The 112,484-nt window shown below is 56.0% G+C and carries 103 protein-coding genes and 1 tRNA gene (1 of these 104 running past the window's edge); 55 read left to right on the top strand and 49 right to left on the bottom strand.

The genetic code is table 11. The features are described 5' to 3' along the window. Together J8E65_RS09660 and J8E65_RS09655 are read right to left on the bottom strand one after the other, a co-directional pair. A protein-coding gene (locus tag J8E65_RS09660; RefSeq protein WP_210375553.1) for a hypothetical protein crosses the window boundary here: on the bottom strand, positions 1-496 show its 5' portion. The gene continues 8 nt to the left of window position 1, outside the view; the window shows 496 of its 504 coding nt (coding positions 1-496); the start codon lies at positions 494-496; the stop codon falls past the left edge of the window. A gap of 13 nt (positions 497-509) precedes the next feature. After that, positions 510-722, bottom strand: a complete 213-nt coding sequence (locus J8E65_RS09655; protein WP_210375552.1) for an exodeoxyribonuclease VII small subunit — start codon at positions 720-722, stop codon at positions 510-512. 59 nt (positions 723-781) lie between these two features. Between J8E65_RS09655 and J8E65_RS09650 the strand changes: the two genes are divergently transcribed. After that, entirely contained in the window at positions 782-1,558 is a 777-nt protein-coding gene (locus J8E65_RS09650) for an SDR family NAD(P)-dependent oxidoreductase (protein WP_210375551.1), read from the top strand. Here the strand turns inward: J8E65_RS09650 and J8E65_RS09645 are convergent. Further along, positions 1,547-2,293, bottom strand: coding sequence for an acyl-[acyl-carrier-protein] thioesterase (locus tag J8E65_RS09645; protein WP_210375550.1), 747 nt, complete (start codon positions 2,291-2,293; stop codon positions 1,547-1,549). The two genes, J8E65_RS09650 and J8E65_RS09645, sit on opposite strands and share 12 nt — an antisense overlap. A gap of 79 nt (positions 2,294-2,372) precedes the next feature. On the opposite strand from J8E65_RS09645, the gene J8E65_RS09640 reads away from it, so the two are divergent. Further along, complete coding sequence (locus tag J8E65_RS09640; protein ID WP_210375549.1) at positions 2,373-3,140, top strand: SDR family oxidoreductase; 768 nt, start codon at positions 2,373-2,375, stop codon at positions 3,138-3,140. 154 nt (positions 3,141-3,294) lie between these two features. Beyond that, entirely contained in the window at positions 3,295-5,151 is a 1,857-nt protein-coding gene (locus J8E65_RS09635) for a GspE/PulE family protein (protein WP_341481756.1), read from the top strand. A 6-nt stretch (positions 5,152-5,157) separates the two neighbouring features. Here J8E65_RS09635 and J8E65_RS09630 read toward each other — a convergent pair whose 3' ends face one another. After that, positions 5,158-8,232: a M1 family aminopeptidase gene (locus J8E65_RS09630; protein ID WP_210375547.1), complete on the bottom strand. Its 3,075-nt coding sequence runs from the start codon at positions 8,230-8,232 to the stop codon at positions 5,158-5,160. Positions 8,233-8,372: 140 nt separating this feature from the next. On the opposite strand from J8E65_RS09630, the gene J8E65_RS09625 reads away from it, so the two are divergent. Beyond that, the gene (locus J8E65_RS09625; protein WP_210375546.1) at positions 8,373-9,359 is read left to right on the top strand and encodes a zinc ribbon domain-containing protein; all 987 of its coding nucleotides are present in this window, start codon (positions 8,373-8,375) and stop codon (positions 9,357-9,359) included. Between the two features lie 3 nt (positions 9,360-9,362). After that, positions 9,363-10,046: a TPM domain-containing protein gene (locus J8E65_RS09620; RefSeq protein WP_210375545.1), complete on the top strand. Its 684-nt coding sequence runs from the start codon at positions 9,363-9,365 to the stop codon at positions 10,044-10,046. Here the strand turns inward: J8E65_RS09620 and J8E65_RS09615 are convergent. Genes J8E65_RS09615 through sufB form a run of 8 tightly spaced genes read right to left on the bottom strand, consistent with a single transcriptional unit; the run spans position 10,043 to position 19,191 of the window. Further along, positions 10,043-10,465 (bottom strand): VOC family protein, encoded by a 423-nt coding sequence (locus tag J8E65_RS09615; protein WP_210375544.1) that lies wholly within the window; start codon positions 10,463-10,465, stop codon positions 10,043-10,045. The genes J8E65_RS09620 and J8E65_RS09615 overlap by 4 nt on opposite strands. A 20-nt stretch (positions 10,466-10,485) precedes the next feature. Continuing rightward, positions 10,486-13,470, bottom strand: coding sequence for a sigma-54-dependent transcriptional regulator (locus tag J8E65_RS09610; protein ID WP_210375543.1), 2,985 nt, complete (start codon positions 13,468-13,470; stop codon positions 10,486-10,488). A gap of 18 nt (positions 13,471-13,488) precedes the next feature. Next, positions 13,489-13,824 carry an SUF system Fe-S cluster assembly protein gene (locus J8E65_RS09605; protein ID WP_210375542.1) on the bottom strand — a complete coding sequence of 112 codons (336 nt, stop codon included), beginning with the start codon at positions 13,822-13,824 and terminating at the stop codon, positions 13,489-13,491. A gap of 17 nt (positions 13,825-13,841) precedes the next feature. Beyond that, entirely contained in the window at positions 13,842-14,285 is a 444-nt protein-coding gene (locus J8E65_RS09600; RefSeq protein WP_210375541.1) for a SufE family protein, read from the bottom strand. Between the two features lie 2 nt (positions 14,286-14,287). Next, positions 14,288-15,544 (bottom strand): cysteine desulfurase, encoded by a 1,257-nt coding sequence (locus J8E65_RS09595; protein ID WP_210375540.1) that lies wholly within the window; start codon positions 15,542-15,544, stop codon positions 14,288-14,290. A gap of 17 nt (positions 15,545-15,561) precedes the next feature. After that, positions 15,562-16,896: a Fe-S cluster assembly protein SufD gene (gene sufD / locus J8E65_RS09590; protein WP_210375539.1), complete on the bottom strand. Its 1,335-nt coding sequence runs from the start codon at positions 16,894-16,896 to the stop codon at positions 15,562-15,564. 27 nt (positions 16,897-16,923) lie between these two features. Then, entirely contained in the window at positions 16,924-17,688 is a 765-nt protein-coding gene (gene sufC / locus J8E65_RS09585; RefSeq protein WP_210375538.1) for a Fe-S cluster assembly ATPase SufC, read from the bottom strand. Between the two features lie 42 nt (positions 17,689-17,730). Then, positions 17,731-19,191, bottom strand: coding sequence for a Fe-S cluster assembly protein SufB (sufB, locus tag J8E65_RS09580; RefSeq protein ID WP_210375537.1), 1,461 nt, complete (start codon positions 19,189-19,191; stop codon positions 17,731-17,733). Positions 19,192-19,460: 269 nt separating this feature from the next. Between sufB and J8E65_RS09575 the strand changes: the two genes are divergently transcribed. Continuing rightward, positions 19,461-19,793 (top strand): HesB/IscA family protein, encoded by a 333-nt coding sequence (locus J8E65_RS09575; RefSeq protein WP_210375536.1) that lies wholly within the window; start codon positions 19,461-19,463, stop codon positions 19,791-19,793. 3 nt (positions 19,794-19,796) lie between these two features. Here the strand turns inward: J8E65_RS09575 and J8E65_RS09570 are convergent, their stop codons facing one another. Beyond that, positions 19,797-20,873, bottom strand: a complete 1,077-nt coding sequence (locus tag J8E65_RS09570; protein WP_237181872.1) for a YjbQ family protein — start codon at positions 20,871-20,873, stop codon at positions 19,797-19,799. Between the two features lie 120 nt (positions 20,874-20,993). Here J8E65_RS09570 and J8E65_RS09565 point away from each other — a divergent pair, with 120 nt between their 5' ends. After that, entirely contained in the window at positions 20,994-21,431 is a 438-nt protein-coding gene (locus J8E65_RS09565) for a CBS domain-containing protein (protein ID WP_210375535.1), read from the top strand. Between the two features lies 1 nt (position 21,432). Here J8E65_RS09565 and J8E65_RS09560 read toward each other — a convergent pair whose 3' ends face one another. From J8E65_RS09560 to J8E65_RS09520, 9 genes are all read right to left on the bottom strand, one after another. Then, positions 21,433-21,873, bottom strand: coding sequence for a nitrous oxide reductase accessory protein NosL (locus tag J8E65_RS09560; RefSeq protein WP_210375534.1), 441 nt, complete (start codon positions 21,871-21,873; stop codon positions 21,433-21,435). After that, complete coding sequence (locus J8E65_RS09555) at positions 21,870-22,718, bottom strand: ABC transporter permease (RefSeq protein WP_210375533.1); 849 nt, start codon at positions 22,716-22,718, stop codon at positions 21,870-21,872. Before J8E65_RS09555 ends, J8E65_RS09560 begins: the two co-directional genes overlap by 4 nt. 8 nt (positions 22,719-22,726) lie before the next feature. Continuing rightward, positions 22,727-23,596 (bottom strand): heme ABC exporter ATP-binding protein CcmA, encoded by an 870-nt coding sequence (ccmA, locus tag J8E65_RS09550; RefSeq protein ID WP_210375532.1) that lies wholly within the window; start codon positions 23,594-23,596, stop codon positions 22,727-22,729. 7 nt (positions 23,597-23,603) lie between these two features. Then, the gene (locus J8E65_RS09545; protein WP_210375531.1) at positions 23,604-24,968 is read right to left on the bottom strand and encodes a nitrous oxide reductase family maturation protein NosD; all 1,365 of its coding nucleotides are present in this window, start codon (positions 24,966-24,968) and stop codon (positions 23,604-23,606) included. Further along, complete coding sequence (locus J8E65_RS09540; RefSeq protein ID WP_210375530.1) at positions 24,946-25,608, bottom strand: cytochrome C; 663 nt, start codon at positions 25,606-25,608, stop codon at positions 24,946-24,948. The genes J8E65_RS09545 and J8E65_RS09540 overlap by 23 nt, the downstream gene beginning before the upstream one ends. A gap of 63 nt (positions 25,609-25,671) precedes the next feature. Further along, complete coding sequence (nosZ, locus tag J8E65_RS09535; protein WP_210375529.1) at positions 25,672-27,654, bottom strand: Sec-dependent nitrous-oxide reductase; 1,983 nt, start codon at positions 27,652-27,654, stop codon at positions 25,672-25,674. A gap of 39 nt (positions 27,655-27,693) precedes the next feature. Then, complete coding sequence (locus J8E65_RS09530; RefSeq protein ID WP_237181871.1) at positions 27,694-28,125, bottom strand: c-type cytochrome; 432 nt, start codon at positions 28,123-28,125, stop codon at positions 27,694-27,696. 29 nt (positions 28,126-28,154) lie between these two features. Continuing rightward, on the bottom strand, positions 28,155-28,595 hold the full coding sequence (locus tag J8E65_RS09525; RefSeq protein WP_210375527.1) for an RrF2 family transcriptional regulator: 441 nt from the start codon (positions 28,593-28,595) through the stop codon (positions 28,155-28,157). Between the two features lie 225 nt (positions 28,596-28,820). Beyond that, positions 28,821-29,258 (bottom strand): RrF2 family transcriptional regulator, encoded by a 438-nt coding sequence (locus tag J8E65_RS09520; RefSeq protein ID WP_237181869.1) that lies wholly within the window; start codon positions 29,256-29,258, stop codon positions 28,821-28,823. A gap of 143 nt (positions 29,259-29,401) precedes the next feature. Here J8E65_RS09520 and J8E65_RS09515 point away from each other — a divergent pair, with 143 nt between their 5' ends. Next, a complete protein-coding gene (locus J8E65_RS09515; protein ID WP_210375526.1) occupies positions 29,402-30,796 on the top strand; it encodes an NAD-dependent succinate-semialdehyde dehydrogenase in 1,395 nt (464 codons plus the stop codon). Here the strand turns inward: J8E65_RS09515 and J8E65_RS09510 are convergent. After that, on the bottom strand, positions 30,768-31,064 hold the full coding sequence (locus tag J8E65_RS09510; protein ID WP_237181867.1) for a SemiSWEET family sugar transporter: 297 nt from the start codon (positions 31,062-31,064) through the stop codon (positions 30,768-30,770). The two genes, J8E65_RS09515 and J8E65_RS09510, sit on opposite strands and share 29 nt — an antisense overlap. A 303-nt stretch (positions 31,065-31,367) precedes the next feature. On the opposite strand from J8E65_RS09510, the gene folK reads away from it, so the two are divergent. From folK to J8E65_RS09495, 3 genes are read left to right on the top strand one after another with little or no spacing between them, the layout of a single operon-like run. After that, positions 31,368-31,880, top strand: a complete 513-nt coding sequence (gene folK / locus J8E65_RS09505; RefSeq protein ID WP_210375525.1) for a 2-amino-4-hydroxy-6-hydroxymethyldihydropteridine diphosphokinase — start codon at positions 31,368-31,370, stop codon at positions 31,878-31,880. A 19-nt stretch (positions 31,881-31,899) separates the two neighbouring features. Next, the gene (locus tag J8E65_RS09500; RefSeq protein ID WP_210375524.1) at positions 31,900-32,586 is read left to right on the top strand and encodes a deoxynucleoside kinase; all 687 of its coding nucleotides are present in this window, start codon (positions 31,900-31,902) and stop codon (positions 32,584-32,586) included. Between the two features lie 2 nt (positions 32,587-32,588). Beyond that, complete coding sequence (locus tag J8E65_RS09495) at positions 32,589-32,762, top strand: hypothetical protein (RefSeq protein ID WP_210375523.1); 174 nt, start codon at positions 32,589-32,591, stop codon at positions 32,760-32,762. 5 nt (positions 32,763-32,767) lie between these two features. Here the strand turns inward: J8E65_RS09495 and J8E65_RS09490 are convergent, their stop codons facing one another. Next, on the bottom strand, positions 32,768-33,439 hold the full coding sequence (locus J8E65_RS09490) for a TonB family protein (RefSeq protein ID WP_210375522.1): 672 nt from the start codon (positions 33,437-33,439) through the stop codon (positions 32,768-32,770). 303 nt (positions 33,440-33,742) lie between these two features. On the opposite strand from J8E65_RS09490, the gene carA reads away from it, so the two are divergent. Beyond that, entirely contained in the window at positions 33,743-34,882 is a 1,140-nt protein-coding gene (gene carA / locus J8E65_RS09485; protein WP_210375521.1) for a glutamine-hydrolyzing carbamoyl-phosphate synthase small subunit, read from the top strand. Positions 34,883-34,922: 40 nt separating this feature from the next. Then, positions 34,923-37,763, top strand: a complete 2,841-nt coding sequence (gene carB / locus J8E65_RS09480; RefSeq protein WP_210375520.1) for a carbamoyl-phosphate synthase large subunit — start codon at positions 34,923-34,925, stop codon at positions 37,761-37,763. Positions 37,764-38,021: 258 nt separating this feature from the next. On the opposite strand, the gene mtaB is transcribed toward carB, so the two are convergent. Next, positions 38,022-39,353, bottom strand: coding sequence for a tRNA (N(6)-L-threonylcarbamoyladenosine(37)-C(2))-methylthiotransferase MtaB (gene mtaB / locus J8E65_RS09475; RefSeq protein ID WP_210375519.1), 1,332 nt, complete (start codon positions 39,351-39,353; stop codon positions 38,022-38,024). A gap of 91 nt (positions 39,354-39,444) precedes the next feature. Between mtaB and J8E65_RS09470 the strand changes: the two genes are divergently transcribed. The 5 genes from J8E65_RS09470 (at position 39,445) to J8E65_RS09450 (ending at position 42,375) form a co-directional block, all read left to right on the top strand. Further along, the gene (locus tag J8E65_RS09470; RefSeq protein WP_210375518.1) at positions 39,445-40,149 is read left to right on the top strand and encodes a phosphatidylserine decarboxylase family protein; all 705 of its coding nucleotides are present in this window, start codon (positions 39,445-39,447) and stop codon (positions 40,147-40,149) included. Between the two features lie 9 nt (positions 40,150-40,158). After that, a complete protein-coding gene (pssA, locus tag J8E65_RS09465; RefSeq protein WP_210375517.1) occupies positions 40,159-41,037 on the top strand; it encodes a CDP-diacylglycerol--serine O-phosphatidyltransferase in 879 nt (292 codons plus the stop codon). Further along, positions 41,030-41,299, top strand: a complete 270-nt coding sequence (gene purS / locus J8E65_RS09460; protein ID WP_210375516.1) for a phosphoribosylformylglycinamidine synthase subunit PurS — start codon at positions 41,030-41,032, stop codon at positions 41,297-41,299. The genes pssA and purS overlap by 8 nt, the downstream gene beginning before the upstream one ends. Before the next feature lie 17 nt (positions 41,300-41,316). Further along, positions 41,317-41,622 carry an ATP-dependent Clp protease adaptor ClpS gene (locus J8E65_RS09455; protein WP_237181865.1) on the top strand — a complete coding sequence of 102 codons (306 nt, stop codon included), beginning with the start codon at positions 41,317-41,319 and terminating at the stop codon, positions 41,620-41,622. Between the two features lie 132 nt (positions 41,623-41,754). Beyond that, entirely contained in the window at positions 41,755-42,375 is a 621-nt protein-coding gene (locus J8E65_RS09450) for an IMPACT family protein (protein ID WP_210375515.1), read from the top strand. On the opposite strand, the gene J8E65_RS09445 is transcribed toward J8E65_RS09450, so the two are convergent. Both J8E65_RS09445 and rnhA read right to left on the bottom strand, forming a co-directional pair. Beyond that, positions 42,372-43,124, bottom strand: coding sequence for a Mut7-C RNAse domain-containing protein (locus J8E65_RS09445; RefSeq protein WP_210375514.1), 753 nt, complete (start codon positions 43,122-43,124; stop codon positions 42,372-42,374). The genes J8E65_RS09450 and J8E65_RS09445 overlap by 4 nt on opposite strands. Positions 43,125-43,130: 6 nt before the next feature. Next, on the bottom strand, positions 43,131-43,598 hold the full coding sequence (rnhA, locus tag J8E65_RS09440) for a ribonuclease HI (protein WP_210375513.1): 468 nt from the start codon (positions 43,596-43,598) through the stop codon (positions 43,131-43,133). Positions 43,599-43,700: 102 nt separating this feature from the next. Here rnhA and obgE point away from each other — a divergent pair, with 102 nt between their 5' ends. The 3 genes from obgE to J8E65_RS09425 all read left to right on the top strand — a co-directional run bounded on the left by obgE (position 43,701) and on the right by J8E65_RS09425 (position 47,455). Next, on the top strand, positions 43,701-44,729 hold the full coding sequence (gene obgE / locus J8E65_RS09435; RefSeq protein ID WP_210375512.1) for a GTPase ObgE: 1,029 nt from the start codon (positions 43,701-43,703) through the stop codon (positions 44,727-44,729). A gap of 47 nt (positions 44,730-44,776) precedes the next feature. Then, complete coding sequence (dprA, locus tag J8E65_RS09430; RefSeq protein WP_210375511.1) at positions 44,777-45,892, top strand: DNA-processing protein DprA; 1,116 nt, start codon at positions 44,777-44,779, stop codon at positions 45,890-45,892. Positions 45,893-45,970: 78 nt separating this feature from the next. Further along, a complete protein-coding gene (locus J8E65_RS09425) occupies positions 45,971-47,455 on the top strand; it encodes a M20 family peptidase (RefSeq protein WP_210375510.1) in 1,485 nt (494 codons plus the stop codon). 4 nt (positions 47,456-47,459) lie between these two features. On the opposite strand, the gene trxA is transcribed toward J8E65_RS09425, so the two are convergent. Next, positions 47,460-48,293, bottom strand: a complete 834-nt coding sequence (gene trxA / locus J8E65_RS09420) for a thioredoxin (RefSeq protein ID WP_210375509.1) — start codon at positions 48,291-48,293, stop codon at positions 47,460-47,462. Between the two features lie 81 nt (positions 48,294-48,374). Between trxA and J8E65_RS09415 the strand changes: the two genes are divergently transcribed. Beyond that, positions 48,375-49,511, top strand: coding sequence for a TolB family protein (locus tag J8E65_RS09415; protein ID WP_210375508.1), 1,137 nt, complete (start codon positions 48,375-48,377; stop codon positions 49,509-49,511). Positions 49,512-49,513: 2 nt separating this feature from the next. Further along, entirely contained in the window at positions 49,514-49,954 is a 441-nt protein-coding gene (locus J8E65_RS09410) for a hypothetical protein (protein WP_210375507.1), read from the top strand. Here the strand turns inward: J8E65_RS09410 and ccsA are convergent. After that, positions 49,877-52,339, bottom strand: a complete 2,463-nt coding sequence (gene ccsA, locus J8E65_RS09405; RefSeq protein WP_210375506.1) for a cytochrome c biogenesis protein CcsA — start codon at positions 52,337-52,339, stop codon at positions 49,877-49,879. The two genes, J8E65_RS09410 and ccsA, sit on opposite strands and share 78 nt — an antisense overlap. A gap of 1,108 nt (positions 52,340-53,447) precedes the next feature. Between ccsA and trpE the strand changes: the two genes are divergently transcribed. The 12 genes from trpE (at position 53,448) to J8E65_RS09345 (ending at position 64,435) form a co-directional block, all read left to right on the top strand. Then, positions 53,448-54,941, top strand: coding sequence for an anthranilate synthase component I (trpE, locus tag J8E65_RS09400; RefSeq protein WP_210375505.1), 1,494 nt, complete (start codon positions 53,448-53,450; stop codon positions 54,939-54,941). A 22-nt stretch (positions 54,942-54,963) separates the two neighbouring features. Beyond that, positions 54,964-55,455, top strand: coding sequence for a hypothetical protein (locus J8E65_RS09395; protein WP_210375504.1), 492 nt, complete (start codon positions 54,964-54,966; stop codon positions 55,453-55,455). Then, a complete protein-coding gene (gene trpS, locus J8E65_RS09390) occupies positions 55,452-56,519 on the top strand; it encodes a tryptophan--tRNA ligase (RefSeq protein WP_237181863.1) in 1,068 nt (355 codons plus the stop codon). The genes J8E65_RS09395 and trpS overlap by 4 nt, the downstream gene beginning before the upstream one ends. Then, positions 56,516-57,127, top strand: coding sequence for an anthranilate synthase component II (locus J8E65_RS09385; protein WP_210375503.1), 612 nt, complete (start codon positions 56,516-56,518; stop codon positions 57,125-57,127). The genes trpS and J8E65_RS09385 overlap by 4 nt, the downstream gene beginning before the upstream one ends. A gap of 5 nt (positions 57,128-57,132) precedes the next feature. Next, positions 57,133-58,185, top strand: a complete 1,053-nt coding sequence (gene trpD / locus J8E65_RS09380) for an anthranilate phosphoribosyltransferase (protein ID WP_415663083.1) — start codon at positions 57,133-57,135, stop codon at positions 58,183-58,185. Between the two features lie 175 nt (positions 58,186-58,360). Continuing rightward, complete coding sequence (gene trpC / locus J8E65_RS09375; RefSeq protein ID WP_210375501.1) at positions 58,361-59,185, top strand: indole-3-glycerol phosphate synthase TrpC; 825 nt, start codon at positions 58,361-58,363, stop codon at positions 59,183-59,185. Between the two features lie 7 nt (positions 59,186-59,192). Beyond that, positions 59,193-59,852 (top strand): phosphoribosylanthranilate isomerase, encoded by a 660-nt coding sequence (locus J8E65_RS09370; RefSeq protein WP_210375896.1) that lies wholly within the window; start codon positions 59,193-59,195, stop codon positions 59,850-59,852. A gap of 15 nt (positions 59,853-59,867) precedes the next feature. After that, positions 59,868-61,103 carry a tryptophan synthase subunit beta gene (gene trpB, locus J8E65_RS09365; protein WP_210375500.1) on the top strand — a complete coding sequence of 412 codons (1,236 nt, stop codon included), beginning with the start codon at positions 59,868-59,870 and terminating at the stop codon, positions 61,101-61,103. After that, positions 61,100-61,927, top strand: coding sequence for a tryptophan synthase subunit alpha (gene trpA, locus J8E65_RS09360; RefSeq protein ID WP_210375499.1), 828 nt, complete (start codon positions 61,100-61,102; stop codon positions 61,925-61,927). The genes trpB and trpA overlap by 4 nt, the downstream gene beginning before the upstream one ends. Positions 61,928-61,992: 65 nt before the next feature. Continuing rightward, positions 61,993-63,096, top strand: coding sequence for a DUF4837 family protein (locus tag J8E65_RS09355; protein ID WP_210375498.1), 1,104 nt, complete (start codon positions 61,993-61,995; stop codon positions 63,094-63,096). Positions 63,097-63,118: 22 nt separating this feature from the next. Further along, complete coding sequence (gene hisG / locus J8E65_RS09350) at positions 63,119-64,051, top strand: ATP phosphoribosyltransferase (RefSeq protein WP_210375497.1); 933 nt, start codon at positions 63,119-63,121, stop codon at positions 64,049-64,051. Between the two features lie 36 nt (positions 64,052-64,087). Next, positions 64,088-64,435: a DUF4296 domain-containing protein gene (locus J8E65_RS09345; protein WP_210375496.1), complete on the top strand. Its 348-nt coding sequence runs from the start codon at positions 64,088-64,090 to the stop codon at positions 64,433-64,435. Between the two features lie 85 nt (positions 64,436-64,520). Here the strand turns inward: J8E65_RS09345 and ppdK are convergent, their stop codons facing one another. Next, a complete protein-coding gene (gene ppdK, locus J8E65_RS09340) occupies positions 64,521-67,136 on the bottom strand; it encodes a pyruvate, phosphate dikinase (RefSeq protein WP_237181861.1) in 2,616 nt (871 codons plus the stop codon). 247 nt (positions 67,137-67,383) lie between these two features. Between ppdK and J8E65_RS09335 the strand changes: the two genes are divergently transcribed. Next, on the top strand, positions 67,384-68,700 hold the full coding sequence (locus J8E65_RS09335) for a glycerate kinase type-2 family protein (protein ID WP_210375494.1): 1,317 nt from the start codon (positions 67,384-67,386) through the stop codon (positions 68,698-68,700). 29 nt (positions 68,701-68,729) lie between these two features. On the opposite strand, the gene J8E65_RS09330 is transcribed toward J8E65_RS09335, so the two are convergent. The 3 genes from J8E65_RS09330 to J8E65_RS09320 all read right to left on the bottom strand — a co-directional run bounded on the left by J8E65_RS09330 (position 68,730) and on the right by J8E65_RS09320 (position 71,296). After that, positions 68,730-68,805 (bottom strand) — tRNA-Phe (locus J8E65_RS09330). A gap of 97 nt (positions 68,806-68,902) precedes the next feature. Further along, positions 68,903-70,459, bottom strand: a complete 1,557-nt coding sequence (locus J8E65_RS09325; RefSeq protein WP_210375493.1) for a tagaturonate epimerase family protein — start codon at positions 70,457-70,459, stop codon at positions 68,903-68,905. A gap of 6 nt (positions 70,460-70,465) precedes the next feature. Beyond that, positions 70,466-71,296, bottom strand: a complete 831-nt coding sequence (locus tag J8E65_RS09320; protein WP_237181860.1) for an SDR family oxidoreductase — start codon at positions 71,294-71,296, stop codon at positions 70,466-70,468. Between the two features lie 176 nt (positions 71,297-71,472). Here J8E65_RS09320 and J8E65_RS09315 point away from each other — a divergent pair, with 176 nt between their 5' ends. Then, positions 71,473-72,528, top strand: a complete 1,056-nt coding sequence (locus J8E65_RS09315; protein ID WP_210375492.1) for a LacI family DNA-binding transcriptional regulator — start codon at positions 71,473-71,475, stop codon at positions 72,526-72,528. On the opposite strand, the gene J8E65_RS09310 is transcribed toward J8E65_RS09315, so the two are convergent. Beyond that, a complete protein-coding gene (locus tag J8E65_RS09310) occupies positions 72,525-73,397 on the bottom strand; it encodes an NAD(+)/NADH kinase (RefSeq protein WP_210375491.1) in 873 nt (290 codons plus the stop codon). The genes J8E65_RS09315 and J8E65_RS09310 overlap by 4 nt on opposite strands. Positions 73,398-73,505: 108 nt before the next feature. Between J8E65_RS09310 and J8E65_RS09305 the strand changes: the two genes are divergently transcribed. Beyond that, positions 73,506-75,047, top strand: coding sequence for a YifB family Mg chelatase-like AAA ATPase (locus J8E65_RS09305; protein WP_210375490.1), 1,542 nt, complete (start codon positions 73,506-73,508; stop codon positions 75,045-75,047). Here the strand turns inward: J8E65_RS09305 and J8E65_RS09300 are convergent. The 6 genes from J8E65_RS09300 to J8E65_RS09275 form a co-directional block, all read right to left on the bottom strand. After that, positions 75,044-75,457, bottom strand: coding sequence for an ExbD/TolR family protein (locus J8E65_RS09300; protein WP_210375489.1), 414 nt, complete (start codon positions 75,455-75,457; stop codon positions 75,044-75,046). The genes J8E65_RS09305 and J8E65_RS09300 overlap by 4 nt on opposite strands. An 11-nt stretch (positions 75,458-75,468) precedes the next feature. Next, positions 75,469-76,173: a MotA/TolQ/ExbB proton channel family protein gene (locus J8E65_RS09295; RefSeq protein ID WP_237181859.1), complete on the bottom strand. Its 705-nt coding sequence runs from the start codon at positions 76,171-76,173 to the stop codon at positions 75,469-75,471. Between the two features lie 12 nt (positions 76,174-76,185). Next, positions 76,186-77,211 (bottom strand): SPOR domain-containing protein, encoded by a 1,026-nt coding sequence (locus J8E65_RS09290; RefSeq protein WP_210375488.1) that lies wholly within the window; start codon positions 77,209-77,211, stop codon positions 76,186-76,188. A 12-nt stretch (positions 77,212-77,223) separates the two neighbouring features. Further along, the gene (locus J8E65_RS09285) at positions 77,224-77,454 is read right to left on the bottom strand and encodes an HU family DNA-binding protein (RefSeq protein ID WP_210375487.1); all 231 of its coding nucleotides are present in this window, start codon (positions 77,452-77,454) and stop codon (positions 77,224-77,226) included. Between the two features lie 63 nt (positions 77,455-77,517). Beyond that, a complete protein-coding gene (locus tag J8E65_RS09280; protein ID WP_237181858.1) occupies positions 77,518-79,257 on the bottom strand; it encodes a TonB-dependent receptor in 1,740 nt (579 codons plus the stop codon). A 3-nt stretch (positions 79,258-79,260) separates the two neighbouring features. Beyond that, entirely contained in the window at positions 79,261-82,317 is a 3,057-nt protein-coding gene (locus J8E65_RS09275; protein ID WP_237181857.1) for a tetratricopeptide repeat protein, read from the bottom strand. Between the two features lie 139 nt (positions 82,318-82,456). Here J8E65_RS09275 and J8E65_RS09270 point away from each other — a divergent pair, with 139 nt between their 5' ends. The 4 genes from J8E65_RS09270 (at position 82,457) to J8E65_RS09255 (ending at position 84,768) form a co-directional block, all read left to right on the top strand. Beyond that, the gene (locus J8E65_RS09270) at positions 82,457-82,666 is read left to right on the top strand and encodes a hypothetical protein (protein WP_210375486.1); all 210 of its coding nucleotides are present in this window, start codon (positions 82,457-82,459) and stop codon (positions 82,664-82,666) included. A 33-nt stretch (positions 82,667-82,699) separates the two neighbouring features. Then, complete coding sequence (locus J8E65_RS09265; RefSeq protein ID WP_237181856.1) at positions 82,700-83,359, top strand: hypothetical protein; 660 nt, start codon at positions 82,700-82,702, stop codon at positions 83,357-83,359. 128 nt (positions 83,360-83,487) lie between these two features. Then, positions 83,488-83,904, top strand: a complete 417-nt coding sequence (gene folB / locus J8E65_RS09260; protein WP_210375485.1) for a dihydroneopterin aldolase — start codon at positions 83,488-83,490, stop codon at positions 83,902-83,904. Between the two features lie 3 nt (positions 83,905-83,907). Continuing rightward, positions 83,908-84,768, top strand: coding sequence for an HDOD domain-containing protein (locus J8E65_RS09255; protein WP_210375484.1), 861 nt, complete (start codon positions 83,908-83,910; stop codon positions 84,766-84,768). Between the two features lies 1 nt (position 84,769). Here J8E65_RS09255 and J8E65_RS09250 read toward each other — a convergent pair whose 3' ends face one another. The 3 genes from J8E65_RS09250 to J8E65_RS09240 all read right to left on the bottom strand — a co-directional run bounded on the left by J8E65_RS09250 (position 84,770) and on the right by J8E65_RS09240 (position 87,365). Further along, positions 84,770-85,771, bottom strand: coding sequence for an agmatine deiminase family protein (locus tag J8E65_RS09250; RefSeq protein WP_210375888.1), 1,002 nt, complete (start codon positions 85,769-85,771; stop codon positions 84,770-84,772). Positions 85,772-85,799: 28 nt separating this feature from the next. Next, entirely contained in the window at positions 85,800-86,699 is a 900-nt protein-coding gene (locus tag J8E65_RS09245) for a carbon-nitrogen hydrolase (protein WP_210375886.1), read from the bottom strand. 72 nt (positions 86,700-86,771) lie between these two features. Then, positions 86,772-87,365, bottom strand: a complete 594-nt coding sequence (locus J8E65_RS09240; RefSeq protein ID WP_210375483.1) for a Maf family protein — start codon at positions 87,363-87,365, stop codon at positions 86,772-86,774. A gap of 117 nt (positions 87,366-87,482) precedes the next feature. On the opposite strand from J8E65_RS09240, the gene J8E65_RS09235 reads away from it, so the two are divergent. After that, positions 87,483-88,265, top strand: a complete 783-nt coding sequence (locus tag J8E65_RS09235; protein WP_210375482.1) for a ParA family protein — start codon at positions 87,483-87,485, stop codon at positions 88,263-88,265. An 80-nt stretch (positions 88,266-88,345) separates the two neighbouring features. On the opposite strand, the gene J8E65_RS09230 is transcribed toward J8E65_RS09235, so the two are convergent. Both J8E65_RS09230 and J8E65_RS09225 read right to left on the bottom strand, forming a co-directional pair. Continuing rightward, entirely contained in the window at positions 88,346-89,992 is a 1,647-nt protein-coding gene (locus J8E65_RS09230; protein ID WP_210375481.1) for a T9SS type A sorting domain-containing protein, read from the bottom strand. A gap of 91 nt (positions 89,993-90,083) precedes the next feature. Next, entirely contained in the window at positions 90,084-92,834 is a 2,751-nt protein-coding gene (locus J8E65_RS09225; protein ID WP_210375480.1) for a TonB-dependent receptor, read from the bottom strand. Between the two features lie 238 nt (positions 92,835-93,072). Here J8E65_RS09225 and acs point away from each other — a divergent pair, with 238 nt between their 5' ends. Next, a complete protein-coding gene (gene acs, locus J8E65_RS09220; protein WP_210375479.1) occupies positions 93,073-95,058 on the top strand; it encodes an acetate--CoA ligase in 1,986 nt (661 codons plus the stop codon). A gap of 8 nt (positions 95,059-95,066) precedes the next feature. Here the strand turns inward: acs and J8E65_RS09215 are convergent, their stop codons facing one another. After that, positions 95,067-96,827, bottom strand: coding sequence for a penicillin acylase family protein (locus J8E65_RS09215; protein ID WP_210375478.1), 1,761 nt, complete (start codon positions 96,825-96,827; stop codon positions 95,067-95,069). A 497-nt stretch (positions 96,828-97,324) separates the two neighbouring features. On the opposite strand from J8E65_RS09215, the gene J8E65_RS09210 reads away from it, so the two are divergent. From J8E65_RS09210 to J8E65_RS09185, 6 genes are all read left to right on the top strand, one after another. Further along, positions 97,325-98,038 carry a MotA/TolQ/ExbB proton channel family protein gene (locus tag J8E65_RS09210; RefSeq protein ID WP_210375477.1) on the top strand — a complete coding sequence of 238 codons (714 nt, stop codon included), beginning with the start codon at positions 97,325-97,327 and terminating at the stop codon, positions 98,036-98,038. A gap of 19 nt (positions 98,039-98,057) precedes the next feature. Continuing rightward, a complete protein-coding gene (locus J8E65_RS09205; RefSeq protein ID WP_210375476.1) occupies positions 98,058-98,333 on the top strand; it encodes a hypothetical protein in 276 nt (91 codons plus the stop codon). Positions 98,334-98,342: 9 nt separating this feature from the next. Next, positions 98,343-98,900, top strand: a complete 558-nt coding sequence (locus J8E65_RS09200; RefSeq protein WP_210375475.1) for an ExbD/TolR family protein — start codon at positions 98,343-98,345, stop codon at positions 98,898-98,900. A 6-nt stretch (positions 98,901-98,906) separates the two neighbouring features. Continuing rightward, the gene (locus tag J8E65_RS09195) at positions 98,907-99,371 is read left to right on the top strand and encodes an ExbD/TolR family protein (RefSeq protein WP_210375474.1); all 465 of its coding nucleotides are present in this window, start codon (positions 98,907-98,909) and stop codon (positions 99,369-99,371) included. Between the two features lie 81 nt (positions 99,372-99,452). Beyond that, positions 99,453-99,866: a DUF4293 family protein gene (locus J8E65_RS09190; RefSeq protein WP_341481754.1), complete on the top strand. Its 414-nt coding sequence runs from the start codon at positions 99,453-99,455 to the stop codon at positions 99,864-99,866. Positions 99,867-99,884: 18 nt separating this feature from the next. After that, positions 99,885-100,802, top strand: coding sequence for a DMT family transporter (locus J8E65_RS09185; RefSeq protein ID WP_210375472.1), 918 nt, complete (start codon positions 99,885-99,887; stop codon positions 100,800-100,802). Here J8E65_RS09185 and J8E65_RS09180 read toward each other — a convergent pair. Next, a complete protein-coding gene (locus J8E65_RS09180; RefSeq protein ID WP_237181854.1) occupies positions 100,786-101,829 on the bottom strand; it encodes a glycosyltransferase family 2 protein in 1,044 nt (347 codons plus the stop codon). The genes J8E65_RS09185 and J8E65_RS09180 overlap by 17 nt on opposite strands. A 117-nt stretch (positions 101,830-101,946) precedes the next feature. Between J8E65_RS09180 and alr the strand changes: the two genes are divergently transcribed. The 4 genes from alr (at position 101,947) to J8E65_RS09160 (ending at position 107,666) form a co-directional block, all read left to right on the top strand. Beyond that, on the top strand, positions 101,947-103,107 hold the full coding sequence (gene alr, locus J8E65_RS09175; protein WP_237181852.1) for an alanine racemase: 1,161 nt from the start codon (positions 101,947-101,949) through the stop codon (positions 103,105-103,107). Positions 103,108-103,176: 69 nt separating this feature from the next. Beyond that, entirely contained in the window at positions 103,177-103,887 is a 711-nt protein-coding gene (locus J8E65_RS09170; protein ID WP_210375471.1) for a response regulator, read from the top strand. Next, entirely contained in the window at positions 103,871-105,367 is a 1,497-nt protein-coding gene (locus J8E65_RS09165; protein ID WP_237181850.1) for a sensor histidine kinase, read from the top strand. Before J8E65_RS09170 ends, J8E65_RS09165 begins: the two co-directional genes overlap by 17 nt. A gap of 154 nt (positions 105,368-105,521) precedes the next feature. After that, complete coding sequence (locus J8E65_RS09160; protein WP_210375470.1) at positions 105,522-107,666, top strand: alpha-ketoacid dehydrogenase subunit alpha/beta; 2,145 nt, start codon at positions 105,522-105,524, stop codon at positions 107,664-107,666. Between the two features lie 59 nt (positions 107,667-107,725). Here J8E65_RS09160 and J8E65_RS09155 read toward each other — a convergent pair whose 3' ends face one another. Beyond that, positions 107,726-108,973: a tetratricopeptide repeat protein gene (locus J8E65_RS09155; RefSeq protein WP_237181849.1), complete on the bottom strand. Its 1,248-nt coding sequence runs from the start codon at positions 108,971-108,973 to the stop codon at positions 107,726-107,728. 352 nt (positions 108,974-109,325) lie between these two features. Between J8E65_RS09155 and J8E65_RS09150 the strand changes: the two genes are divergently transcribed. Further along, on the top strand, positions 109,326-109,769 hold the full coding sequence (locus J8E65_RS09150) for an Hsp20/alpha crystallin family protein (RefSeq protein WP_210375469.1): 444 nt from the start codon (positions 109,326-109,328) through the stop codon (positions 109,767-109,769). Between the two features lie 79 nt (positions 109,770-109,848). Here J8E65_RS09150 and J8E65_RS09145 read toward each other — a convergent pair. Further along, on the bottom strand, positions 109,849-112,484 hold a 2,636-nt coding region (locus J8E65_RS09145; protein WP_210375468.1), incomplete at its 5' end, for a T9SS type A sorting domain-containing protein.

Here is a 112,484-nt window from a genome sequence, read left to right as displayed (position 1 = left end):
GGGGCTTCAAGGTAAACCATCGGGCAACCCAGCTTTGCGCTGCAGGCTTTTCAAAGCCATGTTGCCGAAGAGCGCCTAAGGTGGTCAGGGATAAATCAAAGACAGGCGTTTCCGGGGTTACCTTTCCTGCAGCAATGCGCTGGCGGAACTGGCCTCGAGAGGTGTGCACAACTTGCCCAGAAGGGTCACGGTAAAAGACCCAAAGTGGCGAAAGCCACTGAATCCCCAAGGCTTCTCCTGCGGCATGAACCGCGCGCGCTGAGGCGTCGATACTGCAGCCAGAGATTTCCCCTTCTGCTACGTGGCCTGCCAGCAGTAAAAAGCGCTGGTGCAAAACGTCGGCTTGACCACGTACGGGCAGCCCATGTGCTTGCCAGGCCTTCAAAAAAGGCCCGAGTTGTGCTAAAAGCATCTGCGATTCTGCTTGAGAGAGCGTGCGGTGAGCAGCGTAAATCCACAAGCGGGCTTCGTCGGGTAGTTCTGAAAACCACATCATGACCTCAGATAAATTATTCTAGAACGTCTTTGCCATCGACGGAAAGCTCCTGAATACGGAGCTCGGCTGCTCGAAGTTGGGTCAAACAATAACGTGCTAAGCGCATGCCTTCTTCATAGGCCGAAATAGAGTCCTCCAGCGCTAGTTGACCATTTTCGAGGAGGCGGACGATTTCTTCCAGGCGTTCTAATGCTGCTTCAAAGGAAAGGTTTGTTGCCTCAGCCATTGATCCTCAGGGGTTAGATTTTTTTCTTCAGTTGGGAAAATAAAAAATGTGGTGTTGGAATGGATCTTAAACTTCAAGGGAAAGTGGCGATTGTGACTGGAGCCAGCCGTGGAATCGGTCAAGGAATTGCACGTAGCCTGGCGGCTGAGGGATGCCGATTGGTATTGTGTGCGCGTGGGGCCGAGGCTTTGCAAGCTACAACGCAAGCTTTGCAAGATCAGGGTGCTGAGGTCGAAGCACTGGTTTTGGACGTCACCCACCCCGAGGCTGGAGACCAACTGGTAGCTGCTGCGCTGGCGCGCTTTGGTCGCGTGGATATTCTGGTTGGCAATGCCGGGGGTAACCGGCGTGGGTTGTTTGAAGAGACCACCGAAACGGACTGGTCAGATTTGATCGAACTGAACCTGCGGGCACACCTGAGGTGCGCCCGAGCGGTCATTCCCGTAATGAAACGACAAGGGGGTGGGGCCATAGTTTTTATTGCTTCTATTTTTGGGCGCGAGGCTGGGGGAGCGGGGCTTTCTATCTATAATGCTACAAAGTCGGCTTTAATCAGCGCAGCCAAAATTCTAGCGCTGGAGCTAGCACCCTATAACATACGGGTCAATACCGTAGCGCCAGGCTCCATTCGCTTCCCAGGGGGAAGCTGGGACCGTCGCATGCAGGAGGATCCAGAGGGTATGCGGCATTTTATTGCACAACACCTACCCATGGGACGCTTTGGCACGGTCGAAGAAGTGGCCGACGTAGTGACGTTTCTCGTTTCGGAACGAGCCAGTCTGATTACGGGAGCCTGCCTAAACGTAGATGGCGGGCAGTCCCGCTCACTGATCTAAGCGTGACCATTCGGTACGGCCTTCGGCCAGAAGGCGTCCGTCGTTGAGTCGCCGAAAGCTGTGGCGAAGAGAGCCATCGCTCAGAGGCCAGCTTTGGACCATGACCTGATCCCCCAAGTAGGCTTCGCTTCGGAATGTAAGTTGGATCCGGCGCAGCGCTTGTTCCGGGTAAGCTGTAGGTAGGGCATTGAGCAACCAGGCCACGTACCGGGTGTTGTTGGCGTGTGCGTTGAGGTCCAAGTCGCTATAGCTTACGCCGAAGGTTGCTTCCCAAGGAGGTGTAGGCGGCATGTCGGGCAAGACGGTTGTGGCCGCATCAGAGGGTAAGCCTGTAGGACGCAGCTGAAGTACGGCTTCGGGCAAGCGTACAGGCCGACGGCGCTTGGGGTCGACCAGTAGCCACGCAGAAATGGCTTCGCTTAACAGATGCTGCTCTGCATCGCGCAGCGCAAAAGCCCGAAAAGCTTTTAGCCCTTGATGCCCACAAGGCCAGCTCGCTACGGTAACTGTCTCGGCCCAGGCAGGACGCTGGTAGATGCGAACGTCTATGTGGTGGAGCATCCAAAAAACTGCACGCCCTTCGATTTCAATGAATGCAACCCCTAAGGCCTTGGCGTGGTTACTGGCAGCCTCTTGCAAATAGCCAAACAAAAAAGGCAGCGTAAGACGACCGTCAGGTGCTACTTCAAACGAACGTACCCGAAACGACTCGTTCCATACAAGCGCTGCTTCCATCGACAGATTCCTTGTCGTTTACCCGCTTCCATAAGGTAACCTGCCGCATGCTTTCCATAAACCAAAAACACGTGAACCTATGACTGAAGCAAAACGCGTAGCTCTGGTTACGGGTGGGGCCCAAGGTATTGGAAGGGCTATTGTCGAGCGCCTGTTGCATGACGGCTGGTATGTAGCTAGCCTGGATCTGGATGTCGAAGCCAATGCCGAGCTCCAGGAAGCACTCGGTACTACAGGAAAAATCCGCGTCTTTACCGGAGACGTAAGTCAAGAAACAGAGGTCAATCAAACAGTGGCCGAAGTTGTAGCTGCTTTTGGTCGGTTGGATGCCCTGGTCAACAATGCGGGAATTGCGCACCCTTACCAAAGTCCCCTTGAAACACTGCCGCTTGCAGCATGGCAGCGCATACTTGATGTGAACCTGACGGGGTGTTTTTTATGCGCGCGGGCTGCTGTGCCCCATTTGCGGCGTACCAAGGGCGCTATTGTCAATATCGCTTCCACACGGGCATTTCAGTCAGAGCCGCATACGGAAGCTTATGCTGCCTCCAAAGGAGGCGTAGTGGCCCTAACGCACGCCATGGCCATCAGCTTAGGACCAGAAGTGCGCGTTAATGCCGTGGCCCCCGGCTGGATCGATGTGCGCGCTTGGCAGAAGCGAAGCCGTCGTCAAAGCGATCCGCTGCGTCCCATCGATCATGCGCAGCACCCTGTAGGTAGGGTGGGAAAACCGGAAGACGTGGCAGCGCTGGTGGCGTTTTTACTTTCTGATGAGGCCGGATTCATCACCGGACAAACCTTCATCGTCGACGGTGGCATGACACGTAAAATGATTTATGCCGAGTAAAATGCTCCTCAACGCTCCGCCTCTTCTTCGCGTTAGGTGAGCAGTAAGGAGTTTAGAAAAACGCGAAAAAGCCGATTCCTTCTAGGAAGGCTACAGCCAGTAGAGTTGAGTGCATATGCCCGAGCCGCAATCCCCTTCTTTTAAGCTCCCCTTTGTGGCCCCTTCGATAACAGCGGTTGCTGCCGACAACGCGTCGGAAGCAGAAACGTTTTCGATCCTGAACCTTTCAGATCCTGTGGTGATTATGCTCCTGTTTCAGGAGCTGGTCCGCGAAGAGCAGGTCCGCGAGGCATGGGAGCGCTGGCGCAAATCCAAGGACAGTCAACCTAAGCCCTTATGGCGCGTGCTCGCTGAGCTTGAGGGCGTCAACCCTGAGGTTGTTTATGCTACGGCTGCAGAGGTGTACGGCTTTCGCATGGCCCGGGTGCAGCGTGGGGAAGTGCTCGAGTTCTTGAAAAGCATAAAGTCGCGTTTCTCTCAAGAACAATGGGAATGGTTGGCACGCGAACGGGTGTTGCCTATCGGTCAAGATGTAGATCCCAAGCTGGAATATCCACGCTGGATTTTGGCCACGCACGACCCAACGCGCTCTGATTTGCACCGACGCTTAGGGCAACTGGGGCTGCACCGTTTTGAGCTGTGCTATGCGCCTTGCAGCGTTATCGAGCAGCTTTTTCAAGAAGCCTTTGTGCGCAGCAACGAATACCTGGAGCGCGTGCGTGAAGAAGCTGCCTTTGACCTAGGCACCAGCTACGACACCGAAACCGAGCTGATCGACGAAGAGGCCCTCGAGGCCGAGATCAACCGCTCCAAGCTGATCAACCTCTTCGAGGCCACGCTGGTGGAAGCTGTCCGCCAAGGCGCCTCCGACATCCACATCTTCCCCAACCACGAACGCAAGGTTGAAATCCACTTTCGCATCGACGGTGAGCTGAATTGCTGGCACGTCGAAGACAAAGTGCATCCCGAAGCGTTTCTGGCTGTTGTCAAAGACCAGTCGGGTGGGGTAGATCGCTTCGAGCGGGATAAGGCGCAGGATGGCTTTATCCAGCGCCGAATTGACGACCACCTGATTCGCTTCCGGGTCTCGGTATTGCCTATCGCAACGGCTAGCTACGACATACGCGCTGAGTCGATTGTCATTCGCGTGCTTGACGACCGCAAGGTCATCAAAGACCTGCGCCTGCTTGGGCTATCGGAACGTGCACTGGAGCGGTTTGAATGGGCTATCCGTCAGCCTTACGGTATGGTGATCGTCACGGGGCCCACCGGTAGCGGCAAGAGCACCACGCTCTACGCCGCCCTCCACCAGGTCGTCAGCCCGCGTAAAAACGTTCTTACGGTAGAAGATCCGGTGGAGTACATCATTCCTGGGGTGCGGCAGATCAAGCTCAACCACAAGCTGGGGCTTGAGGATGCCCTGCGGGCAATATTGCGGCACGACCCAGACATTGTGATGGTGGGTGAGATGCGCGACCGGCAGACGGCGGAGCTGGCCATCAAGCTGGCCAACACAGGGCATTTGACGTTTTCGACGTTGCACACCAACGATGCGCCCAGTGCGGTGAGCCGGCTTTACAAGATGGGGATTGAGCCGTTTTTGATTGCCTATGCGATCAATCTGGTGGTAGCCCAGCGCCTGATCCGAAAAGTCTGTCCTAAATGCCGGGTGCCTGATCCAGACCCAGACCCTGTGTTGCTGATGCGATTGGGCTTTACTGAAGAAGAGATCGCGCACACGACGTTTTACAAGGCGGCGCAGAACGCGCGTTGCCCCGTGTGTAAAGGCGTAGGCTACAAAGGCCGTCGGGCCATTACGGAGACGCTCTGGTTTTCCCGGACGATTCGCCACATGATTGTCGAGGCCCAGGGGGTGATCGACGAAGACGCGCTGCGCGCGCAGGCCATTAGGGAAGGTATGCAGACCCTCCAAGAGGCTGCCCGTGAAGTGGTGCTTTTGGGCGAAACTACCGTGGAGGAGATGATGGCCACTGTTGCCTTTCAGATCTGAGGCTGTTTAGCGTGAAACGCTGATCCCAAGCATCCAGCGCCATCTAAGGGGACGATGCTCCCCCAAGAGCTTCGGATGGCTGACCCACAGTGGAAAGCGAAGCTGCAGTTGCACGTCGCGCAGCACTTCGGACTGATCGCGCCAGCGACTAAGGGCTGGCAGTTCGCTAAAGGCGTAATGCACACCGATGCCAGCATCAGCCAAAAACCGATTCCAGGCGAACGGATACCGGCTGGCAAGCGTGGGTTCGGTAAACCATGTTTGGCCGATGCTTCCAAACCCTTCGAGTCGCAGCGGCCGCCCAATGCCCTGTAAAAAAGGTGCCCAGCCAAGGATCACGTTGCCGGCCAGGAGCACGTTGCCACTGATGCGTAACGGGTCGCGCGTTGTGGAATGCCAGTAGGCCACGGGTCCTGGTGCTTCCAGAGGAACCAAATGGATCGATTTTCGGGCGTTGGCAAACGCTGCGGCTATGTTCCGAAAGCCGGCGTGGCGCCAGGCCACTTCAACGGGCGCACTGCCTAGTCGAAACAGCCGGCTTGGGGGCAATTGCCCATCGCCCCAGCCGAGCTGCCCGTGCAGGGTGAACTGTAGGCGCTTGCGTATAGGACGCCATCCAAGGTCTACGACACCTAGGGTTCCACCGCTGCCATTGGAGCCCTCGCCCGTTTCGATCAGTGCGTGCAGCCAGCCTTCGGGGCGGCTAAACGTGTAGCCGAGGTGGGTCCATATTAAGTGCATGCCCGGAGTCCATACGGGCGCGCCTTCGAAGGAGAAAGCACGGGTTAAGGGGCTATACTGATGTGTTAAACGCAAGGTCAGCTGGCCGTAGTCGCGCCCTAAGGCAGCCCATCGACCTAAGGTATAGGTGATCGCCAGCTGGTTTTCTAGAAGGCCGAGCTGCTTTTCGAGTTGTAGGTGCCAGCGCGCCTGAGGCGTTAGCCGATCACTGTAGCGGAACGTATAGTCGAGTCCGCTCCACCAGGCTTTACGATCCTGCACCCAGGGGCGACTTGGCCGCTGCCCATTACTGAGCAGCACGGTAGGCCACAGCTTTAAGGTGAATAGGCTTTCGTGGCGATCAAAGAAATAACGGCCGCGAAGCTGCAGGCCCAAGCCTGGTCCAAAATCATGGGCGTACGAGATCAGGGGGCGCCAAGAAGCCCGGTAGGCCGACCAGTCGAAGGAGAGCGGCTGCAAGAAGGAAAACCGAAGTGGAAGCGGCCAAGTGTTGTTCAAGCGGTTGTGATCTGGCGTGCGCATCAGCGGATCCAGCTCAGCGCGCACGACCCGTGCCGGAAGCGTCAGTACGAGTGTGTAGTGCGGGAAAGTCCAAAGCCAGGGTTGGGCTACGATCCAGTCTTTGGGTACTGGCTTAGCGCCCTGCATAAGGTCTAGCGGGACGTGCACCCATTGCGTTTGTCCATCAGCCAGGGTTAGTCGCAGATCGACAGGCAGCAACAAGGTTCCGCGGCGCCTGAGGTGTAGCGCGACGCGCCAGCCCTCGGGAGTTGCGGTTTGGCGCAAGGCTGTAATGGCATCGTCGCAGGTGTAGGTGCGGTTGAGCAGTTGTTCAAAGAACCAATCCAAGCGCAGGCCGCTAAGTTGCTCTGCCACCTTTTCGACATCGTAGGGATTGGGATGGCGGAAGCGATAGGCCTGATAGTAGGCTTGTAGAAAAGCATCGCGCAGTGAATCCGAGATGACGTAGCCCAGCAGGTCTAGGAGCATTTCGCCTCCTGCGTAAGCTGCGATGCCATAGGCCACGTTTGTAGCAAACCAGTCAGCAGGGGTATTTAGGCGTTCGTACACTCCCAGTTGTTGCAAGCGTACTACGTTGAGTGCAGCTTCCTGGTGGTTGGGTTCTTGGCCTACAAAGTGGGCAATGGCTTGGGTAGTGATAAAGCTTGTAAAGCCTTCGTCCATCCAGGCATAGGCGTTTTCGTTGGAGGCCAGAACGCCGTAAAACCATTCGTGTGCAGCTTCGTGAGCGGTGACGCTAAGGAGGGAAAAAGGGCTGCGGCGGCCTGTGATGAAATTGATCATGGGGTATTCCATGCCGCCATCGCCAGCTTGGGCCACGGTAAATTGCGGGTAAGGATAGGGGCCGATGCGGCGACTGTAGTAGCGCATGAGCCAAGGGACCCATTGGCGCATTGGGCGCCAGCGTTCGGCCACGTCGGGCTGAAAAAGCAAATGGTAGGTGACGTTTAGGCTATCGTCGTGCCAGGCTTCATGGATGTAGTCAGGGTCGGCTGCCCAGGCGAAGTCATGCACATTTTCGGCTGTAAAGTGCCAAGTGAGCGAGTCCCCAGGGGTGCATTTTAGGCCAGTTTCGCGTGGATCAAAGCGCGTCCACGCTTGGGTTGAGATGGCGTCGTAGCCGCGGCCAATTTCATGGGCGTTGACCAGCACGCCGGTTGCTCCAACCGTGTAGCAGGCCGGAAGCGTAATGCGCACGTCGAAGGTGCCAAAGGGGCCGTAAAATTCCCGACCGATATACGGATCCGGGTGCCATCCGCGACTGTCGTAGGCAGCAAGCTTGGGATACCACTGGCTCATAGAGTAAGCGATGCCTTCAGTGTTGTCCCGCCCACTGCGTCGCGTTTGGAGCGGAACTTGTGCAAGAAAGTGCATTTCGAAGACCGTCGAGTCGCCTGGGGCTAGAGGACGGGCTAGGCGGGCTTTCAATACGGTGTCGGTAATCCAAAACTGTAAGGGTTGATTTTCTTGGCTGAGCTGGGTTACGTGATAGAAGCCCTGCGTTTCAGGGGTTAGCTGCCAGATTTTAGGCACGACGCGCCGGTCTGGATCGGGCAAATGCCGGTTGCGCTCGGCCATCATCGACTGAGGCTGGAAGGCATTGAAGTAAAGATGGAAAAAAACGTGCTGCAGGGTATCTGGAGACAGGTTGAAATAGGTAATGCGGCTTGTGCCGCGAAGCTGGTGGCGCTTGGTGTCGAGGTGGACATCGATGTGGTAGTGTACCTGCTGTTGCCAAAGGGGGGAGGTTTGGCTGCGCAATGGAAGCGCCAGAAGTAGTCCGAACGCGATGGTCCCGGTAAAGCGTACGTGCAGCATCGGTTAGCGAATTTGCGTCAGTGGGCGCAAAAAAGTAAGAAGTGCTCCAAAGATAGCGTTGGCGTCAGGATTTTGCAGCATGAACTCCTGGGGAATCGGTGCGTTCAGCATAGCAAGCTTAGAAGGAGGATTTTGCTGTTATGGAGGAAACGTCTGCGGTTTGTGAAAGCTGTGGGGCGCGGCTGCGGCCTGGGGTACAGGTGTGTGATCTTTGCGGCACGCCGGTGCGGAGTGAGGTAAGGGTTTGTTTGGCGTGTGGTCAGGCTAATGCAGCGGAGGCCCGTTATTGCACCCGATGTGGGGCAATGCTGTCTAAAGCGCGGCCGCTAGCGCCTCAGGAGCGGCCCCTACGGCAGTCTTCAGCGCGAGTGGCAGCTTCAAGCGGTGGATTGCAGGCGTTGCAGATTTTGTTCATTGTGGGTGGGGGACTGCTGCTGGTTGTTGCGTTGTATTTGATCACGCTGGCCAGCGGGGGGCGAGGTGGATTGCCTCCGGTAGATAAGGCTCAGGCCGCTCGGGCGCTTTTGCCTTTGCCAGAACCTGGGCCAATTCCGTCCGTGGTCGCTGATCAGGTAGCTGCGCTAGAGGCAGAAATAGCACGCTTAAAAGGCAAAGAGCGCTTGGCCAAGCAACAGGCCCTGGTGAACTTACTCATTGGCATCGGTCGTCCAGACCGAGCGGCTCTGGTGCAAGAAGAATTGGCGCAAGCGTTTGACACCCCAGAAGCTTGGCGACGAGCGGGTAATTTGTTCTACGACTGGATGGAAATGGTCGATGGTCCGGCCAAAGCTGCACTGGCCCAGCGCGTGATTGCGGCTTACCAGCGTGTTCTCGAAAAAGAGCCAGATAACCTGGACGTGCGGGCCGATATGGCTATTGCCTATCTCTATGATCCCAACAATCCGATGGAAGCAGTCAATCAGACGCGCATGGTGTTGGCCAAGGACTCAACGCATGTGCAAGCCAACTTTAACCTAGGCATTATGCTGCTGCAGATTAATCGGCTTGAGGAGGCGCGGGCACAGTTTCTGAAGGTGCAGCGTTTGGTGGGGCCACGCTCACCCCTTTATGCTCAGGCGGATACCATTCTGCAGATTATTCACCGATTAGAAACCTCAACCCCATAGCCTATGCCGATACGTTTTTCCGAGGCCGATTTTGAACGTGTGCGGGCTGCTGTAGTGGCAGCTGAACAGCAGACAGCGGGTGAGATTGTGCCCGTGGTGGTCGTGCGCAGTGGAAGCTATCCTGAAGCTCTTTGGAAGGGCGCTGCGCTTTGCATGGCGCTGATGCTTTTGCTGTCGCTGATCTTTGTTTTTGCCTACACAGGTTGGGGTGCGACGTGGTTCCATACAGGTTGGGGCGTGGCGCTTTTGACGTTACTAGCAGGCAGTTTAGGGGGATTAGCGGCTGCCTATGTCGAGCCCTTCCAGCGTTGGCTTATTGGAGAAGCCCGTTTGGCAGAGCAGGTGCATCTGCGCGCGCTTGAGGCTTTTGTAGAAGAAGAGGTGTTTCGTACGCAGGATCGGACTGGTATTTTGATTTTTGTTTCCCTGTTTGAGCATTGGGTTGAGGTAGTGGGCGATGCAGGGATCAACCAACGGGTGGATCCGGATACCTGGGCAGAAGTGGTTGATTTAGTTCGCCAGGGTATTCGTCGAGGGCAACTGGTGGACGGTATAGTAGCGGCTGTTGACCGGTGTGGTCAGCTACTGGCCGAGCACGGCGTGACGGTGCGGCCAAGCGACGTTAATGAGCTAGACGATGCGCTGCGAATTCGCACAGTACAGCAAAAACGATCGACCGATACTTAAGGTAAGGGCTCGATCTCCAGCACCAGGCCGTCGGCGTCCCGTACAAACAGGCGCTGCTGCATTTCTTGGTAGGGATAGCCGGCAGCATCCAGTCGGGCGCGCAGCGCTTGCCAGTCGGCCCGTGGCAGGCGAAAGCCTAAATGGTGTAGCCCTCCTCGGCCTGGGATGGTAGGGTGGGCTAGCTCAGGCATCTCAATCAGTTCGAGCACTTCGCGATCGTGGACGTCGGTAAGCAATGCGCGGCGTCGCCCGCGACGAATGGGGTCTTCTTCGATGCAGTGCAGCTGCAGTCCTAAAAATCGAACGTAAAAGTCGATGGCCGCCTCCAGTTGGGTGGTCATGATGGCGGCGTGGTCCAAACGGATCGAGAGCACTTCGTCGATGGCTGGCCTGGCGTCGGGGCTTCGCGTGGGTTGCATGGTAAGCAGGTTAGGCTGGTCTATGCGGATGCGGTTGCATTCGGGACAGCGGTTTGCTGGAAGCGGGCAGGATTAATGCCCAGGCGTTTCATTTTTTTGTAGAGCCCTTGCCGGGTTAGGCCTAAGCTGCGGGCTGCAGCTGAGATGCGGCCGCGGTGCTCGGCCAGTACGCGCTCGATCAAGGCTTTTTCGGTGCCTGCCAATACCGCCTCTAAGGGTTGTCCCGCCTCGAGGGTTGGCGTCTGTCGTGACAGTATTGGCAGGTGTGCCGGAGTGTCTGTTAGGGTTTGCTGTACGGTAGGGGATAAGTCCTTCAGGTCGATTAACGGAGCCGGCTCGCTGGCGACAAAAGCCAAGGCGCGTTCGATTTCGTTGCGGAGCTGACGTACGTTGCCGGGCCAGTTGTAGCGCAAAAGGGCCTCCATGGCCCGGGCGGTGATGGAGGCGGCTGGAGCGCCTGGAGGTCGCAAGGTGTTTAGGAAGTGCCGCACCAGCACTGGAATGTCTTCGCGACGCTCGCGTAGGGGTGGCACATGTAGAGGAATGACGTTTAGCCGGTAGTACAGGTCTTCCCGAAATGCGCCTCGGCGTACTAATTCCTCCAGGTTTTGGTGCGTAGCCGCAATCACACGTACGTTAACCCGTAGTGGCCGCCGAGCTCCTAGGGGAAAGATTTCGCCTTCTTGCAAAAACCGTAGCAACTTAGGTTGTACTTCTAGCGGTAGATCGCCAATTTCATCCAGAAAAAGAGTGCCGCCTTCGGCAGCACGGATAACACCGGGATTAGCCTGCAGCGCTCCAGTAAACGCGCCTTTTTCATGGCCGAAAAGATGGCTATCGATAAGCTCTGGGGGTACGTTGGCGCAGTTGAACGCTACAAAAGGAGCGTGTCTACGATCACTGGTGGCATGGATGGCGCGTGCGATGAGCTCTTTGCCTGTGCCACTTTCGCCGGTAATGAGCACCGGACTGTGGCTGCTGCGAATACGGTAAATTTGTCCAATCAAGGCACGTAGGGCCGAGCTAGCATAGACCAGTTCGGGCAGTGGTGAAGGCAGCTCAGCGGTTTCAGGGGCATGACCATTCCCTGCTTCACCAAGCCGGTTAGCCCGCAAGAGGGCATGCTCGAAGGCTAACGTGACCACCGGAAGCCAAGGTTTAAGGCGTTCAAGCAGGGTTTGCCAAGCTGCGCGCTCTTCTGGGGTAACCGCAGCGGCCGTAAAGAAAGCGACACCGGGGAGCGGGCGTAGCCGTAGCCAGGCGGCTTGCTGCGTGTAGTACGTGGCCTGGTCGGGGTGAGGGAAGGTCAGGGTTGCGGGCAGCTCTCCGTGGTGTTGCAAGGCCTGCCATCCTGTGCCAGGGAGATAACGGTAGACCGCCAGCCAGCGTCCTGGCCAGAGTTGTTCCAGCACTTGAAGCCAGGTTTCCGCTACCAGATCGACCGAAAGTGCCGCATGCGCCAGAGCTGCGCCAAATTGAGCTTCAGGGGTGTGTACGGCAAAAATCGGATGATGCGGCAAAGCAAGGAGGGTGTTTTGCGCTTCTTGGCGTGCGGTTTCGACGCCAAGCTGCGCAAAGACCTGAGCTGCGGCTTCCAGCAATGCCCGGGCCTGTGCCGGATCAAAGTCCTGCGTCAGGCGGGCGACTTCAAGCTGCAGGCGTGCGGTGTGATACCGATCAGTAAGTAGAGAGAAAGCCGAGAGGGCTTGTACGTATTGCACACGGGCTTCATCCTTTCGCGCTTCAGCACGAGCCAGCTCAGCCAGAAGCCAAAACCGGTGGGCAGCCCAGGGAAGCAGGCTAAAATAATCCCCAAAGGTCTCCGCCTGATGGAGGAAGCTTTGGGCTTGCTTGGCATTGCCGCTGGCTAAGGCAATACGTGCCTGAAGCAGTAGGGCTTCCAGGATAAGCGGCTCTAGTCGTAGTTCATGGGCTGCCTGGTAGGCACGTTCGGCCCATTCGCGTGCGCGCTCGGGCTGTTTGGACTGCAGGTAACGTTGGCTCTCCAGCAAGGCTGCGCGCGCGGCATAGAGTCGAGGATGCGTTGGGCAAGGCACGGTGAGCACCTGTGCGATCAGGTCGGCGCTACGTGCTGCGTCTTCTTGAAGCAGGGCTAGTTGAGCCGCTTCGAGCCGTACAGGATGTGCGGCTGGCCCTGCACTTGTGGCCAGCCAGCGTTGTGCCAGGTGGTGTGCTTCGGTCCACTGTCCGGTACGACGCAGGGTAGCCAGCCAGCAGCTCCGAGCTTGCCAGCAGAGGTAGGTCGGTTCTGGACCGCCTAGCCAGGCCTCGGCGGCTTCGGCAGCTTCTAGGGTGGTTGCGGGCGACCCACCGCGGGCTTGCTCGAGTAGTGCCTGGTAGGCTGCTGCACGGCCCTGGAGCAAGGGTTCCCGAAGCTGTTCAACAAGTCCGGTAAGCTGTTCTAGATGGCGTTGGGCGGCGCGGTAACGTCCGGTGAGCACATAGCTTTGAACCCGCAGGTCATGAATCCATACATCTGCTTCAAGATCAGGGAGCCGTTCCTTAAGTGCAGCGGCTTCGTCGAGCGCCTGAAGGGCTAGGGAATATTCATCGATTGTTAGGTAGGCCAATGCCTGGCCAATGCGGACCCAGAGATGCCCGCTCAAGCGCAGCTCATCCGTAAAATGCCGTTCGGCTTCAACAAACAGGTTAAAGGCACGGGCTGGGTCACTGTCGCTAGCGTCTGGCCAAGCATAGCGCCAGCCTAGCCAAAGTGCGATTTCAGCGCGAAGCTCTGGAGATAGGCGTTCGCGGACGGGGAGGTCGGCCAACGGCCCCAGCAGCACGCGCGCGGCTTCAACAGCACCTTGGCGTAGCAACCGAACCCGTGCCAGCAGGGCGCGCATCACATACTGGCTCGGCTCTGCCGCTGCGGGGTTCTCTGGCAAGGGGGAAATCAGCGGCTCCAACATGCGGGCTACTTCCCTGCTGCGTCCTTCGGCAAGTAGGCTACGTGCTAGTGCTATGGTTTGCGCGTGTCGCATCACTTGGGCAAGGCTGCTTCACATCCAGCCCAGGGCCAGCCGGGCTTCATCTGACATTCGTTCAATGGTATAAGGGGGATCGAACGTCAGCTCTACGCGTGCTTCTTTTACACCAGGCACTTCTTGCAAGCGCATCTCCACCTGTCCAGGCAATGAACCCGCTACCGGGCACCCCGGCGCTGTCAGCGTCATTTTGACGTAGATGCTCCGGTCTTCAAAGATCCGGATTTCATAGATCAAACCTAGGTCGTAAATATTGACCGGGATTTCGGGGTCGTAGACGCTGCGTAGGGCTTCAATGACTGCCTGCTCCAGTTCCTTATCACCAAGCTGATTGTCGATAGCTACGTACATGGGGTAACCGCCGAGGTTTAGTTACGCGAAGTTTGTAGGTAAGCTTGGGCGTAGCGACGCATTTGTTCAATCATGGCAGCCAGGCCGTTTTTTCGGGTTGGCGACAGGTGAGCCTTCAGCCCGATCTCGTCCAGAAAGTCCAGGCGCGCATTGAGGATGGCCTCGGGGGGCTGTCCTGAAAGAACACGGATCAGCAGGGCTACCAAGCCTTTGGTAATCAAGGCGTCGCTGTCGCCGCGAAAATAAAGCCGTCCGTTGCGAAACTCCGGGCGAATCCACACCTGCGACTGGCAGCCGTGAATCCGGAATACATCGGTTTTGTACTCCGGCTCAATGAGCGGGAGCGTTTTGCCCAACTCGATCAAGTATTCGTATTTCCCCATCCAGTCGTCGAACAGGGAAAATTCCTCGACGATCTGGCGGGCACGGGCTTCGATGGTATCGGCAGCAGCTTCAGCCATAATCAGCGCAGCAGTTTTTGAATGCGTAGTAGGGCGTCGACGAGCACGTCGATCTCTTCGCGGGTATTGTAGAGTGCCAACGAAGCCCGAATGGTGCCTGGCAAACCCAGATAATCCATAAGCGGTTGTGTGCAGTGATGCCCGGTGCGTACAGCAATTCCCATTTGATCTAGTAGCGTGCCTGCATCATAGGGGTGAATGCCTTCTATGACAAATGAGAGCACACTAACCTTTTCGGGAGCAGTGCCTACAAGGCGTAAGCCCGGTACCTCTTGGAGCCGCTGGGTTGCGTAGCGGAGCAATTCTGCTTCGTAGTGGATGACTGCTTCGCGTCCTAAGCGATCTAGGTAGATGAGCGCTGCTTCCAGCCCAAGGGCACCGGCAATGTGCGGCGTGCCTGCTTCGAACTTATAGGGGAGTCGGTTGTAGGTTGTTCGTTCAAAGGTGACGCGCTCGATCATATCGCCTCCACCTTGGTAAGGAGGCATAGCTTCAAGCCACTCGGCTTTGCCGTAGAGAACACCGATGCCTGTGGGTCCGTAGACTTTGTGCCCCGAGAAGCAGTAAAAGTCGCAATCTAGCTCAGCTACGTTGACCTTCAAATGCTGCACGGCTTGCGCGCCATCGACCAGCACCGGGATGCCCCGGGCGTGTGCTATTCGGATGATTTCTTGAACCGGATTAACCGTGCCCAGGGCATTGGATACGTGGGCGATGGCGACCAGTCGTGTACGTTCATTTAAGAGCCGCTCCAGTGCTTCTAGATCGAGCACGCCGCGAGCGTCTACGGGCACGATGCGCAGCCGCGCGCCTTTTTCTTCACACAGCATCTGCCAGGGGACGATGTTGGAGTGGTGCTCCATGGTGGAGAGCACGATTTCGTCCCCTGCGCGCACGCGCTGGCGACCAAACGTAGCCGCTACGAGATTAATGCTTTCGGTCGTGCCGCGCGTAAAGATGACCTGTGCCGGATCTGGCGCCCCAATAAAAGCAGCCACCAGGCGGCGGGCTTCGTCATAAGCATCAGAAGCCTGTTGGCTCAGGTAGTGGACGCCGCGGTGGACATTGGCGTTTTCTCGGGTGTAAAAATCCCGAATGCGATCAATCACCACCTGAGGTTTCTGGGTGGTTGCCGCATTGTCCAGGTACACGAGCGGACGCCCGTCGTAGACGCGTTGGTGCAGTGCTGGAAAGTCTACACGCACGCGTGCTACGTCGAAGCGCGTCTCGAGTCCAGTAAGGTCAACAGGGGCAGGCATAAGGCAAACCATTGAGTTTAGGCGCCAAATCGCTGGGCTACCAGGTCGTCAAGGTAAGCACGTAGGGGTTCTAGGGCAATTTGGTCAAGTACGTCACGGGCAAAGGCAAGTAGCATTAGGGCCCGAGCTTTTTGCGCGGTAAGCCCGCGGGCCCGCAGGTAAAAGATGCCCTCTTCGTTCAGCTGACCGCAGGCAGCGCCGTGGGTGCAGCGCACGTCGTCAGCGTAGATTTCCAGTTCGGGCTTGGAGTACATGCGGGCTTCTTCGGTCAGCAGAATGCTTTTGTTTGACTGGTACGCATTGGTTTTCTGGGCATGAGGTCGGACGAGCACCTTGCCGTTGAAGACGCCTATAGCACGTTCGTCTAAGATACCTTTGTAGAGTTCGTTGCTAACGCAGTTGGGGACAGCATGGTCGATCATCGTGTGGTTATCGATGTGCATGGTGCCGCGCCCTAGGAAAAGCCCATAAAGGTGCGTCTCACCTGCTTCGCCATCGAAACGAACGTACACGTTGTTGCGCACCAAAGCGCCGCCTAGCGTCAGCGTATGGTTGGTGTAGCGACCTTCCTGTTCTAAATAAGCTTGCGTACTGTAGATGCCCGAGGCCGTCTCACCCTCCAGGCGTAGATCGTAGTGCGCAAGCTGGGCACCACGCCCGACAAAAACCTCGGTTACCGCATTGGTGAAGGTGCGTGTAGCACTCCGGGTATGACCGCTGTAGAGGAGTTGGAGCGATGCGCCCGGGGCTATGGCAATGACGTGGTGTGGCTGCAAGAAAAGGTCTTCCTCAACATCGATCAAGTGCACCACGTGCACTGGCCGGTCTAAAGCAGTGTGGGGTGGGAGGTAGAAAAAGAGCCCATCCCGTGCAAAGGCCAAATTGAGCGCTAAGAACGGCTCGTTTTCGTAGTCCAGGCTGTGGGCAAAGTAGGCCGTAAACAGTTGGGGATAGGCTTGTGCTGCATGCTGCAGGCTGGTAAGGACAGCGCCTTGGGGCAGTGCTGCGGCCGGCGTGGAGAGCTCCGGTACCCATTGGCCGTTCACGAGCACGACACGATAGGCATCGAGTTCCGGAATAGCGTACCGCGCTAAGTCCGCTTCGCTAAGTTTGGGTCGTGGGGGCGCTGGTTGAATGGTGTAGGCATGCTGCAGTGCCCGAGCAATCGGGGTGTATTTCCAGGCTTCGGCTTTGCGGCTAGGAAAGCCTAGGGCCTCAAATCGCGCAATGGCCTTACGCCGAAGCTCCGAAAGGTAAGCATGACTACCGTTGAATGCAGCATCGCCCTGCAGCTCAAAGGCATGCAGGAAGCGTGCTTCAGGACGCGTTGAAGTTGCTGTTAGGGTGGTCATAGATCTATCCAATAACTTGCAGCGTATTCAGGCAGGAAATCCGATTTCTTCGCGGATCCAGTCGTAGCCTTTTTCTTCGAGTTCCAACGCCAGGTTTTTATCGCCGGAGCGTACAATCCGGCCATCGACCATAACGTGGACGTAGTCAGGCACGATGTAGTTGAGCAAGCGCTGGTAGTGTGTGATCACGACAAAGGCCCGATCTGGAGTACGTAGCCGGTTGACGCCGTCGGCTACTGTGCGCAGCGCATCGATGTCGAGCCCGGAGTCGGTTTCGTCCAGGATGGCCAGCCGCGGCTCAAGCAAGGCGAGCTGAAAGATCTCGCTCCGCTTTTTTTCTCCACCCGAAAAGCCTTCATTGACCGAGCGCTGCTTTAGGCTGGGATCAAGCCCCACGAGTTCGGCTTTTTCCTTCAAAAGCTGCAGAAACTCGGCCGGACCCAGGGGCGGCAGGCCACGATGCTCGCGGATAGCCTTCAGGGCCTCACGCAAAAACGTTGCCATGTTGACGCCCGGGAGCTCGACCGGGTACTGAAAGGCCAAGAAAACGCCTTCACGGGCTCGCTCGTCGGGCTCCATTTCCAGCAGATTCTTGCCGTCGTAGAGCACCTCGCCCTCGGTGACCTCGTAGTCTTCGCGGCCAGCCAAGACCGAGGCCAATGTGCTCTTGCCTGAGCCGTTGGGGCCCATGATGGCGTGCACTTCGCCCGCATTGACCGTCAGGTTGACACCTTTGAGGATTTCTTTGTCCTCGATGCGTGCATGTAGGTTTCGAATCTCTAGGAGTGCCATAGGGATAAGGTTCTTTAGGGTTTAAGGGAATGCACTAACCGATTAGCCCACACTGCCTTCTAGCTCGATGGCCAGCAGTTTTTGAGCCTCCATGGCGAATTCCATAGGCAGATGGGCTAGCACTTCTTTGCAAAAGCCGTTGACGATCAGTTTAATCGCGGTCTCTTCGCTTAGGCCACGCTGCAGGCAGTAGAAGATCTGGTCTTCGCCGATCTTCGAAGTCGTAGCCTCGTGCTCGACCTGAGCCGTGGGATTTTCGATTTCTAGGTAAGGGAACGTGTGAGCACCGCACCGGTCTCCCAGAAGCATCGAATCGCACTGGGAAAAATTGCGGGCATTTTCAGCGGTACGGGCTACTTTGACTAAGCCGCGGTAGCTGTTGTTGGAGTAGCCCGCTGCAATGCCCTTAGAAATAATCGTGCTGCGCGTGTTGCGGCCTAGGTGAATCATCTTGGTACCGGTGTCGGCCTGCTGATAGCCCTTGGTAAAGGCTACCGAGTAGAATTCTCCGACCGAATTATCCCCCTTGAGGATGACGCTAGGATACTTCCAAGTGATGGCCGAGCCGGTTTCAACTTGCGTCCAAGAAATTTTGGCATTCTCACCTAGGCAGATGCCACGCTTGGTGACAAAGTTGTACACACCACCTTTGCCTTCCGCATCCCCAGGATACCAGTTCTGTACGGTCGAATATTTAATCTCTGCATCCTTGAGCGCAATGAGCTCTACTACAGCTGCGTGAAGCTGGTGCTCATCGCGCATTGGGGCCGTGCAGCCCTCAAGATAGCTTACATAAGCACCCTCATCGGCAATAATCAGCGTGCGCTCAAACTGGCCCGTACCCTGCGCGTTGATGCGGAAGTAGGTGCTGAGCTCTACAGGGCAGCGCACCCCTTTCGGCACGTAGACAAACGACCCGTCCGAGAAGACCGCCGAGTTTAGCGCAGCAAAGAAATTGTCTGTGTAGGGAACCACCGAGCCCAGGTATTTCTGGACCAGTTCAGGGTAATGCTCGATCGCTTCGCCCATCGAGCAAAAAATGATGCCATGTTTGGTTAACTCATCTTTAAGCGTGGTGGCTACCGACACGCTGTCCATCACCGCATCGACAGCCACGCCCGCCAGGCGCATCTGCTCGTCCAGCGGAATCCCCAGCTTGCGGAACGTCTCCAAAATTTTAGGATCTACTTCGTCGAGACTTTTGTAGCGTGGTTTGCGCTGGGGTGCCGCGTAGTAGCTGATCGCCTGAAAGTCGATATCCGGGTATTTGAGGTGCGCCCAGCGGGGATAAGTCTCCTCATACCGTTCCAGCAGACTCATAAAATGACGGAAAGCCCGCAGCCGCCACTCCCGCATCCAGTCGGGTTCCCCGCGCCGGTCCGCAATGTAGTGGATTGTCGCTTCACTTAAGCCCGGGGGGGCTTTCTCGACCTCGATATCGGTCGTAAAGCCGTATTTGTAATCGCTCTGGGCTACTTCGTGTAGGTATGCCGTGTCGCTCATAAGACCTCGAAACAGTTAGGGTGCCATCGGTAGGACTGTCTTTGCAGGCAAGCCGCATGCCACCTGTCAAAGCAGGACTGTGGCCTATAAAAGAGGCCGTAATATAACAGATGTAAATGAAAGTTTACACTCTGGAGTGTCAACGCTTAGCTACAAACCATAAGGTTGACAGAACGTTCCCTCGATTGGGAACTGGCGAGCGTGTGCAAGGTTGCCCTTTGTGGTAAAGGGCTAGGATTCATGGTGTACGTTGCTATTGTGAAAATCCTATGGAGTTGCAGATTACGCAACGCGCTTTAGCGCGCATTCGGGAGGTGGCAGCGCAGGAAGGGGTGGATTTGGGGCAGACGTGGCTTCGGATTGCGGTGGTGCCTGGCGGCTGCTCGGGATTGACGTATGAGCTGGGGTGGGATACTGCGCCGCAAGCGGATGACCTTAGGTCCACGTTTGACGGTATTCAGGTTATCATTGATCGGCGCAGCTATTTATATCTTCAGGGGACTACGCTGGATTTTACCGATGGGCTTGAAGGGCGCGGATTTCACTTCATTAACCCCCAAGCGGTGCGTACGTGTGCCTGTGGCGAGTCGTTTGGGTTGTAAGGCTTAGCGAAACTGATAAAGGCGGGCTTCCACAATGCGCCTGTCGTGCGGCGCACGCTCCCACTGGATCAGGATAGGGGTTTGGTAGCGGCCCCGATGGAGCGAAGGCTGGCCTTGGTCATTGGGGCCGATGAGTAGGGTAACCGAGCGTTTCATGCGTAGAAAGCGTGCAGCGGATAGGGCCAGAAATTTGTTCAAGACGCGTTCGAGTAAGGATTCCTGCAGGTGTAGTTTGTCGATGAGCTCGTTGGTTAGGCGCAGCAGGTCGTATTTTGCATAGTTAAGTACTTTGGCCGGAACAGCGTGCGGGTTCTGCAGGGCATGTAAGCCTGTTTGGGCCATAAAGCGAAACGGGTTGCGGAGTACTTCGGCCAGGTCGTGGCGCATAAGTAGGGTTTCGTATTCGTTGACGGTCAATGCGGCATGGGTTTCTTCGGCGGGGAGCATCAGATCCAGGCGGCCGTAGGATACAGGGTATGTTCGAAGCCAGCTTTGCAGTGCTTCCCAAAAGCCCAGCGTACTGTCGCACAGGTTAACCGAAGCAATGCGATGGCAAGGCATAGGGAGGGGGAAGTGTTGCCGCGCCAATAGCTCAGCGCGGTTAAAGCCAACCACGGTGGTGGTGCGGGTCCGCATGTGGCCTTCATAGACGCCATCGAGGTCAACAAAATAGACAGGTTTGCCCGGCAGGTGACGGTAGACGGCCCCAGGCAGCAGTCCAGCTCCAATAAAGGTCAGGTGTGCGTCTGCGTTGCGGGGTTCTTGCCGGCGTTGTATTTCGCTCAACTCTTGGCGGAGCTCCAGGCGGTCATGGCGATAGCCGGCTTCCGGAGGAAAAAGATGTTGAAACGTTTGAAAAAAGGCCTCCAGTGCCTCGCGTCGATAACCTAGTCGTTCGCATAGCCGCTGTTCTGGGTAGCCTGCTGTTGTATGGTAGGAATAATAAAGGCCGTAGCGGTAGGTCTGGAGAAACGCTGGAGCCTGTTTGTACAAAAGCGCCGTGATGTCGATAAAATCCAGACGGGATTGTGGGCGCAGCGTCAGCGTTAGGGCTTCAGGAAGCACGGCTAGCATACGCATTTGCGATGCAGAGCGAAGGTAACAAACCGCTTAAACAAAAACAACTTGGGTAGATCCTACGCGAAATTTAGGCGTATAGGGTCCTACAACCCCGTCCGCAAAACGTTGTAGGAGGACGCCATGAGGAACGTCCGTTCTGTGCTTAAACGCAAAGGCTTTCAAGTGATTACGGTTGATGCGGGCACGCCGGTCATTGAAGCAGTGCGTCGGTTGCGGCAGCACCAAATTGGTGCGATGCCTGTCGTTGATGATCGGGCGCGGATGATTGGCATTTTTTCCGAGCGGGATGTTGTGCGTGGGTTGGCTGAAAAGGGTGCTACCGTCTTGGAAGATCCAGTTCGTCGATGGATGACCAGTCCAGTGCATTTTTGCAAGCCTGAGGATTCCATCCGCGATGTAATGGCCCAAATGACATACCGCCGCGTGCGGCATCTCCCGGTGGTGGAAGATGGGCGTCTTGTAGGCCTAATCAGTATTGGGGATATCGTTAAATCTCGGCTTGAAGAGCTCGAAGAGGAAACCCAAATGTTGCGCGACTTGATTGTGGCAGGTCGGTAGGCTACGGGTGGGGGAGGAATCCAGCCCGAAGCTGCTCAAAACGCAGCACAGGAGCATGGAGCTGTTGGGCTAGGCTTTCGGCAGCTATCGAATCGGCTAAGGCCACGATGCCATAGCCCATGGGTGTAGTTAGCCGGTCGCTTTGTACGTACAGCGCCACTTCGGCGCGCAGCCAGCGTTCCTGCAAGTAATCGTTCACCCAAATGTGTGCCTGGGGTTCGCTAGGGTGTGCTTGCAAGTAGTGCAAAAGGCAGCCGATGTCGTCAAAGCGCCGAGCCTGGCCATCGATCAGGCGTAGGGCAGCTGCGTAGCGCGGCTCGGTAATCAGCATGCGGCAATAGTCGCAGCTGTCATAGCCAAAGCGAAACGTGGGTGGCTGGTCCAAATCTGCCCCGCTTTGGCAGCTGCCAAACAGCAACAGAAGCACAAACCAACGTTTCATAGCGCACCGCGGCGATGGAAAAATAGGTGAGCGGGCAATAAAGGCACCAAGGTCCATAGACCCAACAGTCCAATCGAAAGGGGGAGTAGGCGCAGGCCGTAGATATGCATGGCATACTGTCCAGCTGGACCTAGCACCTGAAGGTCGCTTTGCAGGAGCAAAATGGCCGCAAGCTTAAACACCTGAAGCGGATTTAACAGCGAAAGTGTAAAAAGCGCTTCAATAGGCATGCGCAGGACCAAGGCCGAGCCTAGCAGACCCAGATCTCCCAAGAAAACCAGCAGTAGCCAGGCAAACAGCGCGCTGCCAAGGGCTGCGGCAGTGCGGGGGAGAGCACTCGAAAACAATAATCCCAAGCTCAGGCTGAAAAGTGCTAGCAAGATCGCTAATCCCAGCAACCCCAGGAAGGCTCCTAGCCCTATGGTGCTGCCTCGCCAAGCAAGCACCAGTCCGCTCAGGCCAAAACCAATGCTCAGCGTAGCCGTAAGGGCTGTCGCCAGCCCGAGCAGTTTGCCCAGTAGGACCTCGGCGGGCGTGATCGGTTGGGCCAGTACATAGAGCAGGGTGCCTTGCTCGCGCTCGAGAGCTAAGCTTAGCGCGCCCAGCGTTAGTCCCATTAGGGGCACAATGAGCATAACCAAGTTGATGAGACTTGCGGTTGTGCGTCCAAAACCGGCTAGTCCGTAGAGCTGTCCGCTGGCCAGGCCCATCCAAGAAAGCACCAGCGCTAGCAGAGAAAAAACCAGCGTATAGAGCACAAACCACCGGTTGCGCAGTGCGTCGTGCAGCTCTTTACGGGCTAACAACCCAAAAACTTTCGGCGTAACGTTATGCAGCAAGATCATGGCTGTGGTTAGGCATGAAGCTCAAAGTCCGTGATTTCAAAGCCAGCTTGGCTAAGCAGAAGTAAGGGAGAAGCTTTTTGGTCAAAAGGAACCCGCACCTCCAGACCGTGGCCATTCGTGCGGGCTTCAAATCCTTGCGTGCGCAACGTCTGCAATGCGTCGGCGTGTTGGGTTTCAGGAAGATGCAACCGCAGGCGCACGTGCGGAACAACGTGAAACAGGTGTTTTTTGAGCAAAGTCGGGCTTGTATCGGCTTTTAAACGACCGTTTTCAAGGAACAAGACGCGTCCGGCCAGCTGCTCAACTTCTTCAAAGCGGTGCGTGGCAAAAATCAGCGTTTTGCCTTGCTGTTTTAAGGCTTCTAAATAAGTAAGAAACTCGCTGCGGCTGCGCACGTCTAGGCTGGCTGTAGGCTCATCGAGCAGCAACAAAGGGGGGTCGCCAAGTAGGGCCAGCGCCAAGGCTAGTCGTTGCCGTTGTCCCCCGGAGAGCGTGCGCGTTGGCTGGTGCATGCGGTCTGCTAAGCCCACTTGTTCTAGAAGTGGGCGGGTTGCTTGGAGATCCAAGCCGCGCAAGCGTGCAAAAAAAGCTGCGGTTTCGCCCACAGTTAGCGTTGGGTAAAACGCCACCTCCTGGGGTACAAAGCCAATAAGCCGGCGCGCGGCTTTCCCTTGTCGCCGGACGTCGTAGCCATTTAGGCGAATTGTGCCTTCAAAAGGGAGCAGGCCTAGGATGCACCGAAGTAGTGTGGTCTTACCAGCACCGTTAGGCCCCCATAAGGCCAGTTGCTCGCCAGTCTCGACAGTGACCGACAATTCCTGAAGTACTTTGGCGGCGCCAAAACGCTTCGTAAGACGCTCAATCTGCAGTAGCGCCATATCACGTTCATCTTAAAGGTTGCAAGCGGGCTTTGCCCATCACTAGGATGCTTAGTAGCAGCAAACCCAAGCCAGCTAGCGCCAGTGCCGTGCTAGGCTGCTGCTTGGCTGCGGGCAGGCCCTCTGGAAGTATCGGCCGCAGCCGCGGCTGTGGGTCGGTAAGCTTGGGGACAGGGCGCATCACGGGGAAGGCGCGCGCGGCCAGTTCCAGCGCTTGGACGACGGGACTAAACGCAAACCAGCGCAAGGCCGGCGTTTGGTCCGTGAGCGCGTCGAACAAAGCTACGGCCTGATAAGGCACTTCGCCCAACCCATCACGGTCTGCATCATAGCCACGATAATCGCTCCAGTAATTCTGTCGCCAAAAGCTTCCAATGCTTTCCGTGAACTGGCCGCCCCCCAGGATATCTATCTGTTCGTAGTTTTCGATAAAACTATTGTTTTCAAATAGACTCCGGGGTGCTGGACCTAAAGTTTGCAAGCCAACGTCGTTATAGGCCAGTACGTTTTGGTTGTAGTGGATTTGAGCATCCAGAGCCCGTGGGCTGGAGTCCACAAAAATGCCCACCTGGTTGTCGATGACCGCGTTGCTTTCGAGCACGACGTGGTCCATGTCTTTCAGGCCAATGCCAATCCCTGAGGCATGCCGGTTATAGGCCAACAGGTTTTTTCGAAACACAAGGTGCCGACTGTACATCAGGTAGGCGCCCACTGAATTGTGCAACATGCGGTTTTGCTCGATGAGGGCGCTATCGCTGTACATGAAATGTTGGCCGTAGCGACTCAGGGTGACTGTGTTCCCTTTCAGCACAACACCTTTAGAAAACCAGATGACCACATCGCGTCCGTGTTGAATCCTGTTGTTCAAGATGTGGACATTATGGCTGTACCAGAGACGGATAAGATCGCCCCGGCGCGCTGTTTCGAGGCTAGGGTCTCCGGTAATTGTGTTGCGTTCGATGCGGCAGGAGTCGGCCTGGCGCAGGTAGATCCCAAACAGTACATGCTCAATTCGGTTGTCGGCTATGGTCACGCGGGGGGCGCTAACAAGAATGCCGGCATCGTCTTGGTCGAGCACGCGGCCTGAGTTGCGAATGACAAAGCCCTGCAGGACGACATCGGGTGCTTCGATGGTAACCACAGTGCCGCGCCCTTGACCGTCGATTATGGGCGTTTGCTCACCTAGCAAAACCATAGGTTTGGTAATACGCACCGGACCGGCGTAGAGGCCGCTTTTGATGCGCAGCGTATCCCCTGCTTGGGCTTGGTTGAGCAGGTCCTGCAATGAGGCAACCGGCTGCGCCTTGAGAGGCAGCGCAAGCAGCACGACCACAAGCAGGCCCCACGTTTTATGTGCTCGCCTGAGCCACATAGGCATCGTAAAACGGCTTGTAAGCCTTGCGGTGGTAATACAGGCCAAGAGCGATCAAAATGGAGGCCGCAATGGCCATCCAAAGCCCTATGTCCCAGAAAGCGACGACGCGAAACTGCCCTACCTGTCCTTCGCCCAGCAGAGGAGGAACAAACGGTTTGACGGAGCTGCTTAAGGGGGCCTTAGGATCCAGGTTGGTCCCGAAGCTCCAAAGCCAATAGTACAGGTCGGCCAAAAAGACCAGTGGGTAAAGTAAAGCAGGTAGGCTCAGTACAGCCGCCCACGGGGAATGAATGTAAATCGCTCCGCCTACCAAAAGTGCCATGGCTGCAATCAGAAAAATGCTTAAGGAGCGTTCAAGCTGGGCCGCTTCTTCAAGCGGCCGCATGCCGATATAATGGTTTAGGCCGTCGATTTCGCGCACGTCGCCCTCGACACGGTTCACGTATACCTTAGCCACCAGGCCGCCGGGGTATTGGGGTGCATAAAGCCGGATGCGCCAGTAAGGGAAAAAGATCGAGATGAGTAGCAGCAGGGCCGCTGCGCTGAGCAGCAGTGTCGGCCGTCGGAAATGACGCCGCTCACGCTGCAGGACCGAATCTGGGATGCGCGGTCCGATGATTTTAGACAGCCACGTCATGATTCCTGTCTTATTGGGGTAAACTTGGGGGTCGGGGTTTTCCAGGCCCCGACCCCCAAGGGTTTACGGACGCACCAAGAAGTAGCCGACCATTTCCAAGTGGAGTGCCGAGCAAAATTCGGTGCAGTAGAAGGTAAACACGCCGTCGCGGTCAGCTACAAATTCAATCGTTTGCGTTTCGCCCGGCTCTAGGCTCAAATTGACATTGTAGCCGGGCAGCGCAAAGCCGTGCGTGGCATCCCGCGCGCGCTCAATGCTTGTGATGTGCCAGATCACGCGGTCGCCTTTACGCACTTCCACATGCTCTGGGGTAAAATGGCTACGGGTGGCCGTCATCCAGATTTCTACCGTATTGCCTCGGCGCTCAATGCGCTCTTGACCTGGTTTGACCGCATGGGGATGGGCAGCTTGTGTTGTCGGCTCCCAACCGACCTCAGGATAAACCTCCCATGCCTGGATTTTGTCGGCCTTGATGATCTGAGCATAGTGTGGCTCTCCGATGCCAATAGGCATATCGTAGAGGAGCTGCATTGGCCCCTGGGGATTACTGATGTCGATCAGCTGGAAGTTTTGGGGCAGGAGCGGTCCAACGTTGCTAAAGCGGTCCACCGACCACTTGTTCATGGCCACCAGATAGCGGCCGTCAGGGTTGACGTTATCGCCTTCTGCAGCCACCAAGTGGCCGATGTTATAGTGGACCGAGATTTTGTCCACTACGCTCCAGGGATCTCGGCCATGCTTTTCGGTCCAGGGTCCACCCAGCGTCCAGCGCACGACAGCGCTTTCCAAAAAGAGGCTGGTGTAGGCGTATCCGTTAGGATCAAACTGGGTGTGCAGCGGACCCAGCCCAAGCTCAATTTGGCTTTCTACGACGGCGTCAAAGTCCAAAATCGGCACGCTATAGTCATCCCGGCCTGAAAAGCGCTGGCTGGCAATAGCATTTTGGATTTTCTCAAAGCTGAAGACGGTGGCATGGGGGTCAAGCTTTCCGGAGACAACCAAGTAGTTCCCATCCGGAGAGACGTCGATGCCATGTGGGCTCTTGGGTTCAGGGATAAAGTAAAGCACGCCCTCGGCAACGGCGGTTTCGATCGGTAGAACTTTGAAGCCTTTGATTGTGCGCGTGCGTCCTGCTGCTACCAGCTCAGCTGCCTTACGCAGGTTGATAACATGCAGGTAGTCCATGTCGCGCTGCGAGACACCAGCTTCAAAAGGCGGATTGCCCTTCTCGACGCCACCTGTAGCCATTTCGGTATTCAAAGAATTGCAAAATACCCAGCCCTCACTTACGCCTTTACCAGCATCGCACAAGTCCTGCCAATAGGGGGGTAGTTCCAGCGCAAAAGACTGTTCGGGCAGGATGCGTCCCCGTTGCCGATCAAACTTCCAGAAGGTGACCAGCCCTCGATATTGTCCCTGATACTGTTCAATCGGGGCATATCCCTCGAACGGTGCTGCATACTGCCCGCCTTCGATGACCCACTCGGTATTTGGGGTTACAAAAGCACCGCCGTGGTCACTTAACGAAAGTGGGTTTTTGACGATCTGCTTGGTCTCAAAGTCACGCAGATCGATCACGGCGATGCGGGAATTTGCCTTGTCGTTGACAAATAGGAATTGGCCGTCATAATCGCCGTTGGTTTCAGAAAGCGCGGGGTGGTGCACGTCGCCCCAGGTAAGCTCTTTACCCTCAAAGGCGCCTTGCCGGAGGACTTCACGGGTTTCTTTAGAGAAACCCCAGCCCTGCCAGGGTTCTGGTGTAAAGACGCCGATAACCTTAAGCAGGCGCATCGAGGGAACCCCAATGACCAGCACCTGTCCTGAGTGTCCCCCCGAGGCGAACAGGAGATACTCGTCATGCTTACCTGTGGGCTGATACGTTTTGACTGCCGCGACGACGTCGGCCGGGCTAAGGCCGCGTGCCCGAGCGATCTCCATGGGGTCATCGCTGATTAGCTCACCGCCGCGCTGCGCACCGCCGCGACATCCAACCAAGAGCACAGCCGCAGCGGCTATGCTAGCTAGCCAGAGCACATTGCGTTTCATGGCCTTACCTCCTAGGCTTAGGTTTGAAGGTGGAATGCATCAAGAGGTTGCGCCAACCTGGCGCAGGTATTCGAGAATGGCACGGGCTTGCTCTTCGGTCAGGCTAAGATCCGTCATGAGCGTGCCGTACTCCGATACGAGCTGTTTGACCACGGGATGGCGCTGGATCATCCCATTGGGGTTGAGCATCATGTTCATGAGGTACACCGGACCGCGTCGCTGGGTAACGTTGCCCAGCGGCGGACCGATGAAGCGCTCCTCGAGTCGATGGCAGGCGATGCAGTAGGTGTTAAAGAGCTGCTCGCCTTGCTGCGCTAGCGCTGCATCAAGCTGCTCAGCTAGGGTTAGCTGCTTAACTGGACCGATTTCGGCAGCCAGTGCTTCAGGGTCTTGTGCCGTCGATGCGGCTGCCGAAGGGTTGGAGGAATTTGTTTGCTGAGGGCCACAGGCCGTCAACGTCAGGCTCATCATACAAGCTGCAAGAGACCAAACCAACGTTTTCATTTCTCTGAAGGACTTGTTGTGGAAGGTTTACGGGAAGCGTGAGGATGGAGCAAATCTTCCAGGGTCATTTCGGCCAGCAGTTGCCGAAGTTGCTGGCGGCATGGAAACCAAAGCAGATGCAGCGGGCAGGGGTGGGCTTCGTTGCAAGGTCCAAAGCCCACCAGGCAACGCTCGAACACGCGAGGCCCATCGACAGCCTCTACCACCTCGAGCAGGGTGATTTGCTGAGCAGCTTTGGCCAGGCGAACACCTCCACCTGGGCCGCGTAGCGTATCGGTCAGCCCAGCAGCTGTTAGGCGTAGCACGATGCGCGCTAGGGTATGGGGAGAAGCCCCAATACGTTGACTGACCTGGCGAACGGTTAGAAAACGCCGCCCATTGTGCTGCGCCAGCAGTTGCATTGCTGCTAGCGCCTGTCGACCACTCTGACTGATCATTTAGGTTTAAGGATAATTTTGTCTTTGACATAAAATTTGTACTGCGCGGCTTTTTTGTTGTCAGGGCTTGTTAGCCATGCGTTGTCGGCAAACTGCTACATGTGCTGCCAGGTAAACCCCTACAGGCAGCGTACTAGCGTTGATAAAAGGAAAATAGGAGTTAAAAGTCTTAAAAAGTGAGATTCACCGAGCTTTTGCGGCTTTTTAGCAGGAAGTGCATGGAGCTTAAGGTATAAGGCGCAAGTTGGCCTCGCGAATGCGGCGGGCCATATCGGCTAGCGTGGTAGTGGCAAACAGGTTGCGGATCGGGTTGCGCACATCTTTCCAGCGTTCGTGCAGAGGACAAGGAACGGCTTCGCCACATCCTGGTAGGCCGAGCACGCACTCGGTAAACAGGGCCGGGCCGTCGATAGCCACAATGACGTCAAACAGCGTAATCTCTTCGGGCGAGCGGGCAAACATGACGCCTCCACTAGGGCCGCGCAGCGACTGCATCAGGCCGGCCTGCGTAAGCTTTTGGAAGATTTTGGTTAGGAAGGGCACTGAGATTTGAAGCTGTTCCCCAATTTCACGAATGGAAATGTACCCGTTATGGTTCAGCGTTGCTAGATATAAGACAGCCCGTAAACCGTATTCGCAAGCTCGGGAAAACATGGTAGACATTTTAGGCTTAGGGATACATTTGTCCTAAAAAGTAACGGGCACACAATTGCCTAAACCCAATGTAAGTTCCCATAAGGGGATCGATTAGGCGTTTCATCCATATACTTTTAGGGTTATCTGTTCAACGAGCTTGAGGTAAAACCATGGGTGAAGTGACGGTGCGCAGCGCGTTTCCTGTGATTTCCCCAGTTACAGGGAAGCAGCTTCGGGTGTACGAGGGCATGACGTGGGACGAGGTCGAGCAGGCTATTGAGCAAGCGCACGAAGCGTTCCTGGCATGGCGACGGGTGTCCATTGGAGACCGCGCTCGGCTTATGCTTCGATTAGCAGCGCTGCTGCGGGAACGCGCAGATCATTACGCACGCCTGATGGCCGAAGAGATGGGTAAACCCATTCGGGATGGCCGGGCCGAAGTGCAAAAATGTGCTTGGGTGTGCACGTATTATGCTGAGCAAGCAGCGGATTTTCTGGCTCCGATGCCAGTTGCGACCGATGCGCGCAAAAGCTACGTGGCTTTTGAACCGCTAGGCGTTATCTTGGCCATCATGCCCTGGAATTTCCCTTTCTGGCAAGTGTTTCGCTTTGCTGCGCCAAGCCTAATGGCTGGTAATGCGGCCGTGTTGAAGCATGCCTCGAACGTGCCGGGTTGTGCGTTAGCACTTGAAGCATTGTTTCGGGAGGCAGGCTTTCCCGAACACCTGTTTCGCACGCTTCTTATCCGCAGCGATCAGGTGGAGCAGGTCATTGTGCATCCGCGCATTCGGGCAGTAACGCTGACCGGGAGCACGCCAGCTGGGCGCGCCGTAGCTGCCCAAGCAGGGGCAGCACTCAAAAAAACCGTGCTGGAGCTGGGCGGTAGTGACCCGTATCTCATCCTAGAAGATGCCGATGTGGCGCAGGCTGCTGCCATTTGCGCCAAAAGCCGGTTGATCAATTCTGGCCAGAGTTGCATTGCCGCCAAACGGTTTATTGTGGTCGAAGCGGTGCGTGAGCCGTTTGAACAGCTACTGGTTGAGCATATGCGGGCAGCTCGGGTAGGCGATCCGATGGATGAGGGGACCGAGGTGGGACCACTGGCACGTCATGACCTGCGGGATGCATTGCACCGCCAGGTCCAGGAGAGCCTGCAGCGTGGGGCTCGGCTGCTCCTTGGGGGCGTTATCCCAGAAGGGCCAGGTGCTTACTATCCGCCCACGGTGCTGACCGATGTGCCTAAAGGCGCTCCTGCTTATGAGGAAGAGCTATTTGGTCCTGTAGCTGCCGTGATTCCAGTGCGGGATGAAGCTGAGGCCATCCAGGTAGCTAACGACACTGTTTTTGGTTTGGGAGCAGCGGTATTTACCCGCGATGAAGCACGGGGAGAACGGATTGCGCGTGAAGCGCTGGAGGCGGGATGCTGCTTTGTGAACGACTTTGTGCGGAGCGATCCCCGCTTGCCGTTTGGTGGCGTCAAAGAAAGCGGTTACGGTCGAGAACTTTCGGTCTTTGGCATACGAGAATTCGTAAATATCAAGACGGTCTTTGTGGGAGGCCACTAAGCGAGCGACGTCGAAAACGCCAGATCATCACCAATAGACTTCCTACCAGGGTCATGCCAATGGCATTGGCCAGAATGATCACCGGATCTTTGCGCAAAATGCCGTACAGCAGCCAAAGCACAATCCCGGTGAAAAGGAGCAAAAACGTTCCGGCCGACAGGTCGTCGGCTGTACGACGCCGCCAGGTTCGGACGACCTGGGGCAAGAAAGCTAAAGTCGTTAGGGTAGCCGCAAGTAAGCCAAGGCCAAGCGTGAAATCCATACGCATAGTGCAGATAGCTACGTCATAGCGCATGCAAAATTACGCCCTTTGCAAGCACTTTGCAGGGTAACCCCTAGGAAAAAGCGCTTAAGAAAAGCGCTCTAGGGCCGATAGATTAAACAAGTGCCTGCCCATCGAAGTCTGCCGTGCGCATAGGAGAACGGTTGCAGCTGCGCGCAGGATGGGGAGAAAAGCCTACAGCTTTGCAAGGCTGTAGGCTTTTTCTTTCGTGAAACTCCAGGCTACGTGTCAAGTAAGGCTGGGCAAGCCATCAGGCCTCGGCTGATGCCCGCGTTGAGTTTGCAATGCATGCGTGAGTCCGTTTTTCTAGGGCTAGGAGCCAATCTAGGTAACCGTCTTGTGCAATTGCAGGCTGCTGTGGCGGCCTTACGTCGCCATCCAGCCATCGAGCTGGTTGCGTGTTCACCGGTCTATGAAAGTGCAGCCCATACCTTAGCAGACGAGCCGCAGCCCGATTATCTCAACGCGGTCGTCTGGGTACGTACCTTGCTGGAACCAGAAGCCCTGCTGGCTTTGTGTCTCCAGCTAGAAGCAGCAGCAGGACGGCAGCGCACCGCGCCTTGGTCGCCTCGCCCACTGGATTTGGACATTCTGGCCTACGGGCAGCGAACGCTTTGCCAGGCTACGCTAACGATTCCACATCCGCGACTAAGCGAACGCCGGTTTGTGCTGCAGCCCTGGGCAGATTTAGCGCCTGAGTTTTATGTTCCCGCCCCGTTTTGCACCTCCGTGGCGATGCTACTGGCACGTTGTCCTGATCGGGCACCCTTGCACCGTCTGGGCGTTTTGCTAGAAAGCTAAGCACAAGCCTACACCCATCATGACTGCCTCGACGCCGCCGCACGTCCCAGAAGACTTACGTTACCTAGTCATTGAAGGCGTTATTGGGGTAGGGAAAACTACGCTGGCACGTTTGCTGGCCGAAAGGTTTGGCGGCCGACTCGTGCTCGAAGCTTTTGAAGACAACCCCTTCTTGCCGCGGTTCTATGAGGACCCCGAACGCTGGGCCTTTCACACGCAGCTCAGTTTTCTCGCCAGTCGCTTTCGGCAGCAAAAGCAGCTGCTGCTCCGGGACTTGTTTTATCCGTTTGTCGTGAGTGACTATGCGTTTGATAAAGACCGCATTTTTGCCCGTATCAACCTCAAAGGAGACGAATGGCACCTGTATGAGACGCTCTATACCCTTATGGAGCCGAACGTGCCTACACCGGACCTGGTTGTTTACCTGCAGTCTACACCGGATCGGTTGCTGGAAAATATTCGTAAGCGAGGAAGACCTTATGAGCAGCGCATCGAGCGGCACTATTTGGAGGCGCTCTGCGAAGCTTATGACCACTATTTTTTCCATTACACTAAAGGGCCCCTGTTGATCGTGAATGCCACACAGATCGACTTCGTGCGGCATCAAGAGGACCTCGAGGAACTGGTGCGACAGATTTTAGAACGCCGCCGCTATGGCGGTATCACTTACTTTAACCCTCGGCCTGCGCGGGCAATAGAAGAATAGCGATGTTAAAGCTGGTTGTCTGGATTGTCTTGCTTTACTTGATTTGGCGCAGCGGGCGAAACTTGGTACGCGCGATGTTGGAAGACCTACAGCCGCCCGCTTTGCCTTCCGAGAGGCAGCAGCGGCGCCGTCCCTGGGAAGAGATTGAAGATGCACGCTGGGTCGATTTGGACTAAAGGCCTTATTGGCCAAAAGTAAACGTAATGCGGGTGGTGCTGCTTACAGGACGGTTTTGGCGTATTGCCGGTCGAAAGCGCCAGTTTCGGGCAGCCGCGAGTGCTGCTGCTTCCAGGCCGTAGCCAATCGTATCGACCGCTTGGCGCTGAGGAAAAAGTAAATAGCGCTCGACAACCGTAGCGCGCTGGACTTCACCAGAAGCGGTAACCTGCACCTCAACCACAATTTCAGCTCGAATGCGAGCGCGCCGCGCCTCGCGCGTGTATTCTGGCTCCACAAAGCGAATGGGTTTGGGCCCAATCTCAAGTGCAGCTCGCGTAGCCCCCACCCCTGACGCCTCAGCAGCTTCTTCTCCCAGGGTTTGACCCGTGCCCGCACCCTCAAACGGAATCAGCTCCTGGGTGATGTCTATTTCTTCAAGCAGCACTTCTTCTGGTACGACAACGGGAATTGGAGGGGCTGGGGGAGGGGGAGCAGAACGGGCCTGCCGAGTGGGTACCATGATCTCCAAAGCAATAACTTCGGAGGTCAGGTTCGAAGCTACCGGTGCGTGTACTTGATGCCTGCTAGGCCAGGCATGGATCAGAAGCAACAAAAGCCCCAGCGTAAAGGCCAGGCTGGCCATAAGGCGCAAGGGGTAAGCAGCGCGCTCGCGATAAAAGCGTACGAAAAACATAGGGATCTTGGAGATAACCCTATCTTGAACCGGTCCGTGCGCGTTCCGTTCAACAAATGCAACGGAACTTCATGAAAAAAAACCTTAGGAAGCGCTGACGGTTGGTTTCCTTAAAGCAAACGTTGTATCTTCCCGAAACCTACATGCCGCACAATCGTTTGCTCGCCGAAACGGCATTAAACGGTGGACGGTTCTGGATCTGAACACGCGGTATTTCGACGATTCGATGGTGGCTAAAGCCTTCCCAAGGGGGAAGGCTTTTTTGTACCCGTTCCCCTTAACCTCAAACCCATTGTGGCCGTCATGATACCCTTAGTGCACCCGACACCGGACCCCTGCAAACTCGCTCTGGAAGATGGTACCGTGGTGACTGGCATTGCTATCGGACACCGGGGCGAAACCGGCGGGGAGCTCTGCTTCAATACCAGCATGACGGGCTACCAGGAAATCATGACTGACCCTTCCTACTACGGTCAGATCATGATGATGACCTATCCCCATATTGGTAACTATGGGGTAATGGACATCGACATGGAGGCAGCCCGTCCTATGGTCGCTGGCCTAGTGGTCCGTGCCTTCTCGCATCGCTACTCGAACCGTTTGGCCGATGGCTCCCTGGAAGACTGGATGCGACGTCATGAGCTGGTAGGCATTTCCGGTGTCGACACCCGACGATTGGTGCGCCATATCCGTACCCAAGGGGTCATGAACGCGGTCATCTCTTCGATCGACCTAGACGACGAGCGCCTGGTCGAAAAAGCCCGGAGCCTGCCTTCGATGAGCGGTTTGGAGCTGGCCTCCTATGTGATGCCGAAGCATCCTTACGACTTCTCGAGCGGCTCAGGGCCGCGCATTGCCGTTTTTGACTACGGCTGCAAGCTAAACATCCTGCGCATGTTTCAAGCGCGGGACTGCACGGTGCGGGTTTTCCCAGGTTATGCGCCGCTCAACGAAGTGCTTGCCTGGGAACCCGACGGGCTGTTTTTCTCAAACGGCCCAGGTGACCCTCGGGCAATGCCTGAGGCCATTGCACGCGTGCGCGAAGCCATCCAGACGGGTCTGCCCATTTTTGGCATTTGCTTAGGCCACCAGCTGATGGCGTTGGCCTTAGGCTTTAAGGTATACAAGATGTACGTCGGCCACCGCGGCGCCAACCATCCGGTCAAGAACTTGCGCACTGGACGCGTAGAAGTAACCACGCAGAATCACGGTTTCGCTGTCGACCCCGCATCGGTAGATCCGCGCCACGCTGACGTGTCGCATGTAAACCTCAACGATCAAACCGTCGAGGGGCTACGCTTTAAGTCGTTTGCCGGGCTTTCGGTACAGTATCACCCCGAAGCTTCGCCTGGGCCGCACGACAGCCGCTACCTCTTCGATGAATTTCTTGCACTGATTGCGGCACATCGCCAGGTGGTGCTGCCCCAGAAGGTCTTAGCTTAAATGTCACCCCGCCCAACACAAGCACAAACCGCAAAAAAGTATGCCTAAGCGGACCGACATTCAGCGGATTCTGCTCATTGGCTCTGGTCCGATTGTTATCGGACAGGCGTGCGAATTTGACTATTCAGGTAGCCAGGCTGCGCGTGCCCTACGTAAAGAAGGCTACCAGGTGATTTTGGTCAACTCAAACCCAGCCACGATCATGACCGACCCGATCACCGCCGATCGGGTCTACCTCCAGGAACTAACACCTGAATCGATTCGACGCATCGTAGAAAAAGAGCGCCCCGATGCTGTGCTGCCCACTATGGGCGGCCAGACCGCGCTTAACCTAGCGGCTCAGCTTCACGAAGAAGGTTTCTGGGAGGCGATGGGCGTCGAGATTATCGGCGTGGATATCGAGGCGATTCAAATAACCGAAGATCGCCAGCGATTTCGTGATCTGATGGAACAAATCGGGATCGACCAAGCCCGAAGCCGGACGGCGCGCAGCTTGCTTGAAGCTAAAGAAATCCTTCAAGAGCTGGGAGGGTTGCCGGTCGTTATCCGACCTTCGTTTACCTTGGGAGGCACTGGCGGCGGCATTGTTTGGTCGATCGATGAATTTGATCGCAAAGTAATGCGCGGCTTAGAGCTCTCGCCCGTACACCAAGTCCTGATCGAAGAAAGCGTCTACGGCTGGAAAGAGTACGAGCTGGAGCTGCTGCGCGATGCAAACGATAACGTGATCATTGTTTGTCCCATCGAGAACTTCGACCCGATGGGCATTCACACAGGAGATTCGGTTACGGTAGCACCTGCGCAAACGCTCACCGATAAGCAGTACCAGCGCATGCGCGATGCTGCCATCAAGATGATGCGCTCAATTGGCAAGTTCGCTGGTGGATGCAACGTGCAGTTTGCTGTCGAGCCGCACACCGGCCGTATGATTGCTGTTGAAATCAACCCGCGCATGTCGCGCTCTTCGGCACTGGCTTCAAAGGCTACCGGCTATCCCATCGCCAAAGTGGCGGCCCGTTTGGCTGTGGGCTATACGCTTGATGAGCTGCCCAACGATGTGACCGGCACCACAAGCGCCTGCTTTGAGCCTTCGATCGATTACGTGGTCGTAAAAATTCCACGTTGGAATTTTGAGAAGTTCGAAGGGGTCGATGAAGAGCTTACCACCCAGATGAAGGCTGTAGGCGAGGTTATGGCCATCGGTCGCACCTTCCCCGAAGCTCTCCAAAAGGCTTGGCAAAGCCTGGAGAATGGCTATGCTGGCCTAGGCGCTGACCGGGAAGACCCGCCGCGCGAAGAGGTGCGTACTCGCCTCAAAAAACCCTACTGGGACCGCACGCTCCAGATTCGGAATGCCTTTCGCCTAGGCGCTTCGGTCGAAGAAATCCACGACATCACCTACATTGACCCCTGGTTTCTTTACCAAATTGAGGACCTCGTCAAAATCGAGCGGGAACTGGAACGGCGAACGCTTGACCAGCTCGATGCTAACCTGCTGCGACTGGCTAAGCAGTACGGTTTCTCGGATGTGCAAATTGCCTACTTGCTCCAAGGCAATGTGACCGAAAACGATGTACGGGCACGCCGCAAGGCCCTGGGCATTACGCCCACCTTCCAGTTGGTCGATACCTGTGCGGCTGAATTTCCTGCGCAAACGCCCTATTATTACAGCACGTACGAGACCGAAACTGAAAGTGAGGTTACCGATCGCGAAAAAGTGATCATCTTGGGTGCCGGACCCAATCGCATCGGTCAAGGCATTGAGTTCGATTATTGCTGCGTGCATGGCGTGCTGGCCGCCAAGGAGATGGGCTACGAGGCCATCATGATCAACTGCAATCCAGAAACGGTGTCGACCGACTTCGACGTGGCTGATAAACTTTACTTCGAACCCATCTTCTGGGAGCGGGTGCTCGATATCATCGAGCACGAAAACCAACACGGTAAGCTTAAAGGCGTAATCGTGCAGCTTGGGGGGCAAACCGCGCTCAAGCTGGCTAAGAAGCTGCATGAGCACGGCATTCCGATTTTGGGAACCCCCTTCCCCATGATGGACCTGGCTGAAGAGCGAAGTAAGTTTTCTGGGATTCTGCGAGAACTGGAAATCCCCTATCCCCCCTATGGGGCGGCGCGAACGGTGGCCGAAGCCGTCGAGGTAGCCGAACGCATCGGCTATCCCATCCTGATCCGGCCTAGCTATGTTTTGGGCGGACAGGGTATGCGGATTGCCATCAATAAGGAAGAGGTCGAGCGCTACGTGCGCAACATCCTGAAGCTGCTTCCGGACAACGAAATCCTGCTTGACCTCTTCCTGGAAAATGCCATTGAAGTCGATGTCGATGCGGCCTGCGACGGTGAAGAGGTTTGGATCGCCGGTATTATGCAGCATATCGAGCCAGCCGGTGTGCATTCTGGCGACTCAACTGCTGTGCTGCCGCCTTACTCACTCTCAGAAGAAGTGCAGGCTACGATTCGGCGCTATACGGAAGACATCGCTCGGCGGCTTGCCGTCGTGGGCTTGATCAACGTGCAAATGGTGATCAAAGATAATGTGGTCTACGTGATCGAGGCCAACCCGCGCGCTTCACGTACCATGCCGTTTGTGGCCAAGGCCACTGGTGTGCCGGTAGCAAAAATCGGCACGCAGCTGATGCTAGGACGCAAGCTCCGGGAGTTTCGGGAAGCTGGCCTGCTGGAGTCTAAACTCAAAGGCTATGCCATCAAGGAGCCGGTCTTTTCTTGGGATAAATTCCCCGAGGTCCCGAAAGAGCTGGGCCCCGAAATGAAGTCGACCGGCGAGGCGATCGCATTTGTCGAGACGCTCACGGATGAACATTTTCGCCGGCCTTACGCTATCCGCAATTTGTACCTGAGTCGATAAAGCAGACCTTGGGGTGCAGCGGGCCTGCACGGTTTAAGGCCGTGCAGGCCCGCTTTGTTATAAAAAACCCTTTGGACAAACGCCAGCTCCAGCATTGCCACTCCGTAAGACCGGTAAGCTGGGGAAGAAGCCGCATGCCAGTGCACCAAAAAGAAACTTGCTAGGGCAGCACTGTGCCGGAAGCAAACAATGCAGCGAAATGCTTCGCCGTCTCGGCCCGGTGGCTTGCAGCGCTGCAGCACGCTTAGAAGATGTCTTTTAGGATGCGAAAACGGCTGAATTTTCTACCGGCGCTTCGGCCATAAGCGTGCCGTCAGGAGCGAAAGCGCCTAAACGTACCCTTTCGATTTGGCCTATCCGTTGAGGATCAAAGGGACGCTGCACCCGAATGTAGTTGTCGGTGTAGCCGTACATGCAACCGTGCTTTTCTGTGCCTTCCCAAAGTACCGGTCGCACTTGTCCTTGATGTTGTGCGTAGAAGGCGTGTTGTTTTTTATGCGAAAGGATTTGCAGCATGCGATTGCGGCGAGAGCGCTCGGCTTTGGGGACAGGTGTGCCTCCCATACGATCAAGCTGCACTACAGCCGCGGTGCCGGGACGCTCCGAGTAGGTAAACACGTGCAGATAAGTGACGGGCAACTCATTCAAAAAACGGTAGGTGTTTTCAAAGCGTTCAGCTGTTTCGGCTGGAAAGCCTACAATCACGTCGACGCCAATAGCAGCATCAGGCAGGAGCTCTCGGATGCGGGCGACGCGTTCGGCATAAAGCTCACGCTGGTAACGCCGACGCATTTTGGCCAGTACCACATTATCGCCGCTTTGGAGCGGCATGTGGAAATGAGGCATAAAGGCACGTGAGCTGGCTACAAACGCAATGATTGCGTCGCTGAGCAAGTTGGGTTCAATAGACGAAATGCGATAGCGCGCAATCCCCTCAACACGGTCTAGCTCTCGGAGCAGATCAAGCAACGTTACACCAAACTCTTGGCCATAGAGGCCGATATTGACGCCTGTAAGCACGATCTCCTGAAAACCCATTTCGGCAAGCTGTCGTGCTTGCGCTACCGTAGCTTCAATGGGCTGTGAACGGCTGCGGCCTCGTGCCTTGGGAATGGTGCAGAACGAGCAGACATAGTCGCAGCCGTCCTGAATTTTAAGAAAAGCCCGCGTGCGCTCTGTAGAAGAAAATGCCGGGCCAAACTCTTGGAGGTCGTCAATGCAGGAAACGGCCACCTGAGTCTGTTCCCCTTTTTGAAAGCGCTCAATAAGCTCAAAAAGATGAAACTTCTCACGCGCGCCCAGTACGACGTCGACGCCTTCGATGCGGGCAATTTCTTCTGGCCGAAGCTGCGCGTAGCAGCCAGTTACGATGATAAAGGCGTTTGGATTTTGGCGAATAGCGCGGCGAATAATTTGCCGGCACTGGCGCTCAGCCTCGGCTGTAACCGTACACGTGTTGATGACCGTTACGTCGGCCGGCTCACCAAACGGCACAACTTCATACTGGTGCGCCAGAAAATCGCGCTCCAACGTGCTGGTTTCCGCAAAATTCAGCTTGCAGCCAAGTGTGTAGAACGAAACGCGGGGCATTGACGTTTAGGCCGCATAATTTTAACAGCGAAGGTGCGAACGCGAAGGGCGGGTAGGGGTTTCACGTAAGCCTAAGCTCAGATAAACGTCCATGTTGGCCCCTGAAGGATATACCCTAGTTGCTGGAGCGGCGCTCACGTCGTTGCTTGCTGCTGGGAGTGCCTATGTGTGGTTGCCTGGCGCTTGGCGCTTTGTGGGCATAGGATGTGCTGTGTTGCTGCTTTTGTTTGTCGTGTTTTTCTTCCGGGATCCGGATCGCCAGCCGCCCCAGGACGCTTCTCGCTTAGTGTTAGCTCCTGCCGATGGGAAGGTGGTCGAGGTGGTGGAGGTTGATTATGAGCCGTTATATTTGCAGGGACCTGCGCGCCGCGTCTCCATTTTTCTTTCGCCACTGGACGTGCACGTCAACCGTGTGCCGGCTGAGGGCGTTATCGAGTGGGTGCGTTACGTGCCTGGGGCATATTTGGTGGCTTGGCATCCCAAGGCAAGTGAAAAGAACGAGCGTTCCGAGATTGGGCTTCGCCACCCCAGTGGCACCAAAATTTTGTTTAAGCAGATTGCAGGTGTTTTGGCACGCCGCATCGTTTTTCATTTGAAAGAAGGCGACGCAGTTCAGGCTGGCCAGCGTTTTGGGATCGTTAAGTTTGGCTCACGGATGGATGTGCTGGTTCCTCCTCATGTTACGCTGAAGGTGCAAGTAGGCGATCGCGTGCGGGCAGGCGAAACCGTGCTGGGATGGCTACCTACGGCTGCAGAGGCTGAAGTAGCGCATTTAGAACGCGAACACAACCCATAGGCAATCTTTATGCTGCGGGCACGCTGGAACCGAGACCGACACGGCCAAAAACAACGCCACTTTCGGGCACGCCTGCGGGCCTACCGAGCCTTGCGTCGCCAGCACGGTCGACGGCCTATCCCACGTGCCGCTGTGCCCTCGTTCTTTACACTGATGAACCTCTTCAGCGGTTTTCTCGCCATCACACAAATCCATGAAGGCCGCTTCGATCATGCCTGCTGGTTGATTGTGCTGGCCGGCTTTTTTGATATGCTCGATGGTATGCTGGCACGGCTTACCAATGGCACCAGTGCCTTTGGCGTAGAGCTCGATTCCCTAAGCGACATCGTGTCGTTTGGCGTGGCCCCAGCTTATCTGGTCTATGCATTTAGCCTTAAGGAGTTTGGTGCTCTAGGGCTTATCATTGCAGCATTGCCCGCGGTCTGTGGCGCCGTACGCCTAGCGCGCTTTAATGTGCAGTTCGACGGTGAAAAGCGAGAGTACTTTCAAGGACTTCCTATCCCTGCGCAAGCAGCTGCACTCGTGGCCTTGGTGCTCAATGCGGAAGGCGTAGATTTGCTAGGAAGGCTAGCCCCAGGTAATTTCCCGGTCCTGATCCCCATCGTTTTTGTGCTCTCCGCTTTGATGGTTACCACCATCCCTTTTGACGCAATTCCGCGCCCCAGCTTAGCCTACCTGCGCCACCATCCGCACAAATCGATAGCTTACGGACTAGCCCTGGTGCTTATTATCTTTTTGCAGCAGATTGGCTTGCTTCTGGTGCTTACGGCATATATCCTGCACGGCGTTGGCCGGTCCATCTACAAGCTGGTACAGGCCATTTTGAACACACCGCTGGAAACAGAAACGCCACAACCGGATCCTAACCCCAACCGCCATCATGTTTAAAGCAACCGTTATTGTTACGCTGCGTAGGTCTATCTTAGACCCACAAGGTCAGGCCGTTCACCACGCGCTGCACAACCTAGGCTATGCTGCCGTAACGCAAGTGCGTATGGGCAAAGTGGTAGAGCTCTGGATTGACACGCCAACTGCTCAAGCAGCCGAGCGCATTGCCCGTGAGGCTGCTGAGAAACTTCTGGCTAATCCGGTCATGGAAGATTTTCACGTAACGGTTACGCCGCTTGATGTCGCTACACCTGCCGGGTAAAATCCGACAGCATCGCTATGGGGATGCAACACGTGTGGGCTCACGCAAATCCAGAAAGGGAAGTAACGGTTGAAACCGTTGAGGAAACCCGATTGGATGCTCCTTGGCGCGTGATCCTCTACAACGATGATGTGCATACCTTTGACGAGGTGATTTTTCAGCTTATGAAAGCTACAGGCTGTTCATTGCCTGAAGCTGAGGCGCTTACGTGGAAGGTGCATACCGAAGGGAAGGCCGCTGTCTACGAAGGGTCCTTTGAAGAATGCTTCCGTGTGCAGGGTGTGCTGCGCGAGATTCAGCTGATCACAGAGCTTCAGGGGTAACCCTACTGTTGCAGCGCTGACCGTAAGGCGTAGCGCTAGGTGTTGCTGTGACGTTAGCACGATCGTTCCCAGGCACGCACATGCTTGCTGCCTTTTTGGACCCTATAAGGCTGTGCTGGTTGCGTAACCTTTATGGATAGTCCCGAAGGTGACACCTATCGCACCGCGTTAGCACCAGCGTGTGCTGAGCTGCGTGTGCAGGGGTCGCGCTTTATTGCTGAGGTTTTTCCCATAAACTCTGAAGCGGAAGCAAGGGCTTACCTTGAGGCTGTGCGGCGGCGCGAGCATGCTGCCACGCACCATTGCATGGCTTACCGGCTAGGACCCACAGGCGCTGTGTTCCGCTACAGCGACGATGGCGAACCCTCAGGTACGGCCGGTCTGCCGATTTTGCGTCAAATCGAAAGCCATGGCCTAACGAACACGTTGGTCGTTGTAACCCGTTACTTCGGCGGCGTTAAGTTAGGACGCGGTGGGCTTACGCGTGCTTATGCTGCGGCAGCGGCCTTGGCTTTAGATCAGGTGCACGTGGTAGAGCAGCACGTTAGGGTGCTTTTTCGGTTACAATTCGCTTATGCAGATACAGCGCCGGTAATGCGGCTGCTTGAACGCACCGGTGCCCGGATTTGCGAAACCCAATACGGCGCTGCCACCGAGCTGCTTATTGAAGTGCCGCGCTCACACGCACACGCCTTTCCTGAAGCATTTGCTGAGGCCCTAGCCGGGCGAGGACAATGCTGCCGTATCGACTAGGTGCTGCGGCTGCGCACCACCTGATCGATCAGGCGTTGCATGCGGGCGTGATGCGACCCTTCCCAGTAGACGCGATCACAGGAGGGACACCGGTAAAAGTCCGTGTACTGCCCACGGACTCCGGTAGGAAGCTGGGCCGCTACCGCGCGCGCCTCGACCGGCTCGAGTTGCACGTTGCAGCATAGGCATCGGCTAAAGGGATGGATCAACGTGTGTAGCGCAAAGCGGTCTACAACTTCAACCAGCTGCGCCTGGGGTGCGGTAGCCCGTACAAAATAGCCGTAACGGACGGCTTTACGGGCCAGAAGTCGGCGATCACGGGTGAGCAAAACGCGCCCCTCTTGCGCAGCGCGGTGCACTAGCACACCATCACCAGGGTCAGGTGCAGGAAAGTGTTCAGCGTCAAAACCCAACATGCGCAGGTAGCGCGCTAGCCGCCCTAAATGCGTATCCAGCAAAAAACGGGGCGGACGCTCCGGAGGAAGCGCGTTCAGCGGCGATCCTGGAAGGAGTTCATAAAAGATCGGATAAAAACTCACACGCTCACCTTCTTGCGGGCGATAGTCGAAGTCTACTGCCTGGTTCTCAGCCAAAATGAAGCCGACTTCTGGGGGAGGAATCTGAAGCTGAACCAGGATTTCGCGCACCGTAGGTTGCCCTGCAAAACCCAATGTAAAGGTTCGCTGCTTCCAGCGTGTTGGTAAAAAGTCGTTCAAACTAGCATAAAACCGAAGGTGAACGGTGCGCATGCTCGCTTAAGAGGTCATAGCGGCTTCTAGCTTGCGCATAGCCTCTACAGCCAATCGATCGGCACGGTTGTTTAACGCGTCATCAGCATGACCTTTGACCTTAACAAAACGGACCCGATGCCGGCGCATGACTTCTAGTAATGCTTGCCACAGGTCCTGATTTTCTACCGGTTTGCGAGAGGCCGTGCGCCAGCCATTTTGCTGCCAACGCTCCAACCACCCTTCTTCAACAGCACGAACGAGATAATCGCTATCCGTGTGCAGCTCAACGTCGCAAGATTCTTTGAGTGCACGCAGTGCCTCAATTGCTGCGGTGAGTTCCATCCGGTTATTGGTCGTGTGGGGCTCGGCACCTGTAAGCACTTTTTCGTGATGGCCGAACCGTAAGATAGCGGCCCAGCCGCCAGGACCTGGGTTGCCGCTGCAAGCTCCGTCGGTGTAGATCAAAACGCGTTTGGGGTGCACGTTGGCCATAGGTCTGCTTTAGCCTTAGAACGCACCGCTGCGTAGCGGGTTCAGGAAAACCTGCTTGCTTTCCAAGCGTTCAGAACGCTGCAATCGACGGGAAGAGCAAGGATGAAGTTTGTCGATTACGTCACCATTACGGTACGCAGTGGCCATGGCGGAGCCGGCGCTGTTGCATTCCGACGGGAAAAGTATATCCCTAAGGGTGGACCTGCAGGCGGCGACGGTGGTGATGGGGGATCTGTCTATTTAGAAGGGGATCCGCATCTCTATACGCTGCTGGACCTGCGCTACAACCGACATCACTTTGCGGAAAACGGTCAGCCTGGCTCAGGTAAAAACCAAAAAGGTCGTGACGGCCGCGACGTGATTATCCGTGTGCCGTTGGGTACCGTAGCACGCATTACGGAAACCGGTGAGGTCATTGGAGAAGTGCTGCGGCCAGGTCAACGGTTGCTGCTTGCCAAAGGTGGGCGTGGGGGAAAAGGAAATGCTTTTTTTAGGTCACCCACTAACCAAACTCCCCGATACGCCCAGCCTGGTGAGCCAGGTGAAGAAAAGCACATTACCCTAGAGCTTAAGCTCCTGGCCGATGTGGGCTTGGTAGGCCTCCCAAACGCAGGCAAAAGCACACTGATTGCCTCGATTTCTGCAGCGCGTCCAAAGATTGCCGACTATCCGTTCACTACCCTAGAGCCTGTGCTTGGGATGGTCTACGTGGGCGAATTTCGGTCGTTTGTCATGGCCGACCTTCCAGGCATCATCGAGGGAGCGCACGAAGGGCGCGGTCTGGGATTGCGTTTTTTAAAACATATCGAACGGAATGCCGTATTGCTTTTTGTGATTCCTATTGTCGAAGAAGCTGTGCTACCCATCTATAACACGCTTTTGGCTGAGCTTGAGGCATTCAATCCCGCACTGCTGGAAAAGCCGCGGGCACTTGCATTGACCAAGCTCGACTTAATCCCGGAAGCAGCACGCGAAGAACGCATTGCTGCTTTGCAGGCGGAGCTACCTGCAGATCTACCCGTCTATCCTGTGAGCGCTGTGGCCCATATCGGCCTAGAGACACTGAAAGAGGGACTGTGGCGCCAACTGCAAGCAGCACGCATGGCCCACTTGGCTGAACCAGCTGCGTAACACCCCATGCTTACAGGTTTCTTAAAGAGAAAACCTGTAAGCGGTATATGGCAAACCTTTCGGAGAATTCGCCTGAAGAACTGCGGGCACTGGTGGCGCTTTCGTTGGTACCGGGTGTGGGTCCTGGACGGATTCGAGCGCTTCTGGCACGTTTTGGGTCCGCGCAAGCAGCCCTCTATGCCCCGCTACAAGCGCTGGTTTGCGTGCCGGGAATTGGAACCGAAACGGCCCGCCGGATTGCCGCGTTTGCTGACTGGGATGCTGTCGATGCGCAGTTTGAACAGGCCGAGCGTGTTGGCGCAGCACTGATTCCAGCCTGGGATGCACGCTTTCCAGCGGCGCTGCGACAGATTTACGATCCCCCAGCACTGCTTTGGGTGCGCGGCAGCTTGACGGCAGACGATGCGCTGGCTGTAGCTATTGTAGGCACGCGACGGCCTACGGACTATGGCCTTCGTTTGGCTCGGCAGTTTGCTGCTGAGCTGGCCCGCCAGGGCGTAACCATTGTGAGTGGACTGGCTTACGGCATCGATGCTATGGCGCATCGTGGTGCGCTTGAGGCCCATGGGCGCACGCTAGCCGTGCTGGGTTGCGGGGTAGACCGCATTTATCCAGAACGGCATGCCTCCTTGGCTCGAGCCATCCTCAAACAAGGTGCCTTGATTTCAGAGCTACCTCTGGGGACAGCTCCCGATGCACCCAACTTTCCACGTCGCAACCGGCTCATTAGTGGGTTAGTTCGTGCAGTGCTCATCGTCGAAGCCTATGAAACCGGTGGTGCACTCATCACGGCGCGGTTGGCACTAGAGCAAAACCGAGACGTGCTGGCTATTCCAGGCGCCTTGCACAATCCCGCCAGCGCTGGCCCCAATCGGCTTATCCGGGATAGCCTGGCGCAACTGGTGCGTACACCTGACGACGTGCTTGAAGCCTTAGGTGTGGGGGCAACCAAAACCGTCACGCAGACGCCTAGTGCTGCTTCCTCCTTGGGCAGTCTGGAGCGCCAGCTTTATGAGGCACTTGGGCCAGAACCCATGCATATCGACAACCTGTGCGAACGCACCGGAATGGACCCTTCAACAGCGCTGGCCTACCTGCTGCAGCTCGAATTTAAAGGTCTAGTGCGACAACTTGCTGGCAAGCAATTTTATCGGCTGGCCTAAAGCCACATCCCTTGGCCGCGCGTTGCGCAGCGCTAAGCCGCTGCCTATCTTCCTTTAAGTAGACTGCCTAAAAAGGCTATGCGCAAACTGCTGCTTCGGATGCTGGTCGGCGCGCTCGGTCTTCTGCTGGTGCTAACGATGTTCTTGCTCGTGCGCGCCTGGCAGGTCGGGCAGCAGGCCGAGCTTATGGTGCCGCCAGAGCCTCTCTCTGTAGCCGTAGACACCCCGGCGTTGATCCAACGTTTTGCTGGGGCGCTGCAGTTCCCTACCATTACGCATCAAGACCCGGCGCAGCTCGATAGCGGAGCCTTTTGGGATTTTCAGACCTATCTAAAGCATCATTTTCCGCGGGTACATCGCCAGCTGCAACGAGAAGTCGTTGGCGGCTTAAGCTTACTCTACACATGGCCAGGGCAAGATACCACGCTCCCAGCCGTGCTCTTTTTGGGACATCAAGACGTGGTGCCAGCAGCTCAGCCTGAAGCGTGGACGCATCCGCCCTTTGCAGGTACTGTGGCCGACGGGTATGTTTGGGGACGGGGAGCACTTGATGATAAGCTTGGGGTACTGGGCATTTTAGAGGCCGCCGAGACCTTGCTGGGCGAAGGTTTCCAGCCGGTACGCACAATCTACTTGGCTTTTGGCCATGATGAAGAGGTGGGCGGCCAGCAGGGGGCACGCCAGATTGCCGAGCTGCTGGCTACACGCGGGGTTGTCTTGATCGCAGTGCTTGACGAAGGTGGTTTTATTGTGGAAGATATGATCCCGGGCGTCCGCCAACCGGTAGCTTTGGTAGGCGTGGCTGAAAAGGGGTATCTTAGTCTGGAATTGACGGCTACAGCTCCGGGTGGGCATGCTTCCACGCCACCTACGCAGACGGCTATTGGCGTGTTGAGCTATGCACTGGTTCAGCTGGCTGAAAACCCATTTCCGATTCGGCTGGAAGGACCCACCCGTAGGTTGCTAGAGCACCTTGCGCCTTATACCGCCTGGAATATGCGCCTGGTGCTAGCCAACCTGTGGCTGTTTGGGCCTCTTGTGGCGCGTCAGCTGGCGCGTTCGCCTGCCGGCAATGCCAGCCTGCGTACTACGTTTGCGCCCACCTTCATAGAAGCTGGCGTTAAAGAGAACGTGCTGCCGACGACCGCCCGTGCTGTGGTGAACTTCCGTATTTTTCCAGGCGAGACGGTTGAAAGTGTTACGCTGCACGTACAACAGCTGCTGAAGGGCTTGCCAATTACGATGCGGCAGACCGAAACCGGGGCCTTTGACCCTTCGCCGGTATCTGATGTAAGCAGCGAAGCTTTTCAGCGCATTGCTCAGAGCATCCGTCGCGCTCGGGCCGAATCGCCACCTGTTGTGGCACCGTACCTGGTGCCCGGCGCAACGGATGCCCGTTACTTTACGGTCCTCAGTCCCAATGTCTATCGCTTTATCGGGGTGCGTGTTACGCCAGCACTGCTGGCTACCGTGCACGGCATTGACGAGCGCGTGCCTATCGACGAATACGTGCAAGCCGTTCGTACTTATTATGCGCTCATGCGCGCCTTAAGCGGACCTTGAGGCCTCAGTAGAGCCACATGTCAAACGTGCGGCGCCAGCGCTGCGTGACAGGGTGACGGCTGCCCAAAAGCGTGAAGATCGCCACGCCCGCTTTTCGAGCACCGTCGTTGTCGTAATAACGATCCTTACGCAGCACATCGATCAGTCGCTCTACAGCCGTGTCAAAGTCTTTGCGCGCAAGTGCCTCGATGGCTTCGAGATAGAAGGCGCGACCTGGACCTTCGGGCAGTGCCTCCGGCTGATGCTTTAGGCGCAGCAGCCGAGCCAACGTCCGAATGGCCTCAATTTGCTGCAGATAGCCAGCTTCGGCCACATCTTGACCTTCCAGCAGGCGCTCCGCTTCGTCTGGATTGTCAAAAATCCGAATGCGGGCTAGGAGCACCCGCGCTTTGTCTTCTTCGGGCGCTGCAGCCAGCAGCCGCCGCACTAGGGGTTCAGCTTCACGCAGCTTGCCTTCCTCCAGAAGCTGTTCGGCTTGCGCGAGCAACGCTTTCGTTTCGCTAGGCAACACCTCAGCCAACCACTGCTCAACGGCATGTTCCGGCAAAGCCCCCACGAACTCGCCAACCACCTCGCCGTTGACAAAAAGCTTAACTGCTGGAATGCCCCGGATACCGTAGGCCATTGCCAGCTCTGGATGCTCATCGGTATTGACCTTGACCAGCTTCCAACGACCAGCATGTTTTCGCGCCAGCCGCTCCAAGACCGGACCCAAAATGCGGCAAGGACCGCACCACGGCGCCCAGAAGTCTACTAGCACCGGTATCTGATAGCTGGCCTCCAGCACGTCCTGCTGAAAATCTGTTACCTCATAGACGGCCACGTTTGTACCTTGCATTGTTCTTCGACGCTGGTTAATGGATCAAGAAAACCGGCATAGGTAACTGTCAAGATTCGGACCAACACCATCGGGTATGCCATGCTGTCAGTACGACTGGTTCTAGTGTGTTGTTTGGGCACCCTTCCCGCCTGCATGCCTAATTCATCTTCTAAGAGGGCAGACTATGATCCTGCAACCGATTCGCTGCGCTTTCCCGGCGAAGTGCATTTGCGCAACATCCGTCAATTGACCTTTGGTGGCAACAATGCTGAAGCCTACTGGAGTTATGATGATCGTTACTTGGTTTTTCAAAGTGACTGGACCGCCATCAATCCACAAGGGTGTGACCAGATTTTTCTAATGCGCGCCGACGGGCAACCGCTGGCCGATGGGCAGCGCTATCGACTACTTTCGACCGGGCGCGGCCGCACCACATGTGCTTATTTTCTCCCGAACAGCCGCGTGCTCTATGCTTCGACGCATGCAGCCGGACCTGAATGCCCGCCAGTTCTCCGTTCGGTCGAAGGTCGCTACGTCTGGTCTTTGTACGAATACGACATCTACGTTACCGATACTACCGGTGCGCCGCCTGAGCTGCTCATTGGCGGGCCTGGCTACGATGCTGAGGCTACGGTTTCGCCCGACGGCCGCTATATCGTTTTCACCTCGAGCCGCTCGGGCGACCTGGAGCTTTGGCGCTACGACCTGCAAACAGGCGCGTTGCTTCAGCTGACGCAGGAACTGGGCTATGACGGCGGTGCATTCTTTTCCCCAGATGGCAGCCAAATTGTCTGGCGTGCTAGCCGACCCACTGGTGAAGCGGCCAAACGTTATCGGCAGTTGCTTGCGCAAGGACTGGTGGAACCCTCCGAAATGGATCTCTACGTGGCTAATGCAGATGGCAGCAACCCACGGCGCGTAACCCACCTCCCAGGTGCCCAATGGGCGCCTTACTTCCATCCCGACGGGAAACGCATTATCTTTGCCTCTAATCATCACACCAAAGGGGGGCGTCTGTTCGATCTATTTTTGATTCATCTGGACGGTACTGGCTTAGCGCAGGTAACCCACTCCGGCACGTTTGATGCTTTTCCGATGTTTTCCCGCGACGGCAGACGGCTGGTTTTTGCCTCAAACCGCAATGCCCGAGGCGAAGCGTCGCGCGAGACGAACCTTTTTGTAGCAGATTGGGTCGAACACCCCGAGCCAATAGACCTAAGCTTTACCCGTCCTTAGTCATGCTGTGGTGGAAACGACGTGACAACGCAGTTTCCTGGAAAGCAGCCCGCCAGCGGGCTGCTCGTGGCGCAGCTTACCTGGACGCGGTTGATCCGGGATGGTATCGCCATGTAGACTTGAGACGGCTAGAGCTGGCCGACGGAACAGCTTGCGTGTTGGGCCAGCGCTACGGCTCGTTCCTTTTGGGATTAGGGCGTAGTGGATTGCTTAACCTGAGCAGTGCCCCGCTGCATAGCCTGTCGCCCGTCGATTATGGCTTTTTGTGCGTGCAGCATGTGGATGCTGAGGTGCAGGCGCGCGACTATGCGCTGCTCAACCAAGCCTGGCGCGAGGAAATTCGACAGCGCCTGGTGCAAGAAGTCCTAGAAGCGGCGACGGAGGGTCTGGCGAAGCTCGCCAGCTCGGCGTACGAGTGCGAGCCCAATGCCACCGCTAAGTAGCAGAAAGCCCAGCCAGACCAGGTTAATCAGGGGTTTCTCATAGGCCTGTACCACAACCCAGTCTTCGGGCATGACGTCGACACCTTCAATGGCTAGCGTAATTTCGCCTGAGCTGACGTTCATGCCAGTAAACGTGACCGAAAGGTTCCAGTCGCGCACGCGGGTCTGGACGTACTGCACGGAGCGATCGTGGAGAACGACATAGATGGGGCGCAGCGTGCGGGTTTCTTCGGTGCGCAGGTTGGTTACGCGCAAAACGGCGGCTACAGCAATTGCGGTGCTGTCGGGCACGAGGCTGGTATCCACCTGCGTATCAAATCCTACAAAGCGCAGTGCAAACTCTTGGCGGCCGAGCACAACCGAGTCGCCACGAGCCACTACCAACTCGCCTCCTTGCTGGGCTGCAGTGGAGTCCTGGGCAAACATTTCGGCTGGCGAAACGGCCACGAACAAATCTTTCCAGAGCGACAGCTTGATGTCGGGGTGCAAGATCCACTCGCCACGGCGGTTCTGATAAGCTACCGGTTGCAGCGTGTAGCTGCGGCCATCTGGATCAGTGACGTTCAGCTGATAGTACGTGTGCCCCTCACGCGTAAGGCCGCGGCCTTCGTAGCGGATTGTGTAGCCACCGATGCGGCGCGCTTCATCACGTACCAAGACAAAGTTTGTACGCTCTTCGTCGCGTAGCGCTAGCGGCACGCCCCGATGGGGTAGTGGCAGGCTAAAACCACTTGAAGCCACCACGCCTAGTAGCATGACACCCAGTCCGATATGCGATAGCGCCCCACCGGCCAGTCGGGGATTACCTCGTCCTATGCGCCAGAGCACTTGTAGATTGCCAAAAAAAGCAAAAAAGGCAGCAAAAACGAGAAGAAGCAAAAGTAGGCTAAAGCCGTAAGCCTGCCAGAATTGCTCTAGCCCAATCATCAGGCTAGCCTGCGTCATGGCGTTGCCTGGGGTCACGCGCATAGGGTCTACGGTGTGCTCCACAAACGGGGTGAGCAGTAGTACAGCCAGTGTGGCTACTACCGACAGCCCTAGGGGTCGCCATAGCAGCCGATGGGCCTGGGCTACTTCCATCTTGTGCCACCAGACGAGCTGCGCTGCGCCCATCAAGAACGTAAAGCCGACGGCTAGGGGCAATGTCCACTGATCGTAGAAAGCCCGGGCTACACTGGCTGGATTGTCCCGAAACAGGCGGCCTAAGATGGGTGCACTGGTGCCCACCAGAATGACCAAGGCCGTGATTGTCAGCAGTAATGCACCGGTAAAAATCAGCGCTTCGCGCGAAAGAACTGCAGGTTCGCTGTTTGGGGTAGGGAGCTCTCGATAGCGCATCACCAATAGGCCGCCCCCCAGCAGTCCCGTTGCCAAAATCCAGAGGAGAAGCTGATTGTGCAAGCCCAAGTCGACAAAGGAGTGCACGGAAATATCGCCCAGAATACCGCTACGCGTAAGGAACGTTGAGTAGATCACCAGCACGTAGCTAGCAAGGCTGAGCATCAGGGCCATCTTATACCCGCGGCCACTGCGCCTCTGGATGAGCATGGCGTGCAGTGCTGCTACACCGGTCAGCCAGGGCACCAGCGAGGAATTTTCAACAGGATCCCAGGCCCAGTATCCACCAAACGAAAGTGTTTCATAAGCCCAGTACCCGCCCAGCAGAATGCCCACACCGAGGGCAAGTACAGCAAAGAGCATCCAAGGCATGGCCACGCGGATCCAGTCGCGGTAGCGCCGCTGCCAAAGTGCAGCTGCAGCCAGCGCGAACGGCGCTGCCATGGCCGCAAACCCTACAAAAAGCGTTGGCGGATGGGCCGTCATCCATGGATTAAGCAGCAAGTCGTTGAGTCCGTTGCCGTCGGCTGGCACAAAGCCTGGATTTTGACGAAAGATGGGGGCATCTGGAAAGCGCTCGATCAAAAGCTGAAAGGGCGACGAGCCAATGGCTAAAGGCCCTAGCTTGAGCCCTACAACCATCGAGAGCAGAAAAGCTTGGCTCAGCGCTAGGATGGCCATTGCCGGGGCTTCGAATCGGCCTGACCAGCGCATTAAGCCAAAACCTACTAGTCCTGCGTAGAGTATCCAAAGCAGAAACGATCCTTCCTGTCCGGCCCAAAACGAAGAAATCAGGTAGTGCAGCGGCAGCTCCCGAGAGGAATATTGGTAGACGTAAGCATACTGGAACTGATGGGTAAGAATCAGGTAGAGCAGCGCGGCTGCTGCGATGAGGGTGGCCCCAAACATTACGCTCCAACTTCCCCGCGCCAAGCGCAACCAGTCGATCACATCTGGGCGGCGCGCAGCCTGCACGTATGCTACCCCGGCTACAATGCAGGCTACAAATGCTGCTAAGACGGCCAAGTGACCTAGAACGCCCGCCATAGCTCTTTGGATAAGCGGTTGCTTTTCACAACGCAAAGACCAAACACAGGAAGTGGTTCCATTGTCATGCGGTAAATAGGCTGCCTGCCATAGGGATTCACAGAAGATTGCGCAGATCTTGTTGCACGCTACTTTCTCGGGTACGATGGGATAATCCGTGCCACGCATTGAAAGCCCTTTGTTGCAAAACGGGTCCTCTCCAGCGCCATACTCGTAGATGCAGCTTGTACATCCTGATCCGTTGCACCGAATTGTTGTGCCAATTCCTGGTTGTCGATACGCCAAAGATAAGAGAAGCCGCGGTAGGCCCTAACAACACAGCCGATCCTATGCAATACGCTAAGACTTGCACCAAAGGTAAGGCGCCAAAAACCACACCAGTACTGCCTGCAGACCGCACCTAATCCGCTTCCACCCGTTATTGTTTGGGTATGGCTATCTAAGCTGTAACAAGAATACTGGTGCCAAATAACTCGAAATCAAAAAGCCCATGACGAATCCGGACTTGCTGTCGCACCCGATAGCATACCAGTTGTACAGGTGAAGCAAGCCGCTTTTTAATAACACACACAGTCAAGTCTCAAAGAGTAAAAGTTACAATTTGGGTCGTCTAATGCTGTAAGTGTAGTCTAGCACGTTTCATGCTGCTTGCTGCATCGCAACTGCGATTGGATGGGTGCAGGCAGCCATCGTAAGTCCTGCAGCTGTTTCGTTTTAGAGAAGTTTCGGTGGGGCTATGATCCATGAGGCTTTGCGCATTCAAGCCTATTGATAGGGTGATCGTTCGTGGTAGCTGGCCTTTGCGAGGAGGGCTGCAGGCAAGCTCGCAAGGGTGTCGGTAGGTCTTCTTGAGGGATAGCGGGCTGCGCCTTAAAGCATTGGCTCCGTTTGCCGATTTTTTAAAGGAGCCTCTTGTCAATGGCTCTAGGATTGCTGTATCTTTAAAACCATGATGCGGCACGTTGCTTACCATAGCGCCCACTATTTTGGTTGGTGGTGGTTTACCGCCTCCGCAGTGGGCTGCGCGCGTGCCTAGACGACACACTTTATACAGCGACAATAAGCGGCCCACTGCAAGATCTGCAGTGGGCTTTTTCGTTATGGAGCTATGACGTTCGACGCGTTTCAACAGCTGGTCGATACGCACCGAGCAGCCGGCTATACGCACTTATTTGTGCCGGTTTTCCGGAGGTTAAGCGCCGATCTATTGACGCCGGTTTCGGCTTTTCTCAAGCTGCGGTTGGCAAATCCAGTTGGCTTTTTGCTGGAAAGCGTCGAAGGGGGGGAAACGCTTGGGCGCTACTCTTTCTTAGGGGTCCGTCCGTACGTAATGCTTGAGGTGCGCGGCGGTCAGGTTTACCAGCAAGAGATGGCTACAGGCACTGTGGAGAGGGTTGATGCAGACTTTTTTACCCTTATGCGTCGGTTGTTAGGGCGCTATCATGCGGTGCACCTACCCGAACTCCCTCGCTTTACAGGGGGAGCGGTGGGTTACTTGGGCTATGACATGGTACGGCAGCTAGAGCGGCTGCCTGCACCCCCCCCGGATGAACTGGGCTTGCCAGATGCACGTTGGGGCTTGTATGATACGGTTGTGGCCTTCGATCACGTGCGTCATCAGCTTGTGCTTATTGCTGGTGTGTTTGTTGATCCCGACACGGATCTGCGCGCTGCTTATGAGAATGCCGTTCTGCGGCTGAATGCATTGGCTGAAACCTTGGTGCACACTCCTGTCGAAGTGCCGGCACCGGTTGTGCTTCCAGAGGCACCGCTGCGCTCGAACTTTACGCGCGAGGCTTTTTGCGAAGCTGTTCGTAAGGCCAAGCAGTACATCTACGAAGGCGATATTTTTCAGGTGGTACTTTCGCAACGCTTTGCCACGCCTTTTGCTGGAGACCGCTTCAATTTGTACCGAGCACTGCGCCAAGTTAATCCGTCGCCCTATCTGTTTTTCTTAGATTTTGGCGATTTGGCGTTGGTAGGCTCCTCGCCCGAAGTGCTGGTGCGCGTCGAGCAAGGCCGGGCTGAAGTGCTGCCTATTGCGGGCACGCGTAGGCGTGGTTGTACACCTGAGGAAGATCGGCAACTTGAGGCTGAACTCGAGGCCGATCCTAAAGAGCAGGCTGAGCACTTGATGCTGGTTGATCTGGGACGTAACGACTTAGGGCGCGTGTGTCGTTTTGGCTCGGTGCAGGTGGAGCGCTTTGCCTTTGTAGTACGCTATTCGCACGTAATGCATCTGGTCTCACTGGTTTCCGGCGAGTTAGATGGCCAGCACGACGCGCTTGATGCGTTGGCTGCCTGTTTTCCAGCGGGGACCGTTAGTGGTGCTCCTAAAGTGCGAGCGATGGAAATTATCGATGAGCTAGAGCCCACGCGGCGAGGCGTCTACGCGGGAGCTGTTGGGTACATGGACTTTTCGGGGAACTTGGACACTTGCATTGCGATCCGCACGATGGTCGTTCGCAACGGCACGATCTACGTTCAGGCCGGAGCGGGCATTGTGGCCGATAGCGATCCTGACCGGGAGTATGAGGAGACGGTGAGTAAAGCTCGGGCCCTGCTCGAGGCGATGCGCATTGCAGCGTCCGGTTTACTTTGATGCAACCAACCCTAAACCAACCATGACTTCGCTCAAAGAACTGATTTTCAACAAAGGCGGCATCGGCAAGTCGCTTTCCCGCCAAGAAACCGTCGAACGCATTAATCCGCTGATTCGTGCGCATATTGCACTCAATCACCAGCACGATTACGTCATCCGTGCACTTGGCCAGGCCGATGTGGTGGAACAGTTGGAGCAGTTTCAAAAAATCGCGCGCGCCGATGTAGGCAAACTGGCTGAGGTGGTCTTTAGCGCTGGAGGTACGGCCTACAGTGGGGTGGATACGGAGCCCAGCGACTTCAATCTAGGGAGTGATCCAGCTGAAATGATTTATCGCTTGTTGGAGGCTGAGCGGCAGCTGTTAGCCCTAGTGCAGGCTGAGCTTAAACTTAACCATCAAATCCGCACCAAAGCCATCCTCAACCTGGTAGCGCAGCATAGCCAAGAGCGGCTGCGTTACCTAGAGGGAGTGGCGCGGCGCTATCCGAAACCAGCCTTTGCTGCAGCATCATGAGTACGGTTTCGACAGAAACGATCCAGCAGCATGCCCTGTCGACAGGTGGCTTGAAGCAGCGCACCATTGTGGTTTCGGGTATCCAACCCTCAGGTGAGCTGCACTTAGGCAATTACTTTGGGGCGATTCGTCAGCATATCGAACTGCATCAGCAGTATGAGTCGTACTTCTTCATTGTTAACTATCACGCCCTGACCACCATTGCCGATCGTGAGGCGCTTCGGCGCTACACTTTCGAGGCAGCGCTTACCTATCTGGCACTGGGTTTTGATCCCCAAAAGGCCGCGCTGTTTGTGCAAAGCGACGTACCTGAGGTAACCGAGCTCGCCTGGATTTTTTATAACCTGATACCGGTCTCCACGCTCGAGAAAGGCGTAGCCTATAAGGATAAAGTTGCCCAGGGGCTACCGGCCAATGCTGGGCTGCTGAACTATCCTGTTTTGCAGGCAGCAGATATTTTGATTTACGGCGGCACATTGGTGCCCGTGGGGGCCGATCAGAAGCAAAACATCGAGATTTGCCGCGACGTTGCGCAGCGCTTTAATCGTACGTTTTGTGCACCAGACCAGCCGCTGTTCCCGTTGCCAGAGCCGCTCATTCGGGAAGAAGTGGCGGTTGTCCCTGGTATTGATGGGCGCAAGATGTCGAAAAGCTATGGCAACACGATAGGTATTTTCGACGAGGGTAAAACGCTGCGCAAAAAGGTGATGGCGATTGTGACCGACTCTACGCCGCTCGAAGCGCCTAAGGATCCGGAGCGCTGCAACGTGTTCGCCCTGATTAAGCTGTTTGCCGACGAAGCCACGCGCAGCCGGATTGCAGACGCTTACCGACAGGGCGGTTACGGTTATGGCGAGGCCAAAAAAGAACTGATTCGGCTTATTGAGGCGCATTTTGCTGAAGCCCGCGAGCGGCGGCGTGCGCTGCTGCGCCATCCAGATTATGTGATGGATGTATTGCGTGAAGGGGGGCGCAAAGCGCGGCAGCGGGCTCAGGAAATTATGGAGCAAGTGCGTGAGCTGGTTGGGCTGAACTACACGACGTATCGTCCGGAGGCGATATGATTTTGGTTATCGACAATTACGACTCCTTTACCTACAACCTGGTCCACTTGCTGGGTCGGTATACGTCCGAGGTGCGTGTGGTGCGCAACGATGCCATCACCGTGGAAGAAGTGCGGGCTTTGCGGCCTGAGGGCATTCTGATCTCCCCAGGACCGGGGCGCCCAGCCGAGGCGGGTATTACCGAAGCGGTTATTGCTGAGCTAGGGCCAACCACGCCTATCCTGGGGGTATGCCTGGGCCATCAGGCCATTGGCGAAGTCTATGGCGGTCGCGTGGTGCATGCACCCTCGCTGATGCACGGCAAGACAAGCCGGATCTATCACACCGGGCAAGGGCTGTTTGAAGGCGCAGCTCAAGGCTTTACCGCTACACGCTATCATTCGCTGGTAGTAGATCGGCCTACGCTGCCCGAGGTGCTGGAAGTTACGGCGTGGACCGAAGATGGTGTGATCATGGCACTACGCCACCGCCACTATCCAGTTCAAGGGGTGCAGTTTCACCCTGAAAGTGTGCTCACTACCGAAGGGCCACGCCTAATAGCCAACTGGCTGCGCCAGGTGAAGATGTGGCCTCTCGCGTCTCAGACGCTTACAGCAACCCAACCATGAATCCTTTGCATCCTTACCTGACGGCTTTGGCCGAAGGCCGCACGCTTTCGCAGGAAGAGGCAGAGGCGGCCATGCATGTGATGATGCGTGGTGAAGCCGCACCTGAGCAGGTTGCAGGCTTTCTGCTGGGCCTCCGTGCCCGAGGTGAAACGTTGGATGAGCTCGTAGGCTTTACCCGCGTAATGCGCCAGTATGCGGTACCTGTGCGTACCGAAGATCCTTATGCGATCGATCTGTGTGGCACAGGTGGCGACCGGTCCGGTACGTTCAATATCTCAACAGCTGCGGCCTTTGTGTGTGCTGGTGCAGGTGTTACGGTGGTCAAGCACGGTAACCGATCGGTTTCGTCGCAGGCCGGATCGGCCGACGTTTTGGAAGCCCTAGGGGTCGTGATCGATCTCGATGCAGCGGGGGTCGAGCGTTGCTTAGAAGAAACCGGCATCGCCTTTGTCTTTGCTCCAAAGTTTCATCCGGCCATGCGCCATGTGATGCCCGTGCGCAAGGCGCTGGGCGTGCGGACGTTTTTCAATATCTTGGGGCCGCTCTGTAATCCAGCCGGTGTGCGGCGGCAGCTAGTGGGGGCTTTCCGTGCCGAGGTGGCGGCAACGATGGCCGCGATCCTGGCGCGGTTGGGAGCCGAACATGTGGTCGCCGTGCACAGCGAAGATGGGCTCGATGAGCTCTCACTTTCGGCGCCTACGGCAACGTATGAGTATCGGCTAGGCGATGCCGTGCCACGTCCTGGACGCATTGAGCCAGAAACATTGGGGCTACCACGCGTACCGCTGGAACAGTTGCGCGGTGGCGATGCGACGGCCAATGCCAAATTGCTACGTCAAGTACTTTCTGGCGATCCGGGGCCGCACCGCGATGTGGTACTGCTCAATGCGGCTTATGCCCTTTACGTAAGCGGTCGTTTTGGCGACGACCTACAAGCCTGCTTGGAAGCAGCACGGGTAAGCCTCGACAGCGGGGCTGCCCGCGCGCGTTTGGAACGCTTGATCGAGGTATCTGGTCAGCTAGCGTCTGCATCGGCTGCTACGCAACCAGCGGCTTAAGGAAAGGCTATGGATACAGCAGACTTGCGCTTGGCACCTGGCCCATTGTGGCGATGCCTTTGCCACGATGAACGATTTCTCGGGCGGCGTGTCTACTGGCCCCGCTGGGGCCAAGGTAAGTCATCGCCTATACACGTTGTCCGAGAACATTCATTGTAGCCAGGAGGAAGCCGCCATGACCATTTTAGACCGCATTGCGCAAACCGTTCGCGAACGTCTTGAAGAGCGCAAACGCCGCATACCTATCACATGCTTGCAAGAACGCGCTCATTACCACAGTCCCACGCTACCGCTGGCCCGAGCATTGCGCACGGACGAGTTAGCCATCATTGCAGAGATTAAAAAAGCTTCGCCTTCGAAGGGTATTCTACGCCGCGAATTTAACGTATCGGACATTGCCCAACAGTACAAATGGTATGGGGCTGCCGCCATTTCGGTTCTCACCGAGCCAGACTTTTTCCAAGGCAGTTTGGAGCATTTGGAAGCCGCGCGGCGCACGGTCGATCTTCCCCTGTTGCGCAAAGATTTTATCCTCGATCCCTACCAGCTCATTGAAGCGCGTGCCTATGGTGCTGATGCGGTGCTGCTTATTGCAGCGCTACTCGACCCAGTGCAACTGCATGAACTTTACGACATGGCCACTGAGCTAGGGCTTTCGTGCTTGGTAGAGGTGCATGCAGAAGCAGAGCTGGACCAGCTTGACCTGGATCGGATCGAGATTTTAGGGGTCAATAATCGCAACCTGCACAACTTTGAGGTCGATGTGACCCAGGCGGTTCGGGTGCTTCAGCGCGTGCCAGCGCACATCGTACGGGTAGCCGAAAGCGGGTTGCGTACGGCTGAAGAGCTGGCTTACTTGCGTCGTAACGGCATCGATGCTGTTCTTATTGGGGAGACGTTTATGCGCGCGCTGGAGCCAGGCCGTGCGTTGGAAGCTTTACGGCAGGAGTTGCAGGCCTGCTTAGAGCGGCCAGTAGTATTGCGCTTGGTAGGTTCATGAGGGATACATCATGCTTAAAGTCAAAATTTGTGGCATCACGAATCTAGAAGATGCGCGTTTTTGCGCTGCAGCAGGGGCAGACTTTTTGGGCTTTATTCAATATCCTGAAAGCCCTCGTTATGTAGCACCAGAGGTGGCTCGAGAAATTATTGAATGGATCCACGGCCCCGAAAAAGTAGGGGTGTTTGTGAATGCCACGCCTGAGGCGGTTAATCGAGCGATCGAAGAAGTGGGGTTTACAATGGTGCAGCTACACGGTACCGAACCGCCAGCGTGGTGTGCACAGATCGATGCACCGGTCATTAAGGCCATTCACGTGGTGCACGATGCTTCGGCCGAACAGCTCCGTGCCCTCATGGAACCCTACCAACCTTGGGTTGCCTACTTTTTGCTCGATACGCACAAAACGAACCTATGGGGGGGGACAGGCGAGTCGTTCAACTGGCGTGTGGCACGTGAGCTTGCTGCCGATTTTCCCATCTTACTGGCTGGCGGCATCGGTGTGCATAACCTCCAAGAAGCCGTGCGCACCATGCGGCCGCTGGGCGTGGACTTGTCGAGCAGTGTGGAGGCCAGGCCGGGAAAGAAAGATCTAGATAAACTTGCGCACTTTTTTGAGGTGTTTCATGCCCTGCGCGCCCAGCTTAAGCAAGAAGCCTTTGGCTAAAGACAAAGCAGTTTTATGGCATCGGTCAACCTAGACACTGCATTTACCTATGAAGCCCCAGACGTCCGTGGTCACTTCGGACCGTATGGTGGTGCCTTTGTCCCTGAGATTCTGATTCCAGCCCTAGAGGCCTTGCGGCAAGCGTATGCTGAAGCGCGACAGGATCCGGCCTTCTGGGAGGACTATGCCGCGCTGTTGCGTGAATATGTGGGGCGGCCTACACCGCTAACCTTTGCGCCACGCTTAAGCGAGCGTCTGGGCGGGATGCGTGTATTTCTGAAGCGAGAAGACCTGTGCCATACCGGCGCGCACAAAATCAATAACACCGTGGGGCAGATTCTGCTAGCCCAGCGCATGGGCAAAAAGCGCATCATTGCCGAAACCGGCGCAGGGCAACATGGCGTGGCTACCGCAACGGTTTGTGCCCGCTTCGGGATGCAGTGCATCGTGTACATGGGGGCTGAGGACGTGGAGCGCCAGCGGCTCAACGTGCTACGGATGCAGCTTTTGGGAGCCGAAGTACGGCCGGTCGAAAGCGGAAGTCGTACGTTAAAAGATGCTACCAATGAAGCGATCCGAGACTGGGTGACCAATGTGCACGATACCTTTTACCTCATTGGTTCGGTAGTCGGGCCCCATCCCTATCCAATGATCGTTCGGGATTTTCAGCGCATCATTGGCGATGAGGTGCGGCAGCAACTGGCTGAGCAACTGGGACGGGAGACTCCTGATGCGCTGGTGGCCTGCGTGGGAGGGGGGTCCAATGCCATGGGATTGTTTTATCCTTTCCTTACCGATCGCTGCGTGCGTATGTATGGGGTGGAGGCCGCAGGCGAGGGACTTGAGGGTCGTCATGCAGCTACCCTGAGCTGCGGCAGACCCGGCATTCTGCACGGTGCTTTGAGCTACCTGTTACAGGACGACGATGGCCAAGTATTGCTGGCCCACTCGATCTCGGCTGGGCTTGACTATCCCGGCGTAGGACCAGAACATGCCTATCTCAAGGATTTAGGTCGCGTTACCTATGTGACGGCCACCGATGCAGAGGCACTCGAAGGGGTGCAACTATTGGCGCGTACCGAGGGCATCATTCCAGCGCTAGAGACAGCCCACGCCATTGCCTTTTTGCCCCGTTTAGCCCAAGAACTAGGCCCGGATGCTGTCGTGGTGGTGAATCTTTCTGGCCGCGGCGACAAAGACATGGGTACCATTGCCCGCTACCTGGAGCGTAAGTGCACAAACAACCTATGATAACCCGCTTGCAATCGATGTTCGCAACGCTGCGAGCCCGAAGGGAGAAGGCTATGGGACTGTTTCTGACCGGGGGATTCCCTGATCCGGAAAGTACGCTTGAGCTTCTAAAAGTCATTGATGAGGCTGGGGCCGATTTCATTGAGCTGGGCATGCCGTTTAGCGATCCCTTGGCCGAAGGCGTGCCCATCCAGCGCGCCAGCGAACGCGCCCTGCGTCATGGAATCCGTCTGGTAGATGTCTTACACATGGCCGAGGCTTTTCGGTCGCGTAGCCAGACCCCGTTGCTGCTTATGGGCTATGTCAACCCAGTGTATCGCTATGGCATGCAGGCGTTTTGCCGGGATGCCGCGCAGGCAGGCGTGGATGGGTTGATTTTGGCCGATCTTCCACCTGAAGAAAGCGAAGCGTTGGCCGAAGCTGCCCAAGAAGCAGGTCTGGCCATGGTCTACCTTATTGCACCCAATACGCCAAGCGAGCGCATCCAGCAGATCGATGCGTTAGCCACTGGCTTTGTATATGCCGTATCCATAACGGGCCTAACAGGCAGTACGCTTCAAAGCCACGAAGCCATCGAGGCCTATTTAGCACGCGCACGTCAGCTGGTTACACGTAATCCGTTGCTGGTGGGATTTGGCATTCGTTCACATGAAGATGCGCTGCGCTTAGGTCGACATACCGATGGATTTATCGTAGGCTCAGCGCTGATTCGGCTTGTAGAGCGCTTGTGGGACGATGCGGGCTTGTCGCTCGTAGATCGACTGGAAGCCGTGCAGCGATTTGTGCATGAACTCAAGTATGGTACTTCAGTGCCGGCTTCTTAAAAGGGCACTTAGGTTGGCTGTGGACGTTCTAAGGGCGATTGTGTCATAAACATGAGGTCATCCCCATGCCCTTTCGCTTGGTTTTTTGGCCTTTATTTCTGGTGGGGATCTGGGGGTGTGGAAACGTCGATTATCGGCCGCTGGCTCTTGGGGAAGAAGGCGAAATCCAGGTAGTGATCGATTCAGCGTTGTGGCAGGGGCCGGTCGGTGACGCATTGCGTGCTGCCCTGGGCTATTATGTACAAACGCTGCCCAATCCAGAACCGCTTTTTACGTTACGCCCGCTTGAGCCCCGAACCCAAGATGCGCTGAATCAGGTGAAAAAATTTAAAAACGTCCTCTTTGTGGCTGCGCTGAGTGATTCTGGCCGCGTGTCACGCCTGGTGCAGCAGGCCTTTTCTGCCGAAGCGCTGCAGGTGGTGCAGCAGGGAACAGCCGCGATCGTGCCGCGGCATGACTTGTGGCGCCGGCGACAATTGGTGTATTTCATTGTAGCGTCAACCGATACCCAGCTTGTAGCCGCTATCCGTGAAGGTGCACTACGCCTGCGCGAAGCTTTTGCAGAAGCCAGCCGCGAGCGGCTTACGGCCGAAATGTTTGAAAAAGGTCGCCAACAGGCGCTCGAAGACACCCTGATGGCCCATCATGGTTTTGCTGTTAACGTCCAGCACGACTATCTGATTGCTATTGATACTACCCGGTTTGTCTGGCTGCGACGCATTCTGCCCGATACCTGGCGAAGCCTGTTTGTGTACTATGAAGAAGGCGCTGATCCAGCCAAACTGACTCCGGCCTGGATCTATGCCACCCGAGACTCGCTCGCTCGGCACTACCTGCAGGGGAATGCAGGAGGGTTTGTCCAAATCGATTACCGCCAGCCCTTAGAGACGCGTGCAATTAACTTTTTAGGCCGCTATGGCTATGAAACACGCGGCCTGTGGCACATGGTAACCCTTATGCCAGATGGCCAGCTTTTGCCAGCCGGTATGGGCGGTCCGTTTGTGAACTACGCTTTCTACGACCAGGCCAGTGGCCGCATCTACATGATCGACGGGATGGTCTTTGCTCCAGGCTTTACAAAGCGGGAGTTTTTACGCCAAATGGAGGCGATTGCCTACACGTTTCGAACCCGTGAAGAAGAAGCGGCTGCACAACCAGCAATACCTTAACAGGTAAACCCAGAAATCCACTATGTCTACAGAAACAGCTTTTGCAGTAACCACAGCGGCAGATAAGACACAGACGCGCCGCGTGCTGCGCCTAGGACTGCCTAAAGGCAGCCTCCAACAGGCTACGCTGGAACTGCTCGAAAAAGCAGGATTTAAGTTCAGTGTTAGTGAACGCTCCTATTTTCCTTCTACGGACGACGAAGAGCTCAGCGCCATGCTCGTTCGCGCCCAGGAGATGGCCCGTTATGTGGAAGAGGGGGTTTTTGATGCGGGCATCACGGGTAAAGACTGGGTTCTGGAAACAGGCGCCGATGTGGTTACGGTAGCCGATCTGATCTATTCCAAGCAAAGCATGCGGCCGGTGCGTTGGGTACTTGCGGTAGCAGAAGACGCCGACATTCGGTCTGTGCAGGATCTACAAGGTAAGCGTATTGCCACAGAAGTCGTTAACCTGACCCGGCGCTGGCTGGCCGAGCGTGGCGTAGAGGCCGAGGTGGAATTCTCTTGGGGCGCCACCGAGGCCAAGTGTCCGGAGCTGGTAGATGCTATCGTGGAAGTGACCGAAACCGGCGCTTCGCTTCGGGCGAACCGGTTGCGCATTCTGGAAGTGCTTATGGAGTCCAACACGCAGCTTATCGCCAACAAACAAGCCTGGCAAGACCCTTGGAAACGCCGCAAGATTGAAAACATTGCGTTGCTCATGGAAGGCGCTATTCGGGCGGAGCATCGCGTAGGGTTGAAAATGAATGCTCGTAAAGCGGATTTAGAGCAAATTATCCAGATGCTGCCAGCCCTGCGGCGCCCGACCATTTCTCCCCTAGCCTCTGACGGGGAAGAATGGGTGGCTATTGAAACGATCATCGAAGAAAAAGAAGTGCGTCGCCTGATTCCTGAGCTCAAACGCGCCGGTGCTGAAGGGATTATTGAGTATCCCCTCAATAAAGTGATCCCCTGAGCCTCTTGTTGGGGGTACATTCGGTTGGATGAGGATATGGTCGATCGTAGGAAGCTATGGATTGGTGTTGTAGCCGCTGGGCTGCTGCTGGCTGGATGTGCAGATGAGCCCTACGAGACGACCTCTGCAGACAGCACCTTGGCTGAGGTGCTTGTTGAGTTGCATTTGCTTGCTGCGCGAAAGGCCGTGGTGGGCGACGAAGCGCCAGCACTACGCGATTCGGTTTGGGCACGCTATGGCATGGACTCCGCCATGGTGGCTCGTCGTCTAGAAGCCTATGCTCGTAATCCCAAAGCGCTTCAGCGGTTACACCAGATCGTTCAGGATCGGCTCTTAGCCGAGCAATACGCTAGCCCACTGCCGCAGCTGGCGCCAAGGCGCTAACTAGGGCTGAGGGCTTGATGACGACAAAAAAACCGCCGGGTCGTTAAGACCCGGCGGTGGTGCTTTTTAAGGCCAGTTTGCGCTCTCACACATCGACCATCACGGCTTTCTTTTCTTTTTGCGCTTCGGCACGCAAGTGAGCCTGGGCAGCTGCTAGGCGGGCGATGGGAACGCGGAAGGGAGAGCACGAAACGTAGTCGAGCCCCACTTTGTAGCAGAAGGCTACCGAGGCCGGGTCGCCGCCGTGTTCTCCGCAAATGCCCACTTTCAGCGAAGGCCGCGTCTTCCGACCGCGTTCGGTACCGATCTGCACCAGCTGGCCTACCCCTTCCTGGTCGAGCGTCTGGAACGGATCGTCCTTGAGAATCTTTTGCTCGACATAGTAGGGGAGGAACTTGCCAGCGTCATCGCGGCTGTAGCCGAAGGTCAGCTGCGTGAGGTCATTGGTACCAAACGAGAAAAATTCGGCTACCTCGGCGATCTGGTCGGCCAAGAGCGCTGCTCGTGGCACCTCGATCATTGTGCCTACGAGAAAGTCGATGCGATCGCCTTTTTCTGCGAAGACTTTCTGAGCAGTTTCCTCGATCACGCGCCGCTGGTGTTCCAGCTCTTCCCGTGTGCCTACAAGCGGGACCATGATTTCGGGGCGCACGTCGACCCCTTCTTGCTTAAGCTCAAGCGCGGCCTCTAGAATAGCCCGGGTTTGCATCTCGGTGATCTCTGGATAGGTGATGCCCAGGCGGCAGCCGCGATGGCCTAGCATCGGGTTGAATTCCTTAAGCGCCTCAACCTTGGTCCGAACGGTTTCCACAGGAATACCCAGCTGCTGAGCCAACTCCTGCTGCTCTTTTTCATCATGGGGGAGAAATTCGTGAAGTGGGGGATCGAGCAAGCGAATGGTGACCGGCTTGCCCGCCATCTCGCGGAAAATGCCCCGGAAGTCCTCTTTTTGATAGGGCAGCAGCTTGGCTAGGGCAGCGCGCCGCTCTTCGAGTGTGGTGGCCAGGATCATTTCCCGCATGGCCAGGATGCGGTCGCCTTCAAAGAACATGTGTTCGGTACGGCATAGGCCGATGCCTTCCGCGCCAAACTCAACAGCCTTGCGGGCATCTTGCGGCGTGTCGGCGTTGGTGCGGACGCCTAGGGTGCGGAACTGATCGACCCACTCCATAAAGCGGGCAAAATCTCCAGAAAGCGAGGGCTCAACCAATGCTTCCTGTCCTAGAATCACCTCGCCCGTCGACCCGTTAATGGAGATCCAGTCGCCTTCCTTGACGACAACGTTGCCCGCGCGGAACGTCTTGGTGCTGTAGTCGATCACGATGTCGCCGCAGCCAGCTACGCAGGGTTTCCCCCAGCCGCGAGCGACAACGGCAGCATGCGAGGTCATGCCGCCACGGGAGGTTAAGATGCCTTCGGCAGCATGCATGCCACCTACGTCTTCTGGGCTGGTTTCTATGCGAACAAGGATAACGCGTTTGCCTTGAGCCCGCCACGCTTCGGCATCTTCAGCGGTAAAGACCACCTGGCCTACAGCTGCACCAGGCGAAGCCGGCAGGCCGCGGCCAATCACCCGGTCCTTGTAAGCCGTCTCCGACTTAAAGCGTGGATGCAGGAGCTGGTCTAAGTGGGCTGGTTCTACGAGGTCGCGCACAGCTGTTTTGGGATCCACAAGACCTTCGTCGACCATGTCGACCGCAATCTTAACAGCTGCCACGCCCGTACGCTTGCCGTTACGCGTCTGCAGAATAAAGAGCCGCCCTTCCTGGACCGTAAACTCGATGTCCTGCATGTTTTTATAATGCTCTTCGAGTTGGCGGGCCAGGCGTACAAGCTGCTCATAAAGCTCGGGCATGACCTGCTTCATTTCAGAAATGCTCTTGGGCGTGCGGATGCCTGCCACGACGTCTTCCCCTTGCGCGTTAATCAAGAACTCGCCGTAGAGCTCGTTTTCGCCTGTTGCTGGGTTCCGGGTAAAGCAGACGCCCGTGCCGCTTCGCTCGCCCATATTGCCGAAGACCATGGCCTGCACGTTGACGGCCGTCCCCAACAAGCCCCGGATTTTGTGGATTTGGCGGTACTTAATGGCACGCTCGCTATTCCACGACTCAAAGACCGCGTTGATGGCCCGGTAGAGTTGCTCGTAGGGGTCTTCTGGGAAGAGGGAGCCTGTGTGCTGTCGGTAAACTTCTTTGTAGCGGCGCACCAGTTCTTTGAGCGCTTCGGCGTCCAGCTCAGTATCTTCGCTAACGCCCTTTTCTTTTTTGAGCGCGGCGAGTACGGCTTCGAAGTGTTCGTGATGGACGCCCATCACCACATCGCCGAACATGTCAATAAAGCGACGATAGGCATCGTAAGCAAAGCGCTCATTGCCTGTGCGGCGGGCAAGGCCTTCGACGACCCGATCGTTAATGCCTAGGTTGAGTACGGTATCCATCATGCCTGGCATAGAAAGCGCTGCACCACTGCGCACAGATACCAGCAGTGGGTTATTGGGGTCGCCAAAGCCCGCCTCCATGAGCTGCTCGATGTGCCGAACGCCTGCGCGCACTTCTTCTTCTAGGCCTTCGGGCCATTTGCCGTTATGCTCGTGATAGTAGGCGCAGGCTTCTGTTGTGATCGTAAAGCCAGGAGGTACTGGCAGGCCAATGGCGCTCATTTCTGCCAGGTTAGCTCCTTTGCCTCCTAGCAGCTCGCGCATGTCTTTATTGCCTTCGGCCTGCCCGCCTCCGAAGCGGTACACGTACTTTTTCGCGTTCATAGACCCCTCCTGTAAAGCGGTTATGGTTGCCATCGGGCATCATTTCCGGCATAAGATAGCCTTCTGCCCGACGTTGTCAATGCAGTAAGGGGTTGCAGTTTGCAGCCAGTATGCTGTTTTTATAAAAAATGTGTTTTGTTGCTAAGCAGATAGTAAACTAGGTTGCTAAGCTTACCAAACGCAAAGCATGATGTCTTTTGAGTTGGTCGCCGATGCGCGCGCCATCTTTGGAGCAGCGGTACGCGCGGCGCAGGCAGACGTATTGCTTACGCAGACGCCCTGGACCGAGTGGGCGCCGCGACCGCTAGATCAGTATCGACGTGTTGTGGTGGTGGGCATGGGTAAGGCGGCCCTGGCCATGGCCAGTGTAGTGGAAGCGCAGCTAGGCGATCAGATTGCCACGGGTACGGTTGTGGTACCTCGCGGCTACTTAGAGACGCTGCCCGCGTCGCTGGTTTTCCCCCAACGGATTGCCGTGCTAGAGGGGGGACATCCTCTACCCGATGAGGGTAGTCTGCAGGCCGCACAGCGCATCTTGCAACTGGCCGAAAGCTGCACAGCAGAGGATCTGTTGCTGGTACTGATCTCCGGTGGGGGGTCGGCCCTATGCACGGATTTTGTGCCACCGGTCACGCTGGCCGATGCGCAAACGACATTTCAGCTTTTGCTTGCCAGTGGCGCGGACATCTACCAGCTGAATGCTGTACGTAAGCATTTGTCGCGCATTGGTGGTGGTCAATTAGCCCGGGCTGCAGCGCCAGCCGACGTGTTAGCACTGGTGATTTCGGATGTGGTAGGGGATGAGCTTTCTGTCGTTGCCAGCGGTCCGACAGTACCTGATCCTACCACGTTTGCCGAGGCCATTGCTGTGCTGCGGCGCTACGGGCTTTGGCATCGGGTTCCAGAACCGGTTCGGGTGCGGCTGGAAGCGGGTGTGCGCAATCCATTTTTAGAAACTCCCAAAGCAGCCGATCCACGTTTTGCTCGCGTGGTTACGCGCTTGGTGGGTACCAACCGACGAGCGCTTGAAGCTGCGGCCGACGAAGCGCGCAGGCGTGGCTATTCGGTGCGGATTGTTTCGGATCGCCTAACAGGCGAGGCTCGGGAGGTAGGGCCCCACCTGGTAGCCATGTTGCGGGAGGTACGCGAGCCCCGTCCGGTTTGCTTGCTTTGGGGCGGAGAGACAACGGTTACCGTGCGGGGCTCTGGCCAAGGCGGCCGCAACCAAGAGCTTGCGCTAGCTGCTGCATTAGCGATGCAGGACTGGCCGGCTCAAGCTGTGTTGCTTAGTGGAGGCACCGACGGCCGCGATGGCCCTACCGATGCTGCCGGCGCTTGGGTCACCCCAAACACGGTTGCTGAAGCACGCCAGCGCGGACTGGATCCACTGGCCTATCTTAACAACAATGATGCCTATGCGTTTTTTAAAACGCTTGATCAGCTCTTGGTGACCGGGCCCACGCACACAAACGTTATGGACGTGCAGGTTGCGCTACGCTATTAGCAAAAAACCCCACCTTAAATGGTGGGGCTTGGTGGTCAGGGGCGGAATCGAACCGCCGACACCAGGATTTTCAGTCCTGTGCTCTACCGACTGAGCTACCTGACCGTTGGCGGGATGCAAATATACACTCGCTGCCTTGTTGCAGGCAACAAACGCCTGCTGGTGCAGCGGGTTTCACGAAGGTTTGCATAATAGGGGTGTTTTATGTTGCATCAAAAGGGCGCAGGTGACGGTCAAAGTGAGCCTCAAGTAGCCGATAGTGGGTTTCTTCGTGGGCCTGGAGTACGGCAAGCAGGCGATCGCGGAAGCGCGGGCGGCCCTGGGCATCGGTTGCCGTCAGCACCGAGCCAAACGTGACGTGGAGTACTTGCCGCGTGTCGAAGTGCTCGAGTAGGGCCGGTAAGTCCCGATCGGGCACCTCAGCCGGGTGAGGAACGCGTTCCAATAGGGCCGAAACGTGATACGTAGCCCGATCGGTTTCATAGCGACTGCGAGCAAAGTCCAGAATTTCCCGGAATAGGGTGGGGTCTAGTTCGGCTACTGCCCTCAGGGCTTCCAAGTAGGATGTCCCAGCCGTTTTGAGGTGAAACAGTTCGCCGGCATGTTGGGCAAACAAAGGATAGAGAGCAAACTTGTCGGATCCGGAATGCAGGCTGAGTTTGTAGGGTCCTAGTGTGCGGGCAATGGCTACGTGCAACTTGAGGTGGGCTTCAAACTCCCCTAGCTCGCCGATGTAGTCGACCCCTTTCTCCAAGCGTCCGACAAAACGCAGTGCCAGGCTAATCCAGCGTACGCCCAAGCGGGCAAGCTCCCGTGCCACAAAGAAATGTTCGGCCGGTGAGGTAGGTACTTCAGTTTCGTCAACAGACATCTCTAGTTCAAAAGGACAATTGCCCATGCGTGAGGCAATGTGCCGGTACATGCGGGCCGTATGCGCAATAGCAGCGCCATACTTAGCTAGGGCTTGGCGCAGCGTGCGCTCTTCAAACGACAGCATGTAAGGGCCTACATGAAACGTTTGGCCCAAATAAGCGCGCCGCAGGTCGTTCCACGTGGTTTCAAGATCTGCCCAAGGCAGCGCTGCTACTTTGGCCGCGAGGGTAGCGGCGTCTGCACCATCGGCGTCGTTGTCGACAAAGGCGCTGGGATCAATGGTAAACCAAGTAAACCCCGCAGCAATGCAGCGATCAGCGTCCTCTTCGGTTTTCAGGTGGTCCGCGTCGGCACCATAGCCTTGGCGCCAGCCTTCTTGAAAAACGCCCCACATGGCATCGTCAAGGACCTGCTGGGGTGAGCGTCCTGTACGCGTCATTTCCCGAATAGACTGCTGGGCAAAAACGGGGGCCAACGTGTGCTTGCGTACCGCACGTACGTGACCCGGTGTAGCCAACCCCAGCCGGTCTCCACAACCAACCGAAGCACGCAGACCCAACGTGCGTGGGGCGGTCCAAGGCACATGACGACGCAAGGCCTGAGCATGCTCCGGTGTTAGGGGACAGGACTGAAAAATCAGCGCTTGGCCGTTGAAGGTCAGTTCATGACGCAACCCTCCAAAGTCGGCCACGCCACCAGAGGATAAGATGCCCAACCGTTTTTCTTGATCCTTTCGGATCAGAAAAAATACGCCCTTGGGGGTTACTTCTAAGGATTGAGGATAGACGTGTGCACGGATCAAGGTGCTGAGTGCTGCAGCCAGCTTAGGCCCATCTGCTTGAGCTTGCAACGCCCATCCAGGTAACAGTAAGGGGAATGCTTCCATAGGGAGCTAGATTCCTGTGAAAATGGAAAATCCGCCATCTACGGGTACAACCACGCCGGTGACAAACCGGGAAGCATCGCTGCACAGCCAGATGAGTGTGCCAATGAGGTCATCGGCTTCGCCAAAGCGGCCCATAGGTGTATGGGCTAAAATGGCCTGGCCTCGTTCGGTGAGCGAACCATCCTCGTGCACCAGCAGATGACGGTTTTGCTCACCCAAGAAAAAGCCTGGAGCGATCGCGTTGACGCGCAGCCCTTCTCCATAGGTGCGGGCCAGCTCGACGGCCATCCAGCGGGTGAAATTTTCTACAGCTGCTTTGGCTGCACTGTAGCCCACGACACGGGTCAGAACGCGCGTTGCCGCCATCGACGAGATGTTCACAATCACGCCTTGGCGCTGGCGTGCCATGACTTCGCCAAAAACCAGCGTTGGCAGAATTGTCCCCATCAGGTTGAGGTCAATAACCGCACGGAATGCGGCTTCGGTGAGCGAGAAGATGTTTTGGCCGGGATGCAGCGTGGCTTCGGGCACGTTACCCCCGGCACTGTTCACCAGAATATCGAGACGTCCCCAATGCTGAAGGAGCACTTCCCGCGCACGTTCAAGCGCTTTTTGATCGAGCACGTCTCCACTGAGCGCTAGGGCTTCGCCACCGTTTTGCAGGATTTCGGCTACCGCTGCTTCAAGCTTTTCTGGCCGCCGGGCTAGCAGGGCCACGCGGGCTCCCGCCAAGGCCAGTCCACGGGCCATGGCACGGCCTAAGGCACCGCTACCCCCGGTGACAAGGGCCACGCGGCCGCTTAGGTCAAACTGCTGGGTCAGTGCAGGATGCATCATAATCCCAAGATCGCAAAAAGTTAACGGTAACGCAACCGGGTAAAATCCGATGACTATAAAACCATCCAAACCTACACCTACCAAGGGCTAGGGTGCAAAAAATTTCTTTGAACTTCGCTCTATAATGCGGTAACTTACACAGAGCTATCCAATGAAGTAAACGGTTGATGGTCATTATGGCCAAAAAGCGTGTGCGGCTAGCTGATATTGCCGAACGGTTAAACCTCAGCAAAGTCAGCGTTTCGAAAGCCCTTCGGGATCATCCGGACATTTCTAAGGAGACCCGTGAGCTGGTGAAGAAGACCGCTGCCGAGATGGGGTACTTGCCCAACCTGCTAGCGCGTTCGTTGTCTTCCAAGCGCTCGTATACGTTGGGTGTGGTGGTTCCCAAGATTGCGCATACGTTCATGGCTACGGTGGTTGATGCCATTCAAGAGGCTGCTACGCAGCGGGGTTATGGGATTGTGTTGGCGGTTTCGCAGGAGCGGGCGGATTTGGAGCGGCAGCATATTGAGCGGCTGCTGGCTATGCGGGTGGATGGGTTGCTGGTTTCGGTTTCGCAGCAAGCGCCCCATGTGGAGGTCTATGAGCGGGTTAGAGAGATGGGTATCCCGCTGGTATTTTTTGACCGCGCCATTGAAGGATTAGGTTTTAGCAGCGTGACGGTTGATGACCGTGAGGGGGCCTATCGTGCTGTGGAGTATGTGATTCGCAAAGGATACCGCAAGATTGCCCATGTAGCTGGCACGCCAGAAGTGCTCATTGGTCGGGAACGTCGGGCAGGTTATGAAGCTGCTCTCCGCCAGGCTGGTTTGCCCATTCGGCCGGAGTGGATTATTGAGGGGGGCTTTGATGAATGGCATGGTTACTATGCTTTCAAACGCCTGTTGCAAGGAGAGCTGCCTGAGGTGATTTTTGCGGTGACGTTTCCCGTAGAGCTGGGGATTCGGGCGGCTATGCGCGAGAGTGATCCATCGCTTTTGGAGCGTATTCAGTTGATTTCGTTTAGCGAAGGTGGTTTGAACGAATTTTATGTATATCCACATATCTGCGTTCGGCAACCTGCCCGTGAGATGGGTCGGCGGGCGTTGGAGATTTTAGTCGCTGAAATTGAGCGGGAGGATGGTCGTGCGCCCCAGCATGTCGTGCTTAAGACCGAGCTCATTACGCCAGAAGATTATCTGCGGCGTTTTGCGGTACGTATGGCGGTAGAGCGTACGCCGACAACTTAACGCGCGCCCCACATCAGCTTGTTGCGTAAGGTTTGAAAGTAGTGTTGTCCCGGTAGTTTGATGAGGTTGACGGTATGGGTGGCACGGCGAATGGTGATGCGTTGGCCTTCCTGCGTAATGAGTTGGCTACGGCCGTCGGCGGCTAGCACGTAGGGTTGTCCGCTGGTGTACACGCGGACCTCGAGCGTTACCGAAGCTGGAAGCACGATAGGTCGAAGGGTCAGCGTGTGGGGTGCAATAGGCGTGAGGATGATGACTTCGCAGCCTGGAGAGACGATTGGGCCCCCAGCCGAAAGTGAGTAGGCCGTCGATCCGGTAGGCGTGGAGAAAATGAGGCCATCGGCCCAGTATTGGTTGAGGGGCACGCCGTCAACGGTGACGTCGATGGTAATAAGCCCAGCTGGACCCGTGCGGTCGATCACAAATTCATTTAAAGCCCAGGGCAGCTCAAGAGAAAGGCTATTTTCCAGTTCGGCTTCCAGCGCCATGCGTGCCTCCACGGTGTAGTCCCCGCGCTCGATGGCGCAGATGGCTTCGCGTACGTGTTCTACTTCTACGTCGGCCAAAAAGCCCATGCGGCCGATGTTGATGCCCAGTACGGGCGTTCCGTGGCGTCCGGCCAAATGAGCGCTTTGCAACAGTGTACCATCGCCGCCAAACGAGAGGATTACGTCGACTTCTGTTGCTAAATCGTGTGCGGTGCAGGCTGCGGCTTGCGCTTGGGGAAGTAGCTTGCGCAGCGCTAGCCCTTCAGCAACGGCAGGGTGCAGCTTAGCTTGCAGTCCTTGCTGCTCGAGCCAGCTTAGCAGCTTGGCTACAGGCTCCCAGAGCTGTTCTTTTTGCGTATTGCCGGTAATGCCGTAAATCATGGATGCAGCGTTAGGTTGCAGTTAAGCATAACAGGGGCTAATGCCAAAGTATTTAAGTTACAGCAAGGGTGTCGGTGTGTCTTTAAAGAAAAAACATCCGGCACGTTCATGCTGAGCAAAGTTTGGAGTAGTACCCCGCTGGGCATTGAGGCCATTCCTGTGGAGATCGAAACGCACATCGAGTCGGGCATGCCGCGCTACACGGTGGTTGGCTTGCCTGATGGTGCGGTGCGTGAAAGCCGTGATCGCATTTATGCCGCCTTGCGCAATAGTGGATTGCCGCTGCCGCGCGGGGCCATTACGATCAATTTAGCGCCAGCCGATTTACGCAAAGAGGGGGCTGCTTTTGATTTACCGATGGCGCTCGGGTTGTTAGCAGCGAGCGAAGGCAAGCCTAGTGCAGAGGCGCTTGCGTCGTTGTGGATTGTGGGGGAGCTGGCACTGGATGGGACGGTACGGCCGGTTCGGGGCGTACTGCCTATAGCCATTCGGGCTCGTCAGGAAAGGCGAAAAGGAGTAATCGTGCCCGTAGCCAATGCCGAAGAGGCCGCACTGGTTGAGGGACTGGAAGTCTATCCAGTCGCTTCGCTGGCTGAGGCTGTCGGTTTGCTTACCGGCACGCAGCCGCGATTGCCGTTTCGGCGGGACCTGAAGGCGCTCTTTGATGAGGCGCAGCACTACGACATCGACTTTGCCGAGGTACGTGGCCAAGAGAACGTCAAACGGGCTTTAGAGGTAGCTGCAGCAGGTGGACATAATGTGTTGATGGTGGGACCGCCAGGCGCAGGCAAAACCATGCTGGCTCGGCGTTTACCTACGATCTTGCCACCGCTTACGCCTGATGAAGCACTGGAAACTACCAAAATTCACTCGGTTGGTGGCATGCTTGGGAAAACGGGACTTATTGCCCAACGTCCGTTTCGTGCGCCGCATCATACCATTTCAGACGTCGGGCTTTGCGGTGGAGGAGCACCCCCCTTACCAGGGGAAATTTCGCTTGCCCATAACGGTGTGCTCTTTTTGGATGAGCTCCCGGAGTTCAAGCGGCAAGTGCTTGAGGTGTTGCGTCAGCCGCTTGAAGCTGGCCGGATTACCATTAGCCGGGCCAAATACACCATTGAGTATCCGGCGCAGTTTATGCTTGTGGCCAGCATGAATCCTTGCCCCTGCGGTTACTTGAACGATCCCCGGCGCACATGTTTATGCACGCCACCTCAAGTGCAGCGCTACCTGTCGAAAATCAGTGGACCGCTTTTAGATCGTATCGACCTGCATATTGAAGTGACGCCGGTTCCCTTTGAAGAGCTGAGTCGCAAGCAAGAAGGCGAGCCTTCGGCTGCGATTCGGGCACGGGTTGTAGCGGCACGCCAGCTTCAGGCTGAACGGTTTCGAGATCTGCCAGGTGTCTACTGTAATGCCCAGATGCCAGCTCGCCTGGTACGGCGCTACTGCACGCTAGATAGCGAAGGTCAGCAGCTGATGAAGATGGCTATTCATCGCCTGGGGCTAAGCGCGCGGGCCTACGATCGCATCCTCAAAGTAGCCCGTACGATTGCCGACCTAGCAGGCAGTGCATCGCTTCGGCCCGAGCACCTTTCTGAGGCGATTCAGTATCGCTCGCTTGACCGGGAGTCTTGGTTTTTGCGTTAGCGAAGTGGGCTCACGTCGGGGCGTTCGGTAGCCATCAATACAGTCATGCCTAGCGCGCGGGCAGTGCTGGCCACGTAGGCGAATTGCTCAACGGTTGCTCGGCGGTCGGCACGCAGCACAAGCGTTGTGCGTTCCCCTTTTACGTTACGTAGCACGTTCAATAGGTCTTCGCGGCCAACCTGCTGCTGCTCTACGTAAAAACGGCCGTCTTCAGTCAGCACCACCGTTACGTACTGGGCCTGCGTGGGCGCACCAGCTTCAACCCGGGGTAGGTTAACGCGAATGCCAAACTGGGGCACGAAGCTGGAGGTCAACAGGAAAAAAATCAGTAGCAAAAGCACGATGTCGGCCAGCCCGGCGAGGGCAAACGTCATAATTGGCTTGCGGGCTGTGGAGAAGTTCAGCGGCATGGCAATCCGGTTTAAAGCAAGGTTTCCGGATGGCGACGGGGATGCGGTACGGGCTCCTGAAGCAGATCAATAAAGTCAGTGGCCGAGCGTTCCATGTCGTTGACCAGTCGGTTAATTCGTGTCAGCAGCACGTTATGACCAAAAAGTGCCAAAATGCCTACAATCAAACCAAAAGCTGTGGTCAGCAAGGCTTCCCAGATGCCCCCGGCTAGCACACTGGGGTTTACGTTGCCCTGAAGGTTTTGGATTTGCTGAAATGCTTCGATCATGCCGGTTACTGTTCCTAGAAAGCCCAGCATAGGAGCAATGCCAGCGATGCTGGCGAGCACGTCCATGCGTTTTTCTAGCTCGAAGGCTTCGTATTTGCCAGCGGCCTCGACAGCGTCCCGAATTTCTGCGATTGGCCGTCCCAGGCGCTCTAGGCCGTGCCGGAGGATGCGGGTGATGGGTTTGTCCTGGGCTTCACAATAAGCTAAGGCGCCGCGCACGTCGCCGGCTTCAACGTAGCTGCGCACGCGGTCCATAATCTGCTGGGGGTTGATTTTGGCTTTTTGGACCGTAATCCAACGCTCTACGATCAAGTAGACCGTTAGTAGGGAAAGCAGGGCTATAGGAATCATAACCCATCCGCCCTGCATCAGGATGTCTAGAAAAGAAGTGCTAGAGGGTGGGGCCTCAGAGGGCAAAGCAACCGTCTGCAACAAGACCAGCATCATAGGTTTGTGACGTTAATTGGTGGAAAGTCGCAAAACCCAGGCATCGGCAGGGACCAAGTCGCCCAAGCGCTCTTTGGCTGCGAGGGCCTCTTCGGCCGACGGGTATTGTCCAACCGCAATGCGGTAGCGTGTGGTTCCGTTTGCTGGAGCTGTAACGATTTCAATCGCCAAGCCTTGTCCCGCAAGGCGCTGGCGAAATTGCTCAGCCATTTGTTCTGCTACTGCCCGATTGGTTGTAGAACCAACAACCAGGGCATAGTTACCACGCGTTGGTGCCTCAGGCGGGGTTGGTGAGGGCTGGACTGTGTCGGCTTGTGGGGTAGTGGCAACAGCCGTGGTTTCGGCAGGCATCGCAGTACTTGCCGGTGGGGAAGCTATGGGGGGTGAGCTAACGGGAGCGGTAGGGCGCATCGAAAGAAGCCACCAAACGCCAATGGCTCCTAAGATCACGACAACAAGTGCTGCTGGAATCCATAAGGGCAGTTTGCGTGTGCGTTCTTCGTGGAGGTGGATGCGCGGTGGGCGTGGCGGGGGCGACGTTTCCACCGGGCGATGCGCAGTGGCAGGTTTTACCGCTTCCGGAATGGGCTGAGGGGGTTCGGTTGCAGGCGGGGTCAGCGTGTCTTCCAGGTTTGAGGATACCGCTGTCGACTCGGGTTCTGGCGTTTGCAGGAGCGCCTCCGAAGGTGGGAAAACCTCTGGTGTAGTGACCTCGATGTCTTCGGCCAGCGCTGTTTCTTCAGGTACCTCGGGAGGAACAACCTCTGTTTTGCGGTAGGCTTGCTCTTCTGCTGGCTCAATGGTCACGGACTCCAGTCCAGCAAAACGATAGTTAACGGCTTGGGCTAAAGCTCCCGCAGGTTCAAAGCGTAGGCCTTGGGCGGTCTGGTAAAAACCCCCTAAACCTGGAATGACAACTTGGCCAGTTTGCTGCAATTGCTGTTGCCAGCGGGCAACAAGCTGGTAGAGAGCCGCTTCGGCTTCTTCCGGAGAGCAGGCCAAGCGCTGGGCCAAGGCGACAATCAGCGGTTCAGGCATAGGTTAAGGCATTTAGTGGGACGCTTCAGGTTCGGCTGACGTGGCTTCTGGGGTAAAACAGACCACGTCACGCGGCGGGTGTAGCACAAGGCGTCCGTCGGGTAACTGCTCGGTAGTACTGCCATGATGTTCGACGGAAAAAGTGCCTATTCCTGGCACATATACCGATTCCCCTCGCATCAGAGCTTCTTGTACCAGTTCGGCTAAGGCTTGCGCCACATCCTCTAAAGCAGGAGCGGCCATGTTGCAGCGGGGGTTTGTTTATGATTGCTTTAAAACTACAACAGAATCTATGAGAATCCAATGCTACCAGCGAATCCGCATGCCGGCACTAAGCAATACGTGGGGCTCTGGATAGCCTAACCAGCGACTGCGGTAAGTGCCAGGCGTCAGATTCTCCAAGGAACCTATGAAGCCGATAGCAGGAGTAAGCTGGTAGGTTGCTTGCAGGTCGATATCTAAGTACGGGGAAACACGCTGGGTTTGGCTTAGGTCAGCATAGCGCAGGCCTTCGTAGCTACCGGTGAGTTGGACCAAGCCCCGTTGTTTTGGCAAGGGATAAGCCAAAAGGAGTTGACCTCGCCAGGAAGGTTCGTACGGTACAGGGCGATCCACTTCTGGTAAACGCACCTGCTGGTACGTTAGACGCAAACTTCCCTGCAGGCTACCGGGCAGCGTCATTGCAATTTCGCCCTGGGCATAGTAGCGGCGTTGTTGGGCATACCCGAGCTGGGTAAGGTAACGGAGTTCTGTGCCCACCAGACGTCGGGACAGGACCGCATAGCGTTCAAACGGAGATGCTCTAAAACCACCGGCGGCGCGCAAACGTACAGCCCTGAAGAACACTTCACTACCGGCTTCGAGATCAACCGTGTGTAGTGCGGGTTGAGGTAGCACGCTGTCGTCAAGAATGGGCATTTCGCGCAGCAGTTCATCGAGCCGGTAGGGTATAAGGTGGGGTTGCTGGCGTACGTACAGGCGGCTACGTGGGGTGAGCGAGACGTCCACTGCTAAGACTGGCGAGACGTACGTAGCGCGCGTGCGGGTAGGGGTTGCCTCAAGGACCAATACACGGCCGCCTATGCTAAGCTGGAGTGTGCTTCCGAGAGGCAGCGCAAGCGAAGCCCCACCAGAGAGCGACCACACGTCCGACTCCAAAAAGCCAGAAGGATCTATGCCGGCCAGGTGTCCTTGAGCATCCAAATGAAGCGTGCCTGCAGTGAGCGGTAAAGCCAGCTGGCCTTGGGCGTCCAGTCGGCGCTCTAAGCGCCGATAGGTTTCGGCTGCTGGACTGAAGAATCCTTCTGGATAGGTGGTGCGGTAGCGGCTGCTACTCAAGCGCAGCTCCAGGCCGCCTTCTACATCGTCCTGCGCCGAAGGACCAAGCCATAGCTGGGCATATGCGCCTGTACCTTCGCGTTGGGGGGCATCGAACGGCAGTGTTTCTACTAGGCCGTAGAGGCGATAGGTGTGCGCAAAGCCACCTACTTCTAGACCCGCATGCACCGGGCCGCTATAGGCGAGCCCAGCTTGGACGTTGAGCAAGTCGTAGGGGGTTTCGATTTCGGGGCGGTCAGCAAAAGGTACAAAACCATTGCTGCCGGTGTAGCGCACCGCTCCGTAAGGCATTAGCCCGTTGGAAAAAGATTGCTCTAGGTATCCGTTAAAGCTGCGGGTTACGTAGCGCCCCAGTGCGCCTTCAAAAAGGCCCCGGGCAGGGCGACCGCTGCCTATGGTCGCAATGGCAGGCGGTACTGGGCGCTGGAGTGAAACAGGGCCTGCAAGCCGTGCCGCCTCAGAGTAGGGTTCAATATAAGGCTGTCGGTCTGGAGAGACTTGAGGTACCAGCGGTGGTGGATTAAACCCCACAAGTGGCTGGCGCTGCAGAGAGGGAAAGGAAATCTCTAGCGTGCCTCGAATCTCTATTTCGCGGGGTGCCAGATCGGGCAAGACGACCTGGGCGGTATCGGTCACTTGGGCCCAGGCTGAAAGTGTCAGCGATCCGCTTCCTAAGAGCAGATATCCCAAAACGACAAGAGGGCGCATAGCTTAAAGGGCAGCTTTTTCTTGGGCAGCTGTTTGGGCAAAGGAAGTATTAGGAAATTCGGCCAATACCAGATCGTAGAGCCGTGCGGCATCGCCGCGTCGACCCAAAGCCACAAATGCACGGGCCTGGGTCAAGTAGCCGCGTGCGAGCCACTCTGAATAGGCTGGAAAAAGCGTAGGCAGGCGGCTAAGTTCTTCGATAGCCTGCTGCGGGTTGCCGCGCCGTAGCAAAAGAGCGCCGAGCCGATAGAGCGCTTCGGCCCCGGTTTCGTCCTGAGCGCGGCTAGCCACGTTACGGTATAGCGTAGCGGCTTCCTCTAGCCGCCCTTCTGCTTCGGCCAGTCTTGCCAGTCCCAATTGCAGCAGGGGTGGCGCGTTGCCGGTTGGGGCCAAGGCCTGGGCTTGTTCCAAGCGCTGCCGGGCCTCGGCTAGGCGTCCCAGTTCAAGTAAGGCAAGGCTTTGACCGTAAAGCGCCTGCAGCTGCAGCCCAGAGCGGGCTGGCGCGAGTGCTTCTAGGCGACGGAAAGCTTGTAAAGCAGGTTCGTAGCGTTCCTGCTTTAAGTAAATATTTCCCAGCAATGCCAGGGCGTCGGGTACGCGGCGATGTTCGGCATAGGCACTGAGTAAGCGTTGCAGGTTGCGTTCCGCGGCAGCGTATTGTTCCTGTTCGCTTTGTAACGTAGCCAAGTAATACAGGGCTTCCCCCATCAGGTTAGGAGAATAGGTGCCTTGAACAAAGGCTTCCAAGCGCCGCAAGGCTTCCTGCGTACGGCCGCTGCGGTAGAGGGCTTCCGCTTGCCGGAAACGCAGCTCCTCCACTACAGGAGCATTCGGATAGGCTGTAGCAAAGGAGTCGATCAAGGCGGCTGCGCGGGCTTCGTTGCCAGTGGCCAGCAGGGCAAAGTGGATGCTCATGGCCGCGTCGCCTACAAACGGGCTTTGGGGATAACGTTCCAGCACCTGTTTGTAGGCATTCACTGCAGCCTCCATGCGACCGGCATTGAACAGCGCGTCGCCGATACCATACTGGGCTTTGGCAGCCAGCGGATCGTTAGGTGCTGATTCAATCAGCCGTCGATAAGCAGCGATGGCAGCATCATAGCGCTGGTTCAGAAAGTGAATATACCCAATTTGGTAGAGGGCTTCTTCCCGCCAGGGACTGTCGGGGTACTCCGTAAGCAATTGATTAAACGTACGCAAGGCTTCTTCAGCATTACCGGCATTATAGTAGGCTTGACCAATCTGATAAAGTGCGTAATCTTCGCCTTCGGATGCGGCCTGGCGGTAATAGCGAATTGCTTCGGGATAACGCTTGAGCGCATAGTAGCTGTCGGCCAAGCGCAGCAAGGCATCGAGTCGATAAGGGACAGGCTCATCGCCTCGGCGGTACACCTGCAGGAAGCGTTGGAAGGCTTGTGCGGCTGCTTCATAGCGTTCTTGTCGGAAATAAACCCAGCCTAGCGCGTAATGGGCGGCTTCCACATGTTGGCCGTTGGGAAAACTGCGCAGGTACTCGCGAAAGAGCGTCTCTGCCCGATCCAGACGTCCTAATTGGTAGAAGCTTTCGGCAGCCCAAAACAGAGCATCGCTAGCTTTTTCGCCTCGCGGGTCTTGCTGGTACAGGTTCCAGAATGCCTCGCTGGCTGCGGCGTATTGTCCTTGGCGGTAGCGCAGCCAAGCTTGTTGGAAGGCGATTTCGGCCCGTAGGCGCGGGGAAGCTGCCTGGAGCGCGACAGCCCGGTCAAAGCTGTTGAAGGCAGCGTCGAAGCGTCCCAGAGCAATTTCGGTGTAGCCGCGCATGCGCAACGCATCGCCAAGCAGGGCATGGTTAGGGTAGGTCCGGACAAACCGGTCGAAGGCTTGATGTGCCTCTTCCCAGCGCCGCATTTCATAGTGCAGCATGGCCTGTTCGTATTGGGCATAAGGCGCCAAGGGACTTGAGGGCCACTCGCGCACGAACGTTTCAAACAAAGCCAATGCCTGTGGGAGGTCTTGAGCACGTTTGCGGCTGACGGCTTCGTAGTAGGTAGCGCGCATGGCCAGCGAGTCGTGCCCGGATTCACGGACTTGCTGGAAGTGATCGGCAGCCCATTGGTAGACCCCCTGGTGATAGTAATTCCAGGCTAGGCCGTAGAGTGCGCGTCGGTAGTAGGGGCTATTTTGGCGTTCCAGCACGCGGCGGTAATAGACTATAGCGTTTTCGCTATTGCGCAGCTGGTTATAGGATTCTGCCAAAAGCAGCCATGCTTGTTCTAGGTCGTTGCCCTTGAGGTTAGGCAATTGGCGCTCGACTTCCGAGACGACGCGACGGTAGTCACCCAGTTCATAGTAGACTTGTGCCAAGGCCAAGCCGACGTGTTGGGCTTCAGGCGCGTCGGGATAGCGGGCGGCCAGCAGCTCAAACGTACGTGCTGCTTCAGCGTAGTTGCCCATTTCCACCTGCGTGTAGGCCATAGCCAGCAGCGCGCGTGGCGCCCACGGTGAGGTGCGGTAGGTATCGGCCAGGCGGCGGTAGTGTCCAACGGCTTCGCTGGGGCGTCCTAAGCGCTGAGCCGATTCCGCCATCCAGAACAAGGCGCGTGCGGCCAATGCTTCGGGCACGCCTGCGCGCAACGCTTGGCTAAAGGCCTGCCGTGCCTCTTCATAGGCACCGGTATCATAAAAATACTTCCCTAGCGCCAGCTGGGCTTCATAGGTAAGGGGATGATTAGGGTAGCGTGCTGCAAACAGGTTCAGCAAGGCAGCAGCTTCTTCGGTTTGGCCTAGGGCCAGGCGCGCTTCAGCTTCGTAGAAAAGAGCTTCAGCTGCTCGGCTATCGGTAGGGTAGGCCTGGCGATAGCGCGCAAACGCTAGGGCCGACTGGCCGTAAAAGCCGTCTTGATGCAGCATCAGCGCTTGTGAAAACGCCAGCTCAGCTGTCGACGGCTTTGGTTGCGCCCAAAGGGATGGGCTAAAAAATAGGACAAACAGTAAATACCATCGCCGCATGACGCCTTGGGTTGTAAGCGCTTGGGATCGCAAGAAAAAACGTCGCATGCCCATATCAAATTGTCTGTGCATAAGAAGCGGGGTGTTAATAAAGTTGTAATTGCACGCTGCTGGACGGAACGTTTGGGCACTTCATTAGAAAAATAAGCAGAAACTCTGGCCAGAAAGGTCAAGTCCGCGAATCGTTCCACGAAAAATACAGGAGGGTCTTATGGCACAGCAAGAACGTCCGGTTCAAGAACCCAAGACCAGCGGTGCTTCTGCTGCATCGGAACAGGAACGCTCGCCGCTGGAAGAGTTGGAGCAAGCGGCGACGTCGGGTGTAGCGGCAGCGCTGGAATGGGTGCGGACGCATCAGGTCGCTGCCGTGCTGGGCGCTTTCGCGCTAGGGGTGTTTTTAGGAGTGCTTTGGCGTCGCTAAACGTAATTTGATTGAAGGTGAGCTATGGCAAGGATGGAAAAACAACAGTCCGTGGCGCAGCCAGAAGAAAACGCCACGCGTACGCTGGTAGATGCCTATGAAAAAACACGTAAGGAACTTAATGAGGCGCTAGCTCGACTGCGGGAACAGCTTGCGCGGTTAGATGCAGAGGCTGCTGCGCAGCGCGCCCGCGACTGGATCGCACAGAACCCGGCCTTAGCTTTGCTCCTGGCTTTAGGAGCTGGCGTTGCAACAGGCAGGTTGATTGCACTGGCTGCAGCACCGTCTCCGCCGCCTTTAAGTGAACGGGCGCGGCGCAGTGCGGCTAAGCTGGCCAAAAAAGCCCAAAAGGAAGCACAGCGCTTGCGGCGTCAGCTTTCCAAACAAATGAGTACCTTGGGGGAAACTGTAGCTGAGCGGGCCCGTGCGCTTCAGGAAGAACTACCAGATCAGGCCGCTGCGCTTGCTGAGCGCGTGCGTGAGCAAGCCGAGGCGCTAAGCAAAGCTCTGGCCCAACAAGCCGCAACGACCACGGAAACGCTTGAGGCAGCTGCGCGCCATACCTCCAAGCGTGTCAAGCGTGCTTCACAACGTGGTTTGGCTACGGCCGAAGCGTTGTTGAGCGTAGCCGCAACGGCTGCTGCAGCTGCAACACTCAAGAAACTCAATGACTGGATGCGCCGAATTGGCTAATTTGTGCAAAAAATGGATTCGGCCTGTTTCTTGATCAGCAGTGCATCGTATCTTGCATCAGGTAGCCGGAGCCGCGTTCTCCGGCTACCCGTTTTTAACGTACGGGTCCCATTTTCTAACGTGCCCATATGCACCCCGAAGCCACGCGTGCACTTGAGCCCATCCCCGTCGCATCAGGGCAGTCTCGGGGTATAGTTCGCCTGGTCAATGCGGTCTTTTATGCCCACCATGGCATTACGCAAGAAGAGCATCGGATTGGTGGGCGTTATGAGGTAGATGTGGCCATGGAGCTTAATGTAGAAGCGGCTGCTCAAACAGACGACCTGTCCCAAACCGTTGATTATGAGGGCGTCTATCGATTGGTACATGCACTGGTAACGGGGAATAAGTTTTACCTCATTGAACGTTTGGCCTACCAGATTGCCCAGCATATTCTGGAGGCCTATCCAATAGTTGAAGCAATTGCGGTTACCGTACGTAAACCCAATCCCCCGGTTGGTGGAGCCTGTGACCAAGCGGAAGTGGTCTACATGTCCCGACGCTAAGCTATGGAACTGGATACGCAGCGTGCTTTGGATGTCGCGCAGACCGAGGAGATTTTGCGTGGTGTACTGATTCCACCGCGCCCTGCGCTATTGGTTGAAGTGCTGGAAGAGCAGAATCGACCAGAGCCGAACCTGGAGCGTATTGCCCGGCTTGTAAGTGAGGACGTTGCACTGGCAGCTAGCACGCTTAAGCTGGTAAACTCTCCGCTATTTGGTTTATCACGGCCTGTGGTGGATATCGGCCACGCTGTGCGTCTGTTAGGAATGCGGAATATCGTCAGCTTGGTTACCGCTTTGCTTTTGCATCAGGCTTTCCGCGGCTCCAAAGGGACGCTGATGGAGTGGTTCTGGCGCCGGGCTGAGTGGATGGCGCACGCCGCAACACTGGTAGCCCGTGCAAGCCGGGCCCTGGCTCAAGAAGAGGCCTATACGCTGGGGCTTTTCTGCGACTGTGGCATGCCGCTGCTTTTACGCCGCTTTCCGGAGTATGCGGGGGTCTACGAAGCAGCAGAGCGCGAAGCCGACGCGCGCCCATTAATTGAGGTGGAGCGTGAGCGCTTGCGTACGGACCACGCTGCTGCAGGTTTTTTGCTTGCCCGTGCTTGGAAACTGCCTGCCGAGTTCTGCCAAGCTATTTTGCGACATCATGATCCGATCGATTACTACCAGGCCGAGGCTGCTGACGTTACGGTTAAATACCTGGCCGTCTTGATGGCAGCCCAGCATCTGGTGCGCCAGATGCTGCACCAACCTCCTGCAGCTGAGTGGCTAGCTGTGGGCACTTCAGTGCAGCACTTTCTGGGGCTATCGGAAGAAGCACTGGTTTGGCTGCTACAAGAGCTCAAAAAGCTGCGCCCAGCCTAAGTTATGAAGCTGGGACCTGTTGCGTAAGGCAGTGCAGAGCACCTAAACCACGGATGATGGCGCGGCAATCGATAGGAATGACCGTTCGCCCTGGAAAGCAACGAGCCAGCACCGCTTCAGCCAAGGCATCTTGCCTGCAGCCATAGGCAGGCATTAGCACGAGCTGATTGGCAATATAAAAATTCGCATACGTGGCTGGGACGCGCTCGCCGGCAATCTCCAGCGGCTCTGGCATAGGTAGGGGGATTACCTGCAGCGGACGGCCATCCGGTAGACGTGCGGCTTTGAGCCGTTCGAGATTTTCCTGGAGGATATCGTAGTTCGGATCACGGGGGTCGGTTTCAACGGCGATCACCACCGCATCTTCGGCTACAAAACGGGCCAAGTCGTCTACGTGTCCATCGGTGTCATCCCCGACCAAGCCTTGGCCTAGCCACAACACCTGTGCAACGCCCAAAAAAGCCTTAAGGCGCGCTTCGATGGCTTCTCGAGAGTATTGAGGATTCCGGTTTGAATGCAATAGACACTGCTCGGTAGTCAGCAGCAGACCAGCCCCATTGGTGTCGATCGAGCCCCCCTCGAGGATCATTTCCCCGTCGAAGGCAGGTACGCCAAGTATCTGTGCCATGCGACGAGCCACCTGCGCGTCGCGTGCCCAAGGGTATTTACCTCCCCAACTGTTAAATCCCCAGACGGTAGCAGCCAGGCTACGCGTTTGAGTATGGGTGACAAAGATAGCACCATGGTCTCGAATCCAGGCGTCATCTGTGGGGATGTGGAAAAAGCGCACTGTTCCAGAAACGCCTGCTGCATCGAGCACCTGACGAACGTGCTGCTCGTGCGCAGCATCGTTGACATTGATGTAAACAGCTTCATGCTGGCTTAGTAAGCGTACCACTTGAGCCATTGTACGCTCAACGCACGCGAGCTCCTCGGGCCAGGTATCGCGGTTATGTGGCCACGATAGCCACGTGGCCTGGTGGGGAGCCCATTCGGCAGGCATATAAAATCCTTGGGCAGCAGGCGATGCGTTAGGGGGTGTCGTCCAGAAAACGTCGGCTAAGGTCTCCATAGGCATCGATACGGCGATCGCGGAAAAACGGCCAAATCGTGCGCACTTCGTCCAGGCGCCGTAAGTCCAGCGCTACCACCAAAACAGCCTCCTCATCGATGGGGGCGCGTGCCAGTACGGTACCGTCTGGTGCGGCTACAAAGCTTTGGCCCCAAAACCGAATGCCCCGTGAAGGGGCCCCAGGGGGAGCAGGCTCAAAGCCCGTTCGGTTGACGGCCACCACATAGCAGCCGTTGGTGATGGCATGTGCACGTTGCACCAGTTCCCAGGCTTCATGCTGCGCAGCCCCTTCGGTGGCTTCTTCTTCTGGAAGCCAGCCAATGGCTGTAGGGTAGAAAAGCACCTGGGCTCCCTGAAGGGCCGTTAGGCGTGCAGCTTCCGGAAACCATTGATCCCAGCAAATGAGCGTTCCAATGCGCACTCCAGCAGTGTCGAACGTTCGGAAGCCTAAATCGCCTGGCGTGAAGTAAAATTTTTCCTCAAAGAGCGGGTCGTGCGGAATGTGCATTTTGCGGTATTTGCCCAAGTATCCCCGCCTTGGATCAAGCACAGCAAGGGTGTTATGGTAGAGGCCATCGGTGCGCTTTTCAAATAGGCTTGCCAAGATGGTTACGTTAAGTGCCATGGCCAGCTGCGCCAAACGCTCGGTGGTTGGTCCGGGTACCGGCTCGGCGAGCTGAAAATAACCTGGGTCTTCGTGCTTGCAGAAATAGGGCGTGCGAAAAAGCTCGGGTAGGCAAACGATTTGCGCGCCTTGCTGGGCTGCCTCGCGAATGCCTTCGATAGCGCGCTGCAGGTTTTGCTCTGGATCTTCGCTGCAGCGCATTTGCACCAGACCAACTGTCAGGGTATCGGCCATGGTCGTAAAAAACCACCAGATAGCGCGCTGCACAATGCCTTAGAGAGTGCAGGGTTTCCTTATGCACGATTTTCACGAGAGCAGCAGATCAGCAAAATGTGTACGCAAAAGCCGGTAAAGGCGATGTAAAGGCAGCCCAACCACATTGTAATAGTCCCCTTCAATACGCCGAATAAAGACCGCACCGTAGTCGTCTTGAATGCCATAAGCACCTGCTTTGTCTAAAGGCGAGCCCGTAGCAATATAGGCTTCAATTTCTTCGTCGCTCAAAGGGGCAAAGCTTACACGGGTCGCTTCGCTGGCAGTAACTTCCCGTTTGCTGACAGGATGCAGCAGGGCCAGACCGGTATAAACGGTATGGGTGCGACCACTCAAGCGTCGGAGCATGGCACGGGCTTCTGCAGCGTCGGCAGGTTTGTTGAGCACCGTGCCATCAATGACCACGATCGTATCCGCTCCAAGCGTGAGGGCTTCAGGAAAGCGTGGAGCTACTAGGCGCGCTTTTGCTAAAGCCAGGTGTTCGACCAATTGGTCTGGCGGTTGGTAAAGGGTGGCCTGTTCATCTAGATCGCTAGGATGCACCTCAAAATCCAGCCCAAGCTGGGCCAGGAGCTTATGCCGGCGAGGCGAGCGCGAGGCCAAGATGAACGGTACGCGTAGTTTCATATGTCCGTGGCTTTATGGGTTAGGTATCCAATATGCTTGTGGCCTGATGTTTGACACAGCCTAAGCTGCAGGCTAATTTCCACGTTGCGGAGGGAGTTTCTAAAGGGTTGCTTACGCATGATAACATTAACCATTTGTAATCATAAGGGAGGAACGGGTAAGACGACCACAGCGATTCACGTAGCTGCTGCGCTAGGGCTAAGTGGCCACCGCGTGTTGGTGATCGATCTAGACCCGCAGGGGTTTCTTACCCGTGTTATGGGGATCCCTGAGCCGCCAGAAGAAGCTTCTGTGCTGGCGTTATTTAACCCATCGCTTTCGCTCCAAGAGGTGCAGCGCCATCGCGTAGGGGGGTTTGACTTGCTGCCTTCCTCGACAGGGTTGACACGGGTGATGCGGCAGCTTAACCGTCCTACCGATGTGTTTTGGGCTAAAGAGGCGTTGGCCAAAGGGGGGGTAGACTACGATGTGGTCATTTTTGATACCGCAGCAGCGGTTACGGTTTACAGCCTCAACGCACTGGTGGCTAGCCAGCATGTGCTTGTTCCGGTAACTCCAGAGTATCAGCCCGTGTTGGGTGCAGAGCAAACGGCACAAACCGTCCATCTGGTACGGGAAAAGCTGAATCCTACCTTGCATCCCCCCTTGTTTCTCTTTACCCAAGTGGACGCGCGCAAGCGCACCCATCAGCTTTATCGTCGCTATCTGAGTCGACGCTACGGAGATCGGGTCTTAGAGACGGTCATTCGTACGAGCGCATCGCTGGCCCAATCATTCGAGGATGGCTCAACCGTCTTTACGCAAGACCCCTACTCCCGTGGTGCTCGAGACTATGCGAATGCAACCGACGAGCTGCTGCGCCGCATGCTACAAGACCGAGCAGCTGCAGTAGCTGTGTGAAAATTGGGTTCGCGCAATAAAGAAAACAGAGAGCCGGGGGGAAAGCTCTCTGTTTTCTTTATGCAGCAGAACGCTTCCTTTTAGGGGAGGCGCGTTAGTTTTTGCAGCGCGACCTGTCCGGAAGCTTCTAGCTGTACCACATACAGACCGGCTGGCAAGGCACTTGTAGACCAGGTGACTTCGTGCATGCCGGCTGTGTGAAAGCCTTCGTGCAGTACGGCAACCTGACGTCCGAGTAGGTCATACACCCGCAGGTGCACTTCAGAAGGCCGCGTCAGCATGAAGCGTACCGTTACGGCTTCACGCGCTGGATTCGGGTAAACGGGCCAGAGGGTAAACGAACCCATTGGCTCGGAAGGTGTGATGGCTGTCGGTACATCATAGTTGGTGTTTTGGGGGTCATAATTCGCCCACGGTAGGTCCCAGCGTTCGTTGGGCGCAAAAGCCCCGATGTAGTCAACCTGTTGGAAAAACGGGTCTTGTAGTTTAGTCCAGCTAAAGCTAGCTCCTGTAGCTGCTGGCGCGTTGGTGTTGGGGCGAGGATCGAAATCGCGTGGTTGCGCAGGGTAGGGATTGACGAGACCAACGTCCGCTGTATTGGCAAAGATCTGGTTGCCCCATCCGCTGGTTTGAAACCATGTCAATCCGTCGAAGCCTGCAGGTGGATTTTGTGTTTTGACTTGGGGGTTGTTGCGAATGCCGGCCAGGATCATGTTGCGCAGCTCGAGCTCCCCATCACGTGCGGCTGTGGTGGTTGTGGTACCATCGAGCAAGATGCCGTCGGGCCAGCCCATCACAATACTGTTGTAAGCCGAAAGCAGCGAGGCGCGTCGGATGTGCATGCCGCGCCGGAAGTTCGGGTTGATGGACGTCTGGGCAGTAGCAGCTGGACCGATAAGGGTCACGTTCGAGAACACGGGTGCAGTGCGCGGTTGATTGGTGGTTCCTGTGCCGTCGTTGTCGGACTCAAAGCCGTTCGATCCGCCAATATCTGCGATGTTCGGATCCCGCACAGCGAGCGCAAACTGCACGCGGCCCTGATAGCCAAAATCTGTGTCGAAATCGTCGTCTACGTTATGATAGCTGATTAGATAGCGGGCGTTAACCGTGCCGCCGAAAAACTCAAAGGCATCGTCTCCAACGTAGCTTACCTGTACATATTCGATGGTTGTACCCCGACCTACACCACCCAGGGTGAGCCCGTTGATCTCATTATCGGGCAAGAAAGCAATGCCGCCAAACTCGATGCGTACGTAGCGCAGCACGCCGGAATTGTCCTCAGGATCGGGGTTTGCGCCGCCGCCGTAGACCGTGCCTGTGCCGCCTTCGATCTCGGCGGTGCCGCCTGGAACGTTGATGGGTGCCCGGCCTGCAATGATAATGCCACCCCAGTCACCTGGACCGCGCTGGCCAGGAGGTTGCTGGCTGGTAAAGACAATCGGCCGCTGCGGCGTCCCTTCGGCGATGATTTTGGCTCCCCGATTGATGATGAGCGTTCCTTTAGTTTCTTTTTCACCGTAGATCACAGTCCCAGGCTCAATCGTCAATGTTGCTGGTGGATCCACGTTGACAAAGCCGCGCAGCAGATACCGTTTATTGGCCTGGAGCGTCAGGTTACGGGTGATGCGTCCTTCTAACACGCTGTCGACGCGAGCCAGCTGCGCCCATGCTGGGGCGCTTTCAAACGCGACAAATACAGCGCTTAAAAGTAGTACAAAACGTCGCATTGCAGTTTGAGGTTGATTTTTTAGGGTCGAAACAGACTACGATGTCTGTGTAAATCCTGGATAAAGGAGACGTTAACGCTGTGTTATGAGGTCACCAGCGGCCCGTAAAACCTAGCGACCATACGGTTGCGCGGCTATTTTCTCGGGCCAATTTGCCGCCTTGCATGAAGCGTTGCGGTTGCGCCAGCAGGTCGCGACCGCTTAGGCGAACGCCCAGAAAGCGGGTGAGCTGATAGGTAAGGGAGAGGTCTACAATATCGCGGGGCACTTCGATGACGTCTTCCTCGTAGGCGGTAGCCACTTCGACGATGCGACTGCCAATGCGGTTATAGAGTAAACTTAGGCTTAAAGGGCCACTTTCATAGAGTAGACCGGTATTGAGGATATAGGGTGATTGCCCCTGCAGCGGTCGGTTTTCGCGCGCGATGGTTGTTTCCGTTCCAGGTACAAAGACGCGAGAGTGAATCCAGGCGTAATTCAGCTGGAGCCGCAGCGGGTTTGCCCAGGAGCCCAAAAGGCGCTCCAAGCCCAAGCGCACTTCGAACTCAAAGCCACTGTTTACTGCCCGATCAGCGTTGGCAAACGTGCGCTCCGACCCCAAAGCACTGCCCGAGACGATAACCTGCTCAATTGGGTTGCGCAAGTGCTTGTAGAACAGTCCTAAGGCAATCAGCTCACCGATGCCTGGATAGTATTCCCAACGTAGGTCCCAGTTGTGCACTGAGGCGCGACGCAATGCAGCGTCGCCGCGTACTGAAGTTTGCGTCTGAAAGTCGAAGTACGTGAAAGGCGCCAACTCACGGAGTTCTGGCCGGTTGACTGTACGGCTCCAGGCCAGACGCAGGTTTGTGTGCTCGCCTGGGCTATAGGTCAGGTTAAGGCCAGGTAACAAGTCCAGCTTTTGCTGTTGGATCAAGACATCCATCTGATCCGAAAAGTCACGGGTTTTTACCCAGAGGTCAGCATCTTCCAAACGCAAGCCGCCGACCATGCGCAGCGTGTGGCCCGGTGCTAGCTGAAGGGGCCAGTCGAACATAACATAGCCATGGATGAGCTCCGATCCAGCCCGATAGCGATTGGTACCGTTGCGGTATTCGTCGAGGGCCAAACCGTTTCGGCGAAAGTTTTCCGGATGGAATAGCGAGTCGGGCGGTAGGTAGAGTAAGCGGAAGTCTGTAAAGCCGTTGCCTGGTGCATTAATGACCGCGCCAATAAGGCGCGCCCAGAAATTGCGATCACGGTCTTCCCACCCTCCTCCAGCGCTGAGTCGCAAGTCCCCAATGGGCTTACGCAGGTCCAGGCCAAAGCCCCGGGTGGTTTCGTCCATTTCCGAATAGAAGCGGCCACCGTTTTTGAGATTGGCCTGAAAGCCCAGCACGGCCGCAAAAGGACCATCGGAGCCCAATTCTCGGGCGTAGAGGTAGCGGCGGTAGTCAGGTTCGTTGCGATTAGAACGGCTGTAGCGTGCGCTCCAGCCCAGCTCCAGCCGTCCAAGGGACGCGAAAAAGTGGGCGCCGTCCAGCTGTCCTGTGTAGAGCCCGCGACTGGTAAAACGCAAAGCGGTTTGGTGCTGCTCGGTCCCTGCATCGGTGTACTGCACGCCATAAAGTCGAATGACTTCGTCTTCGGCTGAGCGGGTATACGTGTTGCGCCAGCTCAACCGGTGCGCGTTGCCCAGGCGCAGACTTACGTTCAATAACCCACCCCAAAGGGTAGAGAAAGCATGGCGTTGGCCACGGTAATCGAAGCGCAAATCTCCCGAGGCTTCATATTCACGACGCACAAGATCTTCGACCGTATAGCCGTTGCGATAGGAGGCGGCGGCCACAAATCCAAAGGCACGGCCTAGAAGGCGTGCTCCGTCGCCGATCGAAAAGCCGAGGTTGAAATTGGCTGGGGCTCGGCTTGGCTTGGGCGTCCAGATGTTAGGCAAAGTTTGGGCAACTTGGTGGCGTTCGCTTAGGGGTAAGGCGGCCAGGTTTTCTGGGAAATGCTTGGGCAGGCGCCGCCGCCCGTCGTCGATTCCCCAGAAACGACTTCCCGGATAGGTCCAAAACGTGCGTCCTGTGGCAGCTGCGTTCCAAGCACCTGAACTGCTTAGCCGCACAAGAAGGTCGGTAGGGAAGTCTACCGTTTCTAGGCGCACCACGCCACCGGCAAAATCGCCGGGCTGATCGGGGGTAAAGGCCTTTTGGATGACCGTATTATCTAGCAGCTCTGCTGGAATCAGGTCAAAAGCAAAGCTGCGGCGGTCGGGTTCGGTCCCCGCTAAAGGAGCACCGTTGAGAAGGGCCACCGAATAGCGTTCGGGGGTTCCACGCACGTAGAGGTAGCGGCCCCCGAGCACTGAAACCCCTGTAATTCGGCGTAGTGCGTCGGCCGAGGTAGGATCTGGGGCGCGACGCATTTGTTCAGCTGCCATGCCGTCGCTAATGGCAGGCGCCTTGCGTTGCATGGTGAGTAGGGCAGCCTCGGTATTGCGAATGGCCTGTGCTTCTACCACCACTTCGCCCATTTGCAGCGAAGCTTCCAAAAGAGCTACCGAGAGCGCTATGCGCTGCCCGGCTTCTGGGCGCACGTTGACGACACGGTAGGGCTGGTAGCCGAGGTACTGAAAAACAAGGGTATACGTCCCAGCAGGTAGGGGTAGCGCAAAGCGTCCCTCCAGGTCGGTCGTGGTGCCCATCGAAGTTCCTTCGACAACGACGTGAACCCCAATAAGGGGCTCACCACTACGGGCATCCACCACACGTCCTTCGACGATACCGTTATGCTGCGCCCAGGCAGGCCAGACACTTCCAAGTCCAATGAGGGCAAACAGTACCTGTAGCCGAAGCTTCATAGAAATGACACAATAAAAGTTATGTAGGATCGCTAAAAAGATCCCTTGGAGAGATTAGCTCATGATGATCGAACTGTTAAGCTATCGTTACTTGCCGTTTTCTCACGGCTTCATGAGAGCGGTTCCGTTTTGATTTTGACCAGTCGTTTTTGAAGGTTATTTTTTGTAAAATCTGTAAACCGTTGCCGTTGTACCACCAGGACCGAGAAACCCCCTGATCATCAACCGTTGGTGTGCTATGGGTATTTCAGAAACGCTCAATGCGACTGCTGCTTATTCGGGACTAGGGTTGGTTTTTGCGCCTTCGGAAGCGTTTCGTCGGCGTGCCCATATTCGCTCTATGGAGCAATACCGGGCGCTGTATGAGCGCTCCATTCAAGATCCTGAAGGCTTTTGGCGAGAACAGGCCCAGCGTATCACATGGTTTGCGCCTTTCCATACCGTGAAAAACACTTCCTTTGACCCAGCCAACCTCTACATTCGCTGGTTTGAGGGGGGCAAGCTGAATGCAGCTTATAACTGCATTGACCGTCATCTAGCAACGCGGGCTGAGCAGGTAGCTTTCTATTGGGAGCCAGACGATCCCAATGAGCCAGGCAAAGCCATCACCTATCGGCAGCTCTATGAGGAGGTGTGTCGCCTAGCCAATGTGCTCAAAAAGCATGGGGTAAAGAAAGGTGACCGGGTGACCATCTACCTACCGATGATACCGGAAGCTGTCTATGCCATGCTGGCCTGCGCGCGCATTGGGGCTATTCATTCAGTCGTTTTTGGTGGGTTTTCGCCGGACTCACTGGCCGATCGCATACTTGACGGGGAGTCGGCATACCTGATTACAGCCGACGAAGGCCTGCGTGCTGGGCGCCGCGTACCGCTCAAGCAAAACGCCGACAAGGCGCTTGCGCGTTGCCCAGAGGTTAAGACCGTACTTGTGGTACGCCGTACTGGGGGCGACATCCCTTGGGTAGAGGGGCGCGACCACTGGTACCACGAAGAAATGCAAACCGTTTCGGCAGAATGCCCTCCTGAGGTGATGGATGCCGAAGACCCGCTTTTTTTCCTGTACACCTCAGGCTCTACAGGGAAGCCCAAAGGCGTGGTGCACACAACCGGGGGGTACCTGGTCTTTACTTCGCTCACACACCAGCTCATTTTCGACTATCACGATGGGGATGTGTACTGGTGTGCAGCCGATATTGGCTGGGTGACCGGTCACAGCTACATTGTTTATGGTCCACTGGCGAACGGTGTTACCGAGGTGCTCTTTGAAGGCACACCGAACTATCCCGACCCTTCACGCATTTGGCAGGTAGTCGACAAGTACCAAGTGAATACGCTGTACACCTCGCCTACGGCAATTCGGTCCCTGATGCGAGAAGGAGATGAATGGGTGAAAAAAACCAGTCGCAAGTCGCTGCGCCTTTTAGGCACTGTGGGTGAGCCGATCAACCCCGAAGCGTGGTTATGGTATTATCGGGTAGTTGGTGAGGAGCGGTGTCCGATTGTAGACACTTGGTGGCAGACCGAGACCGGTGGCATTATGATTTCGCCGCTACCAGGAGCTACGCCGCTTAAGCCCGGATCGGCTACGCTGCCGTTTTTTGGGGTGCGTCCGGCCATTGTGGACCACGACGGAAACATTCTAGAAGGGCCGGCCGACGGTATGCTGGTTCTTTTAGATTCTTGGCCAGGGCAGATGCGTACGGTCTACCGTGCGCATGATCGTTTTGTTGAGACCTATTTTACGCGTTTCCCAGGGATGTACTTTACGGGTGATGGGGCGCGACGCGACGAAGATGGGTATTACTGGATTGTGGGACGGGTGGACGATGTGATCAACGTGTCGGGACACCGTTTAGGTACCGCCGAAGTCGAAAGCGCATTGGTATTGCACGAGGCAGTAGCAGAGGCGGCCGTCGTAGGCTATCCACATGAGGTCAAAGGGCAAGGGATTTATGCGTTTGTGACGCTCAAGGCGGGGTATGAACCCACCGACGTCTTGCGCAACGCGCTGATTCAGCACGTGCGTAATGTGCTTGGGCCAATTTTTACGATCGACCTCTTGCAGTTTACACCGGCATTACCGAAGACGCGATCGGGCAAGATCATGCGGCGCATTTTGCGGAAGATAGCGGCCAACGAATATCAAGACCTGGGCGATGTATCTACGCTGGCCGATCCGTCGGTTGTTGAGGAGTTGGTGCACAATCGACTGAATCGCTAAGTCCGTCATTAACGGAGAGGCCGCAGTGTAGTCTGTTGTATGGGCGTCAGCGTCGGGTCCAGCGGGAGTATTTGGGGCTCGGGGTTAGGCATGCGGTAGCGTCCTAAGAAGCGGTCGGGCTGTGGCCACCAGCGGCGCACGTAAAAGCGTTGGCTGTGGGGGAAGTAGGTCCATCCCTCCCAATGGGCTGGTGCGGGTCGGTCACTTAACAGCGCTGAGGGGTTCCAGCGCAGTGTTGAAGGATGACCTTCGCCGGGGAGGAGTACGGGCGCATAGCGATTGGCGGCAGGTAGATTAGCCTGGTAGGCCCATACCGGAAAGGTTAGGCGTAACGGTTGAGCATGCTCCCAGCGCCAGCGGTTGGGGTCAGTGCCTAGGCTTTTCCGCAGGGTCGAGACGGCATCTTGCAAGGCGACATGCAGCGCTTGTCGAAGCTGAACGCGAAGGCTACTATCGGGAAGGCTGAGGGGGGGGAGGGAGTCGTATCGGCTTTGGTAGTGCGCTAGCCATGCATCGAAGAGGGTAGCCCCAATGCTCGCACGATGGTAGGTAGCGTCCCAATTACGCAGGAAAGTATACGCCTCTTGCAGTAAGGTATCGGTTGTGTGCAGCGAGTCGATCAGGGTGAGCAGCAGGGACAGCTGTTCAGCTGCCCAAAGGCTGTGGTGGTCTTCAGAGGGGGGGTTAGGGCTTAGCGGTAGCTCACGGAGTCGTCTGGCTAAGTAACGATGCCATGGGGTTTGACCAACCAAGAGGCCACCAGGGATAGGCTCTATCACGGGTGGTGTGCCGAGCACTACGGGCTGTCCGGTAGCGTCTATGCGCAGGCCACTACCGTCGAACAGCTGAAAGGTGACCTCACTGTCGGCCAGCAAGGCCAGCCAGGCCGGTAGATCGCTCACGGGCTGTAGTCCCGGCCACCAAAGTACACGCACGGTATCTGGCGCCAGTTCACGAAGGACCAAGTACGCATCGGCCTGTTCCATGCGCAGGAGGTGTTCGTCGCCCGAAGGGAGCCTTAGGCGTTCGTATACCGGCTGGAGCGGTAGGGATGCACGAGGGTGCTGCTCGGTGCGTGCCCGATGGGAGGTTAGAAATACACACCACGCTTGGTGCTCCGTTTGCCCCGCTGGAAAAAGCAACGTGCCTGGAACGGTTACAAGCCAGCGTCTGGAGCCCTCGTAGCTTAAAATCACTTCTTGAAAAAACGGTAATGCCAGGTTCCCGTAGACGTGGCGCTGAAAAAAAACAGGCCCTTGATCCGAACTTGTGTGCACCCAGGCTACACTGTGTTGCGATCCATACAGGTGCAGCCAGGCACGCAAAGGCGCCAGCAAAGGGAGCGCTGCGTCGATGGAGTCAGGTAAGGCCAGCAAAGCCAGTAACCGCTCGAGGGCTAGGCTATGCCAGGGTTGCCAAGGCTCAACGGAAAGGTTAAGCAGGACGAGTTCATCACGCAAACGGACGTCCTGTTCTTGTAAAGCAGCATTAAGCCCGGTGCTGTAGGCTTCTAAAACCCGACGGGTAGCTTGCGGCAGTTGCTCAAAAGCTTGTTGTGAAGTTGCAGGCAGTTGTAGCATGCGGATCAGGCTGTCAAAAGGCAAGACAAAGGATCCAAACCATTCGGCTTGTCTGCCCAGCGCGGCTTGGCGCCAAAGCAGCAGTGGCCAAGCATGCCAGCGACCATGCGCATAACCCAAAGCCTGCCAAGCATCGGATGCACTTTGAGCACTCAGGTGAAGCACGTGTCCAGGTAATTCGCTGAGCATAACCGGCGCAGCTAACCCGCGTAGGAATACCGTGGGTTTGGGAGTTATCGCTCCTCGAAGTACATAACGTAAGCCGAGGGCTATAAAGGACAACCCTAAGCCCAACAATAGCAAAACCTGTAACAGGCGTCGCATGCCACAAGCGCACTAAGCTCAAAATCCCAAGTTACAGCATGGACGCCAGCTGCGCCAGCAAACCTGGTCATGTTCGTCAGCAGTATAAACCGGTACGAATGCGTATCTTTGACGTTTGGTAGCTATAGAAACGTTTTGCGAATTTTGTGCGCTAAGAGAGTGTTTTGGTGTAAATCTAAAAAGCGCTGGGGGATATGATAGAAGTGGACATGGCTTTAAGTGATGTCGAGCAATGTGCTGGGATTGACTCTGCCGATAAAAATCGGTAATATGGTAACTGTTGCTGACCCTGCATTAGAGACAGGGAAGCGGTATGCAAGTATGATTAGGATGTACATGACAGAACAAGGAGGAAATCGTCCATGGAACTGCTGCTGATGCTGCCCCAGGCTGCTGCGGGAAACGAAGGGTTCATCAACGTGCTGGTGCAACGTTTCAATGAGGGGGGAGAGTTCATGTGGCCGATCCTGGTTTCGCTGATCATTGGATTGGCCATTGCTTTTGAGCGCATTATTACGCTGAACTTGGCAGACATCAACACGCGCAAGTTTATTGTAAACGTTAAAAAGGCGCTTGAAGAGGGAGGGATTCAGGCAGCCGAGGAGGTGTGTGCTAAGACACGTGGCCCCGTAGCGTCGGTCTTTCAGGCTGGGCTGTTGCGTGCCGATGAAGGTATTGAGGCAGTGGAGAAAGCGATTGTCTCGTATGGTTCGATTGAAATGAGCTTTTTGGAGCGTGGACTGGTGTGGCTGTCGCTCTTTATCTCGCTGGCACCTATGTTTGGCTTCCTGGGTACTGTAGTCGGTATGGTGCAGGCGTTTGATGCAATCGAACGTGCAGGAGACATTTCGCCCAGCTTGGTTGCCGGTGGTATTAAGGTAGCATTGTTAACTACAGTCTTTGGTCTAATCGCGGCCATTACGTTGCAGTTTTTCTATAACTATTCGGTTTCCAAGATCGACCGGATTGTGGTCGACATGGAAGAGGCCTCTATTGAGCTGATCGATTCGTTGGTGTTGATGCAAAGCGGTCAGCCGCTGACGACACGTGAGAAGAAAGCAGAGCCACAGCAGTGAAGAATATTGGGATACCCCTATGGATACGCTTGTTGCTTTATCGATTTGGGTTGCGTTGATCTTGCTGGCTCTAGCCTTGGTAGGGCAGGCCATTTTTGGGCTACGTAACTTAACGTATGGCAAGATCAGCCCGATTTCGATGTTAATTGTGGTACTGCCCGTTTTGCTGATGCTGATTTTGGGGTTCAGCGTGGCTAGTTGGGCCCAAGCAGGGGTCATCACGCTAATGATCATGTTTGGGCTGGCAGTGCTTGCCTTGTTGTTTTCGGGTGTTCGCAACCTGTTGAGCTTTTGAGGTTGGGCTATGGCTGGATTGCTGAAAAAGAAAAAGCGCGTGGAGGCAGAGATCCCAACGGCTTCGATGGCCGATATTGCCTTCCTGCTGATGATTTTTTTCCTAGTGGCAACGACAATTGATGCGGATGCAGGGATCGGAATGACGCTGCCACCCAAGCTGGAAGAAAATCAGGAGCCGCCCCCTGTGCGAGAGCGGAACATGTTGAAGATTTTGGTGAATGCGCAGGGACAGGTCCTGATTGAAGACAAGCTGGCTTCGGTGCCTCAAATTCGTGAGGAAGTAAAAAAGCACCTGACAAACAACGGGGTCGATCCGAACTACGCCGAGAGCCCTCAGAAAGCAGTGGTCTCTATTAAGACAGACTGTGAGACGGCGTATAACACCTACATTCAGGTACTCGATGAAGTTTGGATGGGATACTTTGAGCTTTGGGACGCTGAGGCACGCAAGCTGGGTTATCCAAACTACAATGCCTACCGTGTAACGCTGGGGGCCGATGAAAAAAATCAGGTGCGTGAAATGATCCCCGCGCAAATTTCAGTAGCTGAACCGGACTGCGGCTAAGAAATTATGGCTTCACAGCATTTTAAGAAAAAGACAGGCGACACCAAGCCTGCAATTCCTACGGCTTCACTCCCGGACATTATCTTTTTGTTGCTGATCTTTTTCATGGTCAGCACCGTGCTTCGGGAGACTACGGTTATGGTGCGAACGATACTTCCACACGCTGAAGCACTCACCAAAATAGATCAAAAACGCCTGCTTTCCTATATCTATATCGGCCCAAGAAAACTGCCGGATGGGCGTCTAGGGGAGCAGCGGGTGCAGATCGACGATGCGTTGATTGATGATCTAACGCTCATCCGTACGGTTATGTATAACAAGCTAGTTGAACAACCCAAGTTGATTGTATCGCTGCGCATCGACCAGGATGCCAAAATGAAGTTGGTTTATGATGTGCAGCAAGAACTGCGCGAAGCAGGTACGCTTCGCATTAACTACTCCGCACGCCCTGAAAGCCCAACTGCACTGTAGTTAGGGATGCGGCCTGTTTAGGTAAAAGCCCTGCATTGGCGGGGCTTTTTTGTCGGGTAGGATATCGCTATGATTCAACGCGTGCAATCTTTGTATTTACTCCTGGCAGCTGCTGCGCTGGGATTGCTGGTGCTAGCGCCGGTTCCTGGGCAACTGCTGGCCCTGGCCGGCCCAGGCTGGCTCGTGCTGCTGGTGCGTGCCTTGGGTGCTGTACTTGCGCTTGGAACGGTAGGGTTGATTTTCCTATACCGTCAGCTTTCGCGCCAGCGCAAACTGGTGGTACTGGCCCAACTTGGCGTTCTGCTGCTGAGCGCGCTGTACTTGGGTGGGTTATACGTTGGGGGGGCTTTAGGCGTGCGGACGACCGAAGGCATACTTTGGGAACGGTTGTTTTGGTTAGCACTGCCGCTCATCGCTTACCTGTTTTTGAGGCTGGCCCGACGCGGCATTGAGCATGACCTAGCGTTGCTGCAGTCGATGCACCGGCTGCGGTAAAGCAGAGCTGTCCTACCTATGGATCGGGCCGCAGTCCCTTTTCGCGTCTATCCTATCCTGGCGCTGGGATTGCTCAGTTTTGCGATTAGTCCCATCCTGGTGCGCCTGGTAGGGGATGAAGCACCTGGTTTGGCTATTGCCGTTTGGCGTACAGGCATTGCCGTTGGCCTCCTTGCCCCAGCTGCCCTGCGTCCTATAGCGCGCCTTCGCTATGGTCTCCGTGAGCTGATGCTGATCTTGCTGGCCGGCGTTTTCTTAGGGCTGCATTTTGTGGTCTGGATTCTCTCGCTTTTTTACACTTCGGTGGCTAGTGCCTCGGTGCTGGTATGTTTAAGTCCAGTGTTTTTGGCAGCTTTGGGGTTTGCGTTACTTAAAGAGCGGCTTTCGATGCCTGTTGTGCTTGCAATCGGTATGGCCGTGCTGGGTGCGATGCTAATGAGCTGGGGGGATCATGTGCAGGCTTTTGCTGGCCGCAAGCCGCTTTTAGGGAATATGCTGGCATTAAGTGGCGCGCTCTTGGTGAGCCTGTATCTTTTGATTGGCCGCGTAGTGCGACAGCAGACCGCTTGGCTGCCGTACGTCTTCTTACTTTACTTAGCGGCCGCTTTGACTGCACTTATACTGGCCTTGTTGCTAAAAACACCGCTAACCGGCTACAGTTTGCGCTTTTACGGACTTTGTGCACTTATGGCCCTAGGGCCCCAGATTTTAGGTCATGGTGCGTTTAACTACAGTGTTAAGTACTTGCCAGCAGCCTGGCTGGGATTGCTGTCGCTGCTAGAGCCTGTAGGAGCCTCGATTTTGGCTTATGTACTTTTTCATGAAATGCCATCACCGTTTTCTCTTTTGGGGATGCTGTTGGTGCTAGGGGCCGTAGGCTTTGCCGTACGTTACGAGCACCTGCAACTGCGGCGGCAGCTCAGTGCGCCGACGTAAGCCAGCGTCGTGCAGGAAGGTCCTGAAAGCGCCGTCGGCGTAGCACAAAGTAGTCCCAAGCAATGCTGCCTCGATAGGAGGGTAACACCACCAGCTCGTTATCCTTTGGGCGCATTTGCCGGTAATGCCGGCTAAGGCGATGGGCATCGTGATAGGCTTTGATAACCGCCAAGGCATCTTTCCAGCGCCTTAGAAAAAGAAAGCGCAAAAAGGCTATCCCATCGAGCAAGATGCGCAGCGGGAACGTTCGGTGCCATTCGGCCGGCGGCAGGTTTTTATACAGCAAAAGTAGACTGTTGCGGAAGTTGAAGTACGTCTTGCGGGCATCGTGAGGGGGGAGAGAACTTCCGCCCAGATGGTAGACAACGCTTTGGGGTACGAGCTCAATACGATACCCTGCACGTTGCAATCGCCAGCACAGGTCGATCTCTTCCATGTGGAGTACAAACTGCTCGTCCAGCAATCCGACCTGCTCGAGCGCGCTGCGGCGAAGCATGATGGCAGCTCCTGTGGCCCAGAAGATAGGTCCAGGATTGTCGTATTGCCCTTCGTCGGGCTCTACAGTATCGAAAATGCGCCCGCGCGCGAACGGATATCCAAAACGGTCTAAAAAACCTCCTGCTGCCCCGGCGTACTCAAAGTGGGTTCGGCGATGATACTGGCGGAGCTTGGGTTGCACGGCGCCAAGCTGCGGATCGGCCTCCATGCGATGCACTAAGGGCCAAAGCCAGTTTGGGGGGACTTCAACGTCGTTATTGAGGAGCACAATGTAGTCCCCTCGCGCATGGGGGATAGCCGCATTGTTTCCACGGCAGAAGGCCCAATTTTCAGGATGGCGAATAATGCGTACAGTTGGAAACCGGGTAGCTACCCATTCAGCAGATCCATCGGTAGAGCCGTTGTCCGCTAAAATGATCTCGAGGTGAGGATAATCGGTCGCTACAACCGAAGGCAGGCATTGCTCGAGTAAATGCCGGGCATTCCAAGACACGATGATTACCGAAACCCAAGGCGTAGAGGTCACCATGGTGGGCGGTTTGCTGCGATGGTCTGCCGTTAAACCTTAAGGTATGGCTACAGGTTGTGCCTCAGGCAGGATCTTTTTTGCTTGCCGAGCGTGAGCCGCGCGGCGTTTGCAGCAGGGATGCTTACAGTGTTGCATACTCCTACGCTCGTTCAAATTTGTCTGCCGCATCTTCGGCATAATGCACAGTTGTTGCAGCAGCGGCTAGGTCCGGCCACGCTAATGGCTGTCGTGAAGGCCGATGCGTATGGACATGGGCTGGTGCCGGTGGCTCGTACACTTCAGGACGTTGGTGTTCGTCATTTTGCCGTAGCGCGGGTTGCGGAAGCCCTTGCCTTGCGTGAAGCGGGTGTGGAGGCCCCGATTCTGGTTTTGGGCGTAGCGTTTCCAGAAGACCTTCCCGTATGTGCTGCTCAGCAGTTCGACGTGACGGTCGCGTCGCCGGCCGTTGCCGAGGCTGTCTGCACAGCGGCGCCACGCTTAGGCTTGCTACGCGTGCATGTGAAAGTCGATACCGGTATGGGACGGCTTGGCCTATGGCCCAGCGAAGTGCCCTCTATAGTACGCCAGCTAGCACAGACCCCCGCCGTCCACCTGGTCGGACTCTGGACGCACCTAGCTACGGCCGACGATCCGCAAGACACCTTCTTGTATCAGCAGCTTGAACGCTTTGAGCAGCTTTGCCGCCAGTTTGGTGACGACTTTGAGGCAATCCACATCGCCAATAGCAGTGCGCTGCTTCGGTTGCCAGAAACCTACTGGCACAGTCCGCGGCAACAGGCACGGGTGGGCGCAGCGCTTTACGGCTACACGTCCCATCCCCAACTGTTGCGTCATGTTGGACTCCGACCTGTCATGCGCATGGTTTCGCGTGTGGTGCAGGTGCGGACGGTACCACCCGGAACCACGATTTCGTACGGCCGCACCTGGGCAGCCCCCGACTGGCGCCGCATTGCTGTTGTTGGCGCGGGTTATGGTGATGGCGTGCCCCGCCGCTTGTCCAACCGCGGCCGGGTAGGCATTCGGGGACAACAGTTTCCGATTGTAGGTGCTGTGTGTATGGATTTGCTCATGGTTGACCTGGGTGCACCTGATGCAGCCCCCGATGTGCAGGAAGGCGAAGAGACCGTGCTGTTTGGTGAAGGCGGCCCTTCCATTATGGAGGTTGCGGCCTGGGCCGACACCATTCCTTATGAACTCAGTTGCGGCGTTGCTCGGCGCGTGCCTCGATGTTATCAAGAAACGCTCCCGAGCGCAGAGCCCTGTATGGAAAACATTTGAAGAAAACTTATATTTACACTCTAGCGTTGAAGCGAGCGGTTTTTCCCACCTAAGCAAGGTATATCAACCATGCCTCGGACAGCAGAACCTTCGGAAATCAAAATCCTGGTGGTTGACGATGAAGAAGACATCGTCGAGGTCATCAGCCACTTTCTAAACCAGGAGGGCTTTCAGGTCGAGAAGGCCTATGACGGCGAGGAAGCGTTGCGCAAGGCAACTTCCGAAATTGACCTGATTGTGCTTGATATTATGCTCCCAGGTCTAGACGGCTACGAAGTTTGCCGCCGTTTGCGCTCGCGCGTCGAAACCGAACATATCCCTATCATTTTCCTGACGGCTAAAAGTGAGGAGGAAGATCAAGTGAGAGGCCTGATGATGGGGGGGGATGATTACCTAACCAAGCCGGTGGCGTTGCCGGTGTTGCTGGCACGCATTAAAGCGGTCTTGCGTCGGGCTGGCGTTGAAGAAAGCCGAACGCTGCAGGTAAAGGACCTGACCATCTACGAGGACGAATATCGGGCTTCCCTGCGGGGCAAAGACCTAGGGCTGACACTGACAGAGTTCGAGCTGCTGCGCTATCTGGTTCGGCATCCGCGCAAAGCCTTTACACGCCAGGAGTTGCTTGAGCGTATCTGGAAAGATGCCATGATGGTGACCGAACGCACCGTCGACGCACATATCAAGAATCTTCGGGAAAAGCTGGGCGATTTTGCCAAGCATATTCAGACGGTGCGTGGGGTAGGGTATCGCTTTGTTGAGGAGGATGAACCGATCGCGTAAGTATCTACGCCCAAAAGGCTTACGCTACGTGCTCTATCGGCTCTGGCGATGGATTTTCCCTACGCGGGCGCCGGTGCGCACGTGGATGTTTCTAACCTTTGCGCTCTTTGTGGGGCTGGCCGTGGTGGGCGCCGGCCTGTACACTGGTCTGGTACTGCATGGCCAGCTCCGCAGCGCGATGGAACAGACGCTGCGTACGCAAGCTGAACGCTTGCTTACCCAATTGGAACAGGCCCCAACGCCTGAAGAAGCGGTTGCGCTGGCACGTAGCTACAGCCGCGTGACGGAAGTGCATCTGACCTTGGCCCGCGGCGAAACAGTGCTTTGGGATAGTGAAGCGGATCGCCCGCTTGAAGGCGAAAACCTTCGTGCGCGGCTGGGGATGGATGTCGATACTGAAAGGCCGGTGCGCTTTTTCGAACGCCTACACCCTGACGGCCAGCGTTGGTTGTACGTGGTTCTTTACCGTCCAGCTTCAGCCTGGGTGCTGCGTTTGGGCCAGCCAGAGCCCGTTCTTTTTAAACTGGCCCAGCAAATGGAGCTGACGTTACTGGTAGGTATGCTGGCAGCGTTGCTACTAGCGCTCCTGGGCAGTTGGATTGCTACCCAAAAGGTTACGGGACCCCTACATGCCATTCGCAACAGCGCTCGCAACATCATTGAAGGGCACTTTGACGAAAAAATACAGGTGCATACCCGGGCTGCTGAGTTTCAGGACTTGGCCCACCACCTCAACAAGATGTCGGATAGTTTTCGCGAAAAAATTGCCGAGCTGCAGCGCTTAACACGTTTGCAGACCGAGTTTATCGGTAACATCTCCCATGAAGTGCGCAACCCCATTTTCTCAATCGGGGGCTATCTGGAAGCTTTGGCTTCGCCTACGCTAGAACCTGAAGTGCGCAAACGCTATGCGGAAAAGGCCCTGCAGAACCTACAGCGCCTAAATAATCTATTTAACGATCTAATCGAAATTGCCCGCTTGGAGTATCGCGCTGATCTCATCCATCCTGCAGTTTTTAACCTACAAGAACTGCTCGACGAGGTTGTTGAGATGCTCCGGCCAAAGGCCGAGGAGAAAGGACTGATTATTCATGCCGAAAACAGCCCCCTTTACGTGCGGGCCGATCGCGAACGCATTCGTCAGGTACTCACCAACTTGATCGACAACGCGATTGCCTACACCGACGAAGGCTACGTCCGTTGCCGGCTGCGCCGCCGGCGCGACAAAGTGCAGGTGGAGGTGGTCGATACCGGCAGGGGTATCCCCGAAGAGCATCTAGATCGCATTTTTGAACGCTTCTATCGCGTGGACCCCGATCGTTCTCGCCGCAGTGGGGGTACGGGCTTAGGACTCAGCATTGTGAAGCAGATTTTACAGGCCCACGGGGAAGCCATTCACGTCGAAAGTACGGTAGGGCGGGGTACACGGTTTTGGTTTGAGCTGCCCTACGCTGAAACGGACCAGCCGGTGAGTGCCTAAGGTTTTGCAAGCCTGCCGACGGCTTTGTAAATTGAAAGGGTGCATCCACAACCCTTACGATTTTACGGAACGTGCGCTGCCCTCCACACGTTCGCCCCTTAGGTAAGCCGGCATTCACCGGCGTTGTCTTGCTGGTAGCTAACCCCGTGATGCCATGCCCCGGAAAAAGAAATCCGAGCATACCATAAAAGAAGCGCTTCCAGAAACAGTGGTTCGTCGCTCTGGTGCTAATGGCCAGGTGCAAAGTGCAGTAGTTTGGGCCTGCGAAGGTGATCTAGATCTTCGGCCAGTTAGCCCTGCCGACTTTGATGTGTCTACCCTGCTGCGTGTTTATCGCACGATGCTGCTGGCGCGGCGTTTAGACGAAAAGATGCTGACGTTGCTCAAGCAGGGCAAAGGCTTCTTCCACATCGGCGGTGCCGGCCACGAAGCTGCACAAGCAGCCGCTGGGCTGCTTTCCCGTCCAGGGTACGATTGGTTTATTCTGTACTATCGCGACCTATGCATGTACCTGTCGCTGGGCGGACGTCCTGAAGACGTGCTACTAGCGCATTTAGCTAAGGCGAACGATCCGAACTCTGGCGGGCGCCAGATGCCTGCACACTATAGCGATCGCGAAAAACATATTGTAACCCCCTCTTCTTCGGTAGGGTCTCAATTCTTACCTGCCTTGGGGCTTGCTATGGGCGTGCAGCGCCGTGGCGAAGATGCCTACGTGTACTGCTCAGCAGGCGAAGGGGCTACTTCGCAGGGATCATTCCACGAGGCGCTCAACTGGGCCGCCCGCATCAAAGCACCAGTTTTGTACTTTATTCAAAATAACCACTACGCCATTTCGGTACCGGTTGCGCAGCAAACAGCGGGGGGCAATCCTTACAAACTGGCAGCGGGTTATGAGGGCCTGGCAAGAATCCACGTCGATGGCACGGACTTTTTCCAGACGTATGCTGCCGTGCGTGCTGCCGTGGAGCATATCCGTGCTGGCAAAGGGCCCGTCTGCTTGGTGGCCGATGTGGTGCGCCTGTTGCCGCATTCCTCATCGGACAACCATGCTAAATACCGCACGCCAGAAGAGTTAGAAAAAGACCGCCAAGTTGATCCCATCTTGCGTTTCGAGCAGGCCTTGCTCGAAGCGGGTGTGCTGACTAAAGCCCGCATTGAAGAGCTGCGCCATGAAGTGCGACGCAAGGTCGACGAAGCTACGCACTGGGCTGAACAGCAAGCTGACCCGGATCCGGCATCGGCTACCCGTTATGTGTATTTTGAAGGAACGCTTGATCTAACCTACGAAAAATCAACGCCTTCAGGTAAGCCAATTGTCATGGTGGATGCCATCAACCATGCGCTCCATGAAGAGATGGAACGTGACGAGCGCGTGTTGGTCTATGGCGAAGATGTGGCTGGGCCTAAAGGCGGTGTGTTTACTGCGACACGTGGGCTTACAGAGCGTTTCGGCCCGCATCGCTGCTTCAATTCTCCGCTGGCCGAAGCATCGATCGTTGGCACAGCTGTGGGACTGGCTGCCTCAGGGTTTAAACCGGTCATTGAAATTCAGTTTGCCGATTACATTTGGCCGGCCATGTCGCAACTGCGCAACATGGTAGCCCCGTTCCGCTATCGGTCAAACAATGCCTGGGAGTGTCCGCTGGTGATCCGCGTGCCCTGTGGTGGCTATATCCACGGGGGGCTATGCCACTCGCAAAACATTGAGGGCATTTTTGCGCATATGCCTGGCTATAAGATCGCCATGCCCTCCAATGCAGCCGACGCCAAAGGGCTGCTCAAGACAGCCATTCGCATGCACGACCCTGTACTGTTTTTGGAGCACAAAGCGCTTTACCGCGCAGCTGCTGCGCGTACACCTGAGCCAGACGCCGATTACTTACTGCCCTTTGGTAAGGCGCGTGTCGTGCAGTCGGGTAGTGATCTGACCATCGTTACCTATGGCCTGATGGTGTATAAATCGCTAAATGTAGCGCAGCGGATCGCCAAAGAAGATGGGGCTTCCATTGAAATAATTGACATTCGCACCATTGTGCCCCTGGACATCGAAACGATTCTAGCTTCGGTGCAAAAGACCAATCGGGTATTGGTTGTTTACGAAGACCATGAATTTGCTGGTTTCGGCGCTGAAATTGCAGCTCAGATCGCCTCAAAGGCCTTTGAATACTTGGATGCGCCAATCGCTCGCGTAGCTGGAGCCTTTACTCCCATTCCTTATGCCGAGCCGCTTGAAAATGCCGTCCTGCCACAAGACGAAGACATCCTCAAGGCTGCGCGTGCGCTACTGGCTTACTGAGCCATAAAAAACAGAAGCCCGGGCAAGCGCCCGGGCTTCCCTTGGGCCAAACTATGGCTTTAGTTTCCGTTGTTGTCCTCTAGTCCAGCACAGGATGCAACGGCTTGGGCTTTGTCGGTTTGGTCGGTTTGCACGTAAGCCTGAAACAGCGCCCGGCAGATGCCAGCAACGTTTTCGCCCTGGGCTTCCATGAGCGAACGCGCCCGCTCTAGCGGCGGAATAGCTTCAGCAAACAAAGCACGACGCTCACGAACCAGCTGGTCGATCTGGGCCTCAAGCTGCTGTTGCTGCTCACGAGAAAGCTGGCTGCGGTTGGCCCTCAGGCTATCGTCCAGCGCAATCGCTTTCTCGTTGACGTCTACAGCTTTGTTAATGTAGGCTGCCCCTAAGTTGTAATAGGCATTGGCGTACTCAGGGTCCAGCTCAATGGCTTTTTTAAGGTGCTCGATGGCTTCATCGTAGCGTCCAGCCTCTAAAAGCAACGAGCCATAGTTGTAGCGATAGAGCTTGTTGTTGGGTTCTTGGGCAACTGCCTGGCCATAGATAGACATAGCCTCGTCGGTGCGCCCCGCCTGCACGTAAGCATTAAGCAGCTGAGACTGCAGCTCCGCATTATCTGGATACAGCGAGCGGGCTTTCTCTAACACTTCAATAGCTTTATTAGGCTGTCCTTGAAACCGATATAAATCGGCCAGGATCAGGTAAGCATCCAGTGAGGTTTCGCCCTTAGCAATGGCCGCTTCTAGGGGGGCAATCGATTCTGACTGACGCCCCGCGTTCAATAGCGAAAAGGCTTGGTTAACATAAGCGCCCGCTGAGTCAGGCTGGATCAGCGTAGCCAGTTCAAAAAAGGTCGCGGCCCGTACAAAGTAAGTAGAATCTTCTCGCCCACGGTTGAAGGCATTGACCCCGTTTTGGAACTCCCGTACAAAGGCAAAACGGAGCTGGTTAATCACATCTTCGCGCAGCTTAGGATTCAGTTCTATTGCTTTTTGAAAAGCAGCTACCATCGCCTTTACCGTATCGCGCCGAGCCTCTAAGGGCATGTTCTGCTGATTAGAGAGGATATCCAGAATAATGCGCCCTTTGAGCTCGTAAGCATCGGCATTCTGCGGATTGCGCTGCAGGGCTTTTTCCACGTTCTCTAGTGCCCGCGCGTAGTCTTTGTTGCGCAGGTCAAGCTTCGCGCCCTCAATGTTGGGATCACTGGAGCATCCATTGGCGCCTGTCAACACCAAAGCCAGGAGTCCTCCTGTGAAGAGGCCTAGAGCATGCTTCCAGCGGCGGCAGGTTAATGCGTTCATCATACCTTAGGGTGTATGGGTTGAAAAATCGTTTACCAGCCTTATGCGGCGGCCTTGTGCTGCTGGGTTCCGTAAGGAGTCTCCCATCACAACGACCTAAAAAACATTTAGGTGCCCGAAAGTCCTTCCGAAACCCCTTTAAGTTAACGCGCCTGGCAGACTCAGACAACCTGTCGCTCTTCTTCTCGTCATTTTTGAGAAAAGCGCTTGCCAACCCTGCATAATCTGTACAAGTTGTATCCCTATGATTGTTTAGCGAGCGTGCCAATCTGTCGGAAAATCGTCTTAGGCACAGGGGTTGATAGCTAATAGGGGTGAAAACGAACCCTAGTCAACCAACCCAAGGAGGTGTGCTATGACAAGCTTGGTTCGCTTTGCTCCGATGGCCGAACTGCGCCGCTTGCAGCAGGAAATGGACCGCTTGTTCGATACGTTCTTTGGGCGCGAAGCTGAAGCAACCGAGGAAGCCCCTGTTGTGTGGGTACCACGGGCAGATTTGGCCGAAACTGAAGATGCCTATTTGATTCACCTGGATTTGCCGGGCATGAATAAGGAGGAGCTTTCGATCACTTACCAAGACGGCACGCTGGCGGTGAGTGGCGAGCGGAAGACAGAAACGAAGGAGGAAAAGGCGAACTATGTTCGCATAGAGCGAAGCTACGGCCGCTTCTACCGGAGCTTCACGCTGCCCAAGGCGGTCGATGATAAACGCATTGAAGCCAAGTATGAAAACGGAGTGCTAACGATTCGGCTACCTAAGGCCGAGGCCAGCAAGGCGCGGCGCATTGAGATCGGCTAAGCCTAGATTGACACAGGGGCGGCAGGCTCAGCCTGCCGCCCCTGTTTTTATAAAGGACCCAAGCCACTGGAGCCTCTTTTTAGTGCACCTTAAGGAAAGTGCGTACTTGCTGCGTGCGCTCGGCCTCGAAGCGCACCAGGTACAAGCCACTGGCCAGCTCAGGCTCTGTCCAGCGCAGCTCATGCCAGCCCGCCGGTAGCTCTTGGTCTACAACGCGCCCTACCTCCCGGCCTAGTAGATCATAGACGACGAGCCGAACCCGCTCTTGCTTAGGCAATCCTACACGGAAAGTAACATGCGTCCGGAAGGGGTTGGGATAAATCGCATCCAACACAAAGCGTTCTGGCAAGGCTTCGGGCGTTTTCTCGGTGCTCACAATCACCACGCGCGTGCTTACCTCGTTAGAGCGCCGCTGCATGGTATTACCTACAAAGTCTTGCGCTAAGGCATAGAATGTATAGCTGCGATCAGGCTCAACAGCTATCCGCACAGAATCCACCTCGCCGCTCACAGTGGCCACTTGCTCAAAAGGCCCCCCATCAATCGCACGGAATAGGAATACACGCGCTACGCCCGAGCCAGCATCTTGGGCTTGCCAACGCACCACAAGGGTATCTTGGTTGACCTCTTCTGGCAAGGGAAGCAGTGTGATGGCCGGTGGCGACAAGTCGAAGGTGTTGACAACCGTATTGGTCATAATCGGCGGATTCATGTCAAAAACAATGGTAGCCCGGTTTTCAATCCGCGTGCCATCAACCACTACCCCTGGACGTGGCAGGACAGAAAACGTCACAAACCCTTCACCCTCAGGCGGGTTAACGTTGGGCGGTAGCTCAATGCCCTCAATTTCCCAGCGCAAGACGTTCCCTTGGCGTGTGATTTGCCAACCTTTGTGGCTCGTTTTACCAAACTCGACGCTCTCAGGGTCGAGTTCAGCTGCTAACGTGTCCACAATGACAATACGATAGGCTGGGGCTGTAGCTGTAGCTAGGTTTTCAAAGAAAATCGTATAGTGCAACCGCCCAACTTCATTCAAATAGTTCCCCTCACCTATCCCTGCTGGCCCGGCTTTTTCATTGGGGTCCCAAGAACGTATCGGCTGTAGCTCATAGCTGAGATTCACCCCGCAATCGCCTTGAGAAGTTAAACCCGTAATTTGGGGTAGTTCTAATCTTTCTGGCTTGGGCGGGGTGGCGTTAACCTTAGGATTAGGATTCATGCACCGATTAGCTCCCTTCCACAGACACTCTAGTATGTTATAAGCCAGGGAAGCGACATTAATGGGACCCTCAAGCATTTCTTGCACATATTTAGGAATGACATTTTCTTTAACTTTATTTTTTATCTCATCTTTTACATTGTTTACTATCTCATTCTTCACTTTTTGCCATGAAAACCATTCTGCGTTTGTTTTGGCAAGGGCATCTGCAAAGGCTTTAGAAAGTTCTTTTTTGACATCTGCATCTGGAGATACCGGATCCCATAACTCTTCGCAAAAGAACGTGGTCATTAAGTCGTTGATATAGCCAGATACGAGACCCGATATTGCCCATGCTATTGCTAATTTTCCTGCATTTAATACTAATGTTCCTATCACTATTACTGGTAGAGCCTGGGGTTCTGCATAGGCGGCACGTTTGCTGAGGGCACCAGGAAGGCCGGTAAAAACCAAATCAAAGGAAGCTGTCTCAGCAAAATTTAAGGAGCGACCTAAAATTACAATCAGCCCAGGTTCAATAAGTACACTGTCGGCGGGTAGTCTAATTGGCGCATCATCGTTTAGACGGCTGAGCTCTACGTAATCAAGCCGCATTGCCGCAGGGTCGTACTGCAGCCGAATCAGTATGGGTCCTGTGGGTACACGACCTAAATTCGTATACAAAACGGTATAACGATTGGGGGCGCCGATACGTAAGGTTGGCCTTCCTACAATTTCCACATGTAAGGCAGGGACCGCATCAATTGGAGAAGCACTTGCTTGAGCAATTGCATAAAGACCACGCAGGGGAGCCTGCTGGAGCGTGAACGTATTGGCCTCGGAGTCTCGTGTTAAGCTGCCCGAAAACAGTTGCCAGCTTGTCCCATCGGGTGAATAAAACACAAAGAGCGAATCTTCTGAGATACCACCTAAAGCAGCCTGATTGTAGGGCAAAATTAACCGCTGCGCTGTGGGTGTGGTCGCAGAGTCCACAGGGCTAAAGCGCCACCAGCCGAGTGTTGCGTTAGAAAAAGACGCTGGCGTGCTTAGACCATAATAGGCAATGTGTAGACTACGCGTAGAATCGACCCCACTTACGCCTTCGAGCCGTAGGCCAGGCATGATAAACGTAGACGGAGCATGCTTTAGGCGACTACGCACCACTCCTGTTACCAAAATTCTTTCCACCCCACTAAACGGTCCACTGCCAAGCTCTAAAGTATCTTGCACAATGAGTAAGCCACTAGAACCAATTTGGACGTTGGGAAGATAATTGTTGCCTATTAAGGTGGCGCGATCTATGACTTGCACACTAGCACGCGCATTTTCTCCTAACCAGAGGGTGCGACGCTCCCGCCCAGTCACAAATAGCGTATTCAACTCCAAGATCCCCTGGTTAATCAGAGAACCTGTGAGGTAGACGCTAGCGCTACCAGAGGCATAGAGTCGTCCGCGGTTGAGGATGCGTCCGCTAAGGCGGGTCTCGCCACCCAGGCCGAAGCCGGAGCCTTCAATGT

Origin of the sequence: Rhodothermus bifroesti (assembly GCF_017908595.1) — a bacterium.
GTDB classification, from domain to species: Bacteria; Bacteroidota; Rhodothermia; order Rhodothermales; family Rhodothermaceae; genus Rhodothermus; species Rhodothermus bifroesti.
Note: the sequence above shows the minus strand (reverse complement) of the source record. Positions and strands in the feature narration are given on the sequence as shown.

What these genes read in the sequence shown, in the direction of transcription:
- J8E65_RS09655 (WP_210375552.1), bottom strand. Translation starts at nt 722, where the DNA reads ATGGCTGAGGCAACAAACCTTTCCTTTGAAGCAGCATTAGAACGCCTG.
- J8E65_RS09650 (WP_210375551.1), top strand. Translation starts at nt 782, where the DNA reads ATGGATCTTAAACTTCAAGGGAAAGTGGCGATTGTGACTGGAGCCAGC.
- J8E65_RS09645 (WP_210375550.1), bottom strand. Translation starts at nt 2,293, where the DNA reads ATGGAAGCAGCGCTTGTATGGAACGAGTCGTTTCGGGTACGTTCGTTT.
- J8E65_RS09640 (WP_210375549.1), top strand. Translation starts at nt 2,373, where the DNA reads ATGACTGAAGCAAAACGCGTAGCTCTGGTTACGGGTGGGGCCCAAGGT.
- J8E65_RS09630 (WP_210375547.1), bottom strand. Translation starts at nt 8,232, where the DNA reads ATGCTGCACGTACGCTTTACCGGGACCATCGCGTTCGGACTACTTCTG.
- J8E65_RS09625 (WP_210375546.1), top strand. Translation starts at nt 8,373, where the DNA reads ATGGAGGAAACGTCTGCGGTTTGTGAAAGCTGTGGGGCGCGGCTGCGG.
- J8E65_RS09620 (WP_210375545.1), top strand. Translation starts at nt 9,363, where the DNA reads ATGCCGATACGTTTTTCCGAGGCCGATTTTGAACGTGTGCGGGCTGCT.
- J8E65_RS09615 (WP_210375544.1), bottom strand. Translation starts at nt 10,465, where the DNA reads ATGCAACCCACGCGAAGCCCCGACGCCAGGCCAGCCATCGACGAAGTG.
- J8E65_RS09610 (WP_210375543.1), bottom strand. Translation starts at nt 13,470, where the DNA reads ATGCGACACGCGCAAACCATAGCACTAGCACGTAGCCTACTTGCCGAA.
- J8E65_RS09605 (WP_210375542.1), bottom strand. Translation starts at nt 13,824, where the DNA reads ATGTACGTAGCTATCGACAATCAGCTTGGTGATAAGGAACTGGAGCAG.
- J8E65_RS09600 (WP_210375541.1), bottom strand. Translation starts at nt 14,285, where the DNA reads ATGGCTGAAGCTGCTGCCGATACCATCGAAGCCCGTGCCCGCCAGATC.
- J8E65_RS09595 (WP_210375540.1), bottom strand. Translation starts at nt 15,544, where the DNA reads ATGCCTGCCCCTGTTGACCTTACTGGACTCGAGACGCGCTTCGACGTA.
- sufD (WP_210375539.1), bottom strand. Translation starts at nt 16,896, where the DNA reads ATGACCACCCTAACAGCAACTTCAACGCGTCCTGAAGCACGCTTCCTG.
- sufC (WP_210375538.1), bottom strand. Translation starts at nt 17,688, where the DNA reads ATGGCACTCCTAGAGATTCGAAACCTACATGCACGCATCGAGGACAAA.
- sufB (WP_210375537.1), bottom strand. Translation starts at nt 19,191, where the DNA reads ATGAGCGACACGGCATACCTACACGAAGTAGCCCAGAGCGATTACAAA.
- J8E65_RS09575 (WP_210375536.1), top strand. Translation starts at nt 19,461, where the DNA reads ATGGAGTTGCAGATTACGCAACGCGCTTTAGCGCGCATTCGGGAGGTG.
- J8E65_RS09570 (WP_237181872.1), bottom strand. Translation starts at nt 20,873, where the DNA reads ATGCGTATGCTAGCCGTGCTTCCTGAAGCCCTAACGCTGACGCTGCGC.
- J8E65_RS09565 (WP_210375535.1), top strand. Translation starts at nt 20,994, where the DNA reads ATGAGGAACGTCCGTTCTGTGCTTAAACGCAAAGGCTTTCAAGTGATT.
- J8E65_RS09560 (WP_210375534.1), bottom strand. Translation starts at nt 21,873, where the DNA reads ATGAAACGTTGGTTTGTGCTTCTGTTGCTGTTTGGCAGCTGCCAAAGC.
- J8E65_RS09555 (WP_210375533.1), bottom strand. Translation starts at nt 22,718, where the DNA reads ATGATCTTGCTGCATAACGTTACGCCGAAAGTTTTTGGGTTGTTAGCC.
- ccmA (WP_210375532.1), bottom strand. Translation starts at nt 23,596, where the DNA reads ATGGCGCTACTGCAGATTGAGCGTCTTACGAAGCGTTTTGGCGCCGCC.
- J8E65_RS09545 (WP_210375531.1), bottom strand. Translation starts at nt 24,968, where the DNA reads ATGTGGCTCAGGCGAGCACATAAAACGTGGGGCCTGCTTGTGGTCGTG.
- J8E65_RS09540 (WP_210375530.1), bottom strand. Translation starts at nt 25,608, where the DNA reads ATGACGTGGCTGTCTAAAATCATCGGACCGCGCATCCCAGATTCGGTC.
- nosZ (WP_210375529.1), bottom strand. Translation starts at nt 27,654, where the DNA reads ATGAAACGCAATGTGCTCTGGCTAGCTAGCATAGCCGCTGCGGCTGTG.
- J8E65_RS09530 (WP_237181871.1), bottom strand. Translation starts at nt 28,125, where the DNA reads ATGATGAGCCTGACGTTGACGGCCTGTGGCCCTCAGCAAACAAATTCC.
- J8E65_RS09525 (WP_210375527.1), bottom strand. Translation starts at nt 28,595, where the DNA reads ATGATCAGTCAGAGTGGTCGACAGGCGCTAGCAGCAATGCAACTGCTG.
- J8E65_RS09520 (WP_237181869.1), bottom strand. Translation starts at nt 29,258, where the DNA reads ATGTCTACCATGTTTTCCCGAGCTTGCGAATACGGTTTACGGGCTGTC.
- J8E65_RS09515 (WP_210375526.1), top strand. Translation starts at nt 29,402, where the DNA reads ATGGGTGAAGTGACGGTGCGCAGCGCGTTTCCTGTGATTTCCCCAGTT.
- J8E65_RS09510 (WP_237181867.1), bottom strand. Translation starts at nt 31,064, where the DNA reads ATGCGTATGGATTTCACGCTTGGCCTTGGCTTACTTGCGGCTACCCTA.
- folK (WP_210375525.1), top strand. Translation starts at nt 31,368, where the DNA reads ATGCGTGAGTCCGTTTTTCTAGGGCTAGGAGCCAATCTAGGTAACCGT.
- J8E65_RS09500 (WP_210375524.1), top strand. Translation starts at nt 31,900, where the DNA reads ATGACTGCCTCGACGCCGCCGCACGTCCCAGAAGACTTACGTTACCTA.
- J8E65_RS09495 (WP_210375523.1), top strand. Translation starts at nt 32,589, where the DNA reads ATGTTAAAGCTGGTTGTCTGGATTGTCTTGCTTTACTTGATTTGGCGC.
- J8E65_RS09490 (WP_210375522.1), bottom strand. Translation starts at nt 33,439, where the DNA reads ATGTTTTTCGTACGCTTTTATCGCGAGCGCGCTGCTTACCCCTTGCGC.
- carA (WP_210375521.1), top strand. Translation starts at nt 33,743, where the DNA reads ATGATACCCTTAGTGCACCCGACACCGGACCCCTGCAAACTCGCTCTG.
- carB (WP_210375520.1), top strand. Translation starts at nt 34,923, where the DNA reads ATGCCTAAGCGGACCGACATTCAGCGGATTCTGCTCATTGGCTCTGGT.
- mtaB (WP_210375519.1), bottom strand. Translation starts at nt 39,353, where the DNA reads ATGCCCCGCGTTTCGTTCTACACACTTGGCTGCAAGCTGAATTTTGCG.
- J8E65_RS09470 (WP_210375518.1), top strand. Translation starts at nt 39,445, where the DNA reads ATGTTGGCCCCTGAAGGATATACCCTAGTTGCTGGAGCGGCGCTCACG.
- pssA (WP_210375517.1), top strand. Translation starts at nt 40,159, where the DNA reads ATGCTGCGGGCACGCTGGAACCGAGACCGACACGGCCAAAAACAACGC.
- purS (WP_210375516.1), top strand. Translation starts at nt 41,030, where the DNA reads ATGTTTAAAGCAACCGTTATTGTTACGCTGCGTAGGTCTATCTTAGAC.
- J8E65_RS09455 (WP_237181865.1), top strand. Translation starts at nt 41,317, where the DNA reads ATGGGGATGCAACACGTGTGGGCTCACGCAAATCCAGAAAGGGAAGTA.
- J8E65_RS09450 (WP_210375515.1), top strand. Translation starts at nt 41,755, where the DNA reads ATGGATAGTCCCGAAGGTGACACCTATCGCACCGCGTTAGCACCAGCG.
- J8E65_RS09445 (WP_210375514.1), bottom strand. Translation starts at nt 43,124, where the DNA reads ATGCGCACCGTTCACCTTCGGTTTTATGCTAGTTTGAACGACTTTTTA.
- rnhA (WP_210375513.1), bottom strand. Translation starts at nt 43,598, where the DNA reads ATGGCCAACGTGCACCCCAAACGCGTTTTGATCTACACCGACGGAGCT.
- obgE (WP_210375512.1), top strand. Translation starts at nt 43,701, where the DNA reads ATGAAGTTTGTCGATTACGTCACCATTACGGTACGCAGTGGCCATGGC.
- dprA (WP_210375511.1), top strand. Translation starts at nt 44,777, where the DNA reads ATGGCAAACCTTTCGGAGAATTCGCCTGAAGAACTGCGGGCACTGGTG.
- J8E65_RS09425 (WP_210375510.1), top strand. Translation starts at nt 45,971, where the DNA reads ATGCGCAAACTGCTGCTTCGGATGCTGGTCGGCGCGCTCGGTCTTCTG.
- trxA (WP_210375509.1), bottom strand. Translation starts at nt 48,293, where the DNA reads ATGCAAGGTACAAACGTGGCCGTCTATGAGGTAACAGATTTTCAGCAG.
- J8E65_RS09415 (WP_210375508.1), top strand. Translation starts at nt 48,375, where the DNA reads ATGCTGTCAGTACGACTGGTTCTAGTGTGTTGTTTGGGCACCCTTCCC.
- J8E65_RS09410 (WP_210375507.1), top strand. Translation starts at nt 49,514, where the DNA reads ATGCTGTGGTGGAAACGACGTGACAACGCAGTTTCCTGGAAAGCAGCC.
- ccsA (WP_210375506.1), bottom strand. Translation starts at nt 52,339, where the DNA reads ATGGCGGGCGTTCTAGGTCACTTGGCCGTCTTAGCAGCATTTGTAGCC.
- trpE (WP_210375505.1), top strand. Translation starts at nt 53,448, where the DNA reads ATGACGTTCGACGCGTTTCAACAGCTGGTCGATACGCACCGAGCAGCC.
- J8E65_RS09395 (WP_210375504.1), top strand. Translation starts at nt 54,964, where the DNA reads ATGACTTCGCTCAAAGAACTGATTTTCAACAAAGGCGGCATCGGCAAG.
- trpS (WP_237181863.1), top strand. Translation starts at nt 55,452, where the DNA reads ATGAGTACGGTTTCGACAGAAACGATCCAGCAGCATGCCCTGTCGACA.
- J8E65_RS09385 (WP_210375503.1), top strand. Translation starts at nt 56,516, where the DNA reads ATGATTTTGGTTATCGACAATTACGACTCCTTTACCTACAACCTGGTC.
- trpC (WP_210375501.1), top strand. Translation starts at nt 58,361, where the DNA reads ATGACCATTTTAGACCGCATTGCGCAAACCGTTCGCGAACGTCTTGAA.
- trpB (WP_210375500.1), top strand. Translation starts at nt 59,868, where the DNA reads ATGGCATCGGTCAACCTAGACACTGCATTTACCTATGAAGCCCCAGAC.
- trpA (WP_210375499.1), top strand. Translation starts at nt 61,100, where the DNA reads ATGATAACCCGCTTGCAATCGATGTTCGCAACGCTGCGAGCCCGAAGG.
- J8E65_RS09355 (WP_210375498.1), top strand. Translation starts at nt 61,993, where the DNA reads ATGCCCTTTCGCTTGGTTTTTTGGCCTTTATTTCTGGTGGGGATCTGG.
- hisG (WP_210375497.1), top strand. Translation starts at nt 63,119, where the DNA reads ATGTCTACAGAAACAGCTTTTGCAGTAACCACAGCGGCAGATAAGACA.
- J8E65_RS09345 (WP_210375496.1), top strand. Translation starts at nt 64,088, where the DNA reads ATGGTCGATCGTAGGAAGCTATGGATTGGTGTTGTAGCCGCTGGGCTG.
- ppdK (WP_237181861.1), bottom strand. Translation starts at nt 67,136, where the DNA reads ATGCGCGAGCTGCTAGGAGGCAAAGGAGCTAACCTGGCAGAAATGAGC.
- J8E65_RS09335 (WP_210375494.1), top strand. Translation starts at nt 67,384, where the DNA reads ATGATGTCTTTTGAGTTGGTCGCCGATGCGCGCGCCATCTTTGGAGCA.
- J8E65_RS09325 (WP_210375493.1), bottom strand. Translation starts at nt 70,459, where the DNA reads ATGGAAGCATTCCCCTTACTGTTACCTGGATGGGCGTTGCAAGCTCAA.
- J8E65_RS09320 (WP_237181860.1), bottom strand. Translation starts at nt 71,296, where the DNA reads ATGATGCATCCTGCACTGACCCAGCAGTTTGACCTAAGCGGCCGCGTG.
- J8E65_RS09315 (WP_210375492.1), top strand. Translation starts at nt 71,473, where the DNA reads ATGGCCAAAAAGCGTGTGCGGCTAGCTGATATTGCCGAACGGTTAAAC.
- J8E65_RS09310 (WP_210375491.1), bottom strand. Translation starts at nt 73,397, where the DNA reads ATGATTTACGGCATTACCGGCAATACGCAAAAAGAACAGCTCTGGGAG.
- J8E65_RS09305 (WP_210375490.1), top strand. Translation starts at nt 73,506, where the DNA reads ATGCTGAGCAAAGTTTGGAGTAGTACCCCGCTGGGCATTGAGGCCATT.
- J8E65_RS09300 (WP_210375489.1), bottom strand. Translation starts at nt 75,457, where the DNA reads ATGCCGCTGAACTTCTCCACAGCCCGCAAGCCAATTATGACGTTTGCC.
- J8E65_RS09295 (WP_237181859.1), bottom strand. Translation starts at nt 76,173, where the DNA reads ATGATGCTGGTCTTGTTGCAGACGGTTGCTTTGCCCTCTGAGGCCCCA.
- J8E65_RS09290 (WP_210375488.1), bottom strand. Translation starts at nt 77,211, where the DNA reads ATGCCTGAACCGCTGATTGTCGCCTTGGCCCAGCGCTTGGCCTGCTCT.
- J8E65_RS09285 (WP_210375487.1), bottom strand. Translation starts at nt 77,454, where the DNA reads ATGGCCGCTCCTGCTTTAGAGGATGTGGCGCAAGCCTTAGCCGAACTG.
- J8E65_RS09280 (WP_237181858.1), bottom strand. Translation starts at nt 79,257, where the DNA reads ATGCGCCCTCTTGTCGTTTTGGGATATCTGCTCTTAGGAAGCGGATCG.
- J8E65_RS09275 (WP_237181857.1), bottom strand. Translation starts at nt 82,317, where the DNA reads ATGCACAGACAATTTGATATGGGCATGCGACGTTTTTTCTTGCGATCC.
- J8E65_RS09270 (WP_210375486.1), top strand. Translation starts at nt 82,457, where the DNA reads ATGGCACAGCAAGAACGTCCGGTTCAAGAACCCAAGACCAGCGGTGCT.
- J8E65_RS09265 (WP_237181856.1), top strand. Translation starts at nt 82,700, where the DNA reads ATGGAAAAACAACAGTCCGTGGCGCAGCCAGAAGAAAACGCCACGCGT.
- folB (WP_210375485.1), top strand. Translation starts at nt 83,488, where the DNA reads ATGCACCCCGAAGCCACGCGTGCACTTGAGCCCATCCCCGTCGCATCA.
- J8E65_RS09255 (WP_210375484.1), top strand. Translation starts at nt 83,908, where the DNA reads ATGGAACTGGATACGCAGCGTGCTTTGGATGTCGCGCAGACCGAGGAG.
- J8E65_RS09250 (WP_210375888.1), bottom strand. Translation starts at nt 85,771, where the DNA reads ATGCCTGCCGAATGGGCTCCCCACCAGGCCACGTGGCTATCGTGGCCA.
- J8E65_RS09245 (WP_210375886.1), bottom strand. Translation starts at nt 86,699, where the DNA reads ATGGCCGATACCCTGACAGTTGGTCTGGTGCAAATGCGCTGCAGCGAA.
- J8E65_RS09240 (WP_210375483.1), bottom strand. Translation starts at nt 87,365, where the DNA reads ATGAAACTACGCGTACCGTTCATCTTGGCCTCGCGCTCGCCTCGCCGG.
- J8E65_RS09235 (WP_210375482.1), top strand. Translation starts at nt 87,483, where the DNA reads ATGATAACATTAACCATTTGTAATCATAAGGGAGGAACGGGTAAGACG.
- J8E65_RS09230 (WP_210375481.1), bottom strand. Translation starts at nt 89,992, where the DNA reads ATGCGACGTTTTGTACTACTTTTAAGCGCTGTATTTGTCGCGTTTGAA.
- J8E65_RS09225 (WP_210375480.1), bottom strand. Translation starts at nt 92,834, where the DNA reads ATGAAGCTTCGGCTACAGGTACTGTTTGCCCTCATTGGACTTGGAAGT.
- acs (WP_210375479.1), top strand. Translation starts at nt 93,073, where the DNA reads ATGGGTATTTCAGAAACGCTCAATGCGACTGCTGCTTATTCGGGACTA.
- J8E65_RS09215 (WP_210375478.1), bottom strand. Translation starts at nt 96,827, where the DNA reads ATGCTCAGCGAATTACCTGGACACGTGCTTCACCTGAGTGCTCAAAGT.
- J8E65_RS09210 (WP_210375477.1), top strand. Translation starts at nt 97,325, where the DNA reads ATGGAACTGCTGCTGATGCTGCCCCAGGCTGCTGCGGGAAACGAAGGG.
- J8E65_RS09205 (WP_210375476.1), top strand. Translation starts at nt 98,058, where the DNA reads ATGGATACGCTTGTTGCTTTATCGATTTGGGTTGCGTTGATCTTGCTG.
- J8E65_RS09200 (WP_210375475.1), top strand. Translation starts at nt 98,343, where the DNA reads ATGGCTGGATTGCTGAAAAAGAAAAAGCGCGTGGAGGCAGAGATCCCA.
- J8E65_RS09195 (WP_210375474.1), top strand. Translation starts at nt 98,907, where the DNA reads ATGGCTTCACAGCATTTTAAGAAAAAGACAGGCGACACCAAGCCTGCA.
- J8E65_RS09185 (WP_210375472.1), top strand. Translation starts at nt 99,885, where the DNA reads ATGGATCGGGCCGCAGTCCCTTTTCGCGTCTATCCTATCCTGGCGCTG.
- J8E65_RS09180 (WP_237181854.1), bottom strand. Translation starts at nt 101,829, where the DNA reads ATGGTGACCTCTACGCCTTGGGTTTCGGTAATCATCGTGTCTTGGAAT.
- alr (WP_237181852.1), top strand. Translation starts at nt 101,947, where the DNA reads ATGCTTACAGTGTTGCATACTCCTACGCTCGTTCAAATTTGTCTGCCG.
- J8E65_RS09170 (WP_210375471.1), top strand. Translation starts at nt 103,177, where the DNA reads ATGCCTCGGACAGCAGAACCTTCGGAAATCAAAATCCTGGTGGTTGAC.
- J8E65_RS09165 (WP_237181850.1), top strand. Translation starts at nt 103,871, where the DNA reads ATGAACCGATCGCGTAAGTATCTACGCCCAAAAGGCTTACGCTACGTG.
- J8E65_RS09160 (WP_210375470.1), top strand. Translation starts at nt 105,522, where the DNA reads ATGCCCCGGAAAAAGAAATCCGAGCATACCATAAAAGAAGCGCTTCCA.
- J8E65_RS09155 (WP_237181849.1), bottom strand. Translation starts at nt 108,973, where the DNA reads ATGATGAACGCATTAACCTGCCGCCGCTGGAAGCATGCTCTAGGCCTC.
- J8E65_RS09150 (WP_210375469.1), top strand. Translation starts at nt 109,326, where the DNA reads ATGACAAGCTTGGTTCGCTTTGCTCCGATGGCCGAACTGCGCCGCTTG.